This window comes from Paenibacillus sp. VMFN-D1, assembly GCF_003386155.1.
GTDB lineage: Bacteria > Bacillota > Bacilli > Paenibacillales > Paenibacillaceae > Paenibacillus_AQ > Paenibacillus_AQ favisporus.
Genome location: NZ_QRDU01000002.1, coordinates 111,691 through 227,033, shown reverse-complemented (window position 1 = coordinate 227,033; position 115,343 = coordinate 111,691). Strand labels below are relative to the sequence as shown.

The window sequence follows — 115,343 nt, the reverse complement described above, 5'->3', positions numbered from 1 at the left end:
GTAGAATTCTTTGGTCAGCTTGGCTTCTTCCGCACCCAGCGGGGATCCGTGAGTACCGCCATGGCCGCCTTTACCTTGTTTGTTCGGGCTTCCGTAACCGATGACGGTTTTCACTTCGATCAGGGTCGGTTTGCTCGTTTCGGCTTGCGCTTCCGCAATGGCTTTCTCGATGGCCGGAAGATCGTTGCCGTCTTCCACGCGCAGCACTTGCCATCCGTATGCTTCGAAACGCTTTTGTACGTTTTCGGAGAAGGACAGGTTTAGTTTACCGTCGAGGGAAATGTCATTGGAATCGTACAGCATGATCAGCTTGCCGAGCTGTTGATGGCCCGCCAAAGAAGCAGCCTCATGCGAGATACCTTCCATCAGGTCGCCGTCGCCGCAGATCGCGTACGTATAGTGGTCAACCACTTTGTAGTTGTCTTTGTTGTAAGTTGCAGCCAGCTGAGCTTCAGCCATTGCCATACCAACGGCCATAGCCACGCCTTGTCCAAGAGGACCTGTCGTTGCGTCAACGCCAGCTGTGTGACCGAACTCTGGGTGACCTGGAGTCAGGCTTCCCCATTGACGGAATTGTTTCAGTTCTTCCATTGGAAGATCGTATCCGCTCAGGTGAAGCAGGCTGTACAGCAGCATAGAGCCGTGCCCAGCGGAGAGAACAAAACGGTCGCGGTTAATCCAAGTCGGATTCTCCGGATTGTGGTTCATCGTCTTTGCGAACAGCTGGTATCCCATTGGTGCAGAGCCCATCGGCATACCCGGATGTCCGGAGTTGGCTTTCTCGATCGCATCGATCGCGAGGGTACGGATCGTCGTAATCGACAGATTATCGATGGTCGCGTTCTCGGCCTTGTCAATCGCTTGATTCTTGTCAGTCATGGTTATCCTCCTCAGTATTTCTGGGAAATTAACATGAAGCGGGCACACTTGAAAGCACGGAAAAACCCGGCGGCTTAGAAGAACATCCGCTTGAATGTTTCATTTTGACTTATTATAACACTTGCCTTTCTTCTTTTCCATAACCTTTATCACCATTCCCCATGAAGAAGGTCATTATGCGGAGCATATCAGATCGGAAAAAGGGGCAGCAGATCCCGCCCGAAGCCAAGAGCCGAGCGGTATTGAGCGAAGTCTCGCCCTCCCTCCGTCTGGCAATAGTTTCAAACTTTTTTCATGTACCCCTGCGGGTTGACGCGTCTTCCATCTATGACCCGCACGATCCGGTCCTGAAACAGCAAAAACCATTGGAAACAGCCGTTTCTTCGGGTATGATAGTTCGTAACTCAACTGCATGTAACCGAGGTGAAAACGTCAAATGAACGGAAATACGCACATTCTGGTCGTGGAAGACGACAACGACATCAGCGGCCTGCTCTGCAGCATCGTCCGCCGCAGCGGATATACCGCACAGCCCGCCTTTTCCGGAACCGAGGCCCTCATTTATTTGAAGCAGCAGCCCTGGGACATGGTCCTTCTGGATTTGATGCTTCCCGGCTTATCCGGCGAGGAAGTACTGAAAGAAGTTCGGGAACACGGCGCTCCGCCGGTAATGATCATTTCCGCCAAGGGCGACCAGTCCGGAAAGATCGCTGCCCTCCGCGGCGGTGCCGACGACTATATCACGAAGCCGTTCGACATCGAGGAAGTATCTGCACGCATCGACTCGCATCTTAGACGGGTCCATCGTGCAGCGAACTCCGCCAAGCCGGTCATCTATTCGCATAAAAATTTGCTGCTCGACCCGGAAGCCAAAACCGTACACGCCGACGGCGAGCCGATTTCCCTGACCGCCCGCGAGTTCGATATCCTTCATCTGCTCATGGCATCGCCCAAAAAGGTATTTTCCAAATCCAATCTGTATGAAAGCATCTGGGGCGAGGAGTTTCTCGGGGATGACAATACCGTCAACGTACATATGAGCAATCTGCGCAGCAAACTGGCCAAAGCTTGCCCCGGCGAGGAGTGGATCGAAACCGTCTGGGGCATCGGCTACCGGCTGAAGCCGTGAGAAGTTGGTGGAGCTTAGGTCGCTGCCTTTCAGGGCTGTACAGCCGCATCCTTCAACAGCATAGCGTTATCCGCTGCAGTCTTGTACCGGCCGCAGTCGCCTCTTCAGACTTAAGCCTTTCTTAAGAATTGTCTTAAACTTCTCTTACGCTTTCCGGAATACACTGAGCCTATCACTGGAGGGAGGCTGATGAGAAAACCATGAGCGAATATGTTCTTCGCACCACCAATCTTACCAAAACGTTCAAAAACGGCATCGCTTTGGATAAGGTGAATCTCTCGATCAAACGGGGGGCCATTTACGGATTCATTGGGCAAAACGGAGCCGGCAAATCCACGCTCATCCGCATCGCCGCGGGGCTGGCCTTTCCGACGGAAGGCTCAGTGGAGCTATTCGGATACAGCGGTCCTGCGGAAACAAACGAGGCGCGCAAACGCATCGGATCGATCATTGAAAGCCCGGCGCTGTTCCCGCAAATGACGGCGGAGGAGAACGTCGAAGCCAACCGGCTTCTGCGGGGCATTCCCGGAAAAGATATCGTCAAGCGATCGCTCGAACTGGTGGGCCTGGAAGGGACCGGTCGGAAAAAGGCGAAAAACTTCTCGCTGGGCATGAAGCAGCGTCTGGGCCTGGCGATCGCCCTGCTGGGTGATCCGGAGTTTCTCATTCTGGACGAGCCTACCAATGGGCTTGACCCTATGGGCGTCGTCGAAATGCGCGAGCTGCTCAAGCGGCTGAACCAGGAACGGCGGATCACCATCCTGATTTCCAGCCATATTTTAAGCGAGCTGCATCTGCTGGCCACCCATTACGGCATCATTCACCGCGGCGTCCTGCTCGAGGAACTGACGGCCAAGGAACTGCAGGAGAAATGCCGGCAGTTCATTCATATCAAAGTCAACGACCCTGCCGCGGCGGCATCGGTCCTGCAGAACCGTCTGGACACCACGGAATTCGAGGTCATGCCGGACGGGTCCATCCAGCTCTACGATCATTTGGAGCATCCCGGTCGCGTATCGACCGCATTAGCCGCATCCGGCCTGGAGATCGAGCAGTTTATGCCGAAAGGCGAAGACCTGGAGACGTTTTTCACGAAACGGATCGGAGGTGTGCAGCCATGAGCAACGTCATCAAAGCGGAATGGTTCAAGCTGCGCAAGGACCTCTCGTTCCGGACCCTGCTCCTGTGCATTGCGGCGGCCGCCATCGTGTATCCCCTGCTCGTCGTCATGGACCATACCGCCGGCGAGCCGGAAGTCACGAGCCTGGAGTTTATGCAAAATGTGCTGGCCGGCAACGCCTATGTGCTGAAGTTCTCCGCCGCCCTGCTGGCCGGGTTCTTTATTTCCAGCGAATATTCGACCGGCGTCATGAAATGCATCGCCTCTTCCGGCAACAGTCGGATCCGGCTGTTCGCCGCAAAGCTGCTGGTCTTCACCGTTGGTACGGCCTTGCTTGCGCTCGCCTTGCCTGTGGTAGCGACAGCCGTGATGGTGATCGCAAATGGGGACGCGGGATCGTTACCGCTGCTTTTTGTACTGCGAGCCCTGGGATTTACCGTCCTCTATGCGGCCGGATTTGCCGGCATTGCCGCCTTGTTTTCCACCCTGCTGACCGACAGCGGCAAATCGATCGGATTTTTGTTCATTTTCTTCCTGCTGATGGATTCCATGCTAACGGGGGCTGGAAAGTACGTTCCATTTATAGGCACCATTTATGATTACTCCGTATTCAAGCTGGTCAACAACGTGCCGATGCTGGAACGAAGCGGTGGACAGCTCAGCGCCATGGTCGTGGTTCCGGTCGTTTGGTTCCTGATGTTTGGAGCTTTGGGCATTCTGGCCTTCCGGAAGAAGGAGATTAAGTAAGAAGCAACTGTAAGTAGCAACCCCATACAATCAATGAGCTGCAAGGTAGTGAATCTATTTTCGTGGGAAACCATCTAACCAAAGGAGGCGGACAAACGATGCTCTACGTCACCATTGTCGCTGTCGCCGTTATTGCTCTGCTCGTCGTCCGCCTCCTGCGGATGCGAAGGGAACTTCGGCGGGTAACCGCCCAGTTGAAGAGCTACAACGAAGGCAGATCGGGCAAAAAAACCGATTTGTCCTATTACGAAAAAGATCTTGAATCGCTTGCGGCTGAAATCAACCGTCTGATCGACCGGGTGACCGAGAGCGGCGCCATGCAGCGCCGAACGGAAAACGAGCTGAAGCAGGCGATCGCCAACATGTCCCATGATATCCGCACGCCGTTGACGTCGATCTTCGGCTATATTCAGCTCCTTGAGGCCGAGGACCTCAGTCCCGAAGAAAAGCATGCCTACTTAAGTGTGATCAAACACCGTTCGCAGCGTCTGCAGGCGCTGCTGAACGATTTTTTCGAGCTGTCCGTGATCGAGTCCACCGATTACGAGCTGAAGCCGGCGCGCATCCGTTTCGTCCCGGTGCTGCAGGACGTGATCATGAGCCTGTACGACCAGTTCACCGACTGCAGTATCACCCCAATCCTGGAGTTTCCTGAAGAGGAGATCATCGGGTTTGCGGATGAGTCGGCCGTCAAACGGGTCATCGAAAACCTGCTGCTCAATACGATCAAGCACACGCTCGGCGAAGTCGGCATCGGGCTGAAGCGGCAAAATAACGAGGCGGTGCTGGTCATCCGCAATGATGCCCCGCATCTCGCCGGCACCGATCCCTCCCTGCTGTTTGACCGGTTCTATACAGCCGACCAAACGCGCTCCGGTAAAGGGACCGGCCTCGGCCTGTCCATCGCCCGCAGCCTGATGGAGAAGATGGGCGGCCGGCTGTCCGCCGAACTGAGCGGGGACGTGCTGACGATGACATGCCGCTGGGAGCTCACTGCCGGCGGGAGTTCGCAGGGAACGTCGGTTACCTGAGAGAAGATGTTATAATTGAAAATTCACATATTGTAATTGAAAATTCATATGAAAAAGAACCCCTTGGAATGGCATTCGCTGGCGGGCCTCAGCCCTCCTGCCTCCAAGGGGTTCTTTGGTTTGAGTAAATTTAGCGTGGTCCGCGCCCTAGCGCGGGTTCCGCTTGCGCGCGGCCAGCAGGCGGTCCATCGCTGCGGACCGCTCTTCCTCCGGCTGCGGCGGGCTTTGCGCCGCAGCTTCCTTGCCCGGCCCGGCCTCCGGCGGCCGGGCTGTTGGCGCCCCGCGCGGCGGCGAAGGCGAAGCCGCCGGGCGGGACGCCCCCGAAGCCGGACGCTCCGCTCCGGCTTCCTGCGGGCTGCGCCCGCTGGCGCCGGCCGCGCCGCGCTCCGCGCGCGCCTGCGGCGCCGGTGCCGGCGGCCCGGCGTTGCGGCCGCCGTAGAAGGCGGCGGTGCGCTGCTTGCGCGCCGCCAACCGGCCCAGGCCGGCGTCCGGGGCCTCCGCCCCGCCGGCCGGTGCTTGCCGCCGCCGCAGGATGGCGGCGGCCCGCGCAGCGATGGCGCCCCACGGGAGCGCCAGGCGGCGGACGGCAATGTCCGCCACCCACAGCACCAGGGCCGCGGCCAGCAGCGCATAGCTCCAATCATGGAGCTGGCGGCTCGGCTTGGCTTTGGCGGCAAATACCTGCTCCGGATGGTCCATCGACAGCACTCGGCCGCCGGTCAGCTCAGCCAATCGCTGAAGCCCCTGATCCGCATTCCCGTCCGCAATCCGGTATTCCGGAGAGTAAGGGACGACCAGCCCGGTGCCGGGCGCAGCCGGCTTGCCGCTGCCATCGAGCAGCGTCATCAGATACGAACCGGACTGGTCCACCGGTAGCTCTCCGGTATAGCTTCCCGGCGCCTCCTGAACGAGATCCACCTTATGTTCCTGCAAATCATCCCCGGTAATAACCACCTGCAGTTGATCCGTGCCCGCCGTATCCGATTTGACTTCAAAACGGACCTGGTTCCCCTCGATCTGCGTGCTTACCTCATACGGGGAAGCCGTAAACTGCGGGAAGGTCCACTTTACCATCTGGGTCACGACATTGGAGAAGGCGGGCCAAGCTACCCAGTCCTTCGACCATTTGCCCATCAGGTCGCTCGTCCAGGCGACGGTTCGGCCGGATCCGTACTGCCACCTCGCCAGCAGCGGGTCGGGCTCCGGACTGGTCAGCACCGTCTGCGCCCCCTGCTTCGGCGTGGTGGCGACATAGCCGTAAACTTGCGGCACGCCATTTTCGAACAAAGACGTCCAGTCCCCGCCGTTTTGCAGTGCCGGCACAAACGGTTTGTCCACGATGTAGGACTTGGACATCATCGCGGCTTCGCGGCTGAAAATCGACGGTATCGATGAAGCGTCATCCACAAAGTAGTATCGGCCCTTGGCCTCATCCGCCAGCGACTGCAGCAGATTGACGTCCGCGTCCATTCCGACCGCAACCGTGGACATCGTGATTTTGCCGCCCTTCATTTGCTCGATCAAATCGCTGTATTCGCCGTTTCCGGCCGACTGTCCGTCGGTCATCAGAATGATATGCTTCCGCTGGGCCTTGACCTTCAGCATTTCCTCCACGGCGGACGCCGCGGCCGGGTAAATATCAGTTCCGCCATCGCTTTGGATGGACTGAATCTGCGAAATGACGTCTTCCTTGCCGTTCGCCAAGGGCTGAGGGGTCACGACCCACCACGACTGGGAATCAAAGGCGAGCACGCCGACCGTATCCTTGGATCTCAGCATTTCCACCGTACGGATCGCCGCTTCCTTGGCGAGCTCCATTTTGTCCCCGCTCATACTGCCCGAACGGTCAATGACCAGGATCAGACCGAGGGACGGGATCTCCCGCTTGCCCTCCAGCTCCATGGACACGGGGAGCAGCTTTTCGATCGGCGTCTTGAAATAGCCGCCCATGCCGTAGCTGTCCTCGCCACCGGCCATCATAAAACCGACCCCGTAGGTGCGGACCGCCTGTTCGATCATGGCCATCCGCCGCTCGCCCACCTGGTCACCGGAAACGTTGTTAAAAATGATGGAATCATACGCTGCATATTTCGCCGGCTCCAGTGGCAGAACACTCGGATCGATCCGCTCGTACTGCACCAGGCCCGATGAGAGAGCTGACGCAAGATTGGCTGCGTTTCCCTTCTCGCCTTCCACGATCAGCACCTTGGGCGGACCTTCCACCCGGGTAAAGGCATATCCCGCATTGTTGGCCGACTGGCGGTCGCCGTCCATGAAAATTTCGGCACGGTAGCGGTGGAGCCCCGTTTTTTTCGCCAGCCCCTTCACAGCGTACCGGTTGTCTCCCGGGGTCACGTCCACCGACTCGCGGCCGATCTCGGCGTTGTCTTCATACAGCCGAAGCTCACCCTTGCCTTTATAGGTGCTCCGCACCAGTACTTCAATATAATAGGACTCTGCTTGGTAGAGCTTCTCCGGGACGTTGACTTCCTCCACGGAGACGTCCTGCTGTTCGGACGAAGGCATCTCCAGCACGTCAACCGGGATGCCCTGGTTCTTCAACAGCCGTCCGGCCGACAGCATGCTGCCGACATTCTCCTCCCCGTCGGTGATCAGGACGATCCGGGAATCCGAGCGGCTGTCCAGCATGCTCCCGGAGAGCGTCATGCCGGCTTCCAGATTCGTGTATTCCCGCTTCAGGTCCGCATTCAGCCGAAGGGAGCCCGGGAGCTCATGGGTCTCTTTTTGCTCAACAGCCGCGTCCAGACCCGTTGATACCACCGCGACGGTGTCCTTCGCTTCCTTGCCTTTGGCCGATTGTCCAATAAACGCTTCGGCGCTTTCCGTGTCCGTCATGCTCATCGAGCGGTCAACGACATATACGACCTTCTTTTGGTGCAATACAGTATAAGATTGCAATCCGGACAGCATCAGCACGAGCAGCAGCAGGATCACGGAACGGATGGCGATCGCCCAGGTTTTGCGGCGGCCGGCCAGGCGAAAGTCCGATTTGTACGCATACACCATCAGAAGCGCCAGCGGAAGGAGCAAGAGCAGCAGCCAAGGGTGATTAAATTGAACGCCCACGCTGGTACACCCCCCATTCGGTCACGATCATCAGCAGTACGACGGCGGCGGCCAGCCACATGAGCGAGTAGCGGCTTTGACCGATTTTCCCATCCGTTCCCGGATTCCCTGCCTGTTCTCCGGCACCTGCCTCAGCCCTGCCTGTATCGTCTTGGCCCGATTTCAAAACAACCGGTTTAGAGGAGGCAAAGGTCCCCTCAAAAGGATCGGCAGCCGCCTCCACCAGATAGCTGGTGGTGTTCCCCTGACTGTTTCGCTCTTCAAAAGCATACAATCCAGGTACTTGCGGCGCCATCTGCAGGGAGGATATCGCCCGCTCCCGTTTTTGCACCTTCGGAACCGGCGCTCCCGCACCAGGCACCCCGGTATGCTGCACCTTCCATTCCGCTTGCTCCGCATCCGCTGCGATCGGCACCTCCATGCCCGATCCGGCTGTTACCCTGCCGAGGCCCATACCTTCGCCTTCGTTCAGCCAAGAAACCGCGTTATGGACGAGGATCGGAAATTCCGCCGACAGCGGCAGATCCGTGTCCTGCAGCCGGAACAGAAACGACAGCCGCGGATGTCCCGCTTCCTTGCCTGCATATATTGCCGGCGTACCGCCGATCGTCACCAGCGGCTCGGCCCAGGCCGGCAGCGGTTCCTTGTGCAGCTCGCCCACGTAGAGGCCTTTCATCGTGATGTACCGGTTCACCGGATGATCGGATACTTTAGGCTCCTGACCGTTCACCTTGACTTCCGGACCGCTGCCGCCGATCGACCACAGCGGGGTCTCTTCAAGCAGCTGCTTCCAGGAACCTTCCTTCGTAAAAGCAGGCGCCTGCCCGTCCACAACGATCAAATCCGGCGGATCCTTGGGAACCTGTGGAACAGACGCAGCGTTCCCTGAATCCGCCGTTTTCGCGGAATTGCTGGATGCCGCCTCTTCCGTTGTCATCCGGGTCACCTGCGCTCCGGTCAGCTGCAGCGCCTTTTCCAGAAACAGATTGCCCGGCGTCAGCAGCAGAATGCTCGGCTCCCGGCTGCTCTTCCCAAAAGCGTAAGCTGCGTTGTCCGCGGCATATCCGTCATCGCCATCCAGCTCAATCCGGTACACGTCAGCCGGCGGCAGAGACTGCAGAACCAGCGTGGCGCTGTGCCGGGTAAGATCGGCCGATTCGGTACGCAGCAGCTTGTTGTCCCCATAAATGCGTACGTCGACCGGCGCATCCCATGTCCCGCTCGAGCCAAGCACGGCCACCGCATCATTACCTTCCTTGCCCTGCTGAATGCCAAACTGCTGGATGCCGGCATTTTTCACCGGACCGTTTCCAACCAGGACTGTGTGTGCAGGAACTTCAAACGTCACCTGGTCGCTGGCGCCCTTCCATTCGCCGTCCGTAAAAAGAACAACCTCCGCGTCCTGCTCCTCCCGCGTAAGCGCAGAGGCCAGCGACAGCGTCTCATTATACGCCGCCTGACCGTAGTAAGGCGTGAGACCGTCGATCGCATCCTGAATGCGCTTCGCATCCTTTTCCCGGGAAATGATCACGTCGGGCTCGGATTTCATGCTGAGCAGGGTAACCTCGCTGCCGCGGGCATGCTTCTTCACGTACTGCTTCATCTCGAATTTCATTCGTTCGATCCGCGTCTCCTGCGGGTCCTGGGAAGACTGTCCTGCATTGCCGGCTGCCGGCGCCGCTATGGCACCCATGCTCCCGGATGTATCGGCGACGAAGACGATATGCCCCCCGCTATTTCCGGATACCCACAGATAAGGCTGCAGCAGGGCAAAAACGAGCAGCGCAGCGGCAAGCAGCTGCAGCCACAGCAGCAGGCGATTTTGCAGCTTCTGCCACGGGCGGTTGGCTTCGATATTTTTCAGCACCCGGTCCCACAGCAGGTGGCTGGGCACGGTGGTGTCTATAAACTTGCGTTTGAGCAAATACATCAGCAGAATCGCCGGTATGCTGAGCGCAAACCACAGCCCTGCCCATGAACCGATTCCCACAATGCTTCCCCCTTTCTCTGTACGCCAAGCTCGTCAGGCGATGACGAGACCTGCCTCCGCCATTACGCCAAACACCGCCTTTTGCAGGCTCATATCTGTCGAAACCCGGATGAAGGTCATGCCGCGATCTGCAGCCAGCTTCATCAGGTATTCCTGATACCGTTCAAGCTCGTCCTGGTAGGCCCGTAACACTTTGCCGGTGAAGGCGATATCCTTCCCGGTGCCCAGCTCGCTGTCGATCAGTCTTAAGTCGCCGCTGTAGGCCGGGTCGATTTCCTCCGGAGCCAGCACCTGAACGAGTACGACTTCCTGCCCCGCCCCTCTTAGGCGGCTCAGCATCAGCCCGAGATCCTTCTCCCGTTCATCCAGCCAAAAGTCCGAGAAGATCCAGGTCATCCCCGGCAGTCTGGGCATCGCTCCTGGTGCGCCGAAGGCGGCCGCCAGGCCTCCTTCTTCTCCGGGGGCCGCGTCCTGAAAAAACCGAAACAGCCGGTGGGCCGCCCCGCGCCCGCGGAGCACGGGCAGGCGGGCGTCGATCTGGCTGCTGAAGCAGCAGGCCTGCAGCCGTTCGTAAGAGCACAGCGCAACATATCCGATGCTGGCGGCCAGCTGCTTCGCATACCGCAGCTTGGAGGGATTCGCTTCATTCCCCTCCCGTCCCCGGGTCCCGCCTGCAAAATCCATCGATGCCGAGCAGTCCACGTACAGGCTGACCATCAGCTCCTGCTCGTCCATAAACTGCCGGACGAACGGTTTGCCTGTCCGCGCATACACGCCCCAGTCGAACCTGCGGATGTCATCCCCGGGAGCGTAAGGCCGGTAATCGGCGAATTCGAGCGAAGAGCCGAGCCGGCTGGAGCGCCGCTTGCCCTGCAGGGTACCGGCCACACGCTTTGCAGAGCCAAGGCTCATCCGCTCCAGCCGGACCATCCAGTCCGGGGGCAGCAGGTATTCCGCGCTCATCCCTGCGCCTCCGCCCGCTCGAGCATCTCGCGGATCACCTGGTCCGTCGTAATGCCCATGGCCTGGCCTTCAAAGTTCAAAAATATCCGGTGCCGCAGTGCCGGCACCGCGACGGCATGGATATCGCCGGTGGACAGGTGCATCCTGCCTTGGCAGACCGCCCGGACCTTCCCCGCCGAAATGATCGACTGGATGCCGCGCGGCCCCGAACCGAAGCGCACGTACTTCTTGACGCCCTCCGGCGCCGACGCCTCTTCCGGATGGGTCATCATCAGCAGCCTGGCCGCATAATCCAGCACTTCATCGGAGACCAGCACTTCTCTTGCTCCCTGCTGGATTTCCAGCAGCTCAGCGGCACCGGCCTGCTTCCGCACCTCGGGCTGACGGTTCGTCGTTGTCCGCCGGACAATTTCCTTCAGCTCCTCGCTTCCCGGATACGGCACGAGAATTTTGAGCAGGAACCGGTCCAGCTGGGCTTCCGGCAGCGGATAGGTTCCTTCGTTTTCAAGCGGGTTTTGCGTCGCCAGGACGAAGAACGGTTTCGGCAGAACGTGCGTCTCGCTGCCAACCGTCACCGTTTTCTCCTGCATCGCCTCGAGCAAAGCGCTCTGCGTTTTCGGGGTCGCCCGGTTGATCTCGTCCGCCAGCACGATGCTGCTGAAGAGCGGCCCGCGCTGAAAAGACATCGAGGTTTCCCCCTGACGGCCGAAAGAAATGACCTGCGTCCCCGTAATGTCGCTTGGCATTAAATCCGGCGTAAACTGGATGCGCGAGAACGACAGGTCGAGCGTGTCGGCAATCGTACGGACCAGCATCGTCTTGCCCAGACCGGGAATGCCTTCCAGAAGAGCATGGCCTCCCGCAAAGATGCACCACAGCATCTGCTCGACGACCTCCTGCTGGCCAACGATCACCTCGGCGATCTGCTCCCGTACCCGGGATATCGTCTCTTTCCAAGCTTCCGGATGAATTTGCGTATCCAGCATTAGCCTTCCTCCTCAATTGTAGATCAGGGATTCGGATTGATTCCCGTAAAATATTCCTCGACCAGGCCCTGCATCTGCTGCGGCAGGTCGCTGCGCCCCAGCGACTTTTTAGCCTCGGCCTCATATTCTTTGTATACTTCCTCGTAAGGACGGCTCGTTCCCTCGACTCCCGGAGCCACGCCGCCTTTCTGGACCGTTCCGCCGCCGCCTTGAATCGGACCTTTGTCCGCCTGCACGTTCCCTTTGCCGGCGAATTCGCGCGGCGTCGTGACGAGCTCGCGTCCGCCTTGGCCGAGGCCTGCGCCGGAACCTCCCGGCCCCTGGCCCGAGCCGCCGCGTCCGGATCCGCCCTGGCCGGCGCCGGAACCGGATCCGCTTCCAGATCCATTGCCGGATCCCTGGCCGGGACTATTACCTTGGCCCGCCCCGTCAATCGGCTCCGATGGATCGCCTCCGCCGCTGTCCGAAGGTTCGCCCATCCCGGCCGAATCCGCCAGGGCCAGCTGTTCCGCCGCGCCGCCGGTGGCCCAGGCATCCGATACGGGCATGCCGGCCGCCGTCATCTGCGAAGCCAGGCCGAGCCCCTGCGATGCCAGGCTTGCGGCCAATGCCGAAGCGGCGTCGGATTGGCTGGAAGACGCCTGGCTCGCGGCAATCGCTTTGGCCAGCTCATCCTCCAGCCCCTTCAGGGCTTCGTCCAGCTTGGAAGGGTCCGTGCCGGCCAGCGCCTGCTCCGCCTTGTTGAGCGCTTCTTGAAGGGCCTTGGTGTCCTGTTTCTTCCCGGCCTCTTCGGCCATCTTCTTCAGAGCCTCCCGCAGCTGCTCCTTCTCTTCCGGCGACAGCTTCCGGATCTGCTGCTTCAGCTGGTCCAGCGCTTTTTTCATCGCAGCCTGATCCTTCTGCTCCAGGCTCTTCCCGATGGAAGACAGCTGGGGCGTCTGCTGCATCTTCCGGCCCAGCTCCGACAGGTTCTGCGCCTTCTCTTCCTGCTGTTTGGCCGTCTGCTCCATCGCCTTCATCGTTTTCTCCAGCTGCTCCAAGGCACGGTCCGGATCTTTGGTCCCGTCCAGTTCCTTTTGCAGCGTCTTGAGGTGGTCGTCCAGCGGTTTTTTCGCCGTCAGATCCAGCTTCTTCGTTTCGAGCTCTTTCACCAGATCCTCCGTTTTCTTTCGCTGCTCCTGAACCCACTGCTTCTGCTCCGCCGCTTGGGCAAGCTTATCATCCATCGGACTTGGCAGCAGCGCCAGAGCAAGGCATACGGCAAGCCCCCCGCCGCAGCCAGCCCACCACTTCGTCAGCTTCGGCATTCTCAGCCTTGTCTTCATCTGCGCCGCAAACAGGCGTCCGTATTCGGCCGCCTGGGTCCGCTGCCATCGAGCCGCCGCCGAATCGTTCCCGGCAAAAGACAACGCGGTCACCATCATGTCGCTTCGCTCCGCACTGCCGCTGGCGAGATCCATCGCTTCAGCCGCTTCCTTCACACGGATGCGGTGCAGCAGCCCGGCAGCCAGACCGGCGGCCGCTCCTGCTACCGCAAGCCCGGCAGCCGCCAGCTGGTAGAAAGGAATCGGCCACAGCCTGGCGGCGAGCAGGAAAAGCAGCGCTGCGATCAGTCCGCAGGACAACCCATATGCCAAATACCTCAGCATTCTGAAGACCTGCAGACGGGCGCGGGCCCGGTGGATCGCCTGCATGATCGGGTCCATGGTTTCCACCTCCTTTTTAATGGATAAAATACTCGGCCAGTGTCCTTATCATCCCGTCCTGCTTTCTTTAAATCCCGTCCAGTACTTACTTCACGGGCTCCATCGTTGCTCCGCCATCCGTGCCGTCTGTCTCTGCCTGCTTCCTTCTACGGCGAACCGGGCGAATCCGGCGGATGCTGATCCAGAGCGACACGATGATGACCACGCTGTACACCACCACAAATTCCTGCCACAGCTGAATCGGCGCATCCGCGTTGAGCGTCGTTCCCCGGACGAGGAAAGCCTGTTTGGAAAAGCTCGGTTCGAATAAGCTGATCAGCGCCGCCGCCGGATTCAGGCCAAGGATATAACCAACCCAAGAGTAATCCGGCTGCAGCACGGATTGTGCATTTTGTCTCTGAACCAAGCTCAGGGCGAACAGATACAGCAGTCCCGTCAGCAAAAAGATGCACAATCCCACGCCATAAGTCACGATCACGGAGATCATCGTCCGCTTCAGCAGCGTGGAGAAAAGAACCCCCAGCGATCCCAGCATCAGCATAATGAACAGATAGAACAGGAACAGTGAGACCAGCTGATTCAGGGAGATGCCGCCATACATAAATACGATGCTGTATACCGGCAGCGTCGCTACCACGATCAAGGCCATAAAGCTGAGCGAAGATACCAGCTTGCTCAAAATGATCGTCGACGAGCTCTGTTGGGTGGTTAACAGCATGCTGAGCGTCTGCTTTTCCCGTTCGCTGCTGATGACGCCCGCCGTCAGGGCCGGTGCCATGAATGCGATCAGCACCAGCTGGGCAAAGCTCAGCACATAGAACATGATCTGGCCCATGCCCGAGTTGAATCGGGTCTGCCCGCCGCCGTTCCCGAGGTACATGCTGACATAGATAAAGCCCAGGGCGATCAGCCCGAGAACTAAAATATACACCATCAGGGAAATCGCCGACCGGGGGGTCCGCATCCGCAGACGGAATTCCTTATCCAGCACGGGATTGATCCATTTGCGCGTCCAATTCATGTCGCGGGCCCTCCTTTCGTAATTTCGAGGAATACGTCTTCCAGATTGGTCTGCGCCTCGTGAAACGACAGTACGGGGTAACCCCATGTGACGATTCTCTGAAGCAGGGCTCCTTGATCCTCATCCCCACCGCCGAAATGAACATGGATGCCGGTGTTGTCGGCAAGCACGCCGCTGACGTAAGGTTCATCCCGCAGCCGTGCCGCAAGCTCCTCTTCCTTATCCAGCGAACGGATGTGAAGCACTTTTTTGACGCGAAGACGATTCTGGATATCGGCCACCCGGCCTTGGGCGACCATTTGCCCGTGCTCGATGACGCCGATTTCATCGACCATTTCCGCCAGCTCGGGCAGGATGTGCGAGGAGATGATGATCGTTTTGCCCATCAGCTTCAGTTCCTTCAAAATTTCGCGCATTTCGATGCGCGCCCGCGGGTCAAGCCCGGATGCCGGTTCGTCGAGAATGAGCACCTTAGGGTCATGCACCAGGCATCTGGCCAGGCACAGCCGCTGCTTCATCCCCCGGGACAGACTGTCGACGTAAGTGTCCGCTTTGTCGCTCAAGTTGACGAGCTCCAGCAGCTGGGGGATCAATTTGTCCCGCTCCCCGCGCGGGATGTTGTAGCTGGCTCCGTAAAAATGCAGGTACTCCGTCGTTTTCAGCTGGTCATAGACCCCGAAGAAATCCGGCATGTAGCCGATTCTTTTGCGGACCTCCTTGGGGTTTTCGGTTACTTCAAAGCCGTCTACCCGAGCGGTGCCCGAAGTGGGCAGCATAAGCGTGGCCAGGATCGACATCGTCGTCGATTTGCCGGCCCCGTTCGGACCGACGAATCCAAAAACGGTTCCCTGCGGAATGTACATATTAATATCTTTTAACGCTTGAAAGCTCCCATAAGTTTTCGTTAAATGTTCGATTTCGATCATGGCTTCTCCGCCCCCTTCAGACTGATCTCCGGAAGTTTCAACTGGACGTGCTCCTGGGCTGTCAGCATCAGGCGAATCCGGCCGCCCGCCAAGTATTGTTGGACGTTCTTTTCAGCCTTCCACTGCTTGGTGGCATCCCAGGTTACCGGGTCCCACGTCTGTTTGTCATTGTTGAAAATCCGGTATTCCGTTTTCTTCCCGGGGTTGTTCGCACGGAGAGTCAGCACGGCAGAGGCACCCTGCTTCAGCGCAGGCACCGTGTACTCGAAGGTGATGCTGCCTTGGTCCATTTCGGTGGTTCCGCTTGGATCTTCATACCATCCCGGCGACGATATCTGGGTAACCTTCGGTTGAATAAACCCGAAAGGAATGTTGAGCTTTCCGTTCTGAGCCCAGTTGATGGAAACGGGCTGTGCCCACAGGTTCAGCTGATTGCCTTCCAGCTTCTTGCCCTCCATGGTGTAGCTGACCAGCGGATCTTTGCTCCAGGCCATCACGTAGGAGCCTGACTGATACCATGCCGTGTTCGGAACCGTGGTCATCAGAATTTCGCGTTCCCGCGTAAATTCGTCCGCCTGGCCTCCGGTAAGGTTGCCAAAGATTTGGTTGGCCATATTGTACGGATTAACGGCGGTCGGTTTACTGGCAGCCGATAGGGGCTTGGTTTCCCCTTTGCCGAAGTCGCCGAGCTCAAACAGGCTTCCGCCTAGCGCCAGCACCGCATGATTCAGATTATAGGATGTGTTGTTCGTCACCTGCCCTCCGATATTCCCCTTGGCATCCAGCTGGATCTTCACATCGAACTGGCCGACCTTCCGGTTCTCCCGGCGATTGGACCATACCTTCGCGAGGGACCACTGCGGCATATCACTCAAGGTCAATCGGGTCGACTGATCACCGACCTCCACAAAGCTGTTCGAACGGTTCGAGCTGCTGAAAGCCCCGTTGGTCCGATCAACCGTCAAATAGGTATGTGCCGGAAAATCAATCGTGAACTCCCCGCTCCGGGGCGTAAAGAACGCCGAAGCGCTGACCTCCGAGGCATTGCCCTTGCCATCCAGCTCCAGCATGTTGATGGTATGGGCGAGCTGTTTGGTTTTATCGGCCGCTCCGATCATGTAGACAGTGCCGCTGGCGATAACCGCGATGAGCGGAATGATCCACCAGGCCCATTCGCGCTTGTCGGCCTTTTTCAGAATCCAGTACAGCACCGGCGCCACAATCACGGCATAAACGATGAGCAGCCAGGCCATGACTGGAAAAGACGGCATTTTCAGCGAAGGAAAATAATCCAGTACGTTGATGAGATTGTACATCTGGTTCTGCATCATGTTGAATTTGTTGTTCGGCTGATTGGACAGCGCCAGGTGATCGCGCAGCAGATACGACCACACCGACGGATGACCGCTCCAGGAAGCCAGCGGTTCCATCGACAAGTCGTAGGCTGCATACAGCACGGTGCCCTGCTCAACTTGGCGGGAGGCGATGAGCGGCTTGCCGCCGGCCTGATACATGACCTCTCCTCCTTCCACCGGGGAAGCGTCGGAGAGCGTAAGCTCACCGCCCAGCTCCAGCGGCTTGCCGCCCAGCTTGGCGAGCTCCGGAAGGGATGATGCCGTGTAAGTGCCCGTATACTGAACCGGAGCAATCTGCTCGAAAGCGGCCGCCGACTTCGGATATGCCGCACCGCCGGCAAGGACCAGCTCGCCGCCGGAACGTACCCACTGCTCTACGGCTGCGGCCTGCCCTTTGGACAAGGTGTCCGAGGCAAAACGGTTCAGCACGATGACGTCAAGGCTGTCCAGCAGCATCGGATCCTCAGGCAAATCCGTGCCTTTCAGCGGCAGAACGTTCAGGTCATACCCGCTGCTCCGCAGCACGTTTAAAAAATTCATCGTGTCGGGGTCCTCCGACAGAACAGCCACATTGGAGGCCGTCACAGGCATGCCCTTCAGATAAGGCGTACCGGAGCTGAAGCTGACCCGCTTGCCCTTTTGGAAAGAATTTTTATAAAAGCGGATTTCATTTGTATCCTTGGTGAAGTTGTCCCCCGGAACGCCCATGATGACGACCTTGGCCGTATCCTTCGGCAGTTCGACGTGCTGGACGTAAGTGGCGGGAGCCAGTCCGGTGTCGATCTGGATAACCAGATCTCCGGAAATATCCTGGCTGCTGGTGAGGGTGAATTTGACGGGATTCCAGCTGCCCATTTTCATTTTGCCGTTGTAGCCGATTTCGGTTTTCAGCGAAATGGAAGGGGCATCCTCCGCATGCGCGGTGCCGCCCCATCCAGGCAGGAGCAGCAGCACCCATATGGTAAGCAGTACTGGAAGTACGATCCGCCTTATGTAACGTCGAAATGATTGCATGATTGTCTCCTCTCTTCTCTCAGGCTTCTTTGGTCATTCTACTATAGGGATGGGGCGAAATTGGTAAAATATTTTCATAATTTTGGATAAATTGTCCGAACTGGGCTAAATCGACAAAAAAATCCCGCTCCATGAGAGCGGGACGGACATACCTACAGCTTGATGCGCACGGTGATCCCCATAGCTCCATGTCATTCATCCTATTGACGAACGCGATGGGGGCAAACCCTGCATCCTCGTCACATCTCCTGAAAACTAGCGAGCCGCTTCTCGTACGCAAAAAGCCTTTATTCATTTTTTCAATGATTCATAGATACTGGCTGCCTGCGCTATAGTTCGCGCCAAGGGTGCCTGTCTATTATGGGTTACCCGTTAAAAACGACCGTCTTGTTCTCATGCACCAGAATGCGGTCCTCGATATGCCATTTCACCGCACGCGCCAGCACGACACGCTCGATCGTCCGGCCGATCCGCTTCAGCTCGCTGACATCGTCGCGGTGGCTGACCCGCTGAACGTCCTGCTCGATGATCGGTCCTCCATCCAGCTCCTCCGTCACGTAGTGCGCGGTCGCCCCGATGATCTTCACCCCGCGCTGATAGGCTTGGGCATACGGTTTGCCGCCGACGAAGGCCGGCAGGAACGAATGGTGGATGTTGATGATCCGGTTGCGGTAATGCTCGATAAAGAAAGGTGAAACGATCTGCATATACCGGGCGAGGATGATCACGTCGATGTCACCGCCCACGACTTCAAGCTGGCGCTGCTCCGCTTCCTTCTTCGTATCCGCCGTCACCGGAATGTGATGGTACGGAATGCCGAACGATTCCACATATTCCTTCATATCCGGATGGTTGCTGACCACCATGGCGATTTCGGCATCCAGGTCGCCGGCCTGCCACTGCCACAGCAGCTCGACCAGACAATGGTCTTCCTTGGATACGAAAATGGCAAGCTTCTTCTTACGGCTGACGTTCTGCATTTTCCAATCCATCCGGAAGGTCGATGCCACTTCGCTGAATTGGCTTTCCAGCTCCGGCTGCCTCTTCTCCAGCTCCGGCAGGTCGAATTCAATGCGCATAAAGAACATGCCGCCTTCCGGATCCATCGTATATTGGTCCGACTGGACGATATTCGCGCCGTGTTGATGCAGAAAATGCGATACCGCCGCCACGATTCCCGGTCCGTCCGGACACGAAATCAGCATTCTTGCGCGGTTGGCGTGCGCACTTCCCGTGTTGTTATCCTTTTTGACATGCAATTCCATGTGTAAATCCATTCCTCTCTCTCGTGTTCTCTCTCTTGAACCGTATGGCCCCTCTGTGATTCTGTCGGCTTACGCCAAAATTCCTTTACCCGCAAACCAGGCGGTCAGGCGCAGATTGATCTGCTCCTCGCTGAGCTCAGGGAACAGTCCCGCTTCCATAATCATGTCGTACAGGCGCTCCATCGGCTCGCGCGGATCGGCTTTCTTCGCCTTGGCGTCGGTTTTCAGCACATTCCACACGTCCAGCACATATTGGCGTGGATCGACTTCCTGTTTGCCAAAGAAGGAATGCAGCTGTTCAACCTGGCCGAGGAACTCAGAGCCGAAGCGTTCGCCGACATTGCCGCGAAGCAGCGCAATCTCCACCTCGTACATCGGCCGCTGCGTCTTCGCATCCTTGCCGATCCACGGCGTTTCCAGAATGAACGGGAGCCCTTGCAGCTTCTCGTGGTGGACAACGCGGTTGATAGCGTCAAAGCCGATCCAGCCGGATCCGATTGGCGTATGACGGTCTTTGGCGGCGCCGCGCGGATTTTTGCTGTCATTGATATGAACAACGCCGATCCGGTTCAGACCGATGATCCGGTCGAACTCTTCCAGCACGCCATCAAGGTCGTCCACGATATCATAACCGGCGTCATGAATGTGGCAGGTGTCCATGCAGATCGTCAGGCGTTCGTTGTGCTTCACCTTGTCGATCATGCGGGCGATTTCGTCGAACGTGCGTCCCATCTCCGTGCCTTTGCCGGCCATCGTCTCCAGCGCGATATGAACCTCCGTCTCGTTGGTTCCGTCGAGCACTTCATTCAAGCCGTCGGCGATGCGCTGAATGCCGTATTCGGCATCCATGTCGGTGTAAGCGCCGGGATGCAGCACGATGTTCTTGACCCCGATGGCATGGGTGCGGCGGATTTCCTCCTGCAAAAAGTTTACGGCGAGCTCAAACGTATTCGACTTATAAGAGCCGAGGTTAATAATGTAAGGCGCGTGAACGACGATTTCGTCGATGCCGCTCTCTTTCATTTGGGCTTTGCCTTCTTCGATGTACATCGATTCAATGGGCTTACGCCGCGTATTCTGCGGTGCGCCCGTATATATCATAAACGAACTCGATCCATAGGTGTCCGCTTCTTTGGTTGCAGTTAACAGGCCCTTGTCCGAAAAGGACACGTGAGAACCAATTTTGAGCATGGTTTATCCCCCTTAAACGAATTATCCCTTATTTTATCGTGGATAATGAAATAAATCTATAAATGCGTTATAATTCTAAAGAATGGAATATAACTGCGATAAACGATTTATAGAGGTGACAATATGCATAGTTCACTGGGCACAAAGTTGCTGACTGCAACGGCGCCGTCCAACACGTTTATGAATTCCATATTTGTGTGGGCCATCATTTTGCTTGTGTGCATGGTGATCGGCGGATATTTTATGATCCGCAAATTTCTGAAGGTGCTGCCGAAGAATGACGGCAAGTCCAAGCTGGACTGGCAGAATTACTGGGTCGAAACCAGCCGGCATCTGTGGACGGACGAATCCAAGGCGTTTCTGGACAAACTCGTGAAGCCGGTACCGGGTCCCTTTCGGGATATCGCCAAGCATTCGATTGCAGCCGAAATCGGAAAAATTGCGGTGGAGAGCGGAGCCAAGGAAGTGACGCAGGATCACTGCATCCAAGGATATATCAAAGCAACGCCAAAACGGGACAATAAATTCCTGGTGGCCTTTCTGAACAAGAACCAAATTGACTATACACCTTACAAGCATCTGATGGACGAATAATCCGCAGCTTGGACCGGGTTTTCAGGACCTTTTCCGAAGACCCGGGAACGGGAAATAGAATAGCGCTTTATAGAAGGAACACCTCCGTGCAGGAGTGCTCACATTGAAGAAATGGGTTCATTTCGACAGTCTGATCTCTGCCGGGGGTTTTTTATATACATATCTTAAAATGAAATCAACTTCGGAGGAGAGGATAAGATGAGAGTCGCCATTTGCGGAGGTACCGGCTTTATCGGCAGCGCGCTATCGGAGCATTTGCTCAAGAACGGACACGAGGTGACTGTTGTCACCCGCAAGCTTCCGCCCGATCATAAACGCGACCCTAGGCTGGTGTTGTATACGTGGGATGAGATTGCAAGCCATCCCGAATTGATGGAGGGCATGGATGCACTGGTCAACTTGGCCGGTTCTTCATTAAGCCAGCGGTGGACCTCCAAGGCAAAGGACAGCATTATCCGCTCTCGCCTCACTACCGTAGCTGCCGTCGCCAAGCTTGTGGAGGAGCTGCACAGCAAGCCAGGGGTCGTCATTCAGGCCTCAGCTATTGCCGTCTACGGCACCTCATGGACCGACACTTTTGACGAAAACAGTCCGAAACGGGTCATGGATTTTCCTTCGGATGTCGTCAGCCGGTGGGAAGACGCTGCCGACAGCATCCAGGGCGTACGGCTCGTCAAGCTGCGCATCGGCGTCGTGCTTGGAAATCAGGGAGGAGCCTTCCCGATCATGCGCCTCCCCTACAGGCTGGGGGTCGGCGGCAAAATCGGCAGCGGCCGGCAGTGGCTGTCCTGGATTCATCTGGAAGACATCGTCCGGCTGATCGAGTTTTGCATGACGCATCCGGCGGCCGAGGGTCCGATGAACGCCACGGCACCCGAACCGGTTACTAATGATCAATTCGGACAAGCCGTTGGCCGTGCGTATCACCGGCCACATTGGTTTCCGGTACCCGCCGTGATGATGAAGGCCGTTCTTGGCGAACAATCCTTGATCATCTTGGAAGGCCAGCGCATTCTTCCGGCCAAGGCGCTTGAGCTGGGCTTTAAATTCCGGTATCCCCGCCTTCAGGGGGCTTTGAGCGACCTTGCCAACGAGCAGGGATGAACGTTCTACGAGGGATCTCAGGATACCTTGAACGTATAGACTCCGCTGATGATGGTAAAAGTGTCCCCATCCTTCAGCGGATACTCCTTGTAGGGCACCATAGGCTCTCCATGCAGCTTGGTTCCGTTGCGGGAGCCCAGATCCTTGATCAGGTAGCCGCCGTCCTTGCCTCTGGCCAGCTCGACATGCGCGCGTGAGGTGCCTGTGGAGGCTTCTACATACTGGGCAACCTCTTCCGACCTTCCGATCACGAAGTGCGGCAGCTTCAGCTCGATCCGTTCAGAGGGGCGCCCCTGCTCCCCTTCGCGAATCAAATAATAGCCGGGACTGCCGGAGCGATGGCTTTTCCCTCCGGCAGCACTATCCACAGGCGCGGATAGAAGTACAGTCGCATTACTTCGTCCGGCACCGGACATAGCCTGTTCTTCCTTCAAACGGAAATCGTGCCCGGCGCTTCCATCCGATCCAGCATGCTCGCTGGCCGCACGTTCAATCCCGGCTGCATGGGTAGCCTCAAGGTGACTCCACAGACGCTGCCGGATGTCCGAATAATGTTCCCGGTCGGCCGGAGTTTCCCGACTTTCCCGTTCTTCCCGATCTTCTCTCTCTTCCCGACCAACCCAACCTTCCTGTCCGATCCCAACTCCGCTTCCAACTCCGCTCCCCAGTCCTAGCCCCTTATTGTTAGAGCCTACCGACGAGTAGCTTGACCAACTTGTCTCGCTTGTCCTCTGCCCTCCTCCCCTCAGCTCAATACCTGTTGATGCTGCAAGTAAATCCTGCGAAAACTTCCACTTCCAATCCGGTTCCGCATCATCTGTTCCGTGATCGTCATCATCGCGATCCTTTCGCCTGCTGCCTTTACCGAACCAGCCGGTCAGCTGCTCCACCTGAAACCGCGGGATTCTCTTTCGTGAAGCCGAATTGCGATCATCATCGATTTCACCCGATCCGAAATCCGGGATTTCTCCTTCCATCGCCTGCTGCGCAGTACGGCCCAGCTTTAGCTTTCCAGACCAGCTAAGCCAAGCCGCTACACCAAGCAGAATCGTCAGTAAGATACTAATCAGCATCGAGCTTGTCGTAGGTTTCGGCATATAAATCATCCGCCAGATGACGGCGGCACATAATAGACATCCCAAAGCAATATAAATCTTTCCACCAGACTTTCCGTTTGCTTCCCGCTCATCGTTTGAGTCTAAGGCATCGTCACGGTCCGGATTCCGGTTCCATTGGTCAAACGCTTCCTGAAGCCCGCCCACTCCCGGAAAGGAGTCCCTTTCGGGACTCTGTCGGTCTGCCTGCTGCATCGGCATGGACCGCAGCCGATCCCCTTCAGCTGCCCGGGCATTCGTTCTTGCCTTATGAAACGGTGCCACGCTGCCCGCTGCAGAGTCTTCTGCTCCTCTTATTCCTTTTCCCGGAACACGACTGTCACCTGGCAACCCTTGCCTGTCAGCCTGCTGAAAATGATTTTGATACCCTTCTGACGGCTGGCCGCCTCCCGAATGGTCAGCATATCCATGTCCACCATCCTCCTCGGCGGTTAACAGTTCGAGCAGGAGCTTTTTAAAGCCGGAGACCGAAAAGTCCTCGCCTCCGGTGAATTGAAGCAGTCTTTGAACACCGTTTCCCTTTAGCTCCTGGACCGTGGCCATCAGCCGCGTGACTAATTCCTTCAATCGGATTCGCAGCGGCTTGTCCTGAAACGGCTCCTCCAGTGGAACATAGGTAAAATAAAGCGTTCCCGAGTGCAGGGACCCGTCAATGAAGATGTAATCCTCGTCCAGCACATACTTATCCGGCTGCAGCATGTAAGACTTGCTCTCTTCCAGCGTTCCGGCCACCTGGCACAAAAGCCCGTAATAATCCGGCATGCTGAGCCTCTCTCCCCTCAGCATATGGGAAAGCATCTTCTTGCCTGTAATGTCATACTGGAGCGTTACCCGGAGATCCATCTCCTTCAGGCGCAGCGGAAGAAATCTGGCAATCCGGGAGGCCGAAATCATAGATAATTCTATATTGTTTAATTCGTCGGGACGGTACCCTTCAGCAGGGCCAATGACCATAAAGGTTCCGTCATGTTGAATAAAGTCACGCGTCAGGGACTCCAAACCGGTGTTCACCTCCAAAAACATCTCAAGGAACTTATCACTTCGTAAACTCGAGAATCACAAATACATGCACGCGCATATAAAGCCAGGCAGCACGGCAAGCATAAACGGAAAATGAAGCTGCTCTTTCCGATTTCCCCTCAAACTGGTCAGACTCCTTAATACAAAAAATCCGGACAGGCTTCCCGCGGCTTGGCGCAGTCGCTTCATTGCGTCCCTCCTCCACAAGGAAATCAACAACCCGATGATTCCCGCAAAGATGACCGAGTAAACCACGCACTGAACCGCAAACAGAGCGCCCATCCAGGCACCGATCCCGGCAAACAGCTTCACATCTCCGGCTCCGACCGCGCCCATCCAGTACATGACGAGCAACACCAGGAATCCGGCAGCCAGCCCTTTCCCTGCAAACGCGAGCCCGGACCAGCCGTCCCAAATCCCGTGGAAGGTTATTCCCGCGATAATAGCGCTGAAATTAAGCTTATTCGGGATCTTCATCGTCCGGATGTCGGTCACAAAAGCAGCGGCAATCAGCACTGCACATCCATATATGGCTGGATTCACGGTCCAACCGCCTCCTTTCCCCTTCTTTATGTAGTTGAACTAAACTAACTGTTACCGTAATTACGGTAGATGTATCGGACACATAAGGTTAAGCAGGCCAAAAAGAGGTTTTGCACGACCCAAACGAGGCTAGTACACCAATTGAGGTAAAACCACACCATTTGAGGTATGAGCTATCCCTTTACGACGGTAAACATAACTTCCAACCGCTGGCCGTCCGAAGTCGTAATGACGAAGGGCCAGGTTCCGGGTGTCGTGTTAGGTCCGACCCACCATTCCCACTCGATGGTTCCGTCCGCGTCCGCCTGCTTTTCCCCCAAGTATTTGGCGGTGCTTTGACCGCTTTTATAAAACACGGATAAATTCGCCGATCCGTTTGGAGCGATCTTGGCGCGCACCTTGGCTTTTTTGCCGACATACGCGGGATCGGGTTTGGATAAAATGCTGATGGATGTGCGTCCATCAACATCCCCTTCGCCCTCTCCTGAGCCTTCTTCATCGGTGGCGCCAATCCACAGGCGTTCCTGTGCCTTGGCCTGGATCACGATTTTTCTATTGACAAAAGGGACCTTTATCGGCAGCTCGTAGCTCACTTCAATGCCAAAGTACGGATCCGTCCTGTTCTTGAGGTCAGGGATTTGAATATTGGAAACATGAATTCGCTCGTAGCTTAGAAAATGGCTTTGCATTTGTGGCTTTAATATCGGTTTGACCACCGGATCGAGCACCGCCTCTGCCGTCTGATTTTTTAAATCCTGGAGCGGGGCTTCGGCCCGCCCCACTGCCTCATTCGTCCATTCCTTCAGGGGAGACGGAAGAGCCCCCGTATATCGGGAAGCCCAATCGCTTAGCGACAGCTCGGGAACCGACCAGCTCCCGGAGTCACGCTCCTTGGATCCGTCTCCCGTCCCTGCGGATGCTTCCGGCTGGATGGCCAAAGCCACCGGATATATGTGGGAAGATACCAGCTTGACGGTATCCGAAACGGTGCTCTGCAGAGCCGTAGAAATGAGTGTCATCTGAACGATATAAATCAGAAAAATGACGAAGAACAAAAAGACGGGCAGCACCAACGAGGCTTCCAGGACGATGCTGCCCAGCTCCCGCTTCTCCCGCTTCTCCCGCTTCTCCCGCTTCCCCCGCTTCGGAAACGCCTTGGCGAAAGCAGAAGCTCTCCCCCAATTCATGCGGTGCAGCCGATCAATAAGCAAAATCCGCTTTTTTCGTAACATAGTAACGGTTTCCTTCCACGTTATCCGGACTGCCTCCGGCATAACCCGCCATTTGGATCACGCCGGGCAGAAACCACAGCCTCATTCCGATCCGGACTTCTCCTGACGCATACGTGGCGCGTTCTGCGGGATTAATTCCCGTATTCAGACGAATCAGCGCCAGCATTCTGGACATTTTCTTCTCATTGTCGCTGTGGATCAGCAGGAACAATCTCAAGTAGTCGCGGTATGTCATTTGAATCTTGACGTAACTGGACAGCTCTACGGATCCTTCCCTGCAGAGCTTCACCATGTCGGCCATGGCCATCTCTACTCCGTACAGCAGAGCTGCAGCTAGAACGAGCAGCGGATTTCCCAGTTTGCTGTTCTTCACGAGCCCCTCCATGGTCCGAACCGCCAGCCGTGCCGCAAAAATTTCAGCATAGGCCGCTGACACATTACCCACCGGGTTATGGAAGCCGTACACGATATACTCCAGCTCTTGATGGCTTACGCTCATCTCATCGGCAACCGCATCCCCAAGCCGGCTTCCCGGGCTTGCCGCCGCATCTTTCAGCAGTCCAAGATCAAAATGGGTAAAATACAGCGCTGCATATTCGTTCTGGAACAGTTCATCCTTGATGCCCGACATCATCCGCGCCATGGATCCATACACCGAATCCGTCTGCTTCATGGCCGATTTGCCCGCATCATAGGGGTCATGGTCAAGATCGGTCCCCTTGTACTCGCTGCCTGCGTCTTCCTTATTAAAGGTCAAGCTATCGTCGTAATACTGCTGAAGCTCCTGGTATTCCTCATTATGCTGCTTCACTTTCTGGTCCAGCTTATTAATGCTTTCCAAAATGCCCGCTGCTTCGGACAGCTTGGCCTTGCTCAGCTTCTCTTTTTCTTTCCTTTCCTTGTCGGATCCCCGATGCTCCTGCAGCTGACCTGCCACCCGGTCGAGCTTATTCCCGCTGCCTGACACGGCGTAATCATGGACATAACGGTCAGCGGCGCTTACTCCCCGGATCACCTCATTTTTCATGCGCCCACTGCTTCCCTGAACTCCGGAAGACTCGGCAAGCGAAGATAAAAGGGTGGATAACTGGTTGTTAAAGGCACTATAATCCTGTTTTTGGGTCTTGATTACATCATTCAATTCCTGAAACAGACTATCGGACAGCAGCAGTTGGTCTATGCCGTCCCGGATGCCATGAATCGCCGCTGGATCGCTTCCGGATGCTTCCGGTGCCGCCCCCGGGATTATGGCGCTCCCGACCTGAACGTAGCCTTCGGTCCCGCCGCGGTTTCCGGCTTCTGCAATCACTTCCTTCATCTTATCGTTGCTGCTCCGGGCCTCCTCCCAGTACTCCAGGGCATTCTGGAGTTCCTTCGCATGGCTCTTGGCCGCCGAGGACTGGATGCCCTGCAGGCGGGAAATGACCTTTCCTGAGCTGCGGTTATACTCCCGGATTTCCGAGCTGTACTGTTCCTCTTCGTCTTCGCCACGGTTTGCATCCTGATTGACCTTGTCTACGTAGTCCTCATATTGTGCGGCGATGTCGGCCGCGGTGACCACTTCCGAAGAACCGAGCGATTGGTCCGGTATCGCCCCTCCAGCAGGGCTCATGATCAAATCCCGAGCCTCCTTCAGGCTTTGACCGGCTCTTCTTTGGGCCGCCAGCATCTGATCTAGGGCCTCCTCGCGCTTGTCATACAGCTTCTGCAGCTTGCCCAGGACATCCACCGTATCCGAGGCTTCCTTCATGGATTCGGACAGCGGCTTGAACCTGCTGACGAGTTCCAGGGAAAAGTCGATGGGCGCTTTATACTTCATCTCCTCGCTGACTTCCCTATTAAAAATGTCATACTCCCCCAGCATCCGTTCCATCTTGAGCGACGAGGTGTCCAGCTGAAGCGGAAGCAGATCAAACCGATCGCTGCGGTCTCCCTTGTCCATCGTGCTGTTAAGCACGCCTGCCATAATTTGATCGCCGCTCGTGCTGCCGTGTGCAAAAAGTCCATACCTTTCCTGCAGTTCAGGGTCGTACGACGACATGACCGACCGGACCGCTGCACGGACCAACCGCTCGCTCTGCGCCTTCATCGCCGCGATCCGGGCGTAGTCGATAAATAATGCGACAAACGCAAAAATCATGGCCAAAACTCCAATAAGAAAGATGGATACCGATCCACTTTCCGAGCGTCTCTTACCGAACACCCGCCAGTCCTCCTCTCCGGCTCCTAAGGCTGGCTTCCGGAAGCTTGAAGCTGCTGCAGCACCCCAGCCGCGCTGCCCCGATCCATCCCTTCACCAGCATCATTCTTCTTAAACTTCGAGCCGTAGTATCTCATCAGATGGATGCTGCGGATAAATTCTACCGGATCCACGACCAATGAACTCCCGGAGGTTCGAAGCTCGCTCCCTCCGTCCAGCATGGCATCGAGCGGCCGAAGGGAGATCATTTGGTTCAAGCTGGCAGTTACATTCCGCTGCAGCAGAGCATTTTTATAGGTCATATCCCCCTGCATGCCCGCCGGAATCGCCGAGCCGGTTTTGCTCAGCTTGATCGCCGTCAGCGCCCCTTGCGTGGAAGAGGTACTAGGAACAGGTACCGTCTGCGAGTTCTCGGCTCCTGCCCAGCCAAACAACGCACCAAGCCATTGATCGTCTGTCATTCGCCAATACAGCGAATCATACTGGTTGACCGGCACCGAGCCGTCAAGCGCTTCTTTATGGCTGTTATCCCAGCTGTAGGCCGTGCGCTCCGCAGCTGCGGACGCCGCTTGATGCAGCATGCTCTGCTGATACATATACAGGGACAGAAACAGCAGAATCATCGTCGTGAACAGAACGACCGGCATGACGAGGGAGGCTTCCAGCGTAAAGCTTCCCTCGCATTCTTTTAACCTAGCTCGTAAATTCTTCACTTTTTTTGTTGACGTTAGCCAGCAGTTTGTTGATAAGCTCCATAATTTGCTTCTTAAACAGAAGCGCGATAATGAGGATCACGACGATAATCAACAGCATTTCGAGCGTTCCTAGTCCCTCCTCGTCCTTCCATAATTTCTTGCCGCTTCGTCTTATCATTGTCAGCATTTATACCCCTCCTATATGTTCATCATCATAAAAGCCGGTGTGCCCACCAGCACAATCACGATCATAAAAATGACCATCATTGGAAAAACGAGCTTTGACGAAGCTTGCTCTCCTCGTGTCCGGGTAATGGCCTTGCGCTTCTCCCATAATCCCCGGGACAGGTCGTTCAGAGCCATGGCAAAGTCGCTGCCCCCTCGCCGCAAATTGAGCAGCACGGCTGTCGTAAACGCGGATACCTCCTGCACGGCACAGCGTTTGCTAAAATTTTCGAACGACTGCTGAAAGGAATACCCGCCTTCCAGATCATCGATCATCCGGATTAGTTCCTTATAAAGCGGATGATCCTTTTGAGCTTCCTTCTGACGTGCGCATCGCGTGATGGCCTTCTGTACCGTCTCGCCGGCTCCGACTAGCAGTACGATCTTGTTTAGCAGCTCGGCCAGCTCGATCGTAATATCCTGGTCCCGCTTATCAACCTTCGTGTGCAGGTCCTTAATGATCGCGGCCGGCAGAAGGATGGCCAGCAGCCCTCCAATAATAAGCCCCGTGTTCCCCCCGGCGGCAAGCGTCAGCAGGCAGCCCAGCATCAGCATAAGCCAGCTGTAACACAGCATCTCTCCGGCATACAGGAGCGTCATCTCCACGCTGTGCCGCTGCCCGTAAATCTTCTGGATCGAGCGCTGAAGCCTGAAGAAGAAGAGCGGAAAACGCGCAGTCAGCTTGTACTGGTCGATGATGTACAGCATGGGCCGCATCACCGCTCTCAGCCGAATCCCTTCCATCGGCAATGTCATCAACCGCTTATACTTGTCGCCGCAGCGCTGGTTCTGCACCACCCAACCTCCCGCCAGCAGAGCCAGCATCACGGCAGCCAACAATTTCATGACTTCACCCCGTTCACACCTTGATATTCATCATTTTCATAATCCATAGCAGGCAACCGGCCAGTCCCGCCAATGCACCTGTCGAAATCACGATGCCCATCCCGCTGTACAGCGGCTGCATATAGTCTCCGGCCGTAAAATTCATAAACATCAGCATCAGGATAGGCGCAGCCAACAAGGCTCTGGATTCAAACTTTTTCTGGGCGATCATGACCGAGATCTCCTGTTTGATATCCAGCTTCTCGCCGATCACAGTTGAGGTGTGCCGTACAACCTCGACAAGGTCCCCGCCCGTGCGCTTACACGTCGTGAACACATCCGCAAAATTCGTAATATCCTCCATTGCGGCACGGCGGCTGAAGTCATTCAGCGCATCCTCGACCGGTTCGCCGTATTCCATTCTTGCGCAGATAATACCCAGCTCAGTAATCAGGTCATTCTCCGCATCCGGGTCGAGCATCCGCAGGTCCTGAATAGCCTCCCTAAAACCGTTCTCCACCGATTTGCCCGCAGACAGGGAGGAAGACAGCGAATACAGCGCCTGCTTAAAGTGAAGATTCATCGCGGTCCTCCGGCGCTCCAGAAGATGAGCCCTCCAAAACCGCGGAACGATCCATCCGCCGGATGCCATGATTATAGCTACGAGCCATTGGTGATAGAACAAATAGCCGATTCCGAAGCATAACAAGCCCCCAATAGCAATGCATGCCGTACGCTGGAGCCCGTTCAACTCATAAGTCTGGTAATCCGGAAGCTTCTTCCCTATACCCTCTGGAGGAGGAGATCCGTCCATGCCTTGCCTTCTGAGCGCCCTGCCTGGCTTCTTGGGAGGAGCGGCCTCCCGCCGGTTACCGCTGCTCCCTGTTCCCTGCTTTTCGTGTAACATCGCTTCACCTCCCTGGTGACAGTACCCAACTGGTTTATTAAGGCCTTTTAATTTGATGCTGCATCAATCAGCCCGCGACCCCAATCTCCTCCTATTTGAATTAAAAATGTCCGCTTCACTTCTTAGCGGCGGCGATTCCCGCAGCTTGAAGCTTTGCGACATGAATCAATCCGTTTCCCGTCGGCTCCAACTCCCCTTCAACCTTTCCATCCTTCTCCCCCGTCTCCCGAAAACGGAACAGCGGATTAAGGACCACCTCGCCGTTCTCCAGCCCGGCCACCTCGCTGATTTCAGTGACCTTCCGAGTGCGGTCGCGCATCCTGGACAGGTGGACAAAAATATCGATCGCCGAGCTGATCTGATGGCGGACGACAGGCACAGGCAGATCCGCTCCGCTCAGCACCATCGTCTCCAGCCGGCTGATCATATCGCGCGTGTTGTTCGCATGGCCGGTCGATAAGCTTCCATCATGGCCGGTGTTCATCGCCTGCAGCATATCGAGCGCCTCGCTCCCCCGGACCTCGCCGACCACGATCCGATTGGGACGCATCCGAAGGGAGGAGCGGATCAGATCCCGGACGGCGATTTCCCCTCTCCCCTCAGTGTTCGCGTTACGGGTCTCCAGAGCGACCAGATTGGGGACGGTGACAATCTGAAGCTCAGCCGAATCCTCAATCGTGATCACCCGTTCGTCCGGCGGGATGAATTGCGACAGGGCATTGAGGAACGTCGTTTTGCCAGAGCCCGTCCCGCCGCTGATAAAGATGTTGTATTTCCCCACCACCAGCTGCTGCAGAAACTCAGCCGCCTCCGGACTCAGTGCTCTCCGGACGATCAAGTCCTGCATCGTCATCGGCGATTCGGGGAACTTCCGGATCGTCATCGTCGGCCCCTTCAGCGCAACCGGCGGCAGGACGATATTGACCCGCGAGCCGTCCTTCAGCCTGGCGTCAACGATCGGCGAAGACTCGTTGACGACGCGGTTCACGCCGGCAACGATCGACTGGATAATGTCTTCAAGCCTCGACCTCGATTCGAACTTCAGCGGCAGCCGGGACACCACGCCGTCCTGCTCGATAAAAATATCCTCGTGGCTGTTGATCATAATTTCGGTAATCGCGGGATTGTCCACCAAAGGCTGCAAAATGTCGAGCCCGCGGAACGAATCGAAGATCCGCCGGATCAGGCTACGCTTCTCCTGCGCGGTCAGCTCGCGAAGCTCAGGTCTTCTGAACACCGTCCGCTCGATATACTGCATCAGCTCCCGGTTGCCAAGCGCAGAAGTAACGTCCAGTCCGGACCGGATTTCTTGACGAAGCTCGCGGAACAGCTCTTCATCCATATCCCCTCACCCCTGAACCACTGACGAATGAGTCCCCCATGAGGGACTTGCACAGCTTAAGGATATCCCGCTGGTAGATCGGCGAGCTGAGCAGCAGCTCTTCGTTGCTGTTCTGCTTCCAGGAAGGGATATACGGCAGAACGCCGTCCACCTCCGGAATGCACGCGGGCAGCGGATTGGCCAACTGCCCGGTGAACCGATTGACCACGTACCGGCTCTTTCCGGCAAGCTCGGCGAACAGTTCCGGCTGGCTCCGCTCCATAAACGCAAACCACTGGCCGTTTTTGTACAGATTGGTGATGTCGTCCAGCATCAGCCAGACCAGGTGACGGCATCCTTCCAGGACGGCGGCCAGGCGTTCGTTCGGCCCGGAATCTGTGTCGGCGATCACCACGTCGTACCGGCCGCTTGCCGCGATGCTCTGCAGCAGCTTCCGTGTATCGGCCTTACCCAATTGAACCAGCTCTTTGAAATTGGTGACGGGTTTGAACCAATCCGCACGAATTCCCGGATGGTGGACGGTGTATGGCTCCGGAGATACCATCGTCTGCACATGCTTCTCCTCCTGGGCCGCTTTCAGCTCATACAGCATCCCGGGCAGCCCCTCGGCACTCTCCGCACCGCCCCCCTGTCTGGGAAAAATTCCGCTGCTGTTCACGGTTTCGAGGTTCAGGTAAAATACCGACAGGCCGGCCGCCCCCAGCTGTTTGGCCATATTAACGGCGGCGGTCGTCTTCCCGCTCCCGCCCACGACGGAGACGAAGCCGATCGTCACGGCCTCTCCGTCCGCCACCGGCAGTGTACGCCGCTGACCTTCCCTCCGGCATAAGCCGAGGATGGAAGCCATCAGCTCCGGAAGGGGCTGATATTTGGGGAGCACCGGTCCTTGTATAGAGGCGGCCTCCCCATGTCCGAGCAAAATCCAGTTCGGTATATCGCCGTTCTTCCCGGCAAGCCAGGATTCCAGGAAGGCGGCCTCCCCAACGACGGCGTCGGGCAGCTCCTCGCCGTCCATATACTTCATAAAAGCGTCCAATTTAGTGAATCCGGATATGTGCAGCTTGTCCCCAAACTCGCTGCTGTGAACATAGTGCAGGATACCCTCCAGATACTGCGCCTCCTTGACCGCGAGCGTAATTCGGTATGGTACCATCGCGAATGATCCCTCCTCGTTTCAGACAGCAAAAAAGCACCGTCCAACAACCCGCCTGGCGGGTGTTAAACGGTGCTTCCGTTATTGGTAAGTATTTACTTAATTTAGAATTTATCACATCCGGACCGGAAACACAATACACTTTGACATGAAAAAATCGATCCGGTGACGGTTCATTTTCACAGAAAACGGTTCCTAATCTCTGGCGTGGGCAGCAGGCAGGCTTCCTCCTTGCCAAACCAGCGGTACCGGTTGCGCGCAACCCAGCGATAGATCACGTTCCGGAGCGGCGCAGGCACAGCGATGAAAGCATACAGAAGCGGCCAAGGCTGCTTTAAACGCCGCACAATCCGCAAAGCCGCAGCAGATTCCGTATAATAGCGTCCGTTTTCAATCAGAACGACGGTATTTAGGGTTCCGACTGGCAATCCGCCCTCCCGGAGCAGCTTCTCTCCGATCTCGGACTGAAGTGAGGCAAAATGGAATATTCCTGCCGGATCCCGCTGGAGAATGAACTTGGTCAGCCCCTGGCATAAATGACAGACGCCGTCAATCAGAACAATGGCATTTGGCTTACCTGCGCTTCCTTGCTGCATGGTCATCGGCGAGCCCTCCCTTACCTCCAGTATCTTCCTTATTGCCTCGTAAATCAAGCCACTTTATTACTCCCCGAAAATAGAAAAAAGCACGGGATTCATAATCCCGCACCTGTATCTCCTGGATGATATTAATGGGCAAGCGCCTTATCAATCCATTGGTTCTCAACGATTTGCTGTTCCAGCTCGCCTGTAAAGCTCTCCATGCACTTGCAAATAAAGTCTTTGCGGCATACAGGACAAGGAGTTTTCTGCAATCGGCTGATGTTAGTCATTTTCCATTCCGGAAAACGGTTATAGAACGCACGGCACTCTGTTCCGTCAGCCAGGTTGATAATGAATTCGTACAATCCGCTTTTTTCATTGCTGCTGGCTTCTCTGACGTTCGTAATGATCGGTCTGTAAGACATATGCATCACCCGTTTATTTAGTTTTCTTGCCTCGGACAAATAGTACGTAACAAGTACTTAGACATATTAAATGAATTTTATATATCATGTCAACAAAGAAGGGTATGTAATTCATGTATTTGGCCCCAATATGTCTCTACAGTACCGATCGCTTTTGCTTCCCTTCAATATAAAGGATGCCTAACTCCCAAAGAAAATATCCAGAATCGTGCCAAGCTGATCTTTCTTTTTCCCTTCCAAAATATCGGGATTAAGCACCTCGACATTCCCGCAATGCTTGCAGGAAACAAATAAATAATGGATATGCTGGATATCAAACATCTTGCTGAGGCCGGCTCCCGTCATGGAAACCTCACGGATGTCGCAGATCCGCCCCTTGCACTTAACGCAAACAAAACGATCCTCAATGATGTCCTTAATGCTCAAGCTGATCTCCCCTTTCCTTTGGTGCCTAACTATTTTACGCCAGGGTGGTGGAAATCGTTCCAGGGATATGATTATGCCAAAAAAAGGATACGACAAAAAGCCGGAAGCAGCCGCCACCGCATGGTGAGCCCCCGGCTTTTGTTACGATGATAAAGTTCAGCGGAACTGAACCATTCCATCATCGCACGGAAAACTTCCGCGAAACGCGGCCAGTTTTCTATGAAGGTACGTCGATAGACGTTCGGATACATCCTGGCGTTATTTAAATCACGTTCAGCTCGACATCGATATTCCCCCGCGTGGCTTTGGAATACGGGCAAAATTCATGCGCCTTTTTCGCAAGCTCTTCCGCTTGTTCGCGTTCGATCCCGGGCAGCTTGATATCGAGACGGGCTGCAAGGCGGAAACCGCCGTCGCTCTCGTCTTTGCCGATCATGACGTTGGAAGTGACTTCCACATCATTCAGCTTCACGCCGGCCTGGCGGGCCACATTGGCCAGTGCGCTTTCGTAGCAGGCACCGTACCCGGCTGCAAACAGCTGCTCGGGGTTGGTTCCATTGCCGCCGGCTCCGCCTAATTCTTTGGGCATACTGAGTTCATGCTTCAGGACACCATCGGAGGATGCGACCGAACCCTCCCGGCCGCCATGGACCGTTGCCGTTGCCGTATATAGAGCTTTCATCTTCATCGACTCCTTTTCCTGAAATTTGACCCTACCCTCATTAATTAAAGCGATCCTTCCTATTTGAAACGGGATCCTTCGGGTAATGGCTATTCAGAAGAGGTGTGCATCCCATTCTTGTGTGTCCCAAAAATAATTGTACAACCACATAAAAGTTTCCCTAGACAAACAAATTTGTATGAGTACAATGAATAGTAGAACATTTATTACATTACAATAATTTTAATAAGGTGTGATGCATATGAAAGACACCGAAATTATACATCCTTCCAAGTCCAATACGTGGGAGAAACCGAAGGAACGAACTTCGCTGTCTGACGTAAACCAATCTATGAAAGTCCCGGTGAACGCCTCGACTTTTCGCAAATTTCTGGCCTTTGTCGGCCCCGGATATCTGGTGGCTGTAGGCTATATGGATCCCGGAAACTGGGCGACGGACATCGCCGGGGGATCCCGGTTCGGCTATTCCCTGCTGGCCGTGATCCTGCTGTCGAACCTGATGGCCGTCCTGCTCCAATCGCTGTGCAGCAAGCTCGGCATCGTTACAGGCCACGACCTGGCGCAGGCGTGCCGCAGCCATTACAGCAAGCCGGTCAGCATCGGTCTATGGGTGCTGTGTGAACTGGCCATCGCAGCCTGTGATCTGGCCGAAGTCATCGGTTCGGCGATCGCCCTGAAGCTGCTGTTCGGGATTCCGATCCTGTACGGCGTGCTGATCACCGCCCTCGACGTCCTGCTCGTGCTGCTGCTGCAGCACAAGGGCTTTCGGGCGATCGAGACGCTCGTCATCGTGCTGATCGTGACGATCGGACTGTGCTTCGGGATCGATCTGTGGCTCTCCAAGCCGGATGCCGCCAGCATCCTCACCGGGTTCATCCCGACGGCCGATCTGGTGACCGATCATCAGAAGCTCTATATCGCCATCGGCATCCTGGGCGCGACCGTTATGCCGCATAACCTGTACCTTCACTCATCGATCGTGCAGACCCGGCAGTATGAAAACACCGACAAGGGCAAGCGGGAAGCCATCAAATTTTCCGTATGGGATTCGACGATTGCGTTAACGCTTGCCCTGTTCATCAACGCGGCGATCCTGATCGTCTCGGCGGCGACATTCCACAAGGCGGGGATGACTACGGTCGCCGACATCAGCGATGCGTACCATCTGCTGACGCCGCTGCTCGGAACGACGCTCGGAAGCATTTTGTTCGCCGTCGCCCTGCTGGCATCGGGCCAGAACTCGACGCTGACCGGCACGCTCGCCGGACAGATCGTCATGGAGGGCTTCCTGAACCTGCGGCTGCCGTCCTGGCTGCGCCGGCTGATCACCCGGATGATCGCCATCATCCCGGCGGTCATCGTGACGGCCATCTACGGCGAGAGCGGCACCGAGGATCTGCTCATTCTGAGCCAGGTCATCCTGTCCCTCCAGCTGCCGTTTGCGGTCGTTCCGCTGGTCAAGTTTACTAGCGACAAGAAGCTTATGGGCAAATTCGTCAATCCGGTTTGGGTCAAAATATTGGCCTGGGTCGTGGCGGCATTTATCATTGTCCTGAACGTGTACCTTCTGGTTCAGACCATTTTCGGTTAATAGCAACGGACACAATAAAAAGCCCCGTATCTCATGGATTCCATGGATACGGGGCTTTTTTTAAATATCAGAACTTGCCGAGCTCGCTCAGGGCCAGGTTCAGCTTCAGCACATTGACCCGCTTCTCGCCGAATACGCCGAGGTCCCGGCCCTCTGTGTTCCGCTCAACGAGACGGTCCAGCTCATCGGCCGAAACGCCGCGCAGCTTGCTGATCCGCGGTACCTGGGCTTTCGCGGATTCGGGTGTAATATGGGGATCCAGCCCGGAGCCCGAGTTGGTGATCAGGTCCACCGGAAGCTCGCTGACCGGCACGTCAGGGTTGTTCTTTTGCCAATCCGCGATCGAGGCTTGAACCCGCTTCAGCAGCTCGGGATTGGACGGGGCATAGTTGTTCGATCCCGAACCCTCTGCCTTGTAATCAATACTGGAAACCCGCCCCTGGAAGAAGGAAGGGTCCGTAAAGGACTGGCCAATCAGCTCGGAACCCACGACCTTTCCCGTGCTGTCCTTTAGCATGCTGCCGCTCGCCTGGCTTGGAAAGATCAGCTGGGCCAGGCCGGTGCTCACCAGCGGATACGCAATCCCGCATAGGACGATCAGCACCAGACTCGTGCGCAGTGCGACACCCCACAAGGAACCGTTCCACTTTTCTTCGCCAACCGCCGTCGTCACTGTCGTCTTCATATCGTATCATCCCTTTTTCATAATCTACGCTTATCCATTTCTTTAATTCATTTGATCTAAATCCACAAATGGACCACCAGATCAATCAGCTTGATGCCGATAAAAGGCGCAATCACGCCGCCAAGGCCAAAGATCAGCAGGTTGCGGCTGAGCAGCCGCGACGAGCTTACCGGCTTGTAGGCCACCCCTTTCATCGCCAGCGGGATGAGCAGCGGGATAATGACCGCATTGAAAATCAGGGCGCTTAAGATCGCCGAAAGCGGCGAGCCGAGCTTCATGACGTTCAGCACGTCCATTTCCGGGATGGCGGCCATGAACATGGCGGGAATGATGGCAAAATATTTGGCCACGTCATTCGCAATGCTGAACGTGGTAAGCGCGCCGCGGGTCATCAGCAGCTGCTTGCCGATGGCCACGACCTCGATGATCTTCGTCGGATCGGAATCGAGGTCGACCATGTTGGCCGCTTCCTTCGCGGCCGCCGTGCCGCTGTTCATCGCGAGCCCGACGTCGGCCTGGGCCAGCGCCGGCGCGTCGTTCGTGCCGTCGCCGGTCATGGCGACCAGCTTCCCTTCGGCCTGCTCGCGGCGGATGACCGCGATTTTGTCCTCCGGCTTGCTCTCGGCGATAAAGTCATCGACGCCCGCCTCCCGGGCGATCGTAGCCGCAGTCAGCGGGTTGTCGCCGGTACACATGATCGTCTTGATCCCCATCTGCCGGAGCTGGTCAAAGCGTTCCTTCATGCCGGGTTTGACCGTATCCTTCAGGTGAATCAACCCGTAAATACGGCTGTCCACAGCGACAGCCAGCGGCGTACCGCCTTCCGACGCGATTTTATCGGATTCCATATCCAGATCCGCCGGAATACTTCCGCCTTGGGCCTGCACCCATCGCTTCACCGCGTCCACCGCCCCTTTACGGACATGCCGCCCATCCACCAGGTCGATGCCGCTCATCCGCGTCTCCGCCTTGAATTCGATAAACTCTCCAGCGGCGGCCGCCTCCGGATGAACCTCTATCGACTGCTTCTTCACCAGTTCCAGCACGGAGCGGCCTTCCGGCGTCTCGTCTTTAACCGAGCTGACGGCCGCCCAATAGGCGGTTTCTTCGTAATCCGCGTCCCCCACCGGAATGAACTGGCTCGCCATCCGGTTACCGAAGGTAATCGTACCCGTTTTATCCAAAATGATCGTGTTGATGTCGCCGGATGCCTCGACAGCTTTCCCCGACATGGCCAGCACGTTGAACTGCGTAACCCGGTCCATGCCCGCGATGCCGATGGCGGACAGCAGCCCGCCGATCGTCGTCGGAATGAGGCATACGAGCAGGGAGATCAGCACCGGGATATCCAGCGAAATGCCGAAATACTTGGCAATTGGCGCCAACGTGACGACCACAATCAGAAATATCAAAGTCAGTGTTGTAAGCAGCGTGTTAAGCGCAATTTCATTAGGTGTTTTCTGGCGCGCCGCCCCTTCGACCAGGGATATCATCCGGTCCAGGAACGATTCGCCCGGGTCGCTTTTAATCATCACCTTGATCTCGTCGCTGACGACGCGGGTTCCCCCGGTGACCGAGCTGAAATCGCCGCCGGCTTCTTTGATCACCGGTGCCGATTCGCCGGTAATCGCCGATTCATCCACCGATGCAAGACCTTCGATGACTTCCCCGTCACCCGGGATCATCTCGCCCTGGGAGACGATGACGACATCGCCTTTGCGCAGCTCGGCCGAACTGACGACCTTGATCTCGCCGCCCACCATTTTGTTCGCCGTCGTGTCTTTTTTGCTCTTCTTGAGCGTATCGGCCTGGGCCTTGCCACGGCCTTCCGCCAGCGCCTCCGCGAAATTCGCGAACAGGACGGTGAAGAGCAATATCAGAAACACGGTCAGATTAAACCCTATCCGTCCCTCGGTATGAAAATAAGAGGGAAAAAGAACCATCAGCAGCACCACGAAGGTGCCGACCTCCACAACGAACATAACCGGATTTTTCATCATTACGGCCGGGTTCAGTTTCATAAAGCTGTCTTTCAGTCCCTGTTTGGCAATGCCGCCAGACAGCATACTTTTGCGTTGTCCGCTCATGACTTGCTCCACCTCTTTAGTTAAGTGTTAAAAATTCGGCGACCGGCCCCAAAACGAGGACCGGAAGGAACGTCAATGCTCCGATCAGCAGCACGGTTCCGGTCAAAATGCCGGCGAACAGCTTGTTGTCCGTCCGGAAGGTACCCTGGGTCTCGGCAACCTTCTGCTTCACCGCCAGCGAACCTGCAACGGCGAGCAGTGCGATAATCGAAATATATCGGCCGAGGAGCATCACCAGACCGGTGCTGACGTTCCAGAATACGGTATTGTCTGCCAATCCCTCGAACCCGGAGCCGTTATTCGCCGCCGAGGAGGTGAACTCATAGAGCGACTGGCTCAAGCTGTGATACGAAGGATTGGAGAAGGCGTCGGTTCCCAGATGCGTCATAAACGAAATCGCCGTCGGCGCAAGAATAATGAAGGGATGCATCAGAATCGCCACCGCGATCAGCTTCATCTCCCGGGCTTCGATCTTCCGGCCCAGAAATTCCGGCGTCCGGCCAACCATCAGGCCGCAGATAAATACGCCGAGGATTGCATACATGATCATATTGACGAAACCGACCCCCTTGCCGCCGAACACGACGTTCAGCATCATTTCGGCCAAGGGCGCAAGTCCTCCCAGCGGCGTCAGCGTATCATGCATGTTGTTGACCGACCCCGTCGTTGCGGCGGTGGTGACGGTTGTGAACAACGCGGACTGCGCGATGCCAAAGCGCACCTCCTTGCCTTCCATGCTGCCGGCCGTGCTGTTGATTCCCAATTGGTTGATCAGCGGGTTGCCGGCTTTTTCCGAGAAATACGTCAGGCACAGGAACGCTACGAACAGCGTCATCATGACGCTGAAAATCATCCAGCCCTGCTTCTTGTTCCGGGCGAACCGTCCGAACGTGTAAGGCAGTGACGCCGAAATCGTCCACATGCTGAGAATTTCGATTACGTTGGTCAGCGGGCTTGGGTTCTCGAACGGATGGGCCGAGTTGACACCGAAGAAGCCTCCCCCGTTCGTTCCGAGGTGCTTGATCGATTCCAGCGAGGCTACAGGACCCAGCGGAATCTGCTGCACGCCGCCTCCCAGCGTTTGCACGGCCCGCATCGGCTCCAGCGTCTGCGGCACTTTGAGCCCGACCAGCACCAGGGTTACGATGAGGGCAAGCGGCACGAACAGGCGGACATGCGCCTTGATAAAATCCTCGAAGAAGTTCCCGAGCCCCTCACCCCTGCGGGTGATGCCGCGCATAAAAGCAATCGCGATAGCCAGGCCCGAGGCTGCCGAGGTAAACATCATCATCGTGATGACGATCATTTGGCCAAAATAAGACATGCCGCTCTCTCCGCTGTAATGCTGGAGGTTCGTGTTCGTCATAAAGCTGATGACCGTGTTGAAGGACAGGCTCGCCTCCATATTGCCGATGCCGCTCGGGTTGCCCGGAAGGGCGCCCATCGTTCGCAGCAATATATAGCTGATCGCTACCAGAAAGATATTGGTTGTGATCATGCTGAGCGCGTACTTTTTCCAATTCATGCTGCCCCGCTGCTTCAGCCCGATGATCCGGTATAGAACTCTTTCTACGCCGCCGAAAATCCGGTCCGTCCGGTTCGGTTCATTGGAGAACATATGATATACGTAAGTGCCTACCGGCTTCACGAGCAGCAGGAGCACGAAAATGACGATACAAATTTGCAAAATATCCAAGGCTGGCTTCCCCCTCTTACGAGCATGTTCTGTTTTGGCCCCTTGAGGCTTACAGATTTAAAATACCGGTCAAAATTTTTCCGGATGGATCAAGGCGTAAACCAAATAGATAAAGACAAGCACGGCGAATGCCCCAACGACAATCATTGGTCTTTGCCCCCTTCTTCCACCACTCGGCCGCACCAATGAAGAAATAACAAGAACACGCCAAAGGTGGCAGCGAGCGCAAGTATCATATATACATCCATCATCGTTTCCGGTCTCTCCTTTGCATGGTTAGAATCATCTTTATTTCAGTAAAAATCCGACTTCGCCGTTTAAGGTATAAATGATGTGATCTGCACCAAGCCCCCGGTAAATGCCGGGTGAGCTGCCCCTCTGCGTAATGACATATACCGGTTCCGACGTCCAGGGACGGCAGATCTGCAAATAGCGGCAGGTCAGGTTGAGGCTGCTTTCAAACAGAAAGATTTTGCCGACCTCTATTTCGGGCACCACCCAATCCTCCGCGTGATTCGTATTCAGCCGGATGATCCTCTGCACCCCCATTTTTCTCAAAAGGCGTTCCTCCCGGGCACTGTTGGTCAGAACGGCAAAGGGCCTCTTCCAATACATCAGCAGCTTGATAAAATTGCGTCCCGCCTCGTTCGGCGCGGTCACGATGACGACGTTGTCCATTTCAAAGGCTCCTCCTGTGCGGCAGCCGCGAATACGCAAAAGAAGCCGCAGGGAAAGAAGGACCTTTCCCGCGGCTTCTTGAATGTGGACGAATATGAAGGATCGTCCTATATTCAAAATGCGCACGACAAGTGCTGCCTCTCCCGTTACGCTGACGAGGTTAGCTGTCGGATTCGGGCGTGAGAGTCGCCCTACCTTCCGGTACTTACCGTACCGGAAAGATTCACCCCGGCGGCTTCCATTCCAGGCGGCCGCTGTGGTTCCCCCGCTCCCGGCCGTATCCGGCCGAAATTAAGCGTTATTGATAAGTGTATGTGATTGTGATGAATGCTCTCTTTTGTTCCAGTAAGCTAAAAAAGGGTAAAAAAAACACAGAGGCCAGCTGATCCCCCTGTGATCCGAAAGTTTATTCGGGTCGCAAGTTTCATCATTCCTCTCTCAAACGACGCTTACGAGGTTAGCTGACGGATTCGAGCGGTGAGAGTCGCTCTACCCGGCCGGATCCATGGCATCCGTAGCCGGGATTCACCCCTGCGGCTGGCAGCAGACCCCCGACTCTCACACCGGTTCGCTGCTCCATGGCACGCGTTTGGTTCCCCCGATTTCCGCGCTTTTTTGCGGAAACTCAGCGATTAGTAATGGAAACTGTATTGAATACGCTCTGAATCATACACCCGCTCCTTCCAAGCTGTAAAGGCAGTCTAAAAATCATGAACCGCGAATTTTGGAACATTCAGGACCTTATTAGCGCTTACATTTTGGCTTTTTGACTTCTACCTCTTCCATGCTCCCGATTTGACGCATTTATGGAATCCAGGTCATTCGGGGACACTGGCTCGCAGGAATATCCGCATTGACTTTACAGTTCAATCGTTTAAAATTAAATTGTGTGCTTGGTAAATGCTTCGGCTGGATGATGATTCATAGCAGTACAAAAGGAGGAGGATGGCAGTGAGCGTCTATGATTTTCAAGTGAACACGCTGCGCGGCAAAGAGGTATCGTTAAAGGAATATGAAGGTGACGTGCTGCTGATCGTGAACACGGCCAGCAAATGCGGATTTACGCCGCAGTTTCGCGGGCTGCAGGAGCTGTACGACGAGTTCCGCGACCATCATTTTCAAATTCTCGGCTTTCCGAGCAACCAGTTTGCCAATCAGGAGCCGGGTACCAGCGAGGAGATCGGCGAATTCTGCCAGATGAATTACGGGGTCACGTTCCCGATGTTTGAGAAGATCGACGTCAAGGGCAGCAACGCCCATCCACTGTTTCAATACCTGACCCGGGAAGCGCCGGGTGTGCTCGGATCGAAAGCGGTCAAGTGGAACTTTACCAAGTTCCTGGTCGATTCCAAGGGCAGGGTCATCAAGCGTTACGCGCCCAAAACGACACCGGACAAAATCGAAAACGACATCCGTAAGCTGCTTGCATCCGGAAAAAGCGAATAGGCAAATCAGCCCTACAAAATAACGCTACTTGCTGCGATCCGAATTCACTAGCTTTGCGGGACCCCGAAATATACGAAAATGCAATAAGCAAAAAAAGAAGCTCCCCTGGATTTCTCCAAGGAAGCTTCTTTCTGTGTTCATAGATGCGGTAGAGAGGACTCGAACCTCCACGGGCGTACGCCCACTACCCCCTCAAGATAGCGTGTCTGCCATTCCACCACTACCGCATAATATCCAAAGTTCATTTAGCGAACTTTTTTATTATACACAAAATCATCCGAATTGTAAAGGGAAATACATTAAAACACCATCCATGTAATATTATATAACACATAAAACAACAAAAACAGTGATTAAGTCGCCCTAACATTGACAAATCACAATATTTATGTAATATTAACTTACAAATAATAGTGATCGATGATTTAACTTCGCAATTCATGTAATATTTATTACCACAACAAAATGGAGGTGACCGCGTTGAACGACAAAAGCACCAAACTGCTCGATTACGTGCAAACGCTGGATAACGACTTGTCGGTCGGAGGCTTCAGCCATGTGTTCGACCTCCAAACCCGGATTGCAGAAGGGCGCATCCAGAGCCAGGAAGAGCTGGAAGGGTTCATCCTTCATCCGATGATGAATCGTTTGGTCCGCCAAGACGGCGCGGCCATTCTGGCGATTTACGCAGCTGCCGACCAACGGGATATCCGTCAGATCGCCCGGATTGACCGGTACATCCTCGGAAGAATCGCTGCCCATGAAAATGATGAAGCGGTGCGCCAACGGGGCAGAAGACTTTTGAAACTGGCCCAGGCTCTGTACCCCTGGCTCAATCTAAAGGTTCTTGACGAACTCGCGCAGAAGGAGCTGTCTCCCGTCTGCCTGGCCACGGCGCATGCCTATGTCAACTATCAGCTCGGGTCCAGCCGCGACCACACCGTTTATGGCTATATGCAATCTGCGGTCTGCACATGCATCCAGCTCGCTGCCCGCTCGCTGAGCATTCCGCCTCACGACGCCAAAGCGTTGGCCGGCAAATGGACGGCTGAAATGGAGCGCGCATGGACAGCGGAGAAAGACTCCCTGCCCACAGACCTTTTCAATATCCAAGAGAACGACTCCCATATCGCCTCGTGATCTCTTTAACAACACCACAAAGGCACTCCGCTCTGCCCTGCCGCAGCGAAGTGCCTTTTCTGTTCCCATGTATGTACTTGACCTTCATCTTACTGATCGCGGGACTGGTTCTTCCGGTATTCCACAAACTTGATGTACTCCTTGATAAACTCCTTCTCGTGATCGGATAGCGGCATTTCGTTTAACTGCCTTCCGTTTTCCCACAAATAAGGATCCTGCTGCTCTTTCACCATATACGGCCCCGGTTCCTTACCCAGAATCAGCCAATCAAGGCTGACGCCGAAAAAGCTCGAAATTTCGATCAATTTATTGGTGCTCGGGGTGGACTTCCCCCTTTTCCAATCTCCGAAATTCCCCGTGCTGATATTAAGCTGCTCGCAAAACGACTTTTTGGTCATCCCCTTCTGCTTAATCAATGCCTCAATACGTCCGTAAATGGATTGCATAAAAAACCGCCTTCCAGTCATGTCGCAAAAAAAACGACGCATTTAAGTAATTTTACGCTTGAAATATGACGCAAAAACGTGTATAGTATTCTTTATATTAGGAATTTCCATACCTATGGCTCTTATTGTATCATTAGTCCCTTTTCTAATCCAACCGCCCTGCAATCATTCACTTCATATCTGACATTACCTTTCCAACGCGATTCGGGCCCGCTTATGACCAATACCAAGACAGGGAGCGACCGCTTTTGCACACACTCGACATTTCTTATCATGAATTGATCCATGCCATGAGGCAATGTATTGCCGTCGTGGATGCCGGAGGAGTTATCATTTCAGTGAACCACGCCTGGATTCAAAGCGCATATGACGAAGGCGTCCCCCAATCCTTTAACTGGGTTGGTATTAATTTTATGCAAATCGCCGACGCCCTTTCAGGAGAAGACGAACAAGACCTGGACAGACTCCAGGCGGTTTTGCAGGGTATTTCTACATACTACAGGAACGAATTCCGGTCGAGCTGCATCCAGCCCTCCCGCTGGTTTCAAATCGAGGCTTTCCCACTCCGGAACGGCGCCAGGGAGGAACCCCAGGGAATGATCGTCTGCCTGTCGGATATCAGCCGAAGCAAGCAGCTCGAGAACGACTTGATGACCGCCTTATCCCAGATCCGCACTCTACGCGGATTGCTGCCCATTTGCGCTGTCTGCAAACGAATTCGCGATGACGATGACTTGTGGAATTCCATCGAGAGTTTTTTGCAAAAGCATGCCCACACCGAATTCACGCACGATATTTGCCCGGACTGCATACGGCGGCTGTATCCCAAGTACTCGTCCATATTGGACACACCTACTCACCAGTAGCTGTACTACCTCCAGTCTCTTCCCCAACCAAACACTTCTTCAAAATCATCGTCAACGCGCCGCAGTTTTTTTCGTTGACGTTCTTTGTTCATATCCATATAATTGTTATGACAATTATATTTTGAAGGAGTGTTTTCCCTGACCCGCTTCTCATCTTCGTCCCAAACGATCGGTTTCCGATACGGAAATATGTCCCGCAGAATGTCTTCTATTTTTGCAGGCCTGCTTAAACCTTACGGCATCACACCCGAGCAATGGTCCGTACTGTACCAGGTTCACCTCCAGGAAGGGATTAACCAGAAGGAACTCGCGCTTCGTTCCGGCAAAGACCAGCCCTCCATCACCCGCATTCTCGATGTGCTGGACAAGAAAGAACTGATTCAGCGCAAGCCGGATCCGGCCGACCGCCGGGCTTATTTAATCTACGCCACGCCAGCCGTGCAGGAGCTGATGAAAGAAACGATCCCGATGGAGCTGAAGCTTAATGACGAGCTGATCGCCGGCATTACGGACGAGCAATTGGAGTCACTGAACCGCATCATGGATCAAATCAATAAAAATATAGATCGAATTTTAATGGAGTAGGAGTCACCTATGAACGACACCCGAGAGAAACTGTGGACACGTGAGTTTATTATGCTTACGCTGTGCAACCTGCTGTTATTTTTAAATTTGCAAATGATCGTATCCCCTCTGTCCGGCTATGTAAAAGAACATTTTCACGCCAGCGCCTTCATGGTCAGCATGTTTACGACCCTGTTCTCGCTGGCTGCGATCGTGGCGCGCCTGTATTCTGCCAAGGCTTTGGAGAGAGGCATCCGTAATCAAATCTTATATATCGGCCTTGCCTTAGCGCTGCTCGCCACCTTCGGTTACCTGTGGAGCGGCACGATGGCACTGCTGCTGCTGATGCGGATCGTGTTCGGCGTGGGCTTCGGCATGGGCAGCACGACGCTGCCTACGATGGCATCCGGTATTATACCGGTCCGCAGGCTGGGCGAGGGCATGGGCTATTTCGGACTGTCGACAAGCATCGCCCTTTCGCTTGGACCTGTTATCGGGACGGCGCTTCTGGAGAACAAAGGGTTCGACACGCTGGTATATGCTACGCTAATCGTTATTGCCCTGATCTTCCCGCTGGTCATTCCGCTGACCAAAAAGGTAACGCCGGCCGCCCCGGCCATTCCAAAAGAATTTACGGCGGTGCCCCAGAAGCAGGGCTTTCCGAAAGCGCTCCTTCTGCCCAGCCTGATGAACCTGCTGATGTCCATTACCTATGGCGGACTGCTCAGTTTTATTAATTTGTTCGGAAAAGAGGCCAGCCTCGCGAACGCATCGCTGTTCTTTCTGTTCAATGCGGTCGCCGTCGTGCTGATTCGGCCCATCTCGGGCAAAATCTACGACCGCAAGGGACATATCGCCCTGCTCATTCCGTCGGCGGTGCTGCTCATTGGAGGGCTATGGCTGCTGTCTTATGCCCATACCACCGGATTTTTAGCCCTGGCTGCCTTGTGTTACGGCCTCGGATTCGGTACGGTTCAGCCGACCCTTCAATCTTGGATGCTGCAGCAGGTTCCTCCGCAAAAGCAGGGGCTCGCCAACAGTATGTATTTCAACTCGCTGGACCTTGGCATCGCCGTTGGAGCCATGATTTTGGGCCAGATCGCCCAATACTCGACTTACGGGGCAATGTACCGTTACGCATCCTTGTTCCTCGTCCTGTTCATCATGGTATACGCGTTCTATCTTGCGAAACGGGCCAAGAACAACAACATGCCAAACCGCGATACCGGAACGTCCACAACCGTATAAAGCCCCTTGGGCTTGATCGATTCAGCACCTTTCTGCACCTGGCAGAAGGGTGCTTTTGATTTCTTTTACAATCACAGCCATATGCCCCCGGCCCCACACATCACCTACTCCCTGTAGTTGTTCTGGTTCCACTAGTGGCTCTCCCAATGCATCATTGAAAATCACTTCATAATTCAATGTAATATTCTATTACTTGAAATGTTAAATATACTTCCAAATCTATCAATCAAGGAGTAAAATAGTCATATTATCTACCATAAGCCATATTCCTATTCCAATTCCGGGGGAGAGATTACGATGAACATGCCGGCCGCATCCACTGCCTTCGAGACGTTTATGCCCGTTCAGCCGGGCTTTGCCAAGCATTTTACCGATTACACAGAGCATTGCGACTTATTACCAGACACTCCGCTGCCTGTCCTGTTCTACCAATTCTCGGTCCCATGCGGCCACTCAGGACGCTGCCCCGTGCTGCCCGGGGGACATGTTGATATGTTGTTCCCGGTCGGAGGCTCCCCTACCGATTCCTTGCTTCTCGGCAGCGTCCTTTGCCGCCGTGAGGTGCCGTTTCGTCCAGGCACGTTATACTTCGGTGTCCGGCTGCTTCCCGTCCCCCTCGCTCCTGCTTTTAAAATTCCGCTAAAAGAATTGGCGGACCGGTCCTCGCCGCTGGATCGCGCCTTATCCATTCCAGCCGCCGCCATGCAGCAAATCCAGCAGGAAGACGCCTCTTTTCATCGCAGAATATCCAGTTTCCACAGCGGCTTCCGTAAGCTGCTTCATTCCGGGCCATGTACTGCCACTTCTGTACCATCGCACTTTTATCAGGCCATCCGGCTTATTTTTCAGTCCTGCGGCAATATCAGCATAACCGAGCTCTCTACAGCCATGGACTGTTCAACACGGAGTTTTCGTTCCCTGTTCGAGTCGTACATCGGCCTACCTCCCAAGCTGTTCTGCCAAATCATCCGGTATCAATCGGCCGTGGGCAGACTGCTGCTTCCGTCGCGGGCGGCTTTTAATGACATTATTTCAGAGTACGGCTATTACGACCAGGCCCACTTTATCCACGAGTTCAAAAAATTCAGCAGCGAATGCCCAACCCGCTGGATGGTGCAGCTCCTGCGGAAATCGTAATCTAGTTATCATTGCGTAAACTTTCCTGACACGACTTCCGTTTTATACAATTCATGTTAACTCTTCTTCAATATAATAGACTCCAATGACGGAGTGAAGGCGTTCGTTTATCCCCAGTTTCTGCGGGTTCGTCCTCCATCCTGCGAAGTTTCTCCCGCGGAAATTTCAAACGATGCCTTCCTTCCGCCACAAAGTCAGAATACATAACGCTGTATTGGAGGAGAACGACTTGAAGAGTTTTAAGAGCAATCTATTCACGGTTTTAATCGTTTCAGCTTTATCGCTGACCCCGACGCTGGCCTTTGCCTCACCAGCCGCTTCCGCAGCAGCTCTAAGCGGTGAGACGGCCGATGCACTGTCCCAGAGCTGGATGCCCAAATCTCTGACCTCCCTTACCGCCAGCAGCAAACCGATTACCGCCGCAGAGTTTGCCAAAGCAATGAAGCTCGCTGCCGAAGAAGCCGGGACGACGGTAAGCCCATTCGGTTCCAATATTAGCGGTGCATTGACACGCGAAAAGGCCGCCGCACTGCTGGATTCCGTCATCCATGTCCCTTACGCCGCTTCCGCAGGCTACCAAGACATTGCCGGAGGCAGCCCTTACAGCAAAGCCATCGCCAATGTCTATACCGCCGGCCTCATGCAGGGCAGCTCCTCCCAAACTTTCGGATACGGCAAGCCGCTGACGCACCGGGAAGCCGCCACGATCATCTACCGCCTGTATCAATATTTGCAGCCATTCAAGCTGACGGAAGCGACCATTGCAGAGATGCAAAAGGCGATGGAAACCGGCCGCCTGACCTCAGAGGAACTTGTCCAGCAGTATTTGGACCGGATCGCGAAGTACGATGATCAGGGTCCGAAGCTGAACAGCATCATTACCTTGAACGATAAGGCGCTGGAAACGGCGAAGCAGCTGGACGCCGAGCGCGCAGCCAAAGGGGAACGCAGCCCGCTGCACGGGATTCCGGTGATCGTCAAAGACAACTACAACACGTCCGACATGCCGACCTCTTCCGGGAATATCGGCTTAAAGGATGTCATCCCTCCGGAGGATGCCACACAAGTCAAGGAGCTGCGCGATGCCGGGGCAATCATTATCGGCAAAGCTAACCTGCATGAGTTCGCTTTTGGCTATACAACCGTCAGCTCATTGGGCGGGCAGACGCTGAACCCTTATGACCCGACCCGCGTGCCCGGCGGATCCAGCGGCGGAACCGCAGCCGCGGTAGCCGCGAATCTGGCCGCCGTAGGCATGGGTACCGACACCGGCGGATCGATCCGGATTCCTTCCTCGTTCAACAGCCTGGTCGGCATTCGTCCGACGGTCGGCTTGTCGAGCCGCTACGGCATCGCTCCGCTTGCCCTGACGCAGGATACCGGCGGCCCGATCGCCCGTACCGTGGAAGACGCCGCCTTCATATTGAACGCGACGGCCGGCTATGACCCGAAGGACATCGCCACCGCGAAGAGCGTCGGCTTCGTGCCGAAGGATTATACGGATTATCTGGATAAGGACGGCCTCAAAGGAGCACGGATCGGCATCGTCCGCGAGGTATTCGGAGACGACGCCCAGGTCAACGCAGTCGTGTCCCAGGCTATCGAAGAAATGAAAACAGCCGGGGCTACGATGGTGGACAACGTCAAAATTCCGAACTTCGATCTCATCAATAAATACGGAAGCCTAAGCGCCTGGGAGTTCAAGTTCCAATTCAACGACTACCTGAAGTCCCTCGGCGACGCTACGCCTTACAAGTCTTTGGACGAGCTGATCGCTTCGGGCAAATACGACCCGTCGATTGAAAAAGCCCTGATCGACCGCAACAACCGTGAATCGCTGGATGCCCAGGAGTACAAGGACATCGTCCTGTTCCGCACCAAATACGTACAGGAAGCGGTCCTCAAAATGATGGCGGACAACCATCTGGATGCCCTTATCTTCCCGACCTCCTCCAAAACAGCCGTGAAAATCGGCCAGGAGCAGGTGGCGGGCGACGCCTTCAAACTCAGCTCCTTCACCGGCTGGCCGACGGTCACCGTACCGGCCGGCTTCACCAGCGACCATCTGCCGGTCGGCATCGATTTCTTCGGCAGAGCCTTCAGCGAGCCGGAGCTGATCAAGCTGGCGTACAGCTTTGAGCAGCACACTCACCACCGCGTGGCACCGCAGACGACGCCTTAAGGACACCCAAGAAAATCATCTATCCGGCGTACCTTCTAAAAATCACTTTCAAAAAAGCGCACCACCCGGCTGCCTGTCCGGGCGGACACCCCAATCAGGTCCGACCCTTTCAGCGTGCCGCAAGGTGCGCTTTTTCCTTTTTCCATATCAGCTTCCTACCACGGCCACTCCCGGCCCAGCCAGTCCCTCATGACCAGCCGGTCCTCTTCCTGAATCCCTGGTCCTTCATAGCGGTCCCGCAGAAAATAGGCCACAGCCATGCGCGCCGCATCATCGGCATCCAGGTCACCTTCGGTATTCAGCTCACCCGACATATAGGATCTGACCCAGCCCGGATGGTACAGACGAAAGGTAAAGCCTTCGGGACGGAGTTCGTCAAACAGGCATTGAACTCCCCGGTTCAGCGCAGTTTTGGACATACAGTACCCGTACCAGTTATCGCGAAAGCTGCGGTTGATGCTCCCCGCTTCCGAGGACACGAAGCACATTCGCTTTCCGGACCCCGCTCTCAGCAGCGGCACAAACGCCTGCGCCATCCGCATGGGTCCAACCGCGTTAACGTTGTAAATTCGCAGCAACTCCTCCTCGACCTGCTCTTCATGAATCGTTCTGGGGTAACGTGTGGCGATCCCCGCATTATTGATCAGCACATCCACCCGATCAGTCTTGCCCCCAACCGCCCGGCTGGCCGCCTGAACGCTCTCATCGCTGGCTACGTCCAGCGGAATGATATGCAGCCGCTTCGGCTCTTTCTGTCTAAGCTCCGTCAATTCCGGCCAATCCGCCAGGTAACTCCCGGCAAAAACGTCCCAGCCCAGCTCCAGCAGCCTTTTTGTTATGCCAAGTCCCAATCCCCGGTCCGCGCCTGTAACAACGGCAACTCTGCTCCTGCTCATCCGTAAGCACCTCCTTTTTTAAAGCCCGTTATAAAGGAATCTCCTGTCCCCGCCAATCCAGCATAACTACCCGCTCTTCATCCTCCCTGGCCCCGGTAAAATAAGCAGCCGCCGCTTCAGCCGAAGCCCCCGTTTCAAGCTCCGATCCAGGCTCAAACAGCCGGAACGTGAAGCCCTCGCCGCTCAGATCCCCATGCAGCATAGTGTACGCCATATGCAGCGCAGCTTTGGACATCGCATATCCTGTCCCTGCCCCCGAAAGGCCAAGCCCCAAACTGCCCTGGACATCGGACAGCAGCGCAATTCTTCGCAGCCCGTTATCCATAAGAGGCAGGCACGCCTCGATGACACGAATCGGACCTAGCGTATTCGCCCGGTAATCTTCCAATACGAGATCCGCCGACATATTGGCGATTCCGGCCGCCTCCCTCCCCTGGCTGGATGCCGTTCCGCAAACGAGCAGATCCACCCGGCTGGTATGCTCCTGAATCCGCCGGACTGCCTGCCGCACCGATTCTCTGGACCTTGTATCCATCGTGAAGATATGTATTTTATCCGTATCCAAGGCGTCCTGAAATTCCTCTTCGGGAACGGGACTGCACCCCATGACGTGCCATCCCTTTTTGGCAAATTCCTGAACTAGTGCGCATTCCCACGGACGGTGAACTTCCGTAATCAAAACAACCTGGTCCATGATTTATTCTCCTTTCGGCGCTGATGCGGTCCACGTCAATGCTTGCCGCAGCAGCTGCTGGTAGCCCGGATACAGCCAAACCGCCAAATTGTGGCCGGGTGTCAGCACGCAAACCCTTCCCCCGCCTTCCGTTCGGGTCCATCCGCCCGGCTGCTCCCCATGTTCCGACCGGGTCACCATAAATATATTCACGTCACTCAGGTCGGTCATATCCATAAAATAGTGCTCGTCTTGCAACGTGAAGGCGTGGACTCCCCGGGTAATCTCCGTTTCTTGTACAGGCTCGACCGTGACCGGACACTGCTCCGGATGGTGATGAAAGACTCCTCCGACCAGCCCGCGCACGTCCTCTATGTCCCGGTAACCTACCGTACCGGAGTGCAGAACGAGCAGACCGCCACCCCCGCTGACGTAACGCTGCAGCAGACCACCGGTTTGGGCTGTGAGCCACGGTTGCTCTTTTACCGCGGAGACCCGATTGGATTTCGCCAAGATCAGCAAGTCATATTCCGTAAGCAACCTTTCCAGCGAGTCCTGCCATTCGGCATCGGTTTCCAAAATGTAATGAAAATTGAACCCGCCTGACCGAAGCGGCTCCAACCCACCCTTCACTACATCGGCCGGATGCCATTGATCGTCGCATAATACGAGTATGTTCACGATGCTCCCCTCCCTTGACAGCGTTTGCAAAGTTATATTAATCCTAGTATTCCAGAAACCCGTTTGCCACGCAACCCGGTTCCAGGTCCGATCATGCAAAATGCGGATATAACAAAAAAATCCTTGCTATTCGCAAGGATTGTCATTAGTCAAATTATGGTGCGGTAGAGAGGACTCGAACCTCCACGGGCGTACGCCCACTACCCCCTCAAGATAGCGTGTCTGCCATTCCACCACTACCGCACGTTTAAAGGGAACTTCTATTTTAAAAAACTGGTGAGCCATGAAGGACTCGAACCTTCGACACCCTGATTAAAAGTCAGGTGCTCTACCAACTGAGCTAATGGCTCTCGATGATCCACAACCTGTGCGCCCATAAGCATAGATGGTACAGATATCGGAATTCTTATTCACCTGCAAGCAATGAAAGTGGTGACCCGTATGGGATACTCTCACTTCGTTCGAGACTGCGAAGCTGATCCTAACGATGCAGCGCTTCGACGAACCCGTCTTGGGTTCTCATCCCCTGTTGCAAGCAATGAAAGTGGTGACCCGTATGGGATTCGAACCCATGTTACCTCCGTGAAAGGGAGGTGTCTTAACCCCTTGACCAACGGGCCATATCGTAACATCACTTTCTTGACGACAAGATTGAGTATAGCATAGAACAAAAAAGGTTGGCAAGCCCTTTTTGTAATATTTTTAAAAAAAGTGTCGCTGCCACTTCTCTCCTATTCCCGGGCATAAATTCATCCCTTATTTGGCATCCTATACACGTCAATGACATCAACACACGACAAGGAGACAAAATCAATGGCTAAACCAGACGACCGTTCTGATAACGCGGAAAAGATCAAAACCGCCATTATCAACACGCAGGACAACATTAACGAAACCAACGATTATTTGGCCGAACACGCCGAGGAAATTTCCGGTCAGGAAGTACACAACCTTCAGCACAAAAACGCCAAGCGCGAAAGAGCGATTGAAGGCATGCGGGAAGAGTACGAAGACGAAAAATAAAGCTTTTAGGATTCGCCCAAACAGCCCCCTGTCCAATGATGGATGGGGGTTGTTTTGTTGCTCCGACGAACCCTCCCCCGAGGGTTCTCATCCCTTTACACCAAAAAGCCCCCAGCCGCAAAGGCGGTGGGAGCTTTCTTACGAAGTATTCCAAAACGGAGAGAGAGGGATACTCTCACTTCGTTCGAGACTGCGATGCCGATCCTCCCGAAGCTTATGCTCCGACGCCCCCTCCCCCGAGGGTTCTCATCCCTTTTACACCAAAAAGCCCCCAGCCGCAAAGGCGGTGGGAGCTTTCTTACGAAGTATTTCAAAACGGAGAGAGAGGGATTCGAACCCTCGCACCGCTTACGCAGTCTAACCCCTTAGCAGAGGGTCCCCTTATAGCCACTTGGGTATCTCTCCAAGAAACTGGCTCCCCGAACAGGACTCGAACCTGTGACAACTCGATTAACAGTCGAGTGCTCTACCAACTGAGCTATCAGGGAACGTTGTTATATGGTAACACCAAATAATTTATCATGATTTTGTAGCGGAGTCAAGCTTGTTCAAGCGAAGATTTCCAGCGCATTTCCCGCACCGGTAACGGCGGGGATCGACCTTGCGTTTGCGCAGGTACACCATCCCGCACTGGCGGCACACCAGCTGGTACCGATAAGGCTGCACCTTACGCTCGCGCGCCGAAGGCAGCGACTGGCAGTAACGGCTTCCCCCGACCTGCTGCAGCAGCATTTTAAAATCCGGATCCCGGTGTTTGTATCCCCTTCCCGTCAAGTGCAAATGGTAATGGCACAGCTCATGCTTGATGATCTTTTCCACTTCCTCCCGCCCGTTCGCTTCGAGCTGATGGGGATTGATTTCGATATGATGGCTTTTCATAAAATAGCGCCCGCCCGTTGTGGATAATCTCCGGTTGAACGTGGCCCGGTGCCTGAAAGGCAGGCCGAAGCTTTCCTCCGAAATCCGCTCCACCCAAGCTTGCAGCTCTTCATTGCTCATGACGTCCATGAGGTCCTCCTCTGACTGAATTTGACGGTCTTCGGGGCGGTTGTCCCGAAAGAAACATTCTCTTGAATTATAACTTCCCCATACGCTACACTGACAAGTAGAATGTTATGGAGGGAGATTTTTGCGCCTTATGCCGAAGATGAGATATGTAATTTTACAGAAAAATGCCGACCTCTTTTTTGTGGAAATGCCCGCCGATTACGCTTACCAGCTCAGCGCGCTGAACCTGCGCCTCAATAAGGAAATAGACAAATTGACGGCCTCCGTCGTCCCGGAGCTGCCGCTCGCCGTGGCGGAATGCGATCAGTTGGATCTGCTGCAGGAACATCTGCAAATTCAGGACGGGCTTGCGTACATCAACGAACTGGAGCAGTCCTTTGCTTCGATTGATGAACAGAGCTATCCCCTCATCGCCCTGCTCACCGAAATCCGTGCCCTTCAAGCCCAACTGGAACAGTGGTATGAGGAGGAAGCGGAGGGCTAGACGGCCGCAGCGTTATTACGGAAATAGCCATAAACTGAACCGGGATCACAGCGAGGAGAAACGTGAAGGAATGCTTAATGGGATGCGTTTATAAAAATACAATCCCGTCCCCTTGCAGAACCCGGGAAATTCAAATGAGACCTGCACGCTTTGGGCGTTCTCCCCATATGCTGACCGTAGAGACGGAATGCAAGAGGAGGAGATCACCCTTGCCGCAATGGCTCTGTAATCAGCTGAGGAAGGCGTTTCATAAAAAAGACAGACGCCAGATCAAACTGCTCAACGAATGCTGGTTCTTCTACCGAAACGCCCCGGAAGAAAACTCGGACGCCCGATAAATATTTAGAAATGAGCCCGCTCCATGCAAACAGGCCGGTACCGTGTACCCGCCTGTTTTTTGCGTTTGGTTTTGTCGGATTCTATAGTCGATTTGCTCCCTGTTACCTATTCAGAGTTTCTCGAAGCCGGCCAGCTTCCTTTTTGCTTGCGAAGCATAATAATCTGCCCCGTATGATAGGCGTCATGCATCATGAGGCTGTGAATGAGGCTGGCGAGCGGTCTGGTCGGAAACGGCGCGTTCAGCTCACTGTCGCTCAAACCGGACAGGAAGCTTCGGATCTCGCCATGGACCTGTTTGAGACGATCGACCGTCTTCTGCCAGGCCTCGTCTCCATCTTCGACGTTGCTGAACGTCTCATCGTTGCTGGACGCTTTGAAGTCAGGGTTTTCGCCTCGCATCCGCTGCAGGTGATATTCTTTGTAATAAAGCAGGTGGTTCACGTTCTCCCAGATCGAGTTGACGGCTTCCCCTTCCGGCTTCCATGCCGCTTCCTCAGCGGTCACGCCCTCCAAAGCCGGTACAAGCGGCGGATACCAATCCTCCTGACCAAAGCATTCATCCCATCTTTGCAGCAGCACCTGAATTTGGCTCATATATAAATCCTCCCTGTCCGGTTTTTTGTAACGAACTAAAATCGATTTATTAGTTACATCCCATAAATTAACACAGTCTACTTCTGCCGGTCAAGTAACTAGCAAAATAATTATTTAGTTGTTACAATGAACGTGAAAGGAAGGATAACGTATGCTTTGGGATGATTTTTTGAACAGTGACTGGCATGATTGGCGAGGCAGCGGCAAGTCCGAGGACCGGTTGGACCGGCCCGGATGGCTGCAGGCATGGCTGCAGGAGCAGCAGCTGCCATTACTCGATGAACCAAAACCCCACGAACTGCAGCAGCTTAAAGAGCTCCGCTCCTTGATCCATGGCATGGTCACCTCCATCGTTCAGGGCGTTTCCCTTGACGCCGAGGCGATCGGCAGGCTAAATGTGGTCATGTCCGCCGGCCCCGTCATTCGGGAGCTATTCTACCGCGAAGACAGCTTATCTACTGGGAACAAACCGGTCCGCTGGGACTGGCAGCAGGTCATGTCGGAGATCGCCGCTTCTTTTGCCGAGACGATCGCCAATGGCGAACCGGCAAGAATCCGGATCTGTGACAATCCGGACTGCCTCTGGATCTATTATGACGATACCCGTAACCGCTCCAAACGCTACTGCGATGACAAAATGTGCGGGAATTTGATGAAGGTCCGACGATTCCGGGCACGGAAGAAAGCGACCCCACAAGACCATAACCAAACCTAAACCCGAACACGCCAAAATCCCGAAGACTGGAAACATTTTTTTCCATTCTTCGGGTGGGCTATGGGAAGGGGTCCGGCAGCTGCTCGTGAACCATTAACGTATGCCATGCTGGCCGATACTCCATATATACCGATCTTATAAAATCCTTTAAATCCTGATCTGGTTATAATCCGATCTTGTACACTTGAAGTCTTACGATCAAGTTATTCTCCCTGATGCGGATTGCGCATCGTCAGGCCGACACGGCCTTTTTTCAAATCGACGTTCAGCACCCACACTGTCACGTTATCGCCGACGGACACCACGTCCATCGGATGCTTGACATAGCCGCTGCTGAGCTGCGAAATGTGGACGAGACCGTCGCTTTTGATCCCGATGTCCACGAAAGCCCCGAAGTCGATGACGTTGCGTACGGTGCCCTGCAGCTCCATGCCTGGGGTCAAATCCTCGATCTTCAGCACGTCCGTCCGGAAAATAGGCAGCGGCAGCTCCTCCCGCGGGTCGCGGCCCGGGCGCTGAAGGCTCTCCAGAATGTCGCGCAGCGTAGGCACGCCGACTTCCAGCACCTCCGCCAGCTTCTCCACGTCCTGACGCCCCAGCAGTTCGGACAGCTCAGGCGTTCCCAGCTTCTCCATGCCGACACCAAGCTCGCGGAACAGACGGTCCACCACCTTGTACGATTCCGGGTGGATCGGCGTGCGGTCGAGGGGGTTATCGCCCTCGGAGATGCGCATAAATCCGATGCACTGCTCGTAGGTTTTAGCTCCCAGCCGCGGCACGTTCTGCAGCTCTTTACGGCTCAAAAACTTCCCGTTGGAATCGCGGTATTTCACGATGTTTTTGGCGGTCGTCGCGTTGACGCCGGACACATAGGACAGCAGCGACGGTGAAGCGGTATTCACGTCGACACCGACATGGTTGACGGCCGATTCGACAACGGTCTTCAGACTCTCGTCCAAATGCTTCTGGGAGACGTCATGCTGGTATTGGCCGACACCGATCGCCTTCGGCTCGATCTTTACAAGCTCAGCCAGCGGGTCCTGCACGCGGCGGGCGATGGACACTGCGCTGCGCTCCGCAACGTCAAGATCCGGGAATTCCTCCTGGGCAAGCTTGGACGCCGAATACACGCTTGCTCCAGCCTCGTTGACGATCAGGTAAGCCAGATCCGGCACGCCGATGTCGCTGATCACTTCTGCCACGAACTGCTCCGTCTCTCGCGAAGCCGTACCGTTGCCGATCACGATAAGCTGGATGCTGTACTTCTTAATCAGCTCGTTGAACTTCGCGGCGGCTTCTTTCTTTTTGTTGTTCGGCGGCGTTGGGTATGTCACGGCCACCTCCAGCAGCTTGCCGGTATCGTCCACGACGGCAAGCTTGCAGCCTGTCCGGTAGGCCGGGTCTACCCCGAGAACGCAGCGGCCCTTGACCGGCGGCTGCAGCAGCAGGCTGCGCAGGTTGCCGGAGAAGATCGAAATCGCCTGATTCTCCCCCTTCTCGGTCAGCTCAGCGCGGATTTCGCGTTCGATGGAAGGGGCGATCAGCCGTTTGTAAGCATCTTCAATAACGGCCGTGAGAATCGGCTGCACCGTCGAGCTGCCCTTGATGACCTGACGCGCCATAAAATTGTGGATCGACTCAGGCTGTACCTCGAGGCCGACTTTAAGAATATTTTCGCGTTCTCCGCGGTTAATGGCCAAAATGCGGTGAGGCGGCATCTTTTTCGCCAGCTCCCGGTAGTTGTAATAGTTCTCGTACACGGACTCCTGCTCGGGATCCTTCGCTTCCGAGGTCAGCATCCCATGGTCCATCGTATAACGCCGCACCCAGGCCCGGATGGTCGCATCGTCGGCCAGGTTCTCCGCCAGAATGTCCATCGCACCGGAAATCGCATCGTCCGCCGTTTCCACACCCTTTTCCGCATCGACGTATTTAGCGGCTTCCTTATGAACATCCCCCTGCTTAGGCTGAGCCATGATCCACTCAGAGAGCGGCTCGAGCCCCTTCTCTTTGGCGACACTGGCACGGGTTTTGCGCTTCTGCCGGTACGGACGGTACAGGTCCTCCACTTCCTGGAGCTTGGCCGCCTTCTCGATCGCCGTCTTGAGCTCCCCGGTCAATTTCCCCTGCTCATCGATAATCCGGATGACCTCGCGCTTGCGCTCTTCCAGATTCCGCAGATAAGTCACGCGCTCTTCGATTCCGCGCAGCTGGTTCTCGTCCAATTCCCCGGTCATTTCCTTACGGTAACGGGCGATAAACGGAATCGTGTTGCCTTCATCCAGCAGTCCCACCGTCGTCCGAATCTGCTTCAGGGACAGCTGCAGCTCCTTGGCAATCTGATGCACGATCCGCTCCTTTTCCTGTGCCTTCAGTACTTCACCGTTCTGTTCGATAACCATTTCCTTTTCCGTCAAAAGAAATCCCTCTTTCCCATTCGTACTTGTGTTTCCATGTATTCAAACGTTCTCTCATCATCGTCGTCATTAAAACATTCATTCGTCATCATGTGATTGGTCCACAGACTTGTCCGAGTCGAAAAATCGGAATGGTCTGGTTTATAAACGCCTGCTGCCGCAAACCGTCGTACCGAAAATTTTATATCAGCAGGGCGGCTTCCTGCGGCGTTATAGGTATCAGTGTCAGCTTGCCTGGCGGCCAGTCCGATTAACGGGCAGACAGCCTCTATGGAAAACTGTGAGATCAAACCAAAACTTTAGGCAAATCTACAAAGTTTTCATATCTTATTATCACAAACTTTTAACCATTTTTCCAGCGGTCATGTTTGGCAGGAGAAAGCTTCCATACCACGGTAGATTTCCCCTGAAAAAGCAAAAAGAACCTTACCCCATAAACAGGGCAAGGTTCATCATACTGCTGCGGCTTCCATCTGTATAGACCTTTACGCAGGCCGGAGGCCGGTTAATTCTGGAAGGGGCCGGAGTTTATACGCGCCGGAAGCGGAAAAACTCGCTGTGGTAATCCCCGCGTTCAGCGCCTACCGCGATGCCCGCATACATCAGAGCGTCGCCAGTGTACACCTCGCTTGTGCCCACCAGCGCATAATCTGCGGCCGGATCGAGCCCCTTCAGCTTGAGGCGGTTCAGCGGCGCGTTGGATTCGGCCAGCACCCGGAAATAGAAGACCGCGGCCTCGCTGCCGTCTTCCGCCACGAACATCCAGGCGGTCTCATTGCCTTCAAACGGGCTGAGGAGCCGGTACATCTCGCCGGTCTGGACGAGCCCGCGGATTTCCTTATACAGCGCCACCTGCCGCTTGACGACTTCCTTCTCTTCTTCGGTGAACTTCGTCAAGTCGAGCTCGTAGCCGAAATTGCCTGACATAGCGACGTAGCCGCGCATGTCGAGCGGCGTAGACCGTCCCACCTGGTGGTTCGGAACGGCGGAAATATGCGAGCCCATGGCGCTTACCGGGTAAACGATGCTCGTGCCGTACTGGATGCGCAGGCGGGACACCGCATCGGTGTTATCGCTCGTCCACGTCTGCGGCATGTAATAGAGCAGGCCGGGATCGAAGCGACCGCCTCCGCCGGAGCAGCTCTCGAACAGGATGTGCGGGAACGCCGACGTGATCCGTTCCATCACTTCGTAGAGGCCGAGCATGTAGCGGTGCGTCGTCTCCCGCTGACGCTCCGGCGGCAGCAGCGCCGAACCGATTTCCGTCATGTTGCGGTTCATGTCCCACTTCACGTACGTAATCGGCGCGCTGCTCAGCACCTCCGTCAGCATCCGTACAATCTCCTCGCGCACATCCTGACGCGAGAAGTCCAGGATCAGCTGCTGGCGGCCTTCCGTACGGCGCCGGTCCGGTACATGCAGGCACCAGTCCGGATGCTTGCGGTACAGGTCGCTGTCCGGGGAAACCATCTCCGGCTCGAACCACAGGCCGAACTGCATTCCCATGCCCGTCACGCGGTTCACCAGGTCTTCCAGTCCGCCCGGCAGCTTGTTCTTGTCCACCACCCAGTCGCCAAGCGAGGAGTTGTCGCTGTCGCGATGGCCGAACCAGCCGTCGTCCAGGACGAACAGCTCGATCCCAAGCTCTTTGCCGGCCTTGGCGATGTCGACGATTTTATCCGCATTGAACTGGAAGTAAGTCGCCTCCCAGTTGTTGACGAGGATGGGGCGCTCCTTGTCCCGGAACTGGCCGCGGGCCAGGCGCTCGCGGTACAGCCGGTGATAGGTCCGCGACATGCCTCCCAGGCCTTCGGAGGAATAGACCATGACGGCCTCCGGCGTCTGGAACGCGGCTCCCGGCTCCAGCAGCCAGGTGAAATCGAACGGATTGATTCCAATCGACAGACGGGTCGTTCGGAACTGGTCCACCTCGGCCTGGGCGATAAAACTTCCGCTGTATACCAAGCTGAAGCCGTAGACCTCGCCGTGGTCTTCATCCGCCCCCGGAGACATCAGCGCCGCAAACGGGTTCTGCTGGTGGCTGCTGGCCCCGCGGCGGCTCTCCACCGCCTGCATGCCATAGGCGACCGGACGGCGCACAACGTCGCGTTCCCGGGTCCAGGCGCCGGACAGCTGCAGCCACTCGTAGTCGGCGCGCGGGAAGTCCACGCTTGCGCTGAGGGCTCTCAGCAGTTCCACCGGCTCGGTGCTGTCGTTCACGATTTTTAACGAGCGGGTCAGCGCATCATAAGCTTCCATCACCGTGTACTGCAGCTCCACATGCAGCCCCGACACGGGATCCTGCATATTCACAAACAACGTTTCGGCTTCGGACTCGCTCTCCACATATGTCGAAGGAAGTCCCTCCATCCGAGGCTTCCCCTGCTCTACCCGATGCGACACGTACTTGAATTCGGTGACGGTTGAGCCGTCAGGCAGCCGGAACTGTACCAGCGGGTGACGGAAATCGCTCGTTCCGTACACCGGAAGCTCCTGCGGCAGCGTGTCCAGGGAGATCGTACGATCCTCCGGCACCGGATTCGGGCTGAAGGAAGCCCGCTCGGTCGTCACGAGCAGCCAGCTCAGGTCAGCGTCGCGCAGCCTTTTCCCGTAATAGAGATGGGCGGCATAGCCGGACGGAAGAATCTGAAATACGTAGCTTGAACTGCGGGTCTGAAGATGAAATAATTGCTGCTTGGTATCGATATGAATCGCCATAATTCCCTCCCTGATATCACAAGCGGATAGACGCAGATGCAGTACTCACCTGCCCGCTCATACGTTGGATACAATTCATTATAGCGAATGCGTAACCCCTTACAATGGACTTATGTGACTTAAAAACAAGTTCAAAAACAAGAAAAAGGCGCCCCTTCCGGGTACGCCTTATCCTTCACAACCATATCATCAACCTTATGGTTCAACGCTTAAAAATCGATCAGGCTGAGACTGATTTGCAGCGAATCATCCACCTTTTTCATCGTTTCTTCATCCAGGTGGGTAATTTTGTCCGTCAGCCTCTGCTTATCAATGGTTCGGATTTGCTCCAGCAAAATGACCGAATCCCTGTCAAAACCATGCGAAACCGCATCGATTTCCACATGGGTCGGCAGTTTTGCCTTTTGAATCTGGGCGGTAATGGCCGCCACGATGACCGTAGGACTAAAACGGTTGCCGATATCGTTCTGAATAATCAGAACGGGCCTGACTCCACCTTGCTCAGAACCGACTACGGGTGAAAGATCCGCAAAAAAAACGTCGCCGCGTTTTACGATCAATGTCTACACCCCGCTCACTAAGCGGCCTAGAGTGCTGTCTGCATCTTCTTCCGCATGAAAGGCCTCCGATGCCATCGTCAAATTGATCTTGGCCATTTCCATATAGCCGCGCTGCATTGACTCCCGTATATAACGTTTCTTCCGCTCCGTTAAATACAGTTTCATGGCTTGCCTGATGAGTTCACTGCGGTTCGAATTCTCCATCGCAACGATGCCATCCACTTCCTGCAAAAGATGATCCGGCAAGCTGATCATAATTCGTTTGGTATTCTGCATATTAGCCACCTTCTGTTCCACCCCCACAATACCTTCTCACCCTTGTGCCCAGTATAACTTGAATCAAGGAAATTTATACAAAGGAATATATATGCCGAAGATATACCAGGTATGCTGCATACATTATAAACTAGACTCGGCATTTACGTACAGTCATTCCGTCATTACCTTTATTCGGGATGCTTGTGCCGTATTCCTTCATTTCCAGCAAAAAGGCTGAAATTCCGCCTTTCTTCGCACTAGATGAGCAGTGGGTTGACCCGGTTGTACAGTGTCCCGTGCTTCATGTAAACACGAGGTACCCGGTGGGAAATCATACAGATGACCTCATAGTGGATGGTACCCAGCTGAGAAGCCAGCTCATCTGCCGTAATGCACTGGCCAGACTGCTGACCGATGAGCACAACCTCCTCGCCCGCATGAATTTCTTCTGCCTCTCCGGCAAAAGATTGAAGTGTTACCATACACTGGTCCATACAGATCGTTCCGACAACGGGAACGCGGCGGCCGCGGATCAGGACTTCCGCTTTACCGCTCAGCATCCGCGAGTACCCGTCGGCATAGCCGATCGGCAGCGTTCCAATGACTTCATCTTGATCCGTCACATATTTGGCGCCGTAGCTGACGCCCCAATGCGGCGGAAGGGTTTTGACATATACAAGCTCTGTCTTCAGCGTCAATACCGGGGAAAGTGCGACAGTCTGATGATTCACCTCATCCGATGGATACAATCCGTACAGGCTGATGCCGACGCGGACCATATTGTAGGACAGCTGAGGGGTATCAATCGCTGTGGCGCTGTTGCCCGTATGTATAAGAGGAGGGCTGAATCCTTTCTCCCCGAGCGAGGCCACCACGCTCTCGAAACGCCGGTACTGCTCCAGTGTATAGCTTTTATCTTCTTCGTCCGCTTTGGAAAAATGGGTAAACAAGCCTTCAACCTCAGCCTGCGAAAGAGCATAGAGCGACTCGATAAACGAAATGGCGTCCGGGCCGGGAAGAAGTCCCAGTCTGCCCATTCCGCTGTCGATCTTAATGTGCACCTTCAGCGGTCTGGACTCGGCGTCCGCCGGGAGCTGCCGGATAGCTTCCCGTACCTCCGGGCTGAACACCGTCACTGTTATGTTATTCTCCCACGCCGTTCTTATGCCTTCCGGAGGGGTGTAGCCAAGTACCAGGATGGGCAGCGTCAAGCCGGCATGCCGCAGTTCGATCGCTTCATCCAGGAAAGCGACGCTTAAATAGTCCACCCCGATGCTCGCAAGCTCCCGCGCCACCTGCACGGCACCATGACCGTACGCATCCGCCTTGACGCAGGCCAGAAATTTCATGCCTTCGGGCAAAGCCCGGCGAAATGCCGTAACGTTCGCTTGAAGATGGTCCAGATTGATTTCCGCTCTAGTTGCTCTATATTGTTGCTGCATTCATTCGTCACCTTCTCTAAGAATTAACACACTCATTACATACAGTCATTGAAAGGAGAGTTGTCATTTTCGTTCGATCAGTCTATGGACATAGATGGATCGGATCGAAAATCAGTTGTTATTTACCTTTCGTTTATCCTATGTAATCGTAATGTTCAGGAAGGTGACTGTCAATGAACCACGCCCCGGCTGAATCCGGCTGGTTTACCGTACCACAGCGGTTTTCGAAGATGGATAGGCGAAAGCCCCTTCGTTGCGCCGGTGGAATCATGCCCCGCCGGCCCGAAGGGTCCGCCTGTCTGCGTATTATTTACCCGATTGTTCCTGTAAAGACGCTGCAATCTGTATCATTTCGTCCACCGGCAGGTTTGCGCTTGTAATCCGGAATTCCACGCCGTCCCCATTCATCCAGGTCAGCGTTTGCTGCTCATCGCCAGCCAGGAGGCCCGCCGTAAATCCAAGATCCACCACTTCACCCGACATCAGGGACACGGCACGGTCCTGCGGACGGGATTCCATGATCGTGAACTGGTATGTACCGTCATACCGAAGCAGCAGCGCATGGTTGTCACTGTTGTCCAACTTGTTGCTGTCCTTGAGCGTAACGCCTTCAGGCAGGTAATCCGGAATAATCATGCCAAAGTCGCCAAGTTCCTTGGTGACTTCCTGCGCCGCTTCCCCGTTATCGCCCTGCGGCTGGTCCTGGGATGCGACCGGATTGCCGTTCTCGTCGACTTCGGCCACCGTTCCGACCGACGGATCGCTTTGCACGGTCATGTTGCGCTTCATGTCAAAAGAGTCCTTGTCGAATTTCGCATCGAACTGGAACTGGTCGAATTTGACCTCAACGACGACATGGGCGTCGGAGTCGGAGACTTGTACTTGTTTTGGCGCGTAATTGTCCTTGCTGAGCCAAATTTTCTGACGGACGAGAGACTGGCTGTGATAGTTGGCCGCAACATCGAAGACATAGCTGTCCTTGTCTGCGGCAAACTGCCGGGTGTTATCGCTTAAGATGCCCCGGACGAGCGTTTGGTATAAATAGACTTGCCCCTGGTTGTCCGGCCAGTCGCTTTTAAACCGGAAGCTTTTGTTCAGGCTCGGCGTCAGCACGAATACGCCATCATCGTTGCGGAGAACGATTTGCGTGACGTCCTTCTGGGCGTTCGTCAGGCTGATGCGGTAGTAGTTTGGATTCTGGTACCATACCTCCACCTGGTATTCCTGCGGCTTTTCCCCGGTATACAGCGTCATTTTTCCCGTTCCTTTGTAAGAGCCATCCTTGCTTTGCAGTGTATCGACCACGTTGTTCAAGTCTTTGACAACGGAAGCGGCATCCTTTTTGCCACCACAGCCTGCCAACACAACCGTAACGCACAAGATCATGGCGAGCATCCATGAAATCCGGCGCATGACATCATCCCCCTTAGCACTTGGTTTGAACTGATTGATACATGTCTATGAGGGACTTGGTCACATTATGCAGACTAGCATGACAAGCCTGATACCGAATCCGTGTTACTGAATATAATGTTATTAATACGCTGTTATATGACGTTGTATAAAGGTGACTCGCGGCGGTACCGCTCCATGAACGCTTGCCTTGTCATGAGCAGCATCTGCGGAACCAGCTTGGGAGCGCTGTGCTTCACCCGTTTTTGCCCGGCGGGATGAAGCATTCGCAGCAGAAACCTTAAATAGATCGTCGTCAGCAGCCGGAACCACCCGGCCTTCAGCTGGTGCTGCTCAAAGCCCAGCCCATGGGTCAGTCCCCGGTGAAGCAGCGTAATTCCGGTCAGCGCTTTGACCTCAGCCAGTTCGGGAACCTGGTCCATCGCTTCATGGATCTGTCTGAGCGATTGCTTCAGGAGCCTGGCGGTTTTCAGCGCCGCCCTGTCCGGCCCAAGGCTCCGCGACAGCTCCAGCACCTGCCCGTTATCCAAATGAAGCTCCCCGATCCAGTCGCCAGCATGAAGCCACTGCCCACTGTCACTACGGATGCTTTTCCCGTGAAAAGGCCGAACCACCAGCTTGCAAATTCCGTAACTCAGCACCCGCTTGCTCCGCAGCCGCGTGATCCGGTCGAACAAGCCCTCCCATTTCATCCATGCCGCCTGGACTCCCGTCTTCAAAGCCGTCGTTTTGATCAATTTCATCACATCTCTTCTCTATGAAGTTCGTTCTATTCAGTTTGACGGTTCAAATGAGGGAATCCATGCAAATCATCCAAAAAGAGTTATTTGTGACGCACTGACCATGCAACGTTCCTCGTGGAACAAGACGTGTCCGCGGCGCTGTCTAACATCATGCCCGGATTCCGTTATCAGGGGAAGGCCGTTTATGTCCCAGTCATTCGGCAAAAAGAAACGGCAGGCCGGGGGCTGGGCCGGGATACCGCCCCTGCGGTACCATCTCAGACCCCTTCCTCCTGACCTGCCTGTCTCAATAAAAGTGCTGCTCTATTGATCCGCCAAAATACGGTCGATCGATACCAGCTGCACACATACGCACAAAATATCGATGGCCTGCGCAAGCTCTTCGAGCGATGGATAGGTTGGCGCAATACGGATATTGCGGTCCCGCGGATCACGCCCATACGGATACGTGGCTCCGGCAGGCGTTAGTGTCACCCCGGCTTCCGCTGCACGCCGCACGACTTCCCGTGCGCAGCCGTCCATCGTATCCAGGCTGATAAAATAACCGCCGCTGGGCTTGCTCCATGAAGCGATATCCTTGGAGCCAATCCCGGATTCCAGCTTGTTCAGCACCAAGTCAAATTTCGGCTTGATGATCGCGGCATGCTTTTCCATGTGGCGGCCCAGGTGCTCCATATCCTTCAGGAAGCGGATATGCCGCAGCTGATTTACTTTATCCGGGCCGATCGTCTGCACGGACAACTGTTTTTTCATATGGCTGAGGTTGTCCCTGCTCGCCGCCAAAGCTGCTACCCCGGAACCCGGAAAAGTCACCTTGGAAGTGGATGCAAAGATGAATACACGGTCAGGATTGCCGGCGTTCGAGCAGGCTTCCAGCATATTTTTCAGCTCGTCATGCCTTGAAGTCAGATGATGGACCGTATAAGCGTCATCCCAGAAAATACGGAAATCGCCCGCCTTCGTCTTCATTCGGGCCAGCCGTTCCACCGTTTCGTCGGAATACGTGATACCGCCGGGGTTGCTGTACTTCGGCACACACCAAATCCCCTTGATGGAGTCATCTTCGGCGACAAGCCTCTCTACTGCGTCCATATCCGGCCCTTCCGGCGTCATATCTACGGTGATCATTTCGATATTCAGCTGCTCGCAGATCGCAAAATGGCGGTCATACCCAGGGCTTGGACACAGGAATTTGACGGACGGGAGCCTGCTCCACGGCTGCTCACTGCCAAGCACCCCGAACAGCATCGCCCGTGCCAGCGCATCATACATCAAGTTTAGGCTGGAGTTGCCTTGAACAATCACTTCGGAAGACTGAACCCCAAGCATCTCGGCAAAAAAACGCTTCGCCTCCGGGAGCCCGTCAAGGCCTCCGTAATTGCGGCAGTCCGTCCCATCCTCCGCCCGAAGCTCTTCCCCGGACGGCAGAACGTCCAGCATTTCGTTCGAAAGCTGCAGCTGCTCCGGGCACGGCTTGCCCCTGGACATATCCAGCTTCAAATTCAGACGCCGGTATTCCTCGTATTCAGCTTGCAGCCGGGCTTGCTCCCGCCTTAACTCATCTTCCTGCCATCCGGTATAACCCGTAACCATCTTCATCTCTCCTCGCTCAGCTCTTCGTCTAACTTTTACTAAATTACACCATATGACCGAAAGCAGGCGGATGTCAACTACAAAAATCACCACGCCTGGCGTCATGAAAACCCAAAAAAACCGGACTGCTGTAACGCAGCCCGGCTCCGGTGCTTTTTATGTTTAGTTATGTGGGGTTGGAGGCTCCTTCGGGACCAGCTTGAATATCTCTCCGCTCTCAAACGTATCGATGAGCCGGTCCAGCCAGCCGTAATAAGCAACCGCCTCGTGCAGTTTGGCGATATCCTTGCGCAGCAGCTCGGTGAACTCGGGATCATGCTCGTACTCCGTCAGCAAGCGGCCCATTTCGTCGATGGACTTGCTCAGAATCTGGATATTGCTCTCTACCGATTTTCTCCACTTGATATCGAAAAAGTCAGTAAACGTCTGATACCAGTCGTATTCCACTTCATATAAGTCCTTGCGGGAGCCCTTCTCCCATACTTTATTGACCATCTTCAAGTCCAGCAGGGTCCGGACGCCCGTGCTCATGCTGGTCTTGCTCATTTTCATTTCCCGTCCCATTTCATCCAGGGTCATCGGCTTGTCTGCAAAAAAAAGCAGCCCGTATAAATGTCCTGTGGACTGGGAGATTCCATATAAGTCCATGTTTCTTCCGATTGTTTCAATGACGCGCTTGCGTACCTTGTGGATTGCTGCGTCGCGTTCATCTTCGAATTGGTCCAAGCTCATGCTTGCAACCTCCTTATTTGTTCAACCATTCTCCGCAGAATCCCCGGCCCATAAGCCTGTACAAGGTCCGGAATCCGCTTGTGTTGCCCGTGATTGTAAGTGAAAAAGTATGGAGAAGACCAAACCTTCATCGTCTATTGTATGTAAACGTATTTTAATTGTAAAGAAACCGATCCGTCAGGAAAACGGCGGATATGGGAGCATTCGGCAGTAAATTTCGTACAGTTTTTTCTGTACGTTCTTTACGTACGGTTAAAACGTTTGATACTATATATATTAATTGTTACACTGTTACCCGTTGGTTATTCACACAGCATCGTGTTCGCACTTATCAACGATAGAGAAGCAATAAGGGGGTATCACAGTTGTCTATTTTGCAGCTTAAACAAGTCAGCAAATTGTTCGGAGCCCAGGCGGAGCAAAGCGTCGGACTGCTCGAACAAGGCTGGAACAAGGAGAAGCTGGCGAAGGAAAAATCCGTGACCGTCGGGGTGAACCGGGTCAACCTCAGTATTGAAGCTGGCGAAATTTTCGTCATTATGGGGCTGTCCGGCAGCGGCAAATCCACCCTCGTCCGGATGCTGAACCGGCTGATTGAGCCTACGGCGGGGGAAATCCTCGTTCACGGGCAGGATTTAAGAAAAATGAATAAGGAGCAGCTCCGTAAAGTACGGCGCCAGACGATCAGTATGGTCTTTCAGAAGTTTGCGCTGTTTCCGCACCGGACCGTACTGGAAAACGTGGAATACGGGCTTGAGATTCAAAAGGTCAAAAAGCCGGAGCGCACGGAGAAAGCGATGAGGTCGCTCGAGCTGGTCGGCCTCAAGGGCTGGGAAAACAAATCTCCCGACGAGCTGAGCGGCGGCATGCAGCAGCGCGTCGGTCTGGCCCGGGCGCTCGCGAACGACCCGGAGATTCTGCTGATGGACGAAGCCTTCAGCGCGCTTGATCCGCTGATCCGCCGTGACATGCAGGATGAGCTGCTCGAACTGCAGGAGACGATGAAGAAAACGATTATCTTCATCACGCACGATCTGGACGAAGCGCTGCGGATCGGCGACCGGATTGCGCTCATGAAGGATGGCGCCGTCGTGCAGGTGGGCACGCCGGAAGAAATTCTGACGCAGCCGGCCAACGCCTATGTGGAGCGGTTCGTCGAGGACGTCGACCTGTCCAAGGTGCTGACCGCCGCCCATGTCATGCGCCGTCCGGAGACGATCATGCCGGACCGGGGGCCGCGTGTGGCGCTCGAGCTGATGCGCGAGCGCGGCATCTCCAACCTGTTCGTCATCGACCGCGGCAAGCGGCTGCTTGGTGTTATCACGGCGGAGGATGCCTCGGAAGCGATGCGCAGCGGCAAAACGCTTGCGGACATTCTGATCACGGATGGTCCAAGAGTCCATCCGGACGTCCTGATCAACGAGCTGTTTGAAATCACCAGCATGTCCAAGGTACCGCTCGCCGTCGTCGACGACAACGACCGTCTCGCGGGCGTTATTGTCCGGGGTGCCCTGCTTGGGGCGCTCGCCGGGGAGAACGGTTCGAAGGAGGTGAGCCCAAATGCCGAAAATACCGCTGGATGAGTGGATTGAAGCATTGGTCGGCTGGATGGGTGACCATCTGACGGTCCTGTTCGACTTCATTTCGAGCGTCATCGAAGGCATCGTTAACGGATTTACCTGGCTGTTCATGCTGCCGCATCCGTTCCTGTTTATCGTCATACTCGGTATCCTTTCCTTCCTGGTCGGGCGGATATCCCTGACGTTGTTCTCGGTGATCGGATTTCTGCTGATTTATAACCTGGGGTACTGGCCGCAGACGATGGACACCCTCAGTCTGGTCATCACCTCCGCCTTGATTTCGGTCGTCTTAGGCGTTCCGATCGGCATCTGGTGTGCTTACAGCAAAGGGGCGTCCCGCATCATTACGCCGATACTCGATTTCATGCAGACGATGCCGGCCTTCGTCTATCTGCTGCCGGCAGTTACCTTCTTCAGCCTGGGTGTCGTGCCGGGGGTCATCGCTTCGGTCATCTTCGCCATTCCGCCGACGATCCGCCTGACCCTGCTCGGCATTCAGCAGGTCTCGGGCGAGCTCACGGAAGCAGCCGATGCCTTCGGGTCCACCGGACCGCAGAAGCTCTTCAAGGTGCAGCTGCCGTTGGCCATGCCGACGCTGATGGCCGGCATCAACCAGACCATCATGCTGTCGCTGTCCATGGTCGTCATCGCTTCAATGATCGGCGCCCAAGGCATCGGAGCCGAGGTATACCGCGCGGTAACCCAGCTCCAGATCGGGAAAGGCTTCGAAGCCGGTCTTGCGGTGGTTATTCTCGCCATCGTGCTCGACCGCTTTACGCAAAACCTATTTAAATCCAAAAAAAGGGGTGCATAACATGAAAAAACAGAAAAAATGGACGATCCTGGCCAGCCTCGGTCTGGCCGGCGCACTGATGCTGTCCGCCTGCGGCCAAAACGGCTCCGGGGGTTCGGCAAGCGGAGAAGGCAGCGCTGATTCCTTCGGTAAACAGGTCAACTACGAAATTATCGGCATCGACCCCGGTGCCGGGATCATGAAGGCGACCAACAAAGCCATCGAAGAATACGGCCTGTCCGACTGGAAGCTGATTGAAGGCTCCGGTGCGGCGATGACTGCGACGCTGGCCAAAGACATTAAGGCCAAAAAGCCGATCGTCATTACCGGATGGACACCGCACTGGATGTTCTCCAAATATGATTTGAAGTACCTGGATGATCCGAAGAAAGTATACGGTGAAGCCGAGGAAATCCATACGATCGCCCGCAAGGGTCTGGAGCAGGATGAGCCGACCGCTCACGCATTCCTGGACCGGTTTGAATGGTCCTCCGATGAAATGGGCGAGATCATGACGGCGATCCAGGATGGCAAGAAGCCGGAAGAGGCCGCCAAGGCATGGGCTGACAGCCACGCCGACCGGGTCAATGAATGGATCAAAGACCTGAAGCCTGTTAACGGCAACCCGCTGAAGCTGAGCTACGTAGCCTGGGATTCGGAAATTGCCAGCACCAACCTGCTGCAGTACATCCTCCAGGAGAAACTGGGCTACAAGGTAACCGCCCTGCAGGTTGAGGCAGGACCGATGTGGACCGGCGTCGCCAACGGGGACGTAGACGCATCGGCCGCAGCCTGGCTGCCGCTGACCCACGCCGATTACCTCGCCAAATTCAAGGATCAGATCGATGATCTGGGCGCTAATATGACCGGCGTCAAAACCGGATTGGTCGTGCCGTCCTACGTTGACATTCAGTCCATCGAAGACCTGAAGAAATAATTCAATTCATTCTCTATAGGTTCATATAAAAAAGGGCTGGGCCCCGGTAGATTGTTCTACCTGGGAACCCAGCCCTTTTTTTGCTGGAAAAGAAATCGGGTCCGTCATCCAGACACCGAACCGGTGCTTCTATAGAATGGCTTTGTTGCGAGCCTCTCCACCCTGACGGTTACTCTTCTTCAGCAGCCCGCTTCTTCTCCGAACGGTCGTCGATCGTCACGGTCACCGGAGAATATTCGGCCGTCACGACCTGCCCATGAACGGACACGCTGCCTTCCGGCGAGATGTCCTTCTCGGTCATGATGCCGAGCGCGATCGTAAACTCGTTGAACTTGATCGGGATGTTCTTCTCCCGGCGGATTTCCGTGCCGTTCAAATAGAACACAGCCTCGTCGTTTCCGCGGTCATACGTAATTTTGTAGGTGTTGAATTCACGTGGCTTAAAGTTGGTGTCTTCTTTAAAGATGCAGAAGTACCGGGTTTTGTCCGATGGCGGAACCTCTACCCCCGGGAAAGGAAGAACAGCATACACGCTGGCATATTTGTCGTTGCCGGCAAAGAAATCCAGCGCCGCTCCGGTCGTGAAATCCAGCAGGTTAAGCGATACGTAACCATCGTACAGATCATTCGGCACGGTATTAACCGAGCGGGCGCGGATCTGCAGTTCGAAGTCGACCACTCCGTGCTCCGGTACTTTGACCGTTTCCACTGAATAATACATATGCTTCGCGTTGTCCAAAATTTGAATCTGGTCGTTTTGCCGGCTCAATGGAGCACGGACGTACAGAATGCCGTTGCGGACAATGACTACCGCGTCAGGCTCCCGGTATTCCCAGAACGTACCGTCCGGCAGCGGAAAGCCGCCGATTTTCCAAACCTCGCCCTCCGACAGAATCGTATGAAAATCCCCAAAAACGCGTTGATGTACCATGTAGCATCGAACTTCCTTTCTCGCTTAAGTCAATATGGCCGTAAGTTCAGATCAAGCCTTGTATCAGCAAACATATAATCATAATGATCCCGCTCCGCTGGGTCGATTTCACCGAAGCTCCCATCAGCGGAATATAGGCATGGCTGTTATTATGAGACTTCAGCTTGCCGTACACCTGGTACAGCGGAATCATGCCCGGCAGGGCCAGCAGTCCGTACACCGGAAGCGCCCCGGCAATGACGCTGACCACGAGCATCAGCGCGGACAGAAACAGCAGAAACCGGGAGAAGCCAAGCGCTCTTTGCTCGCCCCACACGACGACCAGCGTACGTTTGCCGGCCTGGCGGTCCGCCTGCCAGTGTAAAAAGTGATGGTTGAACAGAATCAGCGTAGTTAACAGGCCGATCGGCAGGGACAGGAGCAGCGCCCGCAGGTCCAAATGCGAGGTTTGCACATAATAGGCCCCCATGACCGGAAGAACGCCGAACGACAGCAGGATTGCGACTTCCGAGTAGCCTTTGCCCCGGTATCCGAACTTCAGTGGCGGCGCCACATAGAAGTATGCGATCAAGCCGCCGAGTGCGCCGAAAATGAAAGCCCACGGCCCTGAGAATACGGCCAATATAATTCCGCAAGCCGCGGCAACGCCAAACAGCGCCCAAGTGACCGCCGCAAACTTGCGAATGCTCCATACGCCGCCCGTCAAAAAGCCCGAGTTCGTGGAGACCGCATCCACGGCCTCTTTGGCAGCCGTATCGGTCCCGCTCTTGTAATCCCACAGGTCGTTCACCATGTTGGAGAACAGGTGGGCCGCCGCCGCGCCGACGAGCGTAATCAGAAACAGCCAGACGTTAAAAACGCCGTTCCATACAAAAGCCCCCAACGCTCCCAGCGCGACCGGAATCAGCATGACCGGTACAACTCCGAAGCGTGAGGCTTTCATGAACTGTTTGAGCATGAACCATGCTCCCTTCCTTATAATGTACCCATGAAAAATGGGTTCGTATAATTTTCGGGCGAAAACGCCGTATTGCCAAACAAATGATATTTTTCACAAACTTTCCCATGATGGATATCGTTAACGACAACATACAGGAAAGCAGGTTTGTATCATCCTTCACAAGGATATCACACTTTCGCGGATGTTGTCACCGGAATGTATAAATCAGGAAGATTCCACGCGGTGTCAGGTTCCAGCTCAAGCCAAAAAAGCCACGGCCCTCTTTCCCGCTGCCCTTCGAATGAAGAATGCAGCGTTCCGGGTGTGCCATGGCTTGTTTCAGATTGACGAAAATCAACTGGCAGATTGTCTTAGAAGCGCCTGCCAGGATCCGCAGGCCGTACCGACCTGCCTGACCTAATTCCTATTGCTCTGTGCTGACCTGCCACGTGATGCCGAACTTGTCCCGGACCATGCCGAAGGCCGGGCTCCAGAAGGTCTGCTGCAATTCCATCAGCACCTGTCCCCCATCCGACAATCCGGCGAAGACCGATTGGAGACGCTCGCTGTTATTCGATGTAATGGCGATGCTCAACTGATCCCCAAGCTGATAAGGATTTCCCGGAAACGTATCGGAGAAGAGCAGCGTGTTGCCGTCAAATTCAAGTGCGGCGTGCAGTACGCGATCCTTGGCTTCATCCGGCAGCGGATGATCCGGATCCGGCATATCGCTGAAGCGGGACAATCCCAGGTTCTTGGCCTGAAGCACTTTTTCATAAAATGCAACGGCCTCGGCACAATTGCCATTCATTACAATGTAAGGCGATATCTTTACACTCATTCGGGTAGTCCTCCTTTATCATATGGGACATGCACAATCCATTATATCCCACGCCTCAGCGATTGATAATGGACATGCTGAAAAAAGGAGCCCGCCTACGAGCAGCCGTCCTCTTCAATCACCCGGCGGCCTTTGATATACAGCCGATTCCAATACGGATCCGAGAGCTCCGTGACCACGACGCCACCCGCTTTGCAGGAATGAAGGAACCGGCCGCCGCCAAGATAAATGCCGACATGGCCGATTCGTTCCAGCCCTTTTTTATGCGTTCGGGAGTGGACGGAAAAGAACAGCAGATCGCCCCGCTGCAGGTTCTTTCTGGCCACGTCATATCCCAGGAGGCTTTGCTGTCTGGACGTACGCGGCAGCAGCAGACCGTTTCTGGCAAAAATAAATTGCATGAACGAGCTGCAATCAAACGCGTCGATGGACCAGGGCACCGCACCGAACCGGTATGGAGTCCGGTAGAATGCCATACCGTCCTGGATGATCTGTTCGATGAGCTCCGCTCTGGAGCATCCGGACGTATCCCGCGACCATGGAGGTGCCGCCGGAATAACGACCGCTTGCGTATGAGCCAGATAAGCCGCGTATTGGAACGGCACCCGGATGCTTTTCAAATAGAGTTCGAGGTCACGCTCCGTTCGCATGAACGGCTTGCCCGGCTTATGGTTCACTTCCAGAATATAGAGGGACCGATCCTCGCCTATGGCCAAATCGACGCCCAATTCGGCAAAGCTCCGGTTGTAATATAGCTCCAGCTGCTCTGCGACCCGCCGTGACAGGTCCCCAACCTGTTCGTACAGCCTCTTCGCTTCCTCCTCCCCAAATCTTTTGACCAAAAAGGAATACCCCTCCAACGTTTGCCCGCCGTGTTCCGGATGCGTCGTCAGACGGCTTGTCTGTCCTACATGGACGACGAGCCCGGTAAAGCTCCAGCTGCCCAGCCCATCTTTCTGAATCAGCGCACGGCAGTCCCAGGGGTTTCGGCTGTTCACGCGCAAATCGAGCGCCGGCTGCATCATATAACCTTTGGCGGCCAGCTGATCTAAATATCTCCCTGCCGCTTCCACCTTGATGCCGCGGCATACGCCCCCGTCTTCCTCAATAATCAGCATGTCCTTGCGAAGACTGATCCGTTTGATCCCGGTACCCGATTCTCCGCTGACCGGTTTCAGCATGAGCGCTTTGTGCTGCTCCAGCATGGAAATCCCGTCGGCCGCCCGAATCAGCAGCTCCGTCTCCACCAAATGCTCCGCGATTTCAGGGGACGCCTTCAGTCCCTGATAGACGGCCCATTTATTGCCAAGCCAGTCCCCAACAAAGGGCAGCCGGCTGAAGGATTTGATTTCTTCCGCTTGCTGGTAACCGCGGATTGTCCTGTAATGGCCTATATCATAAATGAGATCCGGAAATCCCTGTACCGTACGCACCCATTTATGCTTTTGATAAGTGTAACCGGTAATTTTTCGCCGGGCCAGGTTCACATCTTCAGGTGCAAAAAGAATCAACCGTTTGAAACCTGCCTCATTCGCTGCCTCAACATAGGGAAGAAAATGGGACCTTCCGGCCGTCTTGGCAGACATTAGGCCGAGCGTGGTGTTCATACCCATCCCCTGCCTGAGTTTCCGATGCCAAAAGTACGGGTCATCACTTCTGTATCATCCTCCTGGGGGTTTTCAATTCTACTCGTTCGTAACCAGCGTATGCCTTGGAGAGGATGGAAGTGCTTATCCCCTCCTTTAACGGCAAGAAGGGACGTCCGCTCCATAAGCGTCGTCCCTTTCTTTCGGGTGATAGCATTATTGTATGAATTGCCGTTCTCTCAGCCAGGTCGCACACAGGTCCGGCCATGCCTTGACGGCCTCTTCTTCCTCCGCAAGCCCAAGTCCGTGGCGTCCGGCCTCGAACACGTGCAGCGCATAAGGAATCTTCTCGCGGCTTAAAGCGAGGGCGAAGAGCAGGCTGTTCTCCGCAGGAACGGCCCCGTCATCGGCCGTATGCCAAATAAAGGCCGGCGGCGTATCCGGCGTGACCCGCGTCTCGTTGGACAAATACTGGACCAGTTCCGGGTCCGGCTCTTCCCCGAGCAGCGAATACTTGCTGCCTTCATGAGTATATGGCCCGAAGCTGATGACCGGATAGCACAGCACCTGCAGGTCGGGACGGCTGCTCTCGCGCTCGACCGGATCTTCCGCATCCGACTGGCCTGCATCAAAATGGGTACCGGCAGTGGACGCCAAGTGTCCACCGGCGGAAAAGCCCAAAATGCCTACCCGCGCCGGATCGATGTTCCAATCGGCCGCGAGGCTTCGCACCGTGCGGATCGCCCGCTGGGCGTCTCCCAGCGGAACCGGGTGGCGGTTCGGCGACACGCGGTAGTTCAGGACCACCGCCGACACCCCGATGCTGTTCAGCCACAAGGCGATCGGTTCGCCTTCATGGTCTGCGCGCATGACGTATCCGCCTCCCGGACATACCACCATCATCGGGAAAGGGCCCTCTCCTTCAAGCAGGTAAGGCGTTATGCTGGGGCAGCCCTCGTTCTCCGGCCCGCTTTGTCCCAGCGGAACATCCTCCCATAATGGTATGCGCTGCTTGCTGTCAGGCAGCCTGCTTGCTGCTGTGCTCATTCGATCGTCCCCTTGTCATATGGTTTTGTCCACCATTTTACAATGGGAGCATACATAATTAAAGGGCTTACACTCAATTTAGCCGAAAAGTCAGCGCGAAAGCCCCTAGTTCTTCAGCAGCTTGAAATACAATCCGCCAACGACGCTCCGTGCTGAAAATTCATCTGCCGGTCGGTTTCGGTATCGTACCAGTTGTTCATCGGAACGCGGTCCGGCGCTCAAGATTATATCAAAAAAAATATACCGCGCTTCTCTTCGCAGGCCGGCTTCGTACATGAAACCGGAGGGAATTGTTCATAATGTAACGGTACTGCCCTACCTAAAACTAAGGAGAGAATGAAATCGATGGGTATTCTCGACGGAAATCCGAAACACCAACCGCTGCACTACGGCGAAGTCTTCAATGTATGGGAAGTTTCCATGATGGCTAAAGGACTCGTCTCCTGCTATCAGGTATATCTGAACCATGCCGGAGACAAAGACCTCAAACAAATTCTTGAGGACCTGATCGACCAAGCCAAGACCGAAATCAAGGAATGCGACAAGCTGCTGACTGACAACGGCGTCGTCCCGGCGCCGATTATGGCCGACAGACCGGCTGTCAATCTGGAAGACATACCGCCCGGGGCCCGCTTTATGGACCAGGAAATCGGCGCCAAGCTGGCAGCCGACTCCGCCGCGGGACTGGCCGCCTGCAGCGCGATTATGGGCATGTCCATCCGCGAGGATATCGGCGCATTATTCGCCAAATACCATACGACCAAGACCGCCCTCGGCGTGCGGATTTTGCGCATGAACAAGGAGAAGGGCTGGCTCGTTCCTCCACCGCTTCACGTTGAGCGTCCGGTTGAGGAAAAGGCATAACCCAGCCCCTCTGCCGATTACGGCGACTCCCGTTCACGCAGATCGGAATGTACGGCAAAAAGGCTTTCCCTTCGTCCCCACGGACGGCAGGAAAGCCTTTTTTGTGATATATCCCGTTTGACGTTATGACGCAGTTCTGACTCCGAAAAAAGTCCGGAGACTAGGAGAGCTTCACGAGATGGTATTTTTTCTTGCCTTTGCGGATGATGATAAACCGGCCCTCGATGGCGTGGTCCGCGCTTACTTCCAGCTCGGCATCGGTGACGCGCTCGCCGTTCATGGAGATGGCCCCCGAATTCAGATCCTCGCGCGCTTGGCGCTTGGACGGCTCGATGCCGACCTCGACGAGCCAGTCGATGATGTTCTTGGATTCCTTCGAAGCTTCAAACGTCGGCATTTCCTTGAAGCCCTGCTCGATTTCGTCCGCGGTGAGCGACTTGATGTCGCCGCTGAAGAGCGCAGCCGTGATCTTTTTAGCTTGGGCCAGCATTTCTTCGCCATGGACGAACCGGGTCATTTCCTCAGCCAACGTAATCTGTGCTTCGCGTTTGTGCGGCTCGGTCTGCACCTTTTCCGCCAAAGCGTCGATCGCTTCTTTGTCCAGGAAGGTGAAGTACTTGAGGTACTTGACGACGTCGCGGTCGTCCGTGTTCGCCCAGAACTGGTAAAACTCGTACGGCGTCGTTTTCTTCGGATCGAGCCAAATGGCGCCGCCGGCGGTTTTGCCGAATTTCGTGCCGTCCGCCTTCAGCATAAGCGGAATGGTCAGGCCGAATGCTTTCGCTTCCGGGCCTTCCTTTTTCCGGATCAAATCCAGGCCGCTCGTAATGTTGCCCCATTGGTCGGAGCCGCCGATCTGCAGTTGGACGTCCTCTTCCCGGTACAGATGCAGGAAGTCCATCGACTGCAGAATTTGGTAGGAAAATTCGGTGTAAGAAATGCCGGTTTCGAGCCGGTTGGCGACGATATCCTTGGCCAGCATCGTGTTAATGCTGAAATTTTTCCCGTAATCGCGGAGAAAATCAATGACGTTCAGCTGATGCGTCCAGTCGTAGTTATTCACCATGCGCAGCTGGTTGTCGCCTTCGGTTAGGAACAGCTTCTTCATTTGGGCGGTCAGGGCGTCCACGTTCGCCTGCACCTGTTCCATCGTCTGCAGCGTGCGTTCGGACTGGCGTCCGCTTGGGTCGCCGATCGTTCCGGTGGCGCCGCCGATCAGAATGACCGGCCGGTGTCCGGCCAGCTGGAACCGTTTCAGCATCATGAACGGGATCAGGTGCCCGATGTGCATGCTGTCCCCGGTCGGGTCGACGCCGCAGTACAGGGAGATCGATTTCTCCTCCGTCAATTGGCGGAGTCCCTCTGCGTCCGTCTGTTGGTTGATGGCCTCGCGCCACTCCAGTTCGTCAATAATGTTCATTTTCTTGTCCAGCTCCTTTGCTTGTTCATGATATATGGGGCTAAAAATCGGTTATACATGGATCGAGGCGGGCTTTTCCCGGATGCAAGGCTTCCTCATGAAGCCGGGAAACGCAAAAAATCGCCCCCCGGCCTGAAACAGACCTAAGGGACGATTGTAATAACCGTGTTACCACCCACATTGCGCAGGGCCGCCTCATTCAAGGCATGCTGCACCACTCGACGGCGCATATAACGTTGGCCATTCCGCTTGGCATTACCCAAGATACTCCAGAGTGTAATTCGTCAGGACCGTGTGCTGCCGGGTCGCATCGACCCCCGGCTTTCTGAGAACAGGGACTTCCCGCTACTTCGCTCTTTCCGCGTATATTCCGAATATTCAAATGGATAAGCAAAGTATATTGATTTCCTCCGGGGTTGTCAAATGCCAGGGTTTACCGGCTTTTCACCAGCAGCTCCACGGCTTCCTTCACCATTTTTCCGGTGTCCATGTTTCCAGCTGCCTGCTCTGCCAGGATACACTGCTGCAGGTTTTCCGCAACGATCTGGGCGATCGCCTTATCCGAGGCGTTGCGCACAGCGGACAATTGGGAGACGACCTCCTTGCATGATTTTCCTTCATCCATGAGGCGCAGCACGCCCCGGATCTGCCCTTCGATGCGGCGCAGACGTGTTTTCATTTCATCCGTGTAATTGTAATCCATGTCAGGATCCCACCTTTTCTAACGATATACCGGTATGGGTATATTATAGAGCAAAAAAAACAAAACTACACGGGTACGGGTCCCGCTGCCGCACTGAAATTTATTCCACCCGATCTTTCTCACAGCAGGGACGCCCATATTTTCACAGCCGTGAAGGCGATCAACACCACCAGCGCGTACCGCAAAAATGTCACGTTCATCCTGGAGCTGATTCTCGATCCGAGCGGAGCCCCGATCAGGCTGCCAAGGACGGTAAAGACGGTCGGCCCGAGCGGAATGCCCCCGCCCGCGATTTTGCCGATGACTCCGCCGACCGCCGAAATCAGCACGATGGCCAGCGAGGAAGCGATCGTCGTCCGGGTGGGAATGCGCAGCACTGTCAGCATGATCGGAATCAGAATAAATGATCCGCCCGCACCCACGATGCCAGAAACAGCACCGACCAGAAAAGCCGCCGTGACAGCCACGGTTTTGTTAAACGTTAGCGGTTCAGACCGGCTCTCCGTTCCCCGGTTCGGAATGAGCATGAGGACGACGGCAAGTACCGCCAAAATGCCGTAAATCACGTTGATAACCGTCCCGTCCATCGATCCGGAGGCCAGTCCGCCGAGCAGGCTGCCGGCCAGAATGCCTCCCCCCATATACATGACGAGGCCTTTGTGGACCGCCCCTCCTTTCGGTTCTGGCTTCGAACGGTACGCCATCACGCCGGCCAGTGAAGAGAAGAAAACCTGGAACATGCTGATCGCGGAAACCTCGTGTGCGGAGAACGACGGCAATCCCAGCATAGGCGGAACATACAGCAGCAGGGGGAAATTGATGATCGCCCCGCCGATGCCGAGCAGTCCGGAGAAGAACGATCCGACGAGACCCAGCAGCAGCATGACAGCGTAGAGCATCATATCCGCCATGTCGTCCTCCCTCCTTTCTCCTCCCTAAGCATCCTTAGTGATAACAGGCTGCCCGCGCATTTCGTACGCTGGTTACTTGTCATGAACCGCGCAGCGGTTCGGGCCGATCTCCATCTCGCGCTGTTCTTCTTCGGTCGGATGGATTTTGCCCATATTCGCCTGCCGGATATCCTGGTATGCATGAGGCTGTGGAGGGAGATTTTCCGTAACGGTGCGCCGGAACGATTCCTCGTCCTGTATGTTCAGCCCCGGATTGTGACGGAACAGGTCCGCCAGCCGGGCCATGACCTTCCCGTCCTCTCCAAGCTCGGAGATTTTGCCGAAATGCGCCGGCAGCACGATCAAGTCCTCGGACAGCCCTTTGTACCGGCTGTACAGCGTGCTCCGCAGGTCGTCCACCCAATCCTCCGCTTGGCCCGCCAGGTCTGGACGTCCGATGGATTCGACGAATAAAATATCGCCGGTCAGCAGATACTTCCCATCGATAATCAGCGACGTGCTTCCAATCGTATGGCCCGGAGAATACACCGGCTCGATTGCGATGGTGGTGCTTCCTACGTTAATTTCCCGGCCTTCCTCCAGACGCTCATAGGAAAAGGTAACTTCCTCCGCATCTTTCGGCGGCAGCCAGTAGATCGCTCCGGTGCGTTGGGCTAACGCTTTTCCGCCGGAAATGTGGTCGGCATGCAGGTGCGTGTCGAGCGTATGCTTGATCACCGCCCCCTGTTCGCCTGCAAAGCTTTCCAGGATGCCCGTCATGCGCGGCGTATCGATAACGGCAGCTTCGCCGCCGGAGACCACCATATAAGACAGGCAGCCTTTGCCGATCCGCACGAACTGATACAGCGCACCCCCGCCGTTCAATTCGGCGATCTGGACCGGTTCCAAATACTCGCTCCAGGATTTCATGCCGCCTTCCAGGTAGGACACGCCGGTTCTGCCCGCTTCAGCCAGCTGTTCAGCGACGAATTGGGAAGATCCCTCCTTGGCGCACACGACGAGAACCTCTTTGCCTTCAGGCAGCCGGGCAAGGGCGTCATCAACACCTTCCAGCAGATCGAAATACGGGATGTTGACGATCTCTATCCGCTCCCCTTCGATCTTCCAGTCATTAAAGTCAATCTCATTGCGCACGTCCAAAATCAACAGTTCTTCCTTGGCCAGAATCCGCCGTGTCAGCTCCTTGGCTGTCATCACGCCCGGATTCGCATTCACTGAAGCTGTCATATCAAAGATTCCTCCTTGTCAGAAAGATAAAGTGACGTTGGCATCCTTGGCAAAGTCGAGGAAGGTCACCGCTCCGCCGACTTCAATTCCGTCGATAAAGTCGTCCTTCGTCAAATTCATGACGTCCATCGTCATTTGGCAGCCGATCATCCGGACGCCAAGCTCCTGGGCCATTGCGACCAGTTCCGGAATGCCCGGAACGTTAGCTTTTTGAAAACCTTCGGCGAAATGCTCGCGTCCAGCTGGCAGCGGCAGCTGATGATGGGCCTGTTTGTGAATCAGATTCAATCCTTCGAATGTAAAGAAGATGGCTACCTCCGCCTCGGTGGCTGCGGCCGCCGTGGCAATGTTAAACACTTTATAGGCATCAAACAATCCGCCGTTGCTGGCGATAATCGCTACTTTTGTACTCATGGATCATACCTCCGTAAATTATTGAATTTGTTTTTGGTTTTGGTTTTATTGATTTTCAATCGGTCCCGTCCATGCGGACATGCCGGGCACGACGTTGCTTACATGCTGAAATCCATGCTCGGCAAGAAGGTGACATGCCAGATCGCTGCGCGATCCTGTGCGGCATACGACATGAATGCTGTGTTCAGGATCCAGCTCCGAAAGGCGATCCTCCAGGTCCCCCAGCGGAATGGATACCGCCCCGGGTATGTGGCCAAACGCATATTCTGCTGGCTCCCGCACGTCCAGAATGACTATGCCCTCGCTCGCTGCGAGCTTGCTTTGAAGCTCTTCATTGGAAGCGGTGTGCGGGTAATTCGCCGCTTCCTTCAGCTCTTCCGGCCGAGATTTGCGCAGATAATGCTTCAGCACTTCCCCTTCCTCAAGAGTTCCCAGGTACTGGTGACCTGTATTTTTGGCCCAGCCCTGCATATCCGCCAAAGACCCCAGGTCCGTGGCCAACACCTCGATGACCTGTCCCGCTTCAAGCTGATCCATCGCTTTTTTGGTTCGGACGATAGGCATCGGGCAGGACAAACCTTTGCAGTCCAAAGTGACATTTGCCGATATTTCCACCATGCTTGTAAACCTCCCTTATAAAGTAAGATCCGGATGTGTGTTGCTCATTGATCGAGGCGTCATACATATACCCCTATGGGTATAATTCTAGGATGGAAGCAGCGGATTGTCAAACCGCCAAATCATGGAATATTAAAAAAGCCTCCTGCAGGACGCGCCTGCTGGAAGCTTGTTTATCTTTTCATTGTTGTCCTTAGACAGCAGCATATGAATCGCCGAAGGAGCTAGAGGTTCGGTTTTCGGTTTAACCGGAGGACACCGGTTTTTCCGGTTTTTCCGGTTTTTCCGGTTTTTCCGGTTTTTCCGGTTTTTCTGGTTTTTCTGGTTTTCGTTCTTCTGGTTCTTCTTGTTCTTCTGGTTTTCGTTCTTTTGGTTCTTCTCGTTTTTCCGCGGCTCGCCCGGCTAAGCCCTCCTCCCGGTACCGTTTTGGCGTTACGCCGGTCATTTTTTTAAACACCCTGTTGAAGTAACTCTGATCGTTAAAGTTCAGCCACGAGCAGATGTCCGAAACCTTGTATTTCGTCAGCATCAACAGCTTTTTCGCCTCATCAATTCTTTCGCGCTGGATATATTCGCTGATGGGGACACCTACTTTTTTCTTAAACAGGCTGGATAAGTAATTGGGACTCAAATAGGTCAGCTTCGCCAGCTGCTCGAGTGTAATGTCGTCGTAGAGGTGGTCGGAAATATAGTGCTGGCAGGCCGTAATCGTCGACGAATACTGCTGCTCCTTAACCTTGGACACCCGTTCCGTAAACGCGAAAACCGCCTCGGTCATCACCTTGGATATCGCCTGCAGGCTTTCCTGCTCCTCCAGCTGCTGAATATAGTAATCGCTTAGCGTAAAGGCCGTCTCCTCGTTCAGCCCGCCTTCGATCGCCGACCGGCAAATCAAGGCCACGCCGGTGATCATAAGGTTTTTCTCGCTGCGGATCCGGCTGCGCCTGGACAGCTTGCCCAGCTCGTCTTCGCCGATCAGCGAATAACGGACGACGTCCTGAACTTTATCGGTGCGTCCCTTGCGGACATAATCCAGCAGCACCCGCTCATGCGAAAGGTTGGTATGGGAAATCAGGTTCATCCGTTCCCGCGAAATCTCCAGATCCGGCGCATGCGGCTGCTGATTTTCCGGTGGCTGCTCACCGCTGGTCTCAACGATCAGTGCCGGGTCCAACCGTTCCTGGTAGAGTAGGCTGTAAATCAACAGGCTCATGGAACGAAAACGTTCCGGGCCAATAACGGGCAGGGATTGGTAAAACTCAATCAGCACCCGGACATTGGAAAATTCGTGCATCAGCTCCGTGATGTAATCGATTTGCGTTTCGTCCAGCCCGGCGTCGAGACAGGGTCCGACCACGATTTGCCCCAAGACTGCATCGTCATGCTGCAGGCCGATTCGAAAAAAATGCAGCCTGTTGATGGAAAAAAAGACCGGAATCTTCTTCTGCCCGCCGTTTACTGCATGTTCCCTGATCTGCTCCTGAAGCGGAACATAATACGGGCTCTGGCGGATGCTCGCAGCCGGACTTTCATATGCAAATTGCCCGCGGGTGTTGACGTAAAATACTGACACGCCATGGGCCTCATGCAGATGGTGGCACACGTATTTAATTTCTTCCAATGCGAACCGCATGACGCCCCCCTTTTGTCGGCATAAAATGTTAACGTTTTCTTTACATTAAAATAATACAATTAAGCGTAGAAAAGTACAATAATTGCCGACCAAACCCTCGTACAATGGTCAATGAACAGATCATGATCAACGATTAGGGGGAATGTACGATGGAACTGGAAAATAAAATCGTGCTGGTCACCGGTGCCGGAAGCGGCATCGGCAGAGCCAGCAGTTTAAAAATGGCAGCCAACGGGGCCAAAGTCGTGCTGGTCGATTTTAACCGCGAAACCGGCGAAGAAACGCTGCAGATGGTCCAGGACCAGGGCGGCGAAGGTATCTTCGTTCAGGCGGACGTATCCAAGAGCGAAGACGTGCAGCGCTATGTCAATGCCGCCGTGGACACCTATGGCCGGATCGATGCCTTTTTCAACAATGCCGGCATCATTCAGAAGTTTTCACTGCTGGCCGACGTGGAAGAAGCGGAGTTCGACCGACTCGTTGCCGTTAACATGAAGGGTGCCTTCCTGGGGCTGAAATATGTGCTTAAAGTGATGGAGAAGCAGGGCAGCGGCTCGATCATCAATACGGCGTCGACCGCCGGCATCCGCAGCGAGCACAGCGTGTCCGTGTACTCGGCAACCAAGCATGCGGTGATCGGATTGACAAAGTCGGCAGCCATGGAATACGTGAAAAAAGGCATCCGGGTCAACGCCATCTGCCCTGGCGGCGTACAGACCTCGCTGACCCAAAGCGTGGAAGAACAGTTCAAAGCGGGCGGCTATATGCCCGAAGAAGTCAGCAACATGCGGATCGGCCGCTACGCGCAGCCGGAGGAATTGGCCGAAATGGTCTCCTTCCTTGCCTCCGACCGGTCAAGCTATATGGTTGGCTCCATCGTCCTTGTGGACGGCGGCCTGACACTGTAAGCTGCTTCTGCTTAGCTTACGACAAAAACCCTCTCTGGAATCAGAGAGGGTTTTTGTCATTCTCAAATACTGAACACACCTGCCAAACACAGCAGTCCACCGAAGATCATAAGAATCATGCCGGCAAAACGTAGGTACCATCGCCGATCCTCGCTAAGCTCCGCATCCCAATCCTCGCCGAATCTTCGAAACCACCACGATTCCGGCTTTTTTCTGGCAAACCAGCCAATCGCAGCAAGCACGATTCCCATGATCAGCACCGGCATATGTATCGACTCCTTTGTGGATAGAACGGGATCACGCAGCCGCCGCTACGAGATAAGCAAGTCAACTGAGCAATTTGATAAGTAACCGAGGGAGATACAGCAGCACATCCAAAAGCCAGGTGGATCTATCCGCATAACGTTCGATTGGATTGTACCTCATATTTTTCATAGGGCCACTCCTTTTAAATCAATGGCTGCCTGCTTACGGAGCAAACGACACATGCCGGATGATGTAACGCACCACAAAAAAACTGATAATAAACAGTGCCGCCAACCCGAGCAGGAAAAAAATCAGAATCTTATCCCCTAAGGAAAAACGCTTCATGGGTTCCACCTCGCAACTTTTCCTTAATTATACAGGAAAGCGGGCTGTATGTTAATTTTTGTTAAAAATAACATAGTTGAATCCTATATAAAGGAAAGGCCCCCACCTTTGGGAACCTTTAATGGATATCAGACGCAGTTCTATATTATAAGAATGACCCTCGTTTTACCGATGCTGCTCCCGAATCGCCCGTACGATCCGATCCGCCCGTTGATCTTCTTTGTATGAATGAACCACAAGCATCGCATGAATGACGCCCGGAATGTAGCCGATACATGTAAGGATGATGCTTAAGATGAACTGTCCCAATTTACCGCAGCTCAGAACGGCCAGCGGCGGAAGAAAGCATAATAAATAACGCATTGGCGTTAACCTCATTTCTGTTTGAATGATCTATAATACGCCGCGGCGGTATCTTCGTTTCATTTTGTGCCGCACTCTTTTTTGGGTAATAAAAAGAAAACGGAGATGAAGTAAGGAGGACATGACATGTGCGGACGGTATACGTTGGCGGTTGAAGAAGAGGATCTCGTCCAGTCATTTGACATCGATGATGTCCAGTATGAAATAACTCCACGGTATAATATTGCCCCGACCCAAACGGTTGCCGGCGTTCGAAGCGATCATGGAAAGCGGATATTGCAGGGGTTTCACTGGGGGCTGCTTCCGTTCTGGGCCAAGACGAAAAAAATGGCCTACCATACGTTTAATGCCCGTGCGGAGTCGATTGACAGCAAGCCGGCATTTCGGTCGGCTTTTCCTGAGAAACGAATGGCCGTGTTGGCAGACGGATTCTACGAGTGGACTCATGAAGGCGAACATAAGCAGCCCTACCGGTTCCGGGTTAAATCGAGAGACGTGTTTGCTTTTGCCGGCCTGTACGATGATTGGAAAAGCCCGGAGGGTGAGACAATCACGAGCTGCACCATCATAACGACAAAACCGAATTCCCTTACGAAGAAGGTGCACGACCGTATGCCCGTTATACTTGGTGAGGAAGAGCTGAACATCTGGCTGGATCCCGGCGTGTCCGATAAGGACTTGCTGCAGGGGCTGCTGCGGCCTTACGAGGCAGAGGACATGTACTCCTATCCCGTGTCCAGATCGGTCGGAAATGTACGGAACGAAGGTGAAGAATTGATCGAGAAAATCGCCCTGAATTCCAAATAAAAATCCAAAGAGGACCTCCGGGTCATCCGTTAGTCCTCGTCTGATCAAGAAACAACAAACTGAACGACAACCGGGGTACCGGGGTCCAACACATCGCCTCCAGGAATGGTAAGCGTCGTTGTTGTCACTGACGAAACGTCGGCCGTCTGCATCAAACCGTTCAAATAAAGGTTGTAGTAGTTGAACGTCCCAGGAAATGCCGTAGCAGCCACTCCAGCGTCATTGGTGAAGGCCGTTGCGGCTATAGCGAAGGTCGCTCCGGTTCCGGTACCTGCACCAATGGTCGAAGTGAATCTCACGCTGTTCTGATATGGAGTTACGATAGGCATATTCTCTCCTCCCTTCTTGGTTGAGGAACATATAGATTTTCAAACCAAAATCTTTGAAAACCTTCGGATCCTCTACCCTATTAAATGCAGGAAGGTTTGAATCGGCGTGGGGGAAAATACGAAAAAGTGCTAGACTGTAATATTCGCCGTTAACTGCACCGTTTCCAAAACAATAGGAGTCCCCGCATATATCGTCGTGCTTTGTGGTGGAAAATATAGCTCCGACGGATTGATGCTGTACGAATTCCCCGGCTGGATGATCCCGTTGATATAGAGGTTGCTGAAACTATTGGGACCAAGCGTCGAAAAATCGGCAACCGCATCACCTTCATCATTCGTGAATTGGCTCGCCGCAACCGCGGCCGACGCCGTTAAATCCAGATCGGTCTCCGGCTGATAAAAATAGCGGGCGGCCGTCGGCAGCACAGTTACTCCGGGTATAACGACGGGTCCAGGCGGGCCCTGCGGACCTTCGGGTCCTTCCGGACCAGCCGGCCCTTGAATGCCCGGTGCGCCTGGTGCCCCTTGCATCCCTGATGCTCCTTGAGGGCCAGGGTCACCCGGTTGTCCGGGAAGACCCTGTACGCCTTGCGGCCCCTCCGGCCCGCGGAGGCCTGCCGTCCCGGGAGGGCCCTGCACCCCCTGTAGGCCTTGCGGTCCGGGAATCCCGGGAAGTCCTGGCGTACCATCCGTCCCCCGTTCCCCCTGCGGACCATGATCACCCTGCATTCCGGTTAATAGCCCCAGCTCTGCTTTGATTTGTGCCTTGGCTTCCTCGATTGCCGCTTGTAAGGCATGCTGATCCATCACATTTCGGATCTTCCGTTTTCTTCTAGGGTTCACCTTTTTGCAAACGACGGCCTTTTTGATTCTTTTAGCGCCGATGCATTTTATTTTCTTCTTTACATATGTGCGCTTCGTTTTTCCTCCTTTTCCCATTTGCGGCACCCTTCCCTTAAAAAATTAGGAATATGTGTATATGACATATGTATATGTCCAATGCACGTCATGGGAGTGGACTATTCGCTATCTTCGGTGTTACCTCTCTCTCATTCCCTGCCACCTTTTCCCTTGCGGTAAAGATAGGCCAAGCTGGTCCACCGTCCGGACCACGATATGCATGATCAGGTCCTCAATGGCCGCCGGATGGTTATAAAAGGCTGGCACGGGAGGCATAATCGTCGTGCCCATGCGGGACAGCGCCAGCATATGCTCCAGATGGATATCGTTCAGCGGCGTTTCGCGCGTGAGCAGGATCAATTTTTTTCGTTCCTTCAAAATGACGTCGGCCGCCCGGGTGAGCAAGTTGTCGCTTAATCCCACGCGGATGGAGGCGAGCGTCTTCATGCTGCAGGGCGCCACGATCATGCCGTCCATCTGGAACGATCCGCTTGAAATAGCCGCTCCCAAATCTTTGTAACCGTACACTTGATCCGCAAGCCCCTCGACTTCTTTGACCGTGTAGGGGGTTTCATGCCGGATATTTGCAGCCGCCCAAGGAGAGACTACGGCATGCGTTTCGACGCCCGCCTCCTTTACGCTTGAAGCAGCCTGATGCCGAATATCGCGCCCGTCGCTCCGGACATGCCCACGATGATTTTCATAAGCCCTCTCTCCTTCGCATCCGTAAATACAAGTTTCACTCATTTCTTTTGATGAATCATGGTGCTGATGTTCCTTCGGCGGCAGCAAACAAGCGAATGGCGAGCTTGCGTATTTCCTCCGGATAACCGGTGAAGGAGGCCTGAAGCGGTGCATAGCCATCCGGCCATTCATTCGGAGAAAGGCAATTGTATACGATCTTTGTCGTCGCAGCCTTTCGTTTTTTCCTCCTGATCCAGGTAAGCGACAAGCGGCAGGACCGGCTGATCGGCAAAATGCAGGATTCTGTCCGGATGGTTGCGGGTGGCCGCCGCCCAGACGACCTGGTCAATCCGGCTGGGATCGATATCATCGTTCACGACGATGATTTTCGGAATGTATGAGCCGCCGCGGCAGGCGAACACTACTTCTCCGATACGGCGGGCGAGTGCCTTCGAATCGGCATATGCCCCAGAGGAATCTACCGTCACGACAAGCCAATGGACCGCGGATTCGAACGGGATGAAGCAGCTGCGGACAGGCAGGCGATGGCTCCGCAGTTCATGCTGAATGCTTGCGGCGATCGCGACGCCCCAGTTGGTATGATTCTCCTCGGGCGGCATCCCTGCAGCCACCGCCGGCATGATCGGGTCAAGACGGTGAGTCATCGCCGTAACGCGGAAACATGGCACTTCTTTCTCGTGCCCTACCCACGTATATCCCGCATACTCCCCCATCGGACCTTCAGGCACGGTCTCATTCAAGGATACAAAGCCTTCAATGACGATTTCGCTGCTTGCCGGTACCTTAAGATCATGGCTTTCGCAGCCGACGACTTGAAGCGGTTTGCCGTACCATCCGCCCAGCAAATCGGCTTCGTTCGCGCCGTCAGGCAGAGGATATCCGGCGATCATGGCGATGCCCGGATCCACGCCGAGACAAAGCGCATACGGCATGTCCTTGCCGATCTCCTTCCACTGCTCGTATATTTTGCCGATATGCTGGGTTGGCACGATAACGCCGGCCAACGTCCTTTTGCCATGCAGCATGACTCGCGTAATCGACCAGTTCACCCAGGATCCGTCAGGCGAGCGTACGATCAAAATGCCGTATGTGTTGATGTAGCGGCCGCCGTCGCCGACATGCAGGTACGGAACCGGAAGGCTCGTCAAATCGATGTCCTCCCCGAACAGTTTCTTCTCCTTGCACGGCCCGTCCGGCACTTCCTGCGGCGGCAGCGGTTTGGCTTCGGGGAGATGGGACCAAGCCTCAACCAGCTCCGCAATTCCCGTATCGGCGGGGAGCCCCAGCGAAAGCGCGATCCGCAAAAAAGGATGACGTGCATTCGGACTGAGACCGACTGGTGCACCCAGCACGCGAAATCCAGGGGCGCTGTCCTTGATCTTGCAAAACAGCGGCGCCGGGGCCGGCCGTTCATAGGCGTAACGGATCATCGCTCCCATTTCCAGGTTCCAATCCACCTCCTGTTCGATCTTGATCATATCGCCGTATTGCTCCAAGGCCTCGATATATTCCCGAAAATCGATGCCGGCTGCTTGAATTGTTTTCATTGTCTGACCTCCCGAGTACTTTAAAATGTCTGCATACAAAGCTTATATCCGAGCTCTTTTATATGTAAAATATATATTAAATTAGTTTATAATATAAAAAAATATATGCTAGTGAAGAGGGACGAGAATATGGATTTAAAAAAATTGGCCTATTTCGTGACAATCGTCGAAGAAGGACAAATCACCCGCGCCGCGCAGCGGCTGCACATCGCCCAGCCTCCTTTGAGCCTTCAGCTCAAATCCCTGGAGGAAGAATTGGGTGTGACCCTGATCGAACGCGAAAACAAAAAATTCGAGATTACGCCGGCCGGGTGGACGCTGTATAAACGAGCCAAAGAGGTGCTCCACTCGATTGACGGGATGGTGACGGAAATTCATGATCAGGAACAAGGTATGCGCGGCACACTATCCATCGGTACGGTCATGTCCTGCGTTCCCTACCTGCCTTCCGTCATCAAACAGTTCCAGCAAACTTATCCCCGGGTGACCTTCCGATTATGGGAGGATGATTCCTATCGAGTCGAAGAGCTGCTTCAGCAAAAAAGAATCGAACTGGGGCTCGTCAGGCTTCCCCTGCAGTCTGATTTAGGCGCCTATACGCCCGAGGTATCGATTGACCGGCTGCATACTGAACCCTTGGTAGCGATCCCGCCGGTCTCCATAGCGCTGGATGGACCGATCCTCGCGGTCGAGGAGTTATGCTGCCATCCACTGCTGATTTTGCGCGGACAGGGGGACTACGGAGTTTACCACCGGTTTATGGACATTTGCAAAATCAGGGGGCTGAAACCAAACATCGTATGCGAGAGCCCCGACGTATCAACGCTCATGCTCCTCGCCGAATCCGGCATCGGGATCGCCGTCGTTCCCCGCTCGGCTCTGCTGCTCCGCCTGGATCAAATAAGACATGCCGAAATCGATCCGCCCATTGAATCCGATACCGCCATCGTCACCCTGAAGGGGCAATATCTCTCGGCAGCAGCCCGGAATTTCAAACAGCTGTTGCTCGGATCGATGGGAAACGGCCGGAGCTAAAAAACCTTCCGCATCCATCATTTGCGAAAGGTCTTATCGGATTTTTTGATTTATAGCACTACGATGGCTGCATGATAGAAATGCAAATCGTTGTTCGTTCGGGTACAATAAGACAAAACAACCTATGGAGGCTGCAACGATGAATATGGAAGAAGAACCAAAGCAACAGGCGATTCCCGCCGAAGACGACCAAGGCAATTTCAAGCTGCTCGACACCCAGCGCATCCTTTCGATCACGTCCGAAATCGAAGGCGACGAGGACAGCGCGGCGATTTTTCATTACGACGACGGCAAAAAGTACAAATACGTGCACAGCGAGAAAGCCATGAAACAGTTCGGGGAATGGATTCAAAAAGGGGAAGGTTAAACGCTAATGTTGAGGATCGAAAGGCTGCCGCTAGGCAGCTTTTTCATAGGCTTGCAGCTATAAAAGAGAACGTGTCCACTCTTCATGGTTAAATAAAAATGCCTCCTTGCAGTACCATTAGTGGTACAACAAGGAAGCAAACAACACCTAGCTATTATTATTGGGCTTAGAAATTTCTTTACGTATCTCTAAAAACATCAGATATAATCTAAGGAAGAAACCAATGAACAGTCCCACCCCTATGATAAATCCTACTTGCCCCAACAATACTAAAATGTAAGAAATTGCACAACCTAATAATATCAACCCTATGAGTTTCATTTTCCGGTCTCCTATGATGTTAAGTTGCTGGTTTTAATATGAGCAGAACGATTCCATCCTTTACATATAATCCAATAATTACTATACCATGAGCAGGTGTATCGCTAGGTCAAAAAATATTAGAATTGTTCGTAAGTCAATGTAAAAATAAGCCTACAGGTGTTTGTGACTCTGTGGTTTTACTTTTATGATATAGTATGTAAAAAATCCGCTCTTTTACTTTTGTTGCTACACATAAGGAGTGTTTTGTTGATGAGAAGATTTGCTACGTTCTTACTTAGCGTAATAATTAGCGTAATTGTTTGCTATACCCTGGCAGCAGTAAGCGGTGCAGGTGATACTGGCCTTATTGTTTCATTATTAATTACGATTTCGCTTCAAATCTCATTCTTAACGGTGGTCTGCATTTTTAAAAAATCATAGCAACAAACTCATGAAAAAGGATTCGTTATTCGGATGTTTTTTTTTACCCAAGGGAGAAGGGCATATATGGCGGATCAGTTTGCTCATAAAACGGTATCCACAGCGCTGTGGGAGTAACCTTAACCGTGTATGGCCAATCTGATATAGCGTTCCTTACCATTTCGGTGACATCCTAAATTTCCAGTTTGATCACGACAAAAACCCAACGCCGTGATTTTTTGATTTTTTCGTGATTTTATGAAAAAAGGCTCCCTCTCGGGAGCCTTTTCTCTTTACTGCTATATCAGGCCTTGGGAGCCTTATATTACATCATTCCACCCATGCCGCCCATGCCGCCCATGTCTGGAGCAGCAGCCTTCTCAGGCTCTGGCTTGTCGGCGATTACGGCTTCTGTTGTCAGGAACATAGCCGCAACGGAAGCTGCGTTTTGCAGCGCGGAACGTGTTACTTTGGCAGGGTCAACGATACCTGCTTCGAACATGTTCACCCACTCGTCCGTAGCTGCGTTGTAGCCGATGCCCACTTTTTCTTTCTTCAAGCGGTCCACGATCACGGAACCTTCTTGACCAGCGTTGGCAGCGATCGTGCGGATTGGCTCTTCGAGAGCGCGCAGAACGATGTTCACGCCTGTCTTCTCGTCGCCGTCCACGTCTACGGCAGCTACTGCATGGTATACGTTCACGAGAGCTGTACCGCCACCGGATACGATACCTTCTTCAACCGCAGCGCGGGTTGCGTTCAGGGCGTCTTCGATGCGCAGTTTGCGCTCTTTCAGTTCGGTTTCGGTTGCAGCACCGACTTTGATAACCGCTACGCCGCCGGCCAGTTTAGCCAGACGCTCTTGCAGTTTCTCTTTGTCGAATTCGGAAGTCGTTTCTTCCAGCTGCGAACGGATTTGGGAGATACGAGCATTGATGTCGCTCTTCTCGCCGCTTCCGTCAACGATGGTTGTGTTTTCTTTCGTTACGCGCACTTGACGGGCGTTACCCAGCTGCTCGATGGATGTGCTCTTCAGATCCAGGCCGAGCTTCTCGGTGATTACTTGGCCGCCAGTCAGGGCAGCGATATCCTGCAGCATCGCTTCGCGACGGTCGCCGAAGCCAGGAGCTTTAACAGCTACCGCGTTGAACGTGCCGCGCAGTTTGTTCACGATCAGCATCGCTTGAGCTTCGCCTTCGATGTCTTCAGCGATGATCACAAGCGGTCTGGCTTGTTGAACGATTTTTTCAAGCAGCGGCAGGATTTCCTGCGTGTTGCTGATTTTCTTGTCAGTGATCAGGATGTATGGATTTTCAAGCACAGCTTCCATTTTATCCGTGTCCGTGATCATGTATGGGGAAATGTAGCCGCGGTCGAACTGCATACCTTCCACAACTTCAAGCTCTGTAGCGAATCCGCGGGATTCTTCAACGGTGATAACGCCGTCTTTCCCCACTTTTTCCATCGCTTCGGCGATCAGTTGGCCCACTTCTTCGTCAGCTGCGGAAATGGAAGCGACTTGAGCAATTTCTTGTTTCCCTTTAACTTCGTTTGCGATGTTCTTCAGCTCGGCAACTGCCGCTTTAACCGCTTTGTCGATCCCTTTGCGGACAACCATCGGGTTAGCGCCTGCAGTTACGTTCTTCAGACCTTCGCGGATCATGGCTTGAGCCAGAACCGTAGCGGTCGTCGTACCGTCACCGGCTACATCGTTTGTTTTGGTCGCTACTTCTTTAACGAGCTGAGCGCCCATATTTTCAAAAGCGTCTTCCAGTTCGATTTCTTTAGCGATCGTCACACCGTCATTAGTAATGAGCGGGCTGCCGAATTTTTTCTCCAGAACGACGTTGCGGCCTTTAGGTCCGAGCGTCACTTTTACAGCGTTAGCCAAAGCGTCTACACCACGCAGCATGGAGCGGCGTGCGTCTTCACTGAAACGGATATCTTTTGCCATGTTGATAAAAACCTCCCATAAATGATATAGATGTTGCTCATATGTTCAGGCTCTTCGCCGAAAAATTCAATCCTCGCCGGATCAAAAAGTCGCTTAGCCTACGATTGCATGTATGTCGCTTTCTTTCATAATCAAATATTCTTTACCTTCATATTTGATTTCTGTTCCGGCATATTTGGAGAACAACACACGGTCGCCTTCTTTGACTTCCAAAGGAACGCGTGCCCCATCTTTAACGGCTCCGCTGCCAACAGCGATAATTTTGCCTTCTTGCGGCTTTTCCTTGGCGGAGTCCGGAAGGACAATCCCGAATGAAGTTGTTTCCTCTTGTTGGATTGGTTCTACCAAAACGCGGTCACCCAAAGGTTTGATCATGAAAAATAGCCTCCTTATTTAGTATGTTGTACTGCGGTTAAAGTCTGGTTGACGATTCTTGTTAGCACTCGACAACGTTCAGTGCTAACAACCACTTTTATGATACTCAACTTGGGAACAGATTTCAAGTCCTCTTTGAAGCATTTTTCTAAGAACTTCACACTTTTCATAGCACCCCCGCCGAACCCGTCCCATCCTGCACCGGACAAGCCTGTCACAGGCCTCCGCAGCGAATAAGACACCCTCCATCATTGTATCCACCGGAATCTGAAATATGCCGTTTTCCGTGATTTCTGAAAAAGAAATGCCGTTTTCGAAGAAAAGAAAAAAGCATCCTTTTTCCGTCCAGAAAAAGAATGCCTGTGTCCTGTTATTGCGGTTCGGCCGGGAACCGGTATCTGGCCTCTACTGCCGCATCCGCAGCCAGCTGCTTGCGGTACACGACGGAGGATAAAAACACGCTGAACTCATACAGCACGAGCAGCGGAATCGTCACGAGAAAATCCGAGATGAAATCCGGCGGCGTAATGACGATCGCGATGAATACGAGGGCGAAATAGGCGACCTTCCGCATTTTCCGCAGCCGCAGCGGGTTCAGAATCCGCAGCTTGGTCAGAAACATGACGATGATCGGCAGCTCGAACAGCAGCGCCACCGGTACGACCAGCGTAAACAAAAAGCTGAAGTATTGGGAGATGCCGTACGTCTCCTTCAGTCCCATCGACTCGGTCACCTGGGTCGTAAAGCCCAGCGCCATCGGGAATACAACGTAATAGCCGAAGGCAAGTCCGGCCAGAAACAGCAGAAATACGTAAGGCACATAGCGCAGCGCCGCCTTGCGTTCCACTTCGCGGAGCCCCGGGCTGACGAAGGCCCACAGCTGGTACGCCGTAAACGGAATCGTCGCCACAAGCGATACGATCATGGCGATCTTCATGTACATGCCGATCCCGTCCCAGAAGGAAAATGCGTGCAGCTCGAAATCCTTCGCCGAGTCGACGCTGATCAGATACTGGTAGATGGGATTGGCGCAGACCAGGCCGACCACAAGCCCGAGCACGAGCACGACCAGGACGTAAATGATCCGTTTGCGCAGCTCGCCCAAATGCTCGACGATCGACATTTCTTCCTGTTTTTCCACGATGAGGTCACCTTCCTTCTCGCTCTAAACCTTCCGGACAAAACAAAATCCCTCCCCGCAAGGAAGGGATGGATATGGACTGCCTGGACTTCTCCCTGAAGTCACTCCGGCAGGCGCTTATCTTGGGCAGCGCTGCTCTGCACAGGTGCAGGCTGCTGCGTTTCACTTGCGGCCAGCGGCTTAGGCTCGCTCTTGCGCGGCGCCTGATCGTCTTCGCCGATGATATCGCGGGCACCGTCCTTGAACTCGCGGAATGTGCGGCCGACGGCCCGTCCGAGTTCAGGGAGCTTGTTGGGTCCAAACAGCAGCAATGCCAAAATGACCAGCAAAATAATGCCTGGCACACCGATTCCACTCAGCATATGGTATTCTCCTCTCTGTACTTTACTCTTAACCAAAATCCGGATATGTAACACACCGTGTCCGAGTAAAGCAGATCATTGATGGATGTTTGCATTCGATTGGGCTTGTTCACAGCAATGACATAAAATTGCCACATCGCCATCATACCATATCACGGATCATTACAATATCAAATAAGTGTGACAATTTTGAAAAAAGTCAGGTAAATGCTGGATTATTGGCGGTATTGCCCGGTCACCATCAGCAGCGCTTCCGGCAGCTGGTCCATAATGGCCGCCAAGTGCTCGTGCACGCCCTTGGGCGAGCCCGGCAGGTTGACGATCAGCGTCCGTCCGCGGATGCCGACAATGCCGCGGAACAGCATCGCCGCGCGGTTCTTCTGCATGACGGTCGCCCGCATGGCCTCCGCGATGCCCGGCACCTCCCGCTCGATGACCCGGCGGGTGGCCTCCGGCGTTACGTCCCGGATCGCCAGCTCCGTACCTCCGGTCGTGAGCACCAGGTCCGCCTGGAAATAATCGGTTAACTCAATGAGCGACGCGATGATATCATCCTGCTCGTCAGGAACGATGCGGTATTCCACGATCTCCCCGCCCAATTCCTCCTCCACCAGCTCCCGGATGACCTGTGCGCTCGTATCTTCACGTTCACCTCGGGCTCCCTTATCGCTTGCCGTCAGGATCGCTGTTCTCCACACCATAAGATCACCCCTCCTCCTTTAACCCTAAGTTCTTATCTTTGTGAACCGTCTGATCCGAGCAGGTCCTTCTTCGACTATACTCAAGCTTCGCGGCTGTAGTCGCCGCTCTTGCCCCCGGTCTTGGATTCCAGCCGGGTCGGACCGATGACCATATCCTTCTGCAGTGCCTTGCACATGTCATAGACCGTCAGAGCGGCAGCCGATACGGCGGTCAGCGCCTCCATTTCGACGCCGGTCTTGCCCGTAGTCTTCACAGTTCCTTCTATATAAAGTTCATCATTTCCGTTATCGCTGAAATGAATATCAATGCCTGTCAGCGGCAGCGGGTGGCACATCGGAATGATATCCGACGTTTTCTTCGCCGCCATGACGCCGGCAACGGAAGCGACGGCGAGCACGTCTCCTTTGCCGATCCGCCCTTCCTTGATCCGGGCCAGCGTCTCGGGCGCCATCGTGACCGTCGTGCGGGCCACCGCCGTACGCGAGGTGACGTCCTTCTCCGAGACGTCTACCATTTTGGCCCGGCCTTGTTCGTTAAAATGCGTCAGATCCATCGTCAGCCCCCTTGTTCATCGTGTATATCCCTTGGTCGGTTATGAGGACCTGAAGACGGGCGTCGTTCTCGTCCATGGGGACGCGGTCCACGACCTGCGGCGCAAAACCGATCCCGGCCCACACAGGCATGGTACCGTCCCCGGCCGCAGCACTCCATCGTTCGTAAAGCCTGTCGTAGTACCCCGCACCGTACCCGAGTCTTCCCCCTTCGAGATCGAAAGCGAGACCGGGCACCAGCACCGCATCCGGCAGCATTCCGTCCTGCTCGGCCTGCACCCGCTCGGGGTCCGGCTCCAGGATGCCGTATGCGCCGGCCTGAAGCTCGTCCCACCGCCGCAGCCGGTGAATCGTCATGGAACGATCCCCTGGATGGCAGCGCGGGACGTACACATCTACGCCCCGAAGCCAGGCCCGTTCGATCAGCGGTCGCGTGTCCAGCTCGCTGCGAAACGGGACGTACACCATCACGCTTCGGCATCCGGCCGCTTCCATCCACGCCGATGCATGACGGCAGGCCTGATCGGAAGCGCGTCTCCGCTCCTCTTCCGGCAGACCATCCCGCACCTGCCGCATGGCAAAGCGAAGACGCGCCTTCTCTTCTTTCATCCAAGCCGCCCCCTGTGGCATCCAACGACGCTTTCGATTTTCAGTCCTGCATCCGTTGATTTGCTCCTATCTTACCACTGTTGCTTCTCTTTCGCCAAGATTGTCCCGAAGTCCTGCACTGCAAGTCGCGCATTCTCAGTATTTCATGTAAACTGATCTTATTAAGATGATAGATGGAGGTTGCAACGTCACATGCTTCTTCAAGCGAGCGGAATCAAAAAATTATTCGGCATCACTCCCGTGCTGGAAGGCATCAACCTGCAGGTTCAGGAGAGGGAACGTATCGGCCTCGTCGGCGTCAACGGCGCGGGCAAGTCGACCCTTCTGCAAATTTTGGCAGGGGAAATGTCCTATGACGGCGGGCAAATTTATAAATCGAAGGAAACGACAATCGGGTATCTCGCACAGAACAGCGGGCTGCAATCCGACCGTACCATTTGGGAAGAAATGCTGGATGTGTTCACCCCTTTAATTGAGACGGAAAAAGAGCTCCGGGTGATGGAGCAGCAGATTGCCGATCCGGCGGTCATGGATAATCCGAAGAAATACCAGGATCTGCTGGACCGTTATGCTTCCCGTTCGGACTGGTTCAAGGACCACGGAGGTTACGAAATGGAAACGCGGATCCGCAGCGTGCTGCACGGCATGGGCTTTGGCAGCTTTGCGCCGGATACCCCGATCGCCACACTCAGCGGCGGGCAGAAAACGCGGCTTGCGCTGGCGCGCATCTTGCTGCAGGCCCCGGACCTGCTCATGCTCGACGAGCCGACCAACCACCTGGACATTGCGACGCTGACCTGGCTCGAGGACTATTTGCGCGCGTATTCCGGATCGCTGCTGGTCGTATCCCATGACCGGTATTTTCTGGACCGCCTCGTGACGACCATCGTCGAGATCGAGCGGCATCAATCCAAGCGGTATACGGGCAATTACAGCCGGTATATGGAGCTCAAGGCGGCCGAGTACGAATCCCAAATGAAGATGTATGAGAAGCAGCAGGACGAGATCGCCAAGATGGAAGCTTTTATCCAGCGCAACATCGTCCGTGCGTCGACCACCAAGCGGGCTCAGAGCCGGCGCAAGGCACTCGAGAAAATGGACCGGATGGACAAACCGCTCGGCGATTTGAAGAAGGCCCACTTCTCCTTCGAGGTCGAGTACATGTCCGGCAAGGAAGTGCTGCAGGTGCGGGACTTGTCCGTGTCGTTCCAGCCGCCGAAGGCGCTGTTTAAGGACGTATCCTTCGACCTGCGCCGCGGGGAAACGGTCGCGCTCATCGGGCCGAACGGGATCGGTAAATCGACCCTGCTCAAGTGCCTGATCGGAACCAGCCAGCCGCAGACTGGAGCGATCCACTGGGGGACCAAGGTTAAAATCGGGTATTACGACCAAGAGCAGACCAACCTTAATCCTTCCAATACCGTGCTCGAGGAACTTTGGAGCGCCTACCCACACATGGAGGAGGCCCGGATTCGTACCGTACTCGGCAACTTCCTGTTCAGCGGCGAGGACGTGCTCAAGAAAATCGCTGCGCTCAGCGGCGGCGAGAAGGCTAGGGTATCACTGGCCAAGCTGATGCTGCTGGAAGCCAATATGCTTATACTGGACGAGCCGACCAACCATCTGGATCTCTTCAGCAAGGAAGTGCTGGAATCGGCTCTGATCGATTACGAAGGCACCCTGCTGTTTATTTCGCACGACCGGTACTTCCTGAACAAAATGGCCGAACGCATTATTGAGCTTCATCCCGAAGGGACCGAGCATTACCTCGGCAACTATGACGACTATGTAGCGAAAAAACAGGAGCTGGAGGAACTCAGCCAAGAAGCGCTTGAACAGGCAGGCGGAGCCGGAGCGAAGAACAGCCCCTCCAAACCAGAGGCAGCAAACGATAACAACGATAAATCCGGCGTATCTTCGTTCGAGGCCGACAAGCAGGCCAAGCGCGAGGAGCGAAACCGGCAGCGCAGGCTTGCCGCGCTCGAGGAGCAGATCCAGAGCCTGGAGGAAGAAATTTCGGAACTTGACGCGGAAATGGCCAAGCCGGAGGTCTACCAGGACTACGTCGCCCTGCAGGAGCATCAGCAGCAGCAGGAGGAAAAGAAAAACCAGCTGGAAACGATTTATGCCGAATGGGAAACATTGGCCGCGGAGTAAGCCGATTTTCAGCAAATGGAGCCGGCGGAAGCTCAAATGTTCGAACTTTTGTCAAATTTACAAAAAAAGTTTTGACGTTAAGATTCCACTTATTCACAGCCTTATCCCCAAAAAAAGTGCATAACTTCCAACATAGGATGGCCTTAAGGGCCATTTTTTGTTGAGAAAATGCGCCTCTTTGTAAAATATCCATCTTTATCCACCAAATTATCCACATTATCCACAGTTCCCACAGGAAACCTGTGAAAAACCTATCCCCTATTTTCACCCCTCTATAAACCAGCGATTTCATTAAGAAACAGGTGGTTGTGCACAATTTCGGTGGAATATGTGGATAACCTTGTCCACATCTTGACAAGGACCAGGTCCTAAGATATAGCCCCAAAATAGGTCCTTAGCCTGCCGATTCGCCGATTCTTCCGACAAGAATGACAGGAGCCTTCGACAGCATAACGGCCTTTTCGCCCCCTATCGTCGGACAACAACCGTCATAACCGTCAAAGATGCAAAACAGCCTGCCGTCTCATCAACGAGACAACAGGCTGTTCATAATTCACAAGGTCTATGTTACTGATTTCCCTCCGGCTCAGGCCGGATCTCATGATCGGGAAAACATACGGCCAGCTTTCAAGCGCGCACGGACCATTCCTCCAGCGAAAATTGCGGCATCGCCCGCAGGTCCAAACCGGCGAACTGCTGCTCCTTCCATTTCAAATAAGCAGCGGCTCCGATCATGGCCGCATTATCCGTGCAGTATTTGAACGGCGGGATAATCAGCTCGATGCCTTCCTGCTCGCACTGGCGGGACAGCTCCGCCCGCAGGCCCTTGTTCGCCGCCACGCCCCCGCACAGCAGCAGCTGCTTCGCATGGTAAGACTTCACCGCGCGGATCGACTTGGTGACGAGCACTTCCACGACGGATTCCTGGAAGCCGCGCGCAATCGCACCCTCCGCGGCCGGCTCCCCGCGCATTTTGCGTTGGTTCACCACGTTCAGCACCGCCGACTTCAAGCCGCTGAAGCTGAAATCGTAGCTGTCCGGCTCAAGCCAGACCCGCGGAAGCGGGATGGCTTCTTCGGATTCCAGCGCCAGACGGTCCACGTGAGGACCGCCCGGATACGGAAAGCCAAGCGCCCGCGCCACTTTGTCGTACGCCTCGCCGACCGCGTCATCCCGCGTGCGCCCGATGACTTCGAAGTGGCCCTCTTTTTCCAGGTAGACCAGCTCCGTATGCCCGCCGGAAGTCACCAGCGCCATACACGGGTACTTCAGGTCGGCCACCAGGTTGTTGGCGTAAATATGGCCGGCGATATGATGCGTGCCGATGAGCGGCTTCGAGAGCGCAAACGCCAGACTGGTCGCCGCGACGACGCCCACAAGCAAAGCCCCGACGAGGCCGGGGCCCTGGGTGACGGCAATCGCCGACAAGTCCAGCGGTGTGATGCCCGCGGCCTGCACTGCTTCCTGAAGCATCAGCGTAATATTCTCGACATGCTTGCGGGAAGCGACCTCCGGCACGACGCCGCCGAACGCCTTGTGGGTTTCGATCTGGCTGGCGATCAGGTTGCTGAGCACCTCTTTGCCGTCTTTGACCACCGCGGCGGACGTTTCGTCACAGCTCGTTTCCACCGCCAGAATATAGCATGGTTGTGATTGTATGTTGGCTTGATTCATTTGTGTACTTTCCTTCCTAGCCGCGGGCGTTCTGACTGCGGTCCGGAAACAGCTCGGCCCACATGATCATCGCGTCCTCCTGGTTGTCCGAATAATACCCTTTTCGGAGTCCGGCCGGCTCGAATCCCATTTTCATATATAAATTTTGCGCCACCCGGTTGGAGACCCGGACTTCGAGTGTCATCCGTTTCATGCCAAGCTGCGAGGCTGTCTTCATCAGCTCAAGCAGCAGGCGCTCTCCCCATTTGCGGCCGCGGTAAGGGGACAAAACGGCAATATTCGTCACATGCGCTTCGTCAATGACCGTCCACATCCCCGCATATCCGACAGGTTCCCCGTTCCATTCCATCATCATATAACGCGCAAAATGATTATGCGTCAGCTCGTTCCGGAACGCTTCCTCCGTCCAGGGCAGAGTGAATGCGTCATGCTCGATCACCATCACGGCGGGTATATCCTCTAATGTCATCGGACGGAAAGTTAATCCTTCCGCGTCCTGTTTGATCTCCTGCTCCATGATTGTCAAAAGACTCCCTTCACGGCTTGCGCAGGAGCTTTTCAGCTTCGGCAAGCTGCGTATAGTTTGGCACCAGGGCGTGCAGCTCATCCCGCTCTCCCCGGAGGAGGCGGTCCGCACCAAGCTGCCCTACCGGCTCCCCTTTCATATCGCAGGAAGTCAGATGAAGCCGGTCCCCCAGCATCGGATGCAGCCGCTGCGCCGCTTCCTGATGATTGCCGATCTCGCCGACAAAATGGACGGCAGCCGGCCATTCTTCCTCCGGCATGGACAAGAGGAGCTGCTCCAGCTCCTCCACCCACGGCTGCATCAGCCGGATGGCATCGTCCTTCTTCCGCTGCGGGATGACCGCCTGCCCGGCTGCAAACAAGGCCGTATACGCCTGGCCTCTTCTGGCGTCCACGAGCGGAATGACCCAGCTCGTTCCGCCAGGAGCCTGTGAGTCCGGGCCGGCCATCAGTCCGCTCCAGGCCAGCGCATGCAGGCTGGAAATGCCGGCGACCGGCACGTTCCAGGCCCAGGCCAGCGTCTTGGCGGCCGTGACGGCAATCCGGGTTCCTGTATAAGAACCCGGGCCAACGCCCACGGCGACGCCGTCGACTTGGGATGCTTCCACGCCGGCTTCCCGGAGGCCTTTCTGGATCAAAGGCAGCAGATGGACCGAATGATTCCGCTCGCCTGAAGCCTCGATCGTATGGAGCACGCGGTCGTCCTCCATGACCGCCAGCGCCAGGCAGGCCGTCGAGGTGTCCAGCGCCAAAAACCGCCGCAGCGGCTGTGAATTCTCGTTATTCATGTTGATACGACTCCATTTCTGTTCAAACTGCCGACCCATTCTTCATAAGGCTGTCCATATCCCCGGACCGTAATGCTTCGCTCCGTGAGGTCGGCAGTCTCGATGTAGATATGCAGATGCCGGTCCGGCAGCAGTTCTTCGATGATTTGCGACCATTCGACCAGGCTGACGCCGTTTCCGAAGAAGTACTCGTCCAGTCCCAGATCCTCGGCCTCCTCCAGAGACACCCGGTAGACATCCATATGGTAAAAGGGCAGACGCCCTTCGTATTCCTTAATAATGGTGAATGTGGGGCTGTTTACAACATCCTGCACCCCAAAATGCCTGGCGAACGCCTGCGAAAAGGCGGTCTTTCCCGCTCCCAGATCGCCGTCCAGGCCGATCACGGTCCCCGGCTCCGCTACGCCTGCCAGCCACGCGGCCAGAGCCTCTGTATCCTCGAGGCTGCGGGAGGAATAGATGAACGGTTTCCCGTTATGATTGCTTTCCACGATGGGATTCCACCTTCTCCTTCCAAATCCTTGAATGCAACTTGCCCTTAATTATATCGGTCAACCCTGACACCCGCAAGGACTGGGGGCAGCGTGTTCCGGTCAGCCTCATCCCTAATCCTCAAGGATGGTCAGCTGCGGCCACTGCCGCTTCCAGTCTTTCGACCGTACCCGGTTAATATAGTAGGCTCTATCCTCAAACCGGGGACTTCTGCGTACGACGAGGCCGAACAGATCGTCCAGCCCGTAAGGGGCCAAGATCTCCAGCCCGTTCCCGGAATCCAGGCGTGCGCCGACTGCAGTCGCCGTCTCCGGCCACCAGCTGACCGCGTCCTCCGAGGAACGGTAAGGCGGATTGCCGTTGCGGATATGCATGCGCGCCTGATTTTTAACAGACCATTTATCATTCCCGGTTTGTTCGATCAGCCTTTGTTCCAGCAGCCATTCGCGTTCCTCCGACAGATCTCCCGGATCATAGAAAATAACGTCAATATCGGTATGGGCCGCCTGGTTCGTAAATCCGTGCAGCCGGTCCCACACCGTCCCCCTGACGTACCCGGCTGCGATGTAGCACTGCGGAAGCCCAAGCTCCCGCACCCGTTCCAGATCCTTCATTAAAAGATCATTTTCCAGGATATACTGCCGTAGTCGTTCTTCGTAGGACATACGCATCCTCCAATTCCTTTGGCGGCTCATCCGCCGTGTTCCTTCATTATATCACGGAATCACAGAAGTACCGTTGGGGGAGAAAAGCGACCAGCGGACTCCCGCGGCTTCTTGCCAATGAGCAAAGCCCCTGTGCCGGAAGGGACAGGGGTTATATTTCGCGCGTAAGGCGTGAATGATCGTATCGAAAACTATTTTCGTCTTCTTTTCCATGGCTTGATGACCGAAATGATAAATATAACCAGCGTCAGAACGATCTGGATGAAGACGAACGCATTTCTGAGCTCATGGTTGCGGAGAAATCCAGGGTCTTCAAGCGCCGCCGGCCCCAACGTCTCCAGCAGATAGAGATTGGCAAGCATCAGCTTATCCACGACGAAAATGCCGATGAACGTCTGCAGCAGAAACAAAATCCATTTCACGGTCAGCCAGCGGTGCCTGAAGAAGCCCCATGGCGTAAAAAAGCCGTACACGAAGGCGACCGCCAGCATCCCCACGGCCCCCGTCCGGATCACACCGTCGCTGATGAGCACGATGACTTTATAAGATTTCAGCGTATCTTCATAGCTGTTTAACCCCAGCGCAAAGTTGACGGTCACCGAGCTCAGAATGCCGCCAAAAAACAAGGACACCAATACGATATGCACGATCTTCACCCATTTCATGGCGGGTGCGCTCATTTTCTTCACATTTGTCCTCCTCCCTTCCCCCAGGCCCGCAACGTTCGGAGTCAGGCCATAAGTCCTATCCTACCGGCCGGAGATTGCAAACCTGTGACAACGATGTATGCAATCCGTGAAATTTGGCGGCAAACCCCAGCAGCCGCGGAATATAGCGAATCAGGGGAGCCGCAGAATCGACAATCATTTTAGGAAAACGGCCATTCGACAAATCTCCACTGACCGGAGTTGTCAGTGAAGTGGGGGTATGATGGGGTTAAAGGGCAAACAGCCCGCAAATTTGCCAATGCGCTGACAGCATCGTCTGCCGGCTTTACATTAAAAAATGAACATGGAGGAGATTCAAATGGAAAAAACGCTCAAGGATCGCAAACCAATCGGATATGTATTCATTCCCGGGGCGGGCCTGGACGCCCAAATATGGGACAGGGTGGCAGGGCAGCTGCCGGCGCCTTGTCTGACGGTGGACTATCCGGGCAGAGGAGCGAATAACGGAGGAACAAGCAAGCTGTCCTTAAAGGATTATTGTGCACATGTAAAGGAGCAGATCCGCAGCTGGGATGTGGAAAAATTCGTTCTGGTCACACATTCTCTCGGCGGTGTACTCGGTCTGAGCATCGCCGACGAAATGGCGGACCGGGTCGCCGGTTTTGCCGCCGTCGGAGCGGTGATCCCGGCAAGCGGGGGATCGTTCACGTCCGCCTTCCCTTCAGGGCAGCGGCTCCTGCTGCCCCTGATGATGCGCTTGTTCGGGACCAAGCCTCCGGAACAAGCCATCCGCCGCGGGCTCTGCAGCGATCTCACCGAGGAGCAGGCCGACGAAATCGTCCGCCGGTTTACCCCCGAATCGATCCGGGTCTACACGGACCGGGTAGAGGCTGCTTCCCGGCTTCAGGTCCCTTCCCTGTACATCAAGCTTGGTCAGGATCAGGAGCTGAAGCCAGGCCTGCAGGACAAGATGGCCGAAAATCTGGGCGCGCGCGTCGAACGACTTGAGTCCGGCCATCTGCCCATGCTGAGCCACCCGAATGAGCTGCGTCAGCTGCTCCAAAAGTTTGGTACCTCGGTGTCCGCGGCAGGGTAACGGGCAGCCGGCCGGGCCCCCCTGTCTGCATGATTGGAGGAGCGCCCTCTTCCTCTTTTACTTGTTAACCGGAGACCTTGTGATGACCAACTGAATATCAAAATAAAAAAGTGCGTAATCACCTTACGCACTTTTTTCTATCTCTTTTCCCGGGTCTATGGACTGCCTATCAACCGCTCAAGATTCGGACAAAACCGCTGTCTCTTCCCCGGCTAGGACCGGTCCGCTCTCCCATACCCGACTCGGAATTTCGCGCCTGAGTACCGGCAGCACTTCCTCCGCGAACCGCTGCAGCTGCTCTTGCTGCTCCGACTCGGTCAGCCCATCCACGCCGATGCTCAGCACCGTATGGCCAAACGCCTCATGGTAATTCAATATTTTCTCGATGACCTTTTCAGGGCTGCCGATCAGTGCCGGGCCGTTCTCGATCTGATCCTCCAGGCTGTGAAAAGGCGATTGGTTATGCTTTGCCGATTCCGTTGTGCTGAAGGCCGTATAATACGGCCGGTACCGCCGGATGGCTTCCTCGGTCGTATTTCCCAAGTACAGGCTCCCGGAGCCCGCGCCGACGACCGCTTTGGCGGGATCATGGCCGTGATAGGCAAGACGCTCGCGGTAATGATCGATCAGCGCTTTATACTTGGCCTGCGGATGGAAGGCGTTGGAGGAAAAAATCGGCTCCCCGAACTTGGCCGCCAGCTCGGTCGAGCGCGTACTTGAGGCGCTGCCGTGCCAAACCGGAATGGAGGCCTGGTACGGACGGGGGAACGTCGTCACCTCCTGCAGCGGCGGCCGGTACTTTCCTTCCCAGGTGACGTTTTCCTCAGTCCACAATTGTTTCAGCAGCCTGTACCGCTCTTCCATCGAATCCCACTGCTCTTCCTCCGTAATGCCGAACAGCGGATAATGCCGGGGGTCGTTTCCTTTGCCGATGATCATCTCCAGCCGGCCGCCGGACAAATGGTCCAGTGTGGCATAATCCTCGGCCACCCGCACCGGATCCAGCACGCTCAGCACAGTCACGGTGGTGAGCAGGCGGATGCGGGACGTGCGGGACGCGATGGCGGTCAGCACTACGGGCGGCGCCGAGGACAGGAAGGGAGCTCCGTGCCGTTCTCCCACACCGTAAGCGTCGAAGCCGAGCTTCTCGGCGAGGACCGCTTGCGAGATGACGTTGCGGAACTTTTGCTGCGCGGTCAAGGACTCCCCTGTTACTGCATTGGGAAGATTCATCATAAGGCTAAATACAGCCACTTTCATATGGCATCTGGCCTCCTATCCATTCAAAAATCAGTTGAGTTCGGTCGGCTGCTCCAGGCGTGGTCCGGTACCTGCCGCTTCCTTCCGTTTCCGCAGAAGGAGCGCCAGCGGAATGGCCAGCGCCACCAGCGCGCTCGCGAACAAAAACGCATCGTCGATGCTCCGCGTGTAGGCCTCGCGGCGTATCCATTCCGTGCCCTGCGCAGCATAGTTAGCGTGCAGACGGGACTCGTGCACGCTCATCCGCGCATAAAACACCGATGTGAACATGCCGAGCGCTCCCGCGCTGAATAGCTGCCGCAGCCAGTTGATCAGGGCCGACGCATGGCCCGATTCGGACTGCGGAACCGCCGCCATCGCCGCGCTGGTCGCTGGGGTCAGCGACAGCCCCGTGCCGACGTTGCGGATCGCCAGCCAGATCATGACGGAGACGAGCGTCGTTTCCGTGCCGAGCCGGCTGAAGCGAAAAGTCGTCACCAGCAGGATCAGGCTGCCCAGGGCAATCAGCGCTGCCGGCCCAAAGGTGCGGTAACCTTTCCCCGACAGGAACGTGGCCAGGGTCAGACACGCGGCCGCAGGGAGAAAGAGCAGCCCGACCTGAAAAGACGACAGCCCTTGAACTTCTTCCAGGAACAGCGGGACAAAGTAAACGCCGGAGTAGAGGGCAAAGGACAGGATCAGCGATACACCAAGGCTTGCGGCAAACGTGAAATTGCTGAACAATCTGAGGTTCAGCAGCGGTTCCTTCGCGCGCAGTTCGACCCGGATGAAAAGAGCGGAGCATGCGCCGCCGATCAGGAGACAGCCCCACGTCCAGATCGACTGCATGCCCCAGGCGTGCAGATTGCCGAACAGCAGCAGGATGGCAAGACTGCCCGCGGTGGCCAGCAGGAGTCCGGAGGCATCCAGACGCTTTTGCGGACCCCGGATATCCTTCGGGAGCAGGATACGGCCCGCCAACCAGGCCAGAATGCCGGCCGGCAGCGTCACGAGAAAAATCAGGTGCCAGTCGTGCTGCTGAAGCCACCCGCTAACCGAGGGGCCCACCGCCGTGCCGAGCACCGTCGAAAACGACCAGACGCTGACCGCTAGAGGCTGTCTTCCTCGCGGCAGCGTCTGATAAATCATGGCCAGAGACACAGGCTGAATCAGTCCGCACCATAAGCCCTGCAAGATGCGGAAGAAAATCAGCGCATGAATATTCCAGGACAGGGAACACATCACGGAACTGACGGTGATTCCGGCCAGCGACAGCAGAAACATCCGCCTGCCGCCGAAACGGCTGGAGAGATAGCCGCTGACGGGAGCAATCATGCCGAAGGCCAGCGTAAAGCCCGTAATGATCCACTGCACGGTCCCGAGGCCGGTGTGAAAGATGCCGATAAAGCCGGGCAGCGAAACGTTTAAGGAAACCATGGGGTACATGCCGACAAAGGAACCGCAGAACAGGGTGAGCAGAACCGGCCAAAACGGCAGACTGCCCTGCCCCTCTTCGGCCTTTGCCGCGGCAGCATTCATCGTGACTGACAATTCATAACCTCCCGTTCAGGTGGCGGCCATCCCGTCACAGCGCATAATGGCAGGCCGCGTGGTGACCGCTGTCCAGTTGGCGCAGCGCCGGCTCCTCCTGCCGGCAGCGGTCTGTCGCAAACGGACACCGGGTATGAAACCGGCAGCCCGAGGGCGGATTGGCCGGTGAGGGAATTTCCCCTTCCAGGCTTCCGGCCGGCTGGCCTTGGCGGGGCGTGGTCTGCGGTATGGCCTCGATCAGAGCCTGGGTATACGGGTGGGCCGGGGCGAGAAACAGCGACTCGCTCGGTGCGATCTCCACGAGCTTCCCGAGGTACATCACGCCGATCCGGTCCGACAGATGCCGGACGACCTGCAGGCCATGGGCGATGAACAGGTAGGTCAGCCCCAGCTTTTGCTGCAGGTCCTGCAGCAAATTGATGATCTGGGCCTGAACCGATACGTCCAGCGCGGATACGGCTTCGTCGGCGAGAATGAACCGCGGGTTCAAGGCGATCGCGCGGGCGATGCCGATCCGCTGCCGCTGCCCGCCGGAGAACTCGTGCGGATACCGCTGCGCCCACGATGGGTCGAGCCCCACCAGCTCCAGCAGCTCGCTGACGCGGCGGCTGATGTCCGCGGGGGAGCGCTGCCCCTGACCGTGTACCTTAAGCGGCTCGGCGATGCTGTCGCCGATCTTCCAGCGCGGATCCAGCGATCCGTACGGATCCTGGAAGATCGTCTGCATATGCTGGCGGGCGGCGCGCAGTTCACGCCCTCCCAGGTTCGTCAGGTCCTTGCCATCAAAGAGTACCGTCCCCGCCGTGGCACGCTCCATCTGGAGCAGCACCCGGCCCAGCGTCGACTTTCCGCTGCCGGACTCGCCGACCAGGCCGAAGGTTTCGCGCTTGCGGATCGTAAAGCTGACGTCGTCCACGGCGCGGATCAGCTTCTTCGCTTTGCCGATGCCTCCGCCATGCACCGGGTAATACTTTTTCAGGTGATCCACGGTAAACAAAGCGTCCGCCGCTTCTTCCGCTGCCCTGGTTGAGCCGGCTTCGCCGTGTCCTTCAATGTTCTCTTCTGCGCCGCCTTCCCGTGTAACGCGTAAAGCAGCCGTCTCGCTGGAAGCCGCCGGGTCGCCAGAACCTGCAGCTGCACCCGAAACAGCCATCGCATTGGATGTTGCCACCGCACCGAAACCTTCAGCTGTACCGGAACCCTCAGCTGCACCGGAGCCCGCCGGCCCGGCAGGGGCCATCCAGCCCTCCGACTGAACCAGCTCCTCCGCATGCCAGCAGGCGCTCCGGCGCTCGCCGGATTCGGTTAAGACCGGCGATTCCTGCGTGCAGCGCTCCGTGGCAAAGGGGCACCGCGGGTGAAAGCGGCAGCCCTGCGGAAGTGCGGCAAGGCTCGGGATCGAACCTTCGATGGAATGCAGCTTCGTGCCGCGGACCGTGTCGAGCGTCGCGACGGAACGGAGCAGGCCCCGCGTATACGGGTGGCGCGGAAGGCGGAACAGCTCGGAAGCTGGCGCCTCCTCGACGATTTCGCCGGCATACATGACGACCACCCGGTCGGCAATTTCGGCGGCGATCCCGAGATCATGGGTGATCAGCAGGATCGACATGCCGAGCTCGGCCTGCAGCTCTTTCAGCAGGCGCAAAATTTGCGCCTGGATCGTGACGTCCAGCGCGGTGGTCGGCTCATCCGCAATAAGCAGGTCCGGCCCGCAGGACAGCGCCATGGCGATCATGGCCCGCTGCAGCATTCCGCCGGACAGCTCGCCCGGATACTGCTTCAGCCGCAGCTCCGGCTCCGGAATGCCGACCCGCTTCAGCAGCCGGACGGCGCGCTCTCTGGCCTCCCTCTTGGAAATTTTCTCATGCTGCAAGATGGTCTCCTGAATTTGCTGCCCGATCGTAAAGACCGGGTCGAATGCCGCCATCGGCTCCTGGAACACCATCGCCATCCGTTTGCCGCGAATCCGGCGCAGTTCGGCCTCCGGCAGGCCTGCCAGGTCCGTCCCGTCCAGAAGAAGGCTTCCTCCGCTGATGCGCCCGTTCTCATGGTCGATCAGACGCATGATCGCTTTGGAGGCCACCGTCTTGCCGCTGCCCGACTCCCCGACGAGGCAGACGGTTTCCCCGGCTTCGATCGACAGCGTCACGTCCCGGATCGCCTGCAGCGTCCCTTTTCGGGTCGTAAAATCGACGGACAGCTCCCGGATATCAAGCAATGTGCTCATTGATGCTTCCCTCCTTTAGCGCTGGGTGACTTTCTTCGGATCGAAATGGTCCCGGAGCCGATCGCCGATAATGTTGACAGACAACACGAAGGCGGTAATGGCCAATCCCGGGAAGGTGCAGATCCACCAGGCCGCGGTCAAATAGCCTCTGCCTTGGGAGAGCAGCGTCCCCCAGTCCGGAACCTCGCGTAGAACCCCGAGGCCCAGAAAGCTCAGGCCCGATCCCGTCAGAATGGACGTACCGATACCGATAGCTGCCATGACCAGCAGCGGAGACAGGCTGTTCGGCAGCACATGCTTCCAGAACACGCGCAGCGGCGAAGCACCGATGGATACCGACGCTTTGACGAACGTCCGGCTCTTGATGCTCAGCACCTGCGCCCGCATCACCCGGGCATAACCCGGCACGGAGGATACGGCTACCGCCAGCACGATGTTAAACAGGCTCGGACCGAGCGCGCCGGCGATGGCCAGTGCCAGCAGGATGCCCGGGATCGTCATCAGCACGTCATTGAGACGCATGATCGCCGTGTCGATCCAGCCGCCCGCATAACCGGACAGCGCCCCGATCGTTCCCCCAAGCAGGCCGCCGACGAGAACGGAAGCAAAGCCGATAAAGAGCGAGTCCCGGCTCCCGTACACGACCACGCTGAAAATATCCCGGCCGAAATAATCGGTGCCGAACAGATGCGCACCGCTTGGCGCCTGCATGATGCTGTCGGTCCGCATCTCCGTCGGGGCGTAGGGCGCAATCCACTGCGGAACGATGGCACAGGCCGCCACAAACAGAATGATTAATCCGGCCGCCACCAGGAACAGGTCGCTTGCCGTGAACTTACGGAATTTCGGTGCGGCCGCGGCCGCAAGCTTCCGCTCGCGCCAGACCGTCTTGGCGGATACCGCCTCCCTCATAACTGCTCCCTCCTAAGGTTTATGTTGAACGTCTCACGCGCGGATCGATCAGCGTATAGGACAGATCCACCAGTAGGTTAACCAGCGTATAGATGATCGCTGAGAACAAAATGACGCCCTGGACAACCGGGAGATCCTTGGCCATGATCGCGTCCGAAATGATCCGGCCAATGCCCTGGCGGGAAAACACCGTCTCGACGACAACCGTGCCGGCCAGCATGTCGCCGATCAGCATGCCCGTCATGGTGACGGCCGGTATCAGCGCATTGCGCAGCGCGTGACGGTACATGACCGCCCGCTCCGCCAAGCCCTTGGAACGAAGCGTCACGATGAACTGCTCGCTGATGACCTCCAGCATGCTGTTACGGACCATCCGGATAATAAAGCCGCTCCCGACCGTGCCGAGTGCCAACGCGGGCAGAACTAGCGTCCGCCACCCGTCCGATCCCATCGCCGGAAACCAGCCCAGCGTAATGGAGAAAATCAGGATGAGCAGGATGCCCGACCAGAAGGTCGGCATGGAGATGCCGAACAGCCCGATGACGCGGGCGATGATGTCAATCGCCCCGTTCCGGTGAATGGCCGACAGGACACCCAGCAGCAGACCCACGGTCACGGACACCAGCACGCTGGCTCCGGTCAGGGCCAGGGTGGCGGGGAAGCTCTCGGCGATTTTGGGCAGCACCGGATCGGAATTCAGCAGGGATTTGCCGAAATCCCCCTGCAGAATGCTTCCGAAATAATGGAGCAGCTGGATGTGAAACGGCTGGTCCACGCCCAGCTGATGCCTTAAGTTCGCAATGACCTCCGGCGTCGCCATCGAGGGATCGACCATGTTGTCGGTCGGATCCCCGGGAAGAACGTAGAGGATCGTGAACACCAAAACGAGCGAGCCGATAATGACGAGGAGCGACGTCAACAGGCGCCGGGTTACCATCCACAGCATGCCGCCTCAAGCCTCCTTTCTATTTTTGCAAAGATACGTCGTTGAACAGCGGATACCCAAGGGAATCAAAGGTAAGTCCCTGTACCGATTTGGAAGCGGCCACCGTATACGGGAAGACGTAAATCGGCAGAATGACCGCATTATCGATGATATAATGCTGAATTTTATGGTACAGCTCCTCGCGCTTGGCATCGTCCTTCTCGACCCGTCCCTCTTCCAGCCACTTGTCGACTTCCGGACTGGCGAGTCTCGGCAGTGTCGGCCGGCTCTTTGGATCATAGGAATGGTAGAAGGAGTACAGCGCGTTCGGATCGGAGTTGACCTGGCTGTTGCCGTACAAATCATAGTTCCCGTTGGTGTAGACCACAGTGCGGACATCCTTCGTGATCTCGACCTCAACGTCCACGCCGATTTGCTTCAGCTGCTGCTGCACCATGACCGCGATGTCGTTGCGT

General features: G+C 55.2%; 109 protein-coding genes, 6 tRNA genes, 1 pseudogene and 2 riboswitches (2 of these 118 only partly in view). Of the genes and pseudogenes, 28 read left to right on the top strand and 88 right to left on the bottom strand.

Features of this window, described 5'->3' with window-relative positions; genetic code table 11:
• On the bottom strand, positions 1 to 879 hold the 5' portion of the coding sequence (gene tkt / locus C7820_RS16290; protein ID WP_116231948.1) for a transketolase. Its footprint begins 1,164 nt before the window's first position; the window shows 879 of its 2,043 coding nt (coding positions 1-879); its start codon is at positions 877 to 879; its stop codon lies beyond the left edge, outside the window.
• Between the two features lie 436 nt (positions 880 to 1,315).
• On the opposite strand from tkt, the gene C7820_RS16285 reads away from it, so the two are divergent.
• The 4 genes from C7820_RS16285 to C7820_RS16270 all read left to right on the top strand — a co-directional run bounded on the left by C7820_RS16285 (position 1,316) and on the right by C7820_RS16270 (position 4,906).
• Positions 1,316 to 2,008, top strand: a complete 693-nt coding sequence (locus C7820_RS16285; RefSeq protein WP_116231947.1) for a response regulator transcription factor — start codon at positions 1,316 to 1,318, stop codon at positions 2,006 to 2,008.
• A 200-nt stretch (positions 2,009 to 2,208) separates the two neighbouring features.
• Positions 2,209 to 3,129: an ATP-binding cassette domain-containing protein gene (locus C7820_RS16280; RefSeq protein ID WP_116231946.1), complete on the top strand. Its 921-nt coding sequence runs from the start codon at positions 2,209 to 2,211 to the stop codon at positions 3,127 to 3,129.
• A complete protein-coding gene (locus tag C7820_RS16275) occupies positions 3,126 to 3,875 on the top strand; it encodes an ABC transporter permease (RefSeq protein ID WP_116231945.1) in 750 nt (249 codons plus the stop codon). The genes C7820_RS16280 and C7820_RS16275 overlap by 4 nt, the downstream gene beginning before the upstream one ends.
• A 98-nt stretch (positions 3,876 to 3,973) precedes the next feature.
• Positions 3,974 to 4,906 (top strand): sensor histidine kinase, encoded by a 933-nt coding sequence (locus C7820_RS16270; protein WP_116231944.1) that lies wholly within the window; start codon positions 3,974 to 3,976, stop codon positions 4,904 to 4,906.
• A gap of 147 nt (positions 4,907 to 5,053) precedes the next feature.
• Here C7820_RS16270 and C7820_RS16265 read toward each other — a convergent pair whose 3' ends face one another.
• From C7820_RS16265 to C7820_RS16220, 10 genes are all read right to left on the bottom strand, one after another.
• On the bottom strand, positions 5,054 to 7,993 hold the full coding sequence (locus C7820_RS16265) for a VWA domain-containing protein (RefSeq protein WP_116231943.1): 2,940 nt from the start codon (positions 7,991 to 7,993) through the stop codon (positions 5,054 to 5,056).
• Entirely contained in the window at positions 7,977 to 9,983 is a 2,007-nt protein-coding gene (locus C7820_RS16260; protein ID WP_116231942.1) for a vWA domain-containing protein, read from the bottom strand. The genes C7820_RS16265 and C7820_RS16260 overlap by 17 nt, the downstream gene beginning before the upstream one ends.
• Before the next feature lie 33 nt (positions 9,984 to 10,016).
• The gene (locus C7820_RS16255; protein ID WP_116231941.1) at positions 10,017 to 10,946 is read right to left on the bottom strand and encodes a DUF58 domain-containing protein; all 930 of its coding nucleotides are present in this window, start codon (positions 10,944 to 10,946) and stop codon (positions 10,017 to 10,019) included.
• Complete coding sequence (locus tag C7820_RS16250) at positions 10,943 to 11,932, bottom strand: AAA family ATPase (protein ID WP_116231940.1); 990 nt, start codon at positions 11,930 to 11,932, stop codon at positions 10,943 to 10,945. The genes C7820_RS16255 and C7820_RS16250 overlap by 4 nt, the downstream gene beginning before the upstream one ends.
• Positions 11,933 to 11,955: 23 nt before the next feature.
• Entirely contained in the window at positions 11,956 to 13,638 is a 1,683-nt protein-coding gene (locus tag C7820_RS16245) for a phage tail tape measure protein (RefSeq protein WP_116231939.1), read from the bottom strand.
• An 85-nt stretch (positions 13,639 to 13,723) separates the two neighbouring features.
• The gene (locus C7820_RS16240; RefSeq protein ID WP_076173457.1) at positions 13,724 to 14,659 is read right to left on the bottom strand and encodes an ABC transporter permease; all 936 of its coding nucleotides are present in this window, start codon (positions 14,657 to 14,659) and stop codon (positions 13,724 to 13,726) included.
• Entirely contained in the window at positions 14,656 to 15,585 is a 930-nt protein-coding gene (locus C7820_RS16235) for an ABC transporter ATP-binding protein (RefSeq protein WP_076173458.1), read from the bottom strand. The genes C7820_RS16240 and C7820_RS16235 overlap by 4 nt, the downstream gene beginning before the upstream one ends.
• Positions 15,582 to 17,954 carry a DUF7408 domain-containing protein gene (locus C7820_RS16230; protein WP_116231938.1) on the bottom strand — a complete coding sequence of 791 codons (2,373 nt, stop codon included), beginning with the start codon at positions 17,952 to 17,954 and terminating at the stop codon, positions 15,582 to 15,584. Before C7820_RS16230 ends, C7820_RS16235 begins: the two co-directional genes overlap by 4 nt.
• 365 nt (positions 17,955 to 18,319) lie before the next feature.
• Positions 18,320 to 19,219 carry a formyltetrahydrofolate deformylase gene (purU, locus tag C7820_RS16225; protein ID WP_116231937.1) on the bottom strand — a complete coding sequence of 300 codons (900 nt, stop codon included), beginning with the start codon at positions 19,217 to 19,219 and terminating at the stop codon, positions 18,320 to 18,322.
• Positions 19,220 to 19,288: 69 nt separating this feature from the next.
• Positions 19,289 to 20,410: a deoxyribonuclease IV gene (locus C7820_RS16220; protein ID WP_076173461.1), complete on the bottom strand. Its 1,122-nt coding sequence runs from the start codon at positions 20,408 to 20,410 to the stop codon at positions 19,289 to 19,291.
• Positions 20,411 to 20,533: 123 nt separating this feature from the next.
• Here C7820_RS16220 and C7820_RS16215 point away from each other — a divergent pair, with 123 nt between their 5' ends.
• Complete coding sequence (locus C7820_RS16215; RefSeq protein WP_105446035.1) at positions 20,534 to 21,004, top strand: DUF2621 family protein; 471 nt, start codon at positions 20,534 to 20,536, stop codon at positions 21,002 to 21,004.
• 198 nt (positions 21,005 to 21,202) lie between these two features.
• Positions 21,203 to 22,108: a TIGR01777 family oxidoreductase gene (locus tag C7820_RS16210; protein ID WP_116231936.1), complete on the top strand. Its 906-nt coding sequence runs from the start codon at positions 21,203 to 21,205 to the stop codon at positions 22,106 to 22,108.
• 17 nt (positions 22,109 to 22,125) lie between these two features.
• Here the strand turns inward: C7820_RS16210 and C7820_RS16205 are convergent, their stop codons facing one another.
• The 14 genes from C7820_RS16205 to C7820_RS16140 all read right to left on the bottom strand — a co-directional run bounded on the left by C7820_RS16205 (position 22,126) and on the right by C7820_RS16140 (position 35,479).
• On the bottom strand, positions 22,126 to 24,234 hold the full coding sequence (locus C7820_RS16205; RefSeq protein ID WP_181909086.1) for a DUF6382 and FHA domain-containing protein: 2,109 nt from the start codon (positions 24,232 to 24,234) through the stop codon (positions 22,126 to 22,128).
• Between the two features lie 45 nt (positions 24,235 to 24,279).
• On the bottom strand, positions 24,280 to 24,786 hold the full coding sequence (locus C7820_RS16200; RefSeq protein WP_258875279.1) for an A24 family peptidase: 507 nt from the start codon (positions 24,784 to 24,786) through the stop codon (positions 24,280 to 24,282).
• A gap of 173 nt (positions 24,787 to 24,959) precedes the next feature.
• The gene (locus tag C7820_RS16195; protein ID WP_258875277.1) at positions 24,960 to 26,018 is read right to left on the bottom strand and encodes a TadE/TadG family type IV pilus assembly protein; all 1,059 of its coding nucleotides are present in this window, start codon (positions 26,016 to 26,018) and stop codon (positions 24,960 to 24,962) included.
• Entirely contained in the window at positions 25,987 to 28,221 is a 2,235-nt protein-coding gene (locus C7820_RS16190) for a TadE/TadG family type IV pilus assembly protein (RefSeq protein WP_116231934.1), read from the bottom strand. The genes C7820_RS16195 and C7820_RS16190 overlap by 32 nt, the downstream gene beginning before the upstream one ends.
• Before the next feature lie 23 nt (positions 28,222 to 28,244).
• Positions 28,245 to 28,931, bottom strand: coding sequence for a TadE family protein (locus tag C7820_RS16185; protein WP_258875276.1), 687 nt, complete (start codon positions 28,929 to 28,931; stop codon positions 28,245 to 28,247).
• Positions 28,912 to 29,100: a Flp1 family type IVb pilin gene (locus C7820_RS16180; RefSeq protein WP_116231932.1), complete on the bottom strand. Its 189-nt coding sequence runs from the start codon at positions 29,098 to 29,100 to the stop codon at positions 28,912 to 28,914. Before C7820_RS16180 ends, C7820_RS16185 begins: the two co-directional genes overlap by 20 nt.
• 11 nt (positions 29,101 to 29,111) lie before the next feature.
• Positions 29,112 to 29,984, bottom strand: coding sequence for a type II secretion system F family protein (locus C7820_RS16175; protein WP_116231931.1), 873 nt, complete (start codon positions 29,982 to 29,984; stop codon positions 29,112 to 29,114).
• Positions 29,985 to 29,997: 13 nt separating this feature from the next.
• Entirely contained in the window at positions 29,998 to 30,777 is a 780-nt protein-coding gene (locus tag C7820_RS16170; RefSeq protein ID WP_116232641.1) for a type II secretion system F family protein, read from the bottom strand.
• Between the two features lie 208 nt (positions 30,778 to 30,985).
• On the bottom strand, positions 30,986 to 32,212 hold the full coding sequence (locus C7820_RS16165; protein WP_116231930.1) for a TadA family conjugal transfer-associated ATPase: 1,227 nt from the start codon (positions 32,210 to 32,212) through the stop codon (positions 30,986 to 30,988).
• The gene (locus C7820_RS16160) at positions 32,205 to 33,365 is read right to left on the bottom strand and encodes a P-loop NTPase family protein (RefSeq protein ID WP_116231929.1); all 1,161 of its coding nucleotides are present in this window, start codon (positions 33,363 to 33,365) and stop codon (positions 32,205 to 32,207) included. The genes C7820_RS16165 and C7820_RS16160 overlap by 8 nt, the downstream gene beginning before the upstream one ends.
• A 179-nt stretch (positions 33,366 to 33,544) precedes the next feature.
• Entirely contained in the window at positions 33,545 to 33,967 is a 423-nt protein-coding gene (locus C7820_RS16155; RefSeq protein ID WP_244364193.1) for a thiol-disulfide oxidoreductase DCC family protein, read from the bottom strand.
• A 125-nt stretch (positions 33,968 to 34,092) separates the two neighbouring features.
• Positions 34,093 to 34,371, bottom strand: coding sequence for a hypothetical protein (locus C7820_RS16150; protein WP_089549992.1), 279 nt, complete (start codon positions 34,369 to 34,371; stop codon positions 34,093 to 34,095).
• Positions 34,372 to 34,551: 180 nt separating this feature from the next.
• Positions 34,552 to 34,797 (bottom strand): zinc ribbon domain-containing protein, encoded by a 246-nt coding sequence (locus tag C7820_RS16145; protein ID WP_076173476.1) that lies wholly within the window; start codon positions 34,795 to 34,797, stop codon positions 34,552 to 34,554.
• A 262-nt stretch (positions 34,798 to 35,059) separates the two neighbouring features.
• Complete coding sequence (locus tag C7820_RS16140; RefSeq protein WP_089549991.1) at positions 35,060 to 35,479, bottom strand: organic hydroperoxide resistance protein; 420 nt, start codon at positions 35,477 to 35,479, stop codon at positions 35,060 to 35,062.
• 241 nt (positions 35,480 to 35,720) lie between these two features.
• Here C7820_RS16140 and C7820_RS16135 point away from each other — a divergent pair, with 241 nt between their 5' ends.
• Positions 35,721 to 37,070 carry an Nramp family divalent metal transporter gene (locus C7820_RS16135; protein WP_076173478.1) on the top strand — a complete coding sequence of 450 codons (1,350 nt, stop codon included), beginning with the start codon at positions 35,721 to 35,723 and terminating at the stop codon, positions 37,068 to 37,070.
• 67 nt (positions 37,071 to 37,137) lie between these two features.
• Here C7820_RS16135 and kdpC read toward each other — a convergent pair whose 3' ends face one another.
• The 5 genes from kdpC to C7820_RS16110 form a co-directional block, all read right to left on the bottom strand.
• Positions 37,138 to 37,755, bottom strand: coding sequence for a potassium-transporting ATPase subunit KdpC (gene kdpC, locus C7820_RS16130; protein ID WP_116231928.1), 618 nt, complete (start codon positions 37,753 to 37,755; stop codon positions 37,138 to 37,140).
• 56 nt (positions 37,756 to 37,811) lie between these two features.
• The gene (gene kdpB, locus C7820_RS16125; protein WP_116231927.1) at positions 37,812 to 39,842 is read right to left on the bottom strand and encodes a potassium-transporting ATPase subunit KdpB; all 2,031 of its coding nucleotides are present in this window, start codon (positions 39,840 to 39,842) and stop codon (positions 37,812 to 37,814) included.
• Between the two features lie 16 nt (positions 39,843 to 39,858).
• Entirely contained in the window at positions 39,859 to 41,538 is a 1,680-nt protein-coding gene (gene kdpA, locus C7820_RS16120; RefSeq protein ID WP_116231926.1) for a potassium-transporting ATPase subunit KdpA, read from the bottom strand.
• 69 nt (positions 41,539 to 41,607) lie between these two features.
• Positions 41,608 to 41,685 carry a K(+)-transporting ATPase subunit F gene (gene kdpF / locus C7820_RS34100; protein ID WP_354502751.1) on the bottom strand — a complete coding sequence of 26 codons (78 nt, stop codon included), beginning with the start codon at positions 41,683 to 41,685 and terminating at the stop codon, positions 41,608 to 41,610.
• A gap of 141 nt (positions 41,686 to 41,826) precedes the next feature.
• Positions 41,827 to 42,216 carry a hypothetical protein gene (locus C7820_RS16110; protein ID WP_105446046.1) on the bottom strand — a complete coding sequence of 130 codons (390 nt, stop codon included), beginning with the start codon at positions 42,214 to 42,216 and terminating at the stop codon, positions 41,827 to 41,829.
• A 135-nt stretch (positions 42,217 to 42,351) separates the two neighbouring features.
• Positions 42,352 to 42,524: riboswitch (cyclic di-AMP (ydaO/yuaA leader) on the bottom strand.
• A 122-nt stretch (positions 42,525 to 42,646) separates the two neighbouring features.
• Positions 42,647 to 42,857: riboswitch (cyclic di-AMP (ydaO/yuaA leader) on the bottom strand.
• A 310-nt stretch (positions 42,858 to 43,167) separates the two neighbouring features.
• On the opposite strand from C7820_RS16110, the gene C7820_RS16105 reads away from it, so the two are divergent.
• Complete coding sequence (locus tag C7820_RS16105) at positions 43,168 to 43,662, top strand: glutathione peroxidase (protein WP_089549985.1); 495 nt, start codon at positions 43,168 to 43,170, stop codon at positions 43,660 to 43,662.
• Positions 43,663 to 43,806: 144 nt separating this feature from the next.
• Here C7820_RS16105 and C7820_RS16100 read toward each other — a convergent pair.
• Positions 43,807 to 43,889 (bottom strand) — tRNA-Leu (locus C7820_RS16100).
• 253 nt (positions 43,890 to 44,142) lie between these two features.
• Here C7820_RS16100 and C7820_RS16095 point away from each other — a divergent pair.
• Positions 44,143 to 44,802, top strand: coding sequence for an urease accessory protein UreF (locus tag C7820_RS16095; RefSeq protein WP_181909085.1), 660 nt, complete (start codon positions 44,143 to 44,145; stop codon positions 44,800 to 44,802).
• Between the two features lie 89 nt (positions 44,803 to 44,891).
• Here the strand turns inward: C7820_RS16095 and C7820_RS16090 are convergent, their stop codons facing one another.
• Positions 44,892 to 45,248: a helix-turn-helix domain-containing protein gene (locus C7820_RS16090; protein ID WP_076173486.1), complete on the bottom strand. Its 357-nt coding sequence runs from the start codon at positions 45,246 to 45,248 to the stop codon at positions 44,892 to 44,894.
• Between the two features lie 248 nt (positions 45,249 to 45,496).
• Here C7820_RS16090 and C7820_RS16085 point away from each other — a divergent pair, with 248 nt between their 5' ends.
• The 5 genes from C7820_RS16085 (at position 45,497) to C7820_RS16065 (ending at position 51,245) form a co-directional block, all read left to right on the top strand.
• The gene (locus C7820_RS16085) at positions 45,497 to 46,114 is read left to right on the top strand and encodes a PAS domain-containing protein (protein ID WP_116231924.1); all 618 of its coding nucleotides are present in this window, start codon (positions 45,497 to 45,499) and stop codon (positions 46,112 to 46,114) included.
• A gap of 201 nt (positions 46,115 to 46,315) precedes the next feature.
• Entirely contained in the window at positions 46,316 to 46,699 is a 384-nt protein-coding gene (locus C7820_RS16080; RefSeq protein WP_167372902.1) for a MarR family winged helix-turn-helix transcriptional regulator, read from the top strand.
• 9 nt (positions 46,700 to 46,708) lie between these two features.
• Positions 46,709 to 47,926 carry an MFS transporter gene (locus tag C7820_RS16075; protein ID WP_116231923.1) on the top strand — a complete coding sequence of 406 codons (1,218 nt, stop codon included), beginning with the start codon at positions 46,709 to 46,711 and terminating at the stop codon, positions 47,924 to 47,926.
• A 297-nt stretch (positions 47,927 to 48,223) separates the two neighbouring features.
• Positions 48,224 to 49,063, top strand: coding sequence for a helix-turn-helix domain-containing protein (locus C7820_RS16070; RefSeq protein ID WP_116231922.1), 840 nt, complete (start codon positions 48,224 to 48,226; stop codon positions 49,061 to 49,063).
• Between the two features lie 229 nt (positions 49,064 to 49,292).
• Positions 49,293 to 51,245, top strand: coding sequence for an amidase family protein (locus C7820_RS16065; RefSeq protein ID WP_258875275.1), 1,953 nt, complete (start codon positions 49,293 to 49,295; stop codon positions 51,243 to 51,245).
• Positions 51,246 to 51,400: 155 nt separating this feature from the next.
• Here C7820_RS16065 and C7820_RS16060 read toward each other — a convergent pair whose 3' ends face one another.
• From C7820_RS16060 to C7820_RS16035, 6 genes are all read right to left on the bottom strand, one after another.
• On the bottom strand, positions 51,401 to 52,141 hold the full coding sequence (locus C7820_RS16060; protein ID WP_116231921.1) for an SDR family oxidoreductase: 741 nt from the start codon (positions 52,139 to 52,141) through the stop codon (positions 51,401 to 51,403).
• A 28-nt stretch (positions 52,142 to 52,169) separates the two neighbouring features.
• Positions 52,170 to 52,835 (bottom strand): SDR family NAD(P)-dependent oxidoreductase, encoded by a 666-nt coding sequence (locus C7820_RS16055; protein ID WP_116231920.1) that lies wholly within the window; start codon positions 52,833 to 52,835, stop codon positions 52,170 to 52,172.
• A gap of 3 nt (positions 52,836 to 52,838) precedes the next feature.
• Entirely contained in the window at positions 52,839 to 53,495 is a 657-nt protein-coding gene (locus C7820_RS16050; protein WP_181909084.1) for a ThuA domain-containing protein, read from the bottom strand.
• Between the two features lie 157 nt (positions 53,496 to 53,652).
• Positions 53,653 to 53,738: transfer RNA gene (locus C7820_RS16045), tRNA-Leu, on the bottom strand.
• Positions 53,739 to 53,769: 31 nt separating this feature from the next.
• A tRNA-Lys gene (locus C7820_RS16040) sits at positions 53,770 to 53,845 on the bottom strand.
• Between the two features lie 195 nt (positions 53,846 to 54,040).
• Positions 54,041 to 54,115, bottom strand: a tRNA-Glu gene (locus tag C7820_RS16035).
• Between the two features lie 193 nt (positions 54,116 to 54,308).
• On the opposite strand from C7820_RS16035, the gene tlp reads away from it, so the two are divergent.
• Entirely contained in the window at positions 54,309 to 54,518 is a 210-nt protein-coding gene (tlp, locus tag C7820_RS16030) for a small acid-soluble spore protein Tlp (protein WP_076174820.1), read from the top strand.
• A 316-nt stretch (positions 54,519 to 54,834) separates the two neighbouring features.
• Here tlp and C7820_RS16025 read toward each other — a convergent pair.
• The 3 genes from C7820_RS16025 to C7820_RS16015 form a co-directional block, all read right to left on the bottom strand.
• Positions 54,835 to 54,923 (bottom strand) — tRNA-Ser (locus C7820_RS16025).
• Between the two features lie 7 nt (positions 54,924 to 54,930).
• Positions 54,931 to 55,006: transfer RNA gene (locus C7820_RS16020), tRNA-Asn, on the bottom strand.
• 31 nt (positions 55,007 to 55,037) lie between these two features.
• Complete coding sequence (locus C7820_RS16015; protein ID WP_084204161.1) at positions 55,038 to 55,517, bottom strand: SprT family protein; 480 nt, start codon at positions 55,515 to 55,517, stop codon at positions 55,038 to 55,040.
• 139 nt (positions 55,518 to 55,656) lie between these two features.
• Between C7820_RS16015 and C7820_RS16010 the strand changes: the two genes are divergently transcribed.
• Positions 55,657 to 56,010, top strand: coding sequence for a hydrolase/acyltransferase (locus C7820_RS16010; protein WP_116231918.1), 354 nt, complete (start codon positions 55,657 to 55,659; stop codon positions 56,008 to 56,010).
• 209 nt (positions 56,011 to 56,219) lie between these two features.
• A complete protein-coding gene (gene cmpA, locus C7820_RS16005; RefSeq protein WP_089549977.1) occupies positions 56,220 to 56,348 on the top strand; it encodes a cortex morphogenetic protein CmpA in 129 nt (42 codons plus the stop codon).
• Between the two features lie 106 nt (positions 56,349 to 56,454).
• Here the strand turns inward: cmpA and C7820_RS16000 are convergent, their stop codons facing one another.
• Entirely contained in the window at positions 56,455 to 56,943 is a 489-nt protein-coding gene (locus tag C7820_RS16000) for a DinB family protein (protein WP_116231917.1), read from the bottom strand.
• A 151-nt stretch (positions 56,944 to 57,094) separates the two neighbouring features.
• Between C7820_RS16000 and C7820_RS15995 the strand changes: the two genes are divergently transcribed.
• The gene (locus tag C7820_RS15995) at positions 57,095 to 57,658 is read left to right on the top strand and encodes a CGNR zinc finger domain-containing protein (protein ID WP_116231916.1); all 564 of its coding nucleotides are present in this window, start codon (positions 57,095 to 57,097) and stop codon (positions 57,656 to 57,658) included.
• A 203-nt stretch (positions 57,659 to 57,861) separates the two neighbouring features.
• On the opposite strand, the gene C7820_RS15990 is transcribed toward C7820_RS15995, so the two are convergent.
• The 9 genes from C7820_RS15990 to C7820_RS15950 all read right to left on the bottom strand — a co-directional run bounded on the left by C7820_RS15990 (position 57,862) and on the right by C7820_RS15950 (position 69,534).
• A complete protein-coding gene (locus tag C7820_RS15990) occupies positions 57,862 to 60,060 on the bottom strand; it encodes a Tex family protein (protein ID WP_116232638.1) in 2,199 nt (732 codons plus the stop codon).
• 543 nt (positions 60,061 to 60,603) lie between these two features.
• A complete protein-coding gene (locus C7820_RS15985) occupies positions 60,604 to 62,793 on the bottom strand; it encodes an alpha-galactosidase (protein ID WP_116231915.1) in 2,190 nt (729 codons plus the stop codon).
• A 209-nt stretch (positions 62,794 to 63,002) separates the two neighbouring features.
• Positions 63,003 to 63,353: a type II toxin-antitoxin system PemK/MazF family toxin gene (locus tag C7820_RS15980; RefSeq protein WP_076174838.1), complete on the bottom strand. Its 351-nt coding sequence runs from the start codon at positions 63,351 to 63,353 to the stop codon at positions 63,003 to 63,005.
• Between the two features lie 3 nt (positions 63,354 to 63,356).
• Positions 63,357 to 63,638, bottom strand: coding sequence for a CopG family ribbon-helix-helix protein (locus C7820_RS15975; protein ID WP_036648438.1), 282 nt, complete (start codon positions 63,636 to 63,638; stop codon positions 63,357 to 63,359).
• 230 nt (positions 63,639 to 63,868) lie between these two features.
• Positions 63,869 to 65,053, bottom strand: coding sequence for an alanine racemase (gene alr, locus C7820_RS15970; RefSeq protein ID WP_116231914.1), 1,185 nt, complete (start codon positions 65,051 to 65,053; stop codon positions 63,869 to 63,871).
• A 306-nt stretch (positions 65,054 to 65,359) separates the two neighbouring features.
• On the bottom strand, positions 65,360 to 66,466 hold the full coding sequence (locus C7820_RS15965; RefSeq protein WP_076174843.1) for an outer membrane lipoprotein-sorting protein: 1,107 nt from the start codon (positions 66,464 to 66,466) through the stop codon (positions 65,360 to 65,362).
• A gap of 134 nt (positions 66,467 to 66,600) precedes the next feature.
• Complete coding sequence (locus C7820_RS15960) at positions 66,601 to 67,209, bottom strand: YkoP family protein (protein ID WP_258875274.1); 609 nt, start codon at positions 67,207 to 67,209, stop codon at positions 66,601 to 66,603.
• 303 nt (positions 67,210 to 67,512) lie between these two features.
• Positions 67,513 to 68,808, bottom strand: coding sequence for an aspartate aminotransferase type Ic (locus C7820_RS15955; RefSeq protein ID WP_116231913.1), 1,296 nt, complete (start codon positions 68,806 to 68,808; stop codon positions 67,513 to 67,515).
• Between the two features lie 156 nt (positions 68,809 to 68,964).
• Positions 68,965 to 69,534, bottom strand: a complete 570-nt coding sequence (locus C7820_RS15950; RefSeq protein ID WP_116231912.1) for a GbsR/MarR family transcriptional regulator — start codon at positions 69,532 to 69,534, stop codon at positions 68,965 to 68,967.
• 365 nt (positions 69,535 to 69,899) lie between these two features.
• On the opposite strand from C7820_RS15950, the gene C7820_RS15945 reads away from it, so the two are divergent.
• Genes C7820_RS15945 through C7820_RS15935 form a run of 3 tightly spaced genes read left to right on the top strand, consistent with a single transcriptional unit; the run spans position 69,900 to position 72,844 of the window.
• Positions 69,900 to 71,117, top strand: a complete 1,218-nt coding sequence (locus C7820_RS15945) for a quaternary amine ABC transporter ATP-binding protein (RefSeq protein ID WP_116231911.1) — start codon at positions 69,900 to 69,902, stop codon at positions 71,115 to 71,117.
• The gene (locus C7820_RS15940) at positions 71,095 to 71,928 is read left to right on the top strand and encodes an ABC transporter permease (RefSeq protein WP_116231910.1); all 834 of its coding nucleotides are present in this window, start codon (positions 71,095 to 71,097) and stop codon (positions 71,926 to 71,928) included. The genes C7820_RS15945 and C7820_RS15940 overlap by 23 nt, the downstream gene beginning before the upstream one ends.
• Position 71,929: 1 nt before the next feature.
• Positions 71,930 to 72,844: a glycine betaine ABC transporter substrate-binding protein gene (locus tag C7820_RS15935; protein ID WP_116231909.1), complete on the top strand. Its 915-nt coding sequence runs from the start codon at positions 71,930 to 71,932 to the stop codon at positions 72,842 to 72,844.
• Positions 72,845 to 73,013: 169 nt separating this feature from the next.
• On the opposite strand, the gene C7820_RS15930 is transcribed toward C7820_RS15935, so the two are convergent.
• The 5 genes from C7820_RS15930 to C7820_RS15910 all read right to left on the bottom strand — a co-directional run bounded on the left by C7820_RS15930 (position 73,014) and on the right by C7820_RS15910 (position 78,189).
• Positions 73,014 to 73,775, bottom strand: a complete 762-nt coding sequence (locus tag C7820_RS15930) for a DUF6081 family protein (protein WP_116231908.1) — start codon at positions 73,773 to 73,775, stop codon at positions 73,014 to 73,016.
• A 46-nt stretch (positions 73,776 to 73,821) separates the two neighbouring features.
• A complete protein-coding gene (locus tag C7820_RS15925) occupies positions 73,822 to 74,733 on the bottom strand; it encodes a prenyltransferase (RefSeq protein ID WP_116231907.1) in 912 nt (303 codons plus the stop codon).
• Positions 74,734 to 75,139: 406 nt separating this feature from the next.
• Positions 75,140 to 75,556, bottom strand: coding sequence for a VOC family protein (locus tag C7820_RS15920; protein WP_116231906.1), 417 nt, complete (start codon positions 75,554 to 75,556; stop codon positions 75,140 to 75,142).
• A gap of 95 nt (positions 75,557 to 75,651) precedes the next feature.
• Positions 75,652 to 77,163: a YheC/YheD family protein gene (locus C7820_RS15915; RefSeq protein ID WP_181909082.1), complete on the bottom strand. Its 1,512-nt coding sequence runs from the start codon at positions 77,161 to 77,163 to the stop codon at positions 75,652 to 75,654.
• Between the two features lie 195 nt (positions 77,164 to 77,358).
• On the bottom strand, positions 77,359 to 78,189 hold the full coding sequence (locus tag C7820_RS15910; RefSeq protein ID WP_116231904.1) for an alpha/beta hydrolase: 831 nt from the start codon (positions 78,187 to 78,189) through the stop codon (positions 77,359 to 77,361).
• A gap of 345 nt (positions 78,190 to 78,534) precedes the next feature.
• On the opposite strand from C7820_RS15910, the gene C7820_RS15905 reads away from it, so the two are divergent.
• Positions 78,535 to 79,053, top strand: a complete 519-nt coding sequence (locus tag C7820_RS15905; RefSeq protein WP_116231903.1) for a DUF3231 family protein — start codon at positions 78,535 to 78,537, stop codon at positions 79,051 to 79,053.
• Positions 79,054 to 79,213: 160 nt separating this feature from the next.
• Here C7820_RS15905 and tyrS read toward each other — a convergent pair whose 3' ends face one another.
• From tyrS to C7820_RS15865, 7 genes are all read right to left on the bottom strand, one after another.
• Entirely contained in the window at positions 79,214 to 80,473 is a 1,260-nt protein-coding gene (gene tyrS / locus C7820_RS15900; RefSeq protein ID WP_116231902.1) for a tyrosine--tRNA ligase, read from the bottom strand.
• Between the two features lie 433 nt (positions 80,474 to 80,906).
• Positions 80,907 to 81,176 carry a metal-sensitive transcriptional regulator gene (locus C7820_RS15895; protein ID WP_076174880.1) on the bottom strand — a complete coding sequence of 90 codons (270 nt, stop codon included), beginning with the start codon at positions 81,174 to 81,176 and terminating at the stop codon, positions 80,907 to 80,909.
• Between the two features lie 119 nt (positions 81,177 to 81,295).
• Positions 81,296 to 82,087 (bottom strand): sulfite exporter TauE/SafE family protein, encoded by a 792-nt coding sequence (locus C7820_RS15890; protein WP_116231901.1) that lies wholly within the window; start codon positions 82,085 to 82,087, stop codon positions 81,296 to 81,298.
• A 72-nt stretch (positions 82,088 to 82,159) separates the two neighbouring features.
• Positions 82,160 to 83,281: an MBL fold metallo-hydrolase gene (locus C7820_RS15885; protein WP_397334198.1), complete on the bottom strand. Its 1,122-nt coding sequence runs from the start codon at positions 83,279 to 83,281 to the stop codon at positions 82,160 to 82,162.
• 51 nt (positions 83,282 to 83,332) lie between these two features.
• Positions 83,333 to 83,728 carry a DsrE/DsrF/DrsH-like family protein gene (locus C7820_RS15880; RefSeq protein ID WP_116231899.1) on the bottom strand — a complete coding sequence of 132 codons (396 nt, stop codon included), beginning with the start codon at positions 83,726 to 83,728 and terminating at the stop codon, positions 83,333 to 83,335.
• 45 nt (positions 83,729 to 83,773) lie between these two features.
• A complete protein-coding gene (locus C7820_RS15875; protein WP_116231898.1) occupies positions 83,774 to 84,346 on the bottom strand; it encodes a sulfurtransferase TusA family protein in 573 nt (190 codons plus the stop codon).
• Positions 84,347 to 84,590: 244 nt separating this feature from the next.
• On the bottom strand, positions 84,591 to 85,979 hold the full coding sequence (locus tag C7820_RS15865; protein ID WP_181909081.1) for a helix-turn-helix domain-containing protein: 1,389 nt from the start codon (positions 85,977 to 85,979) through the stop codon (positions 84,591 to 84,593).
• A 149-nt stretch (positions 85,980 to 86,128) separates the two neighbouring features.
• Here C7820_RS15865 and C7820_RS15860 point away from each other — a divergent pair, with 149 nt between their 5' ends.
• Positions 86,129 to 86,887 carry an SDR family NAD(P)-dependent oxidoreductase gene (locus tag C7820_RS15860; protein WP_116231897.1) on the top strand — a complete coding sequence of 253 codons (759 nt, stop codon included), beginning with the start codon at positions 86,129 to 86,131 and terminating at the stop codon, positions 86,885 to 86,887.
• A 62-nt stretch (positions 86,888 to 86,949) separates the two neighbouring features.
• Here the strand turns inward: C7820_RS15860 and C7820_RS15855 are convergent, their stop codons facing one another.
• Together C7820_RS15855 and C7820_RS15850 are read right to left on the bottom strand one after the other, a co-directional pair.
• The gene (locus C7820_RS15855; RefSeq protein WP_105442089.1) at positions 86,950 to 87,153 is read right to left on the bottom strand and encodes a DUF6199 family natural product biosynthesis protein; all 204 of its coding nucleotides are present in this window, start codon (positions 87,151 to 87,153) and stop codon (positions 86,950 to 86,952) included.
• A gap of 490 nt (positions 87,154 to 87,643) precedes the next feature.
• Complete coding sequence (locus C7820_RS15850) at positions 87,644 to 87,841, bottom strand: YqaE/Pmp3 family membrane protein (RefSeq protein ID WP_076174899.1); 198 nt, start codon at positions 87,839 to 87,841, stop codon at positions 87,644 to 87,646.
• A 126-nt stretch (positions 87,842 to 87,967) separates the two neighbouring features.
• Here C7820_RS15850 and C7820_RS15845 point away from each other — a divergent pair, with 126 nt between their 5' ends.
• Complete coding sequence (locus C7820_RS15845; RefSeq protein WP_116231896.1) at positions 87,968 to 88,648, top strand: SOS response-associated peptidase; 681 nt, start codon at positions 87,968 to 87,970, stop codon at positions 88,646 to 88,648.
• A gap of 44 nt (positions 88,649 to 88,692) precedes the next feature.
• Here C7820_RS15845 and C7820_RS15840 read toward each other — a convergent pair whose 3' ends face one another.
• The 4 genes and pseudogenes from C7820_RS15840 to C7820_RS15825 form a co-directional block, all read right to left on the bottom strand.
• A complete protein-coding gene (locus C7820_RS15840; protein WP_076174904.1) occupies positions 88,693 to 88,977 on the bottom strand; it encodes a DUF4183 domain-containing protein in 285 nt (94 codons plus the stop codon).
• Between the two features lie 129 nt (positions 88,978 to 89,106).
• Positions 89,107 to 89,784: a DUF4183 domain-containing protein gene (locus C7820_RS15835; protein ID WP_258875322.1), complete on the bottom strand. Its 678-nt coding sequence runs from the start codon at positions 89,782 to 89,784 to the stop codon at positions 89,107 to 89,109.
• A 231-nt stretch (positions 89,785 to 90,015) separates the two neighbouring features.
• Positions 90,016 to 90,581 (bottom strand): annotated as a pseudogene (locus C7820_RS15830) (UbiX family flavin prenyltransferase).
• 168 nt (positions 90,582 to 90,749) lie between these two features.
• A complete protein-coding gene (locus C7820_RS15825; RefSeq protein ID WP_220376655.1) occupies positions 90,750 to 92,129 on the bottom strand; it encodes a UbiD family decarboxylase in 1,380 nt (459 codons plus the stop codon).
• Between the two features lie 129 nt (positions 92,130 to 92,258).
• Here C7820_RS15825 and C7820_RS15820 point away from each other — a divergent pair, with 129 nt between their 5' ends.
• Both C7820_RS15820 and C7820_RS15815 read left to right on the top strand, forming a co-directional pair.
• Positions 92,259 to 93,164: a LysR family transcriptional regulator gene (locus tag C7820_RS15820; protein WP_116231894.1), complete on the top strand. Its 906-nt coding sequence runs from the start codon at positions 92,259 to 92,261 to the stop codon at positions 93,162 to 93,164.
• Between the two features lie 139 nt (positions 93,165 to 93,303).
• A complete protein-coding gene (locus tag C7820_RS15815) occupies positions 93,304 to 93,531 on the top strand; it encodes a hypothetical protein (RefSeq protein WP_089549950.1) in 228 nt (75 codons plus the stop codon).
• A gap of 1,048 nt (positions 93,532 to 94,579) precedes the next feature.
• Here the strand turns inward: C7820_RS15815 and groL are convergent.
• The 7 genes from groL to C7820_RS15780 all read right to left on the bottom strand — a co-directional run bounded on the left by groL (position 94,580) and on the right by C7820_RS15780 (position 99,948).
• A complete protein-coding gene (gene groL, locus C7820_RS15810; protein WP_116231893.1) occupies positions 94,580 to 96,208 on the bottom strand; it encodes a chaperonin GroEL in 1,629 nt (542 codons plus the stop codon).
• A gap of 93 nt (positions 96,209 to 96,301) precedes the next feature.
• A complete protein-coding gene (gene groES / locus C7820_RS15805; RefSeq protein ID WP_076174926.1) occupies positions 96,302 to 96,583 on the bottom strand; it encodes a co-chaperone GroES in 282 nt (93 codons plus the stop codon).
• Between the two features lie 370 nt (positions 96,584 to 96,953).
• Positions 96,954 to 97,727 (bottom strand): twin-arginine translocase subunit TatC, encoded by a 774-nt coding sequence (gene tatC, locus C7820_RS15800; protein ID WP_089550500.1) that lies wholly within the window; start codon positions 97,725 to 97,727, stop codon positions 96,954 to 96,956.
• 98 nt (positions 97,728 to 97,825) lie between these two features.
• Positions 97,826 to 98,083, bottom strand: a complete 258-nt coding sequence (locus C7820_RS15795; protein WP_076175208.1) for a twin-arginine translocase TatA/TatE family subunit — start codon at positions 98,081 to 98,083, stop codon at positions 97,826 to 97,828.
• Positions 98,084 to 98,301: 218 nt separating this feature from the next.
• A complete protein-coding gene (locus C7820_RS15790; RefSeq protein WP_076174928.1) occupies positions 98,302 to 98,787 on the bottom strand; it encodes a MogA/MoaB family molybdenum cofactor biosynthesis protein in 486 nt (161 codons plus the stop codon).
• Positions 98,788 to 98,867: 80 nt separating this feature from the next.
• A complete protein-coding gene (gene moaC, locus C7820_RS15785) occupies positions 98,868 to 99,341 on the bottom strand; it encodes a cyclic pyranopterin monophosphate synthase MoaC (protein WP_076174931.1) in 474 nt (157 codons plus the stop codon).
• A complete protein-coding gene (locus tag C7820_RS15780) occupies positions 99,322 to 99,948 on the bottom strand; it encodes a 5-formyltetrahydrofolate cyclo-ligase (RefSeq protein ID WP_258875273.1) in 627 nt (208 codons plus the stop codon). Before C7820_RS15780 ends, moaC begins: the two co-directional genes overlap by 20 nt.
• 192 nt (positions 99,949 to 100,140) lie before the next feature.
• Here C7820_RS15780 and C7820_RS15775 point away from each other — a divergent pair, with 192 nt between their 5' ends.
• A complete protein-coding gene (locus C7820_RS15775) occupies positions 100,141 to 102,105 on the top strand; it encodes an ABC-F family ATP-binding cassette domain-containing protein (protein ID WP_116231891.1) in 1,965 nt (654 codons plus the stop codon).
• A gap of 627 nt (positions 102,106 to 102,732) precedes the next feature.
• Here C7820_RS15775 and tsaD read toward each other — a convergent pair.
• The 6 genes from tsaD to C7820_RS15745 all read right to left on the bottom strand — a co-directional run bounded on the left by tsaD (position 102,733) and on the right by C7820_RS15745 (position 106,929).
• Entirely contained in the window at positions 102,733 to 103,779 is a 1,047-nt protein-coding gene (gene tsaD, locus C7820_RS15770) for a tRNA (adenosine(37)-N6)-threonylcarbamoyltransferase complex transferase subunit TsaD (RefSeq protein WP_116231890.1), read from the bottom strand.
• Positions 103,780 to 103,795: 16 nt separating this feature from the next.
• The gene (gene rimI, locus C7820_RS15765; protein ID WP_089549944.1) at positions 103,796 to 104,296 is read right to left on the bottom strand and encodes a ribosomal protein S18-alanine N-acetyltransferase; all 501 of its coding nucleotides are present in this window, start codon (positions 104,294 to 104,296) and stop codon (positions 103,796 to 103,798) included.
• Between the two features lie 19 nt (positions 104,297 to 104,315).
• Positions 104,316 to 105,092, bottom strand: coding sequence for a tRNA (adenosine(37)-N6)-threonylcarbamoyltransferase complex dimerization subunit type 1 TsaB (gene tsaB / locus C7820_RS15760; RefSeq protein WP_116231889.1), 777 nt, complete (start codon positions 105,090 to 105,092; stop codon positions 104,316 to 104,318).
• A complete protein-coding gene (gene tsaE, locus C7820_RS15755) occupies positions 105,089 to 105,583 on the bottom strand; it encodes a tRNA (adenosine(37)-N6)-threonylcarbamoyltransferase complex ATPase subunit type 1 TsaE (RefSeq protein ID WP_397334166.1) in 495 nt (164 codons plus the stop codon). The genes tsaB and tsaE overlap by 4 nt, the downstream gene beginning before the upstream one ends.
• 114 nt (positions 105,584 to 105,697) lie before the next feature.
• Positions 105,698 to 106,249, bottom strand: coding sequence for a nucleotidyltransferase family protein (locus C7820_RS15750; RefSeq protein ID WP_116231888.1), 552 nt, complete (start codon positions 106,247 to 106,249; stop codon positions 105,698 to 105,700).
• 191 nt (positions 106,250 to 106,440) lie between these two features.
• The gene (locus tag C7820_RS15745) at positions 106,441 to 106,929 is read right to left on the bottom strand and encodes a DUF2269 family protein (protein ID WP_258875321.1); all 489 of its coding nucleotides are present in this window, start codon (positions 106,927 to 106,929) and stop codon (positions 106,441 to 106,443) included.
• 346 nt (positions 106,930 to 107,275) lie between these two features.
• On the opposite strand from C7820_RS15745, the gene C7820_RS15740 reads away from it, so the two are divergent.
• On the top strand, positions 107,276 to 108,013 hold the full coding sequence (locus tag C7820_RS15740) for an alpha/beta fold hydrolase (protein WP_116231886.1): 738 nt from the start codon (positions 107,276 to 107,278) through the stop codon (positions 108,011 to 108,013).
• A 177-nt stretch (positions 108,014 to 108,190) separates the two neighbouring features.
• Here C7820_RS15740 and C7820_RS15735 read toward each other — a convergent pair whose 3' ends face one another.
• The 6 genes in view from C7820_RS15735 to C7820_RS15710 are tightly spaced (at most 34 nt apart) and all read right to left on the bottom strand, a layout consistent with a single transcriptional unit that may run on beyond the window.
• Positions 108,191 to 109,273, bottom strand: coding sequence for an LLM class flavin-dependent oxidoreductase (locus C7820_RS15735; protein WP_116231885.1), 1,083 nt, complete (start codon positions 109,271 to 109,273; stop codon positions 108,191 to 108,193).
• A 30-nt stretch (positions 109,274 to 109,303) separates the two neighbouring features.
• Positions 109,304 to 110,803 carry a DHA2 family efflux MFS transporter permease subunit gene (locus C7820_RS15730; protein ID WP_258875272.1) on the bottom strand — a complete coding sequence of 500 codons (1,500 nt, stop codon included), beginning with the start codon at positions 110,801 to 110,803 and terminating at the stop codon, positions 109,304 to 109,306.
• Between the two features lie 34 nt (positions 110,804 to 110,837).
• Positions 110,838 to 113,030, bottom strand: coding sequence for an ABC transporter ATP-binding protein (locus C7820_RS15725; RefSeq protein ID WP_116231884.1), 2,193 nt, complete (start codon positions 113,028 to 113,030; stop codon positions 110,838 to 110,840).
• Positions 113,031 to 113,045: 15 nt separating this feature from the next.
• A complete protein-coding gene (locus C7820_RS15720) occupies positions 113,046 to 113,942 on the bottom strand; it encodes an ABC transporter permease (protein WP_116231883.1) in 897 nt (298 codons plus the stop codon).
• A gap of 19 nt (positions 113,943 to 113,961) precedes the next feature.
• Positions 113,962 to 114,888, bottom strand: a complete 927-nt coding sequence (locus C7820_RS15715) for an ABC transporter permease (protein WP_076174964.1) — start codon at positions 114,886 to 114,888, stop codon at positions 113,962 to 113,964.
• Positions 114,889 to 114,907: 19 nt separating this feature from the next.
• On the bottom strand, positions 114,908 to 115,343 hold the end of the coding sequence (locus C7820_RS15710) for an ABC transporter substrate-binding protein (RefSeq protein WP_116231882.1). It continues 1,220 nt past the right edge of the window; the window shows 436 of its 1,656 coding nt (coding positions 1,221-1,656); the start codon falls outside the window, past its right edge; the stop codon is at positions 114,908 to 114,910.

Coding starts and splice junctions, on each gene's coding strand:
- C7820_RS16285 (WP_116231947.1), top strand. CDS start 1,316: ATGAACGGAAATACGCACATTCTGGTCGTGGAAGACGACAACGACATC.
- C7820_RS16280 (WP_116231946.1), top strand. CDS start 2,209: ATGAGCGAATATGTTCTTCGCACCACCAATCTTACCAAAACGTTCAAA.
- C7820_RS16275 (WP_116231945.1), top strand. CDS start 3,126: ATGAGCAACGTCATCAAAGCGGAATGGTTCAAGCTGCGCAAGGACCTC.
- C7820_RS16270 (WP_116231944.1), top strand. CDS start 3,974: ATGCTCTACGTCACCATTGTCGCTGTCGCCGTTATTGCTCTGCTCGTC.
- C7820_RS16255 (WP_116231941.1), bottom strand. CDS start 10,946: ATGAGCGCGGAATACCTGCTGCCCCCGGACTGGATGGTCCGGCTGGAG.
- C7820_RS16250 (WP_116231940.1), bottom strand. CDS start 11,932: ATGCTGGATACGCAAATTCATCCGGAAGCTTGGAAAGAGACGATATCC.
- C7820_RS16245 (WP_116231939.1), bottom strand. CDS start 13,638: ATGGACCCGATCATGCAGGCGATCCACCGGGCCCGCGCCCGTCTGCAG.
- C7820_RS16240 (WP_076173457.1), bottom strand. CDS start 14,659: ATGAATTGGACGCGCAAATGGATCAATCCCGTGCTGGATAAGGAATTC.
- C7820_RS16235 (WP_076173458.1), bottom strand. CDS start 15,585: ATGATCGAAATCGAACATTTAACGAAAACTTATGGGAGCTTTCAAGCG.
- C7820_RS16230 (WP_116231938.1), bottom strand. CDS start 17,954: ATGCAATCATTTCGACGTTACATAAGGCGGATCGTACTTCCAGTACTG.
- purU (WP_116231937.1), bottom strand. CDS start 19,219: ATGGAATTGCATGTCAAAAAGGATAACAACACGGGAAGTGCGCACGCC.
- C7820_RS16220 (WP_076173461.1), bottom strand. CDS start 20,410: ATGCTCAAAATTGGTTCTCACGTGTCCTTTTCGGACAAGGGCCTGTTA.
- C7820_RS16215 (WP_105446035.1), top strand. CDS start 20,534: ATGCATAGTTCACTGGGCACAAAGTTGCTGACTGCAACGGCGCCGTCC.
- C7820_RS16210 (WP_116231936.1), top strand. CDS start 21,203: ATGAGAGTCGCCATTTGCGGAGGTACCGGCTTTATCGGCAGCGCGCTA.
- C7820_RS16195 (WP_258875277.1), bottom strand. CDS start 26,018: ATGTTACGAAAAAAGCGGATTTTGCTTATTGATCGGCTGCACCGCATG.
- C7820_RS16180 (WP_116231932.1), bottom strand. CDS start 29,100: ATGCTGACAATGATAAGACGAAGCGGCAAGAAATTATGGAAGGACGAG.
- C7820_RS16175 (WP_116231931.1), bottom strand. CDS start 29,984: ATGAAATTGTTGGCTGCCGTGATGCTGGCTCTGCTGGCGGGAGGTTGG.
- C7820_RS16170 (WP_116232641.1), bottom strand. CDS start 30,777: ATGGACGGATCTCCTCCTCCAGAGGGTATAGGGAAGAAGCTTCCGGAT.
- C7820_RS16165 (WP_116231930.1), bottom strand. CDS start 32,212: ATGGATGAAGAGCTGTTCCGCGAGCTTCGTCAAGAAATCCGGTCCGGA.
- C7820_RS16160 (WP_116231929.1), bottom strand. CDS start 33,365: ATGGTACCATACCGAATTACGCTCGCGGTCAAGGAGGCGCAGTATCTG.
- C7820_RS16155 (WP_244364193.1), bottom strand. CDS start 33,967: ATGACCATGCAGCAAGGAAGCGCAGGTAAGCCAAATGCCATTGTTCTG.
- C7820_RS16150 (WP_089549992.1), bottom strand. CDS start 34,371: ATGTCTTACAGACCGATCATTACGAACGTCAGAGAAGCCAGCAGCAAT.
- C7820_RS16140 (WP_089549991.1), bottom strand. CDS start 35,479: ATGAAAGCTCTATATACGGCAACGGCAACGGTCCATGGCGGCCGGGAG.
- C7820_RS16135 (WP_076173478.1), top strand. CDS start 35,721: ATGAAAGACACCGAAATTATACATCCTTCCAAGTCCAATACGTGGGAG.
- kdpC (WP_116231928.1), bottom strand. CDS start 37,755: ATGAAGACGACAGTGACGACGGCGGTTGGCGAAGAAAAGTGGAACGGT.
- kdpB (WP_116231927.1), bottom strand. CDS start 39,842: ATGAGCGGACAACGCAAAAGTATGCTGTCTGGCGGCATTGCCAAACAG.
- kdpF (WP_354502751.1), bottom strand. CDS start 41,685: ATGATTGTCGTTGGGGCATTCGCCGTGCTTGTCTTTATCTATTTGGTT.
- C7820_RS16110 (WP_105446046.1), bottom strand. CDS start 42,216: ATGGACAACGTCGTCATCGTGACCGCGCCGAACGAGGCGGGACGCAAT.
- C7820_RS16090 (WP_076173486.1), bottom strand. CDS start 45,248: ATGCAATCCATTTACGGACGTATTGAGGCATTGATTAAGCAGAAGGGG.
- C7820_RS16080 (WP_167372902.1), top strand. CDS start 46,316: ATGTCTTCTATTTTTGCAGGCCTGCTTAAACCTTACGGCATCACACCC.
- C7820_RS16075 (WP_116231923.1), top strand. CDS start 46,709: ATGAACGACACCCGAGAGAAACTGTGGACACGTGAGTTTATTATGCTT.
- C7820_RS16070 (WP_116231922.1), top strand. CDS start 48,224: ATGAACATGCCGGCCGCATCCACTGCCTTCGAGACGTTTATGCCCGTT.
- C7820_RS16060 (WP_116231921.1), bottom strand. CDS start 52,141: ATGAGCAGGAGCAGAGTTGCCGTTGTTACAGGCGCGGACCGGGGATTG.
- C7820_RS16055 (WP_116231920.1), bottom strand. CDS start 52,835: ATGGACCAGGTTGTTTTGATTACGGAAGTTCACCGTCCGTGGGAATGC.
- tlp (WP_076174820.1), top strand. CDS start 54,309: ATGGCTAAACCAGACGACCGTTCTGATAACGCGGAAAAGATCAAAACC.
- C7820_RS16015 (WP_084204161.1), bottom strand. CDS start 55,517: ATGAGCAATGAAGAGCTGCAAGCTTGGGTGGAGCGGATTTCGGAGGAA.
- C7820_RS16010 (WP_116231918.1), top strand. CDS start 55,657: ATGCCGAAGATGAGATATGTAATTTTACAGAAAAATGCCGACCTCTTT.
- C7820_RS16000 (WP_116231917.1), bottom strand. CDS start 56,943: ATGAGCCAAATTCAGGTGCTGCTGCAAAGATGGGATGAATGCTTTGGT.
- C7820_RS15995 (WP_116231916.1), top strand. CDS start 57,095: ATGCTTTGGGATGATTTTTTGAACAGTGACTGGCATGATTGGCGAGGC.
- C7820_RS15990 (WP_116232638.1), bottom strand. CDS start 60,060: ATGGTTATCGAACAGAACGGTGAAGTACTGAAGGCACAGGAAAAGGAG.
- C7820_RS15985 (WP_116231915.1), bottom strand. CDS start 62,793: ATGGCGATTCATATCGATACCAAGCAGCAATTATTTCATCTTCAGACC.
- alr (WP_116231914.1), bottom strand. CDS start 65,053: ATGCAGCAACAATATAGAGCAACTAGAGCGGAAATCAATCTGGACCAT.
- C7820_RS15965 (WP_076174843.1), bottom strand. CDS start 66,466: ATGCGCCGGATTTCATGGATGCTCGCCATGATCTTGTGCGTTACGGTT.
- C7820_RS15960 (WP_258875274.1), bottom strand. CDS start 67,209: ATGAAATTGATCAAAACGACGGCTTTGAAGACGGGAGTCCAGGCGGCA.
- C7820_RS15955 (WP_116231913.1), bottom strand. CDS start 68,808: ATGAAGATGGTTACGGGTTATACCGGATGGCAGGAAGATGAGTTAAGG.
- C7820_RS15950 (WP_116231912.1), bottom strand. CDS start 69,534: ATGAGCTTGGACCAATTCGAAGATGAACGCGACGCAGCAATCCACAAG.
- C7820_RS15940 (WP_116231910.1), top strand. CDS start 71,095: ATGCCGAAAATACCGCTGGATGAGTGGATTGAAGCATTGGTCGGCTGG.
- C7820_RS15935 (WP_116231909.1), top strand. CDS start 71,930: ATGAAAAAACAGAAAAAATGGACGATCCTGGCCAGCCTCGGTCTGGCC.
- C7820_RS15930 (WP_116231908.1), bottom strand. CDS start 73,775: ATGGTACATCAACGCGTTTTTGGGGATTTTCATACGATTCTGTCGGAG.
- C7820_RS15925 (WP_116231907.1), bottom strand. CDS start 74,733: ATGCTCAAACAGTTCATGAAAGCCTCACGCTTCGGAGTTGTACCGGTC.
- C7820_RS15920 (WP_116231906.1), bottom strand. CDS start 75,556: ATGAGTGTAAAGATATCGCCTTACATTGTAATGAATGGCAATTGTGCC.
- C7820_RS15915 (WP_181909082.1), bottom strand. CDS start 77,163: ATGAACACCACGCTCGGCCTAATGTCTGCCAAGACGGCCGGAAGGTCC.
- C7820_RS15910 (WP_116231904.1), bottom strand. CDS start 78,189: ATGAGCACAGCAGCAAGCAGGCTGCCTGACAGCAAGCAGCGCATACCA.
- C7820_RS15905 (WP_116231903.1), top strand. CDS start 78,535: ATGGGTATTCTCGACGGAAATCCGAAACACCAACCGCTGCACTACGGC.
- tyrS (WP_116231902.1), bottom strand. CDS start 80,473: ATGAACATTATTGACGAACTGGAGTGGCGCGAGGCCATCAACCAACAG.
- C7820_RS15895 (WP_076174880.1), bottom strand. CDS start 81,176: ATGGATTACAATTACACGGATGAAATGAAAACACGTCTGCGCCGCATC.
- C7820_RS15890 (WP_116231901.1), bottom strand. CDS start 82,087: ATGGCGGATATGATGCTCTACGCTGTCATGCTGCTGCTGGGTCTCGTC.
- C7820_RS15885 (WP_397334198.1), bottom strand. CDS start 83,281: ATGACAGCCAAGGAGCTGACACGGCGGATTCTGGCCAAGGAAGAACTG.
- C7820_RS15880 (WP_116231899.1), bottom strand. CDS start 83,728: ATGAGTACAAAAGTAGCGATTATCGCCAGCAACGGCGGATTGTTTGAT.
- C7820_RS15875 (WP_116231898.1), bottom strand. CDS start 84,346: ATGGTGGAAATATCGGCAAATGTCACTTTGGACTGCAAAGGTTTGTCC.
- C7820_RS15865 (WP_181909081.1), bottom strand. CDS start 85,979: ATGCGGTTCGCATTGGAAGAAATTAAATACGTGTGCCACCATCTGCAT.
- C7820_RS15860 (WP_116231897.1), top strand. CDS start 86,129: ATGGAACTGGAAAATAAAATCGTGCTGGTCACCGGTGCCGGAAGCGGC.
- C7820_RS15855 (WP_105442089.1), bottom strand. CDS start 87,153: ATGCCGGTGCTGATCATGGGAATCGTGCTTGCTGCGATTGGCTGGTTT.
- C7820_RS15850 (WP_076174899.1), bottom strand. CDS start 87,841: ATGCGTTATTTATTATGCTTTCTTCCGCCGCTGGCCGTTCTGAGCTGC.
- C7820_RS15845 (WP_116231896.1), top strand. CDS start 87,968: ATGTGCGGACGGTATACGTTGGCGGTTGAAGAAGAGGATCTCGTCCAG.
- C7820_RS15840 (WP_076174904.1), bottom strand. CDS start 88,977: ATGCCTATCGTAACTCCATATCAGAACAGCGTGAGATTCACTTCGACC.
- C7820_RS15835 (WP_258875322.1), bottom strand. CDS start 89,784: ATGGATCAGCATGCCTTACAAGCGGCAATCGAGGAAGCCAAGGCACAA.
- C7820_RS15825 (WP_220376655.1), bottom strand. CDS start 92,129: ATGAAAACAATTCAAGCAGCCGGCATCGATTTTCGGGAATATATCGAG.
- C7820_RS15820 (WP_116231894.1), top strand. CDS start 92,259: ATGGATTTAAAAAAATTGGCCTATTTCGTGACAATCGTCGAAGAAGGA.
- C7820_RS15815 (WP_089549950.1), top strand. CDS start 93,304: ATGAATATGGAAGAAGAACCAAAGCAACAGGCGATTCCCGCCGAAGAC.
- groL (WP_116231893.1), bottom strand. CDS start 96,208: ATGGCAAAAGATATCCGTTTCAGTGAAGACGCACGCCGCTCCATGCTG.
- groES (WP_076174926.1), bottom strand. CDS start 96,583: ATGATCAAACCTTTGGGTGACCGCGTTTTGGTAGAACCAATCCAACAA.
- C7820_RS15790 (WP_076174928.1), bottom strand. CDS start 98,787: ATGGTGTGGAGAACAGCGATCCTGACGGCAAGCGATAAGGGAGCCCGA.
- moaC (WP_076174931.1), bottom strand. CDS start 99,341: ATGGATCTGACGCATTTTAACGAACAAGGCCGGGCCAAAATGGTAGAC.
- C7820_RS15780 (WP_258875273.1), bottom strand. CDS start 99,948: ATGAAAGAAGAGAAGGCGCGTCTTCGCTTTGCCATGCGGCAGGTGCGG.
- C7820_RS15775 (WP_116231891.1), top strand. CDS start 100,141: ATGCTTCTTCAAGCGAGCGGAATCAAAAAATTATTCGGCATCACTCCC.
- tsaD (WP_116231890.1), bottom strand. CDS start 103,779: ATGAATCAAGCCAACATACAATCACAACCATGCTATATTCTGGCGGTG.
- rimI (WP_089549944.1), bottom strand. CDS start 104,296: ATGGAGCAGGAGATCAAACAGGACGCGGAAGGATTAACTTTCCGTCCG.
- tsaB (WP_116231889.1), bottom strand. CDS start 105,092: ATGAATAACGAGAATTCACAGCCGCTGCGGCGGTTTTTGGCGCTGGAC.
- C7820_RS15750 (WP_116231888.1), bottom strand. CDS start 106,249: ATGTCCTACGAAGAACGACTACGGCAGTATATCCTGGAAAATGATCTT.
- C7820_RS15745 (WP_258875321.1), bottom strand. CDS start 106,929: ATGAGCGCACCCGCCATGAAATGGGTGAAGATCGTGCATATCGTATTG.
- C7820_RS15740 (WP_116231886.1), top strand. CDS start 107,276: ATGGAAAAAACGCTCAAGGATCGCAAACCAATCGGATATGTATTCATT.
- C7820_RS15735 (WP_116231885.1), bottom strand. CDS start 109,273: ATGAAAGTGGCTGTATTTAGCCTTATGATGAATCTTCCCAATGCAGTA.
- C7820_RS15725 (WP_116231884.1), bottom strand. CDS start 113,030: ATGAGCACATTGCTTGATATCCGGGAGCTGTCCGTCGATTTTACGACC.
- C7820_RS15720 (WP_116231883.1), bottom strand. CDS start 113,942: ATGAGGGAGGCGGTATCCGCCAAGACGGTCTGGCGCGAGCGGAAGCTT.
- C7820_RS15715 (WP_076174964.1), bottom strand. CDS start 114,888: ATGCTGTGGATGGTAACCCGGCGCCTGTTGACGTCGCTCCTCGTCATT.